Annotated in this window: 106 protein-coding genes and 11 tRNA genes (1 of these 117 running past the window's edge); 92 read left to right on the forward strand and 25 right to left on the reverse strand. The window is 50.3% G+C overall.

Going from position 1 to position 115343, the window contains the following annotated elements; translation table 11 throughout:
* The first annotated feature begins 135 nt into the window (after nucleotides 1–135).
* The 23 genes from QQK89_RS14605 to QQK89_RS14715 all read left to right on the forward strand — a co-directional run bounded on the left by QQK89_RS14605 (nucleotide 136) and on the right by QQK89_RS14715 (nucleotide 17311).
* A tRNA-Asn gene (locus tag QQK89_RS14605) sits at nucleotides 136–211 on the forward strand.
* 4 nt (nucleotides 212–215) lie between these two features.
* A tRNA-Thr gene (locus tag QQK89_RS14610) sits at nucleotides 216–291 on the forward strand.
* 17 nt (nucleotides 292–308) lie between these two features.
* Nucleotides 309–383 (forward strand) — tRNA-Glu (locus tag QQK89_RS14615).
* A gap of 38 nt (nucleotides 384–421) precedes the next feature.
* A tRNA-Val gene (locus QQK89_RS14620) sits at nucleotides 422–497 on the forward strand.
* 10 nt (nucleotides 498–507) lie between these two features.
* Nucleotides 508–582: transfer RNA gene (locus tag QQK89_RS14625), tRNA-Gln, on the forward strand.
* 9 nt (nucleotides 583–591) lie between these two features.
* Nucleotides 592–664, forward strand: a tRNA-Lys gene (locus QQK89_RS14630).
* A 24-nt stretch (nucleotides 665–688) separates the two neighbouring features.
* Nucleotides 689–771: transfer RNA gene (locus QQK89_RS14635), tRNA-Leu, on the forward strand.
* Between the two features lie 89 nt (nucleotides 772–860).
* Complete coding sequence (gene nfsA, locus QQK89_RS14640; protein ID WP_284239311.1) at nucleotides 861–1595, forward strand: oxygen-insensitive NADPH nitroreductase; 735 nt, start codon at nucleotides 861–863, stop codon at nucleotides 1593–1595.
* Nucleotides 1596–1781: 186 nt separating this feature from the next.
* Nucleotides 1782–2633, forward strand: coding sequence for an ABC transporter ATP-binding protein (locus QQK89_RS14645; RefSeq protein ID WP_284239312.1), 852 nt, complete (start codon nucleotides 1782–1784; stop codon nucleotides 2631–2633).
* 157 nt (nucleotides 2634–2790) lie between these two features.
* Nucleotides 2791–2865 (forward strand) — tRNA-Gly (locus tag QQK89_RS14650).
* A gap of 6 nt (nucleotides 2866–2871) precedes the next feature.
* Nucleotides 2872–2948, forward strand: a tRNA-Arg gene (locus QQK89_RS14655).
* A gap of 30 nt (nucleotides 2949–2978) precedes the next feature.
* Nucleotides 2979–3055: transfer RNA gene (locus tag QQK89_RS14660), tRNA-Pro, on the forward strand.
* Nucleotides 3056–3063: 8 nt separating this feature from the next.
* Nucleotides 3064–3137 (forward strand) — tRNA-Gly (locus tag QQK89_RS14665).
* A 182-nt stretch (nucleotides 3138–3319) separates the two neighbouring features.
* Nucleotides 3320–6130 (forward strand): phosphoenolpyruvate carboxylase, encoded by a 2811-nt coding sequence (gene ppc, locus QQK89_RS14670; RefSeq protein WP_284239313.1) that lies wholly within the window; start codon nucleotides 3320–3322, stop codon nucleotides 6128–6130.
* A gap of 180 nt (nucleotides 6131–6310) precedes the next feature.
* Nucleotides 6311–7465 (forward strand): S1C family serine protease, encoded by a 1155-nt coding sequence (locus QQK89_RS14675; RefSeq protein ID WP_284239314.1) that lies wholly within the window; start codon nucleotides 6311–6313, stop codon nucleotides 7463–7465.
* A 121-nt stretch (nucleotides 7466–7586) separates the two neighbouring features.
* Nucleotides 7587–8504, forward strand: coding sequence for a DMT family transporter (locus QQK89_RS14680; RefSeq protein ID WP_284239315.1), 918 nt, complete (start codon nucleotides 7587–7589; stop codon nucleotides 8502–8504).
* Nucleotides 8505–8630: 126 nt separating this feature from the next.
* Nucleotides 8631–9197, forward strand: coding sequence for an RNA polymerase sigma factor SigW (sigW, locus tag QQK89_RS14685; protein WP_284239316.1), 567 nt, complete (start codon nucleotides 8631–8633; stop codon nucleotides 9195–9197).
* A gap of 93 nt (nucleotides 9198–9290) precedes the next feature.
* Nucleotides 9291–9923, forward strand: a complete 633-nt coding sequence (locus QQK89_RS14690) for a zf-HC2 domain-containing protein (RefSeq protein WP_284239317.1) — start codon at nucleotides 9291–9293, stop codon at nucleotides 9921–9923.
* A 126-nt stretch (nucleotides 9924–10049) separates the two neighbouring features.
* The gene (gene cdaA, locus QQK89_RS14695) at nucleotides 10050–10895 is read left to right on the forward strand and encodes a diadenylate cyclase CdaA (RefSeq protein WP_284239318.1); all 846 of its coding nucleotides are present in this window, start codon (nucleotides 10050–10052) and stop codon (nucleotides 10893–10895) included.
* Nucleotides 10888–12345: a CdaR family protein gene (locus QQK89_RS14700; protein WP_284239319.1), complete on the forward strand. Its 1458-nt coding sequence runs from the start codon at nucleotides 10888–10890 to the stop codon at nucleotides 12343–12345. Before cdaA ends, QQK89_RS14700 begins: the two co-directional genes overlap by 8 nt.
* A gap of 119 nt (nucleotides 12346–12464) precedes the next feature.
* On the forward strand, nucleotides 12465–13805 hold the full coding sequence (gene glmM / locus QQK89_RS14705) for a phosphoglucosamine mutase (RefSeq protein WP_284239320.1): 1341 nt from the start codon (nucleotides 12465–12467) through the stop codon (nucleotides 13803–13805).
* A 689-nt stretch (nucleotides 13806–14494) separates the two neighbouring features.
* Complete coding sequence (gene glmS, locus QQK89_RS14710; RefSeq protein WP_284239321.1) at nucleotides 14495–16327, forward strand: glutamine--fructose-6-phosphate transaminase (isomerizing); 1833 nt, start codon at nucleotides 14495–14497, stop codon at nucleotides 16325–16327.
* A gap of 132 nt (nucleotides 16328–16459) precedes the next feature.
* Complete coding sequence (locus QQK89_RS14715; protein WP_284239322.1) at nucleotides 16460–17311, forward strand: hypothetical protein; 852 nt, start codon at nucleotides 16460–16462, stop codon at nucleotides 17309–17311.
* Between the two features lie 76 nt (nucleotides 17312–17387).
* Here the strand turns inward: QQK89_RS14715 and QQK89_RS14720 are convergent, their stop codons facing one another.
* On the reverse strand, nucleotides 17388–18245 hold the full coding sequence (locus tag QQK89_RS14720; RefSeq protein ID WP_284239323.1) for a helix-turn-helix transcriptional regulator: 858 nt from the start codon (nucleotides 18243–18245) through the stop codon (nucleotides 17388–17390).
* A 120-nt stretch (nucleotides 18246–18365) separates the two neighbouring features.
* On the opposite strand from QQK89_RS14720, the gene QQK89_RS14725 reads away from it, so the two are divergent.
* From QQK89_RS14725 to QQK89_RS14750, 6 genes are all read left to right on the forward strand, one after another.
* Nucleotides 18366–19208 carry an NAD-dependent epimerase/dehydratase family protein gene (locus tag QQK89_RS14725; protein WP_284239325.1) on the forward strand — a complete coding sequence of 281 codons (843 nt, stop codon included), beginning with the start codon at nucleotides 18366–18368 and terminating at the stop codon, nucleotides 19206–19208.
* Nucleotides 19209–19589: 381 nt separating this feature from the next.
* Nucleotides 19590–21329: a sensor histidine kinase gene (locus tag QQK89_RS14730; protein WP_284239326.1), complete on the forward strand. Its 1740-nt coding sequence runs from the start codon at nucleotides 19590–19592 to the stop codon at nucleotides 21327–21329.
* Nucleotides 21322–22359, forward strand: a complete 1038-nt coding sequence (locus tag QQK89_RS14735; RefSeq protein WP_284239327.1) for a response regulator transcription factor — start codon at nucleotides 21322–21324, stop codon at nucleotides 22357–22359. The genes QQK89_RS14730 and QQK89_RS14735 overlap by 8 nt, the downstream gene beginning before the upstream one ends.
* Nucleotides 22360–22542: 183 nt before the next feature.
* Nucleotides 22543–23472, forward strand: a complete 930-nt coding sequence (locus QQK89_RS14740) for an ABC transporter permease (protein WP_284239328.1) — start codon at nucleotides 22543–22545, stop codon at nucleotides 23470–23472.
* 18 nt (nucleotides 23473–23490) lie between these two features.
* Nucleotides 23491–24372 (forward strand): carbohydrate ABC transporter permease, encoded by an 882-nt coding sequence (locus QQK89_RS14745; protein WP_284239329.1) that lies wholly within the window; start codon nucleotides 23491–23493, stop codon nucleotides 24370–24372.
* Nucleotides 24373–24433: 61 nt separating this feature from the next.
* Complete coding sequence (locus QQK89_RS14750) at nucleotides 24434–26134, forward strand: extracellular solute-binding protein (RefSeq protein WP_284239330.1); 1701 nt, start codon at nucleotides 24434–24436, stop codon at nucleotides 26132–26134.
* Between the two features lie 79 nt (nucleotides 26135–26213).
* On the opposite strand, the gene QQK89_RS14755 is transcribed toward QQK89_RS14750, so the two are convergent.
* Together QQK89_RS14755 and QQK89_RS14760 are read right to left on the reverse strand one after the other, a co-directional pair.
* Nucleotides 26214–26690, reverse strand: a complete 477-nt coding sequence (locus QQK89_RS14755) for a GyrI-like domain-containing protein (protein ID WP_284239331.1) — start codon at nucleotides 26688–26690, stop codon at nucleotides 26214–26216.
* 29 nt (nucleotides 26691–26719) lie between these two features.
* The gene (locus tag QQK89_RS14760) at nucleotides 26720–27199 is read right to left on the reverse strand and encodes a hypothetical protein (RefSeq protein WP_284239332.1); all 480 of its coding nucleotides are present in this window, start codon (nucleotides 27197–27199) and stop codon (nucleotides 26720–26722) included.
* Between the two features lie 106 nt (nucleotides 27200–27305).
* Here QQK89_RS14760 and QQK89_RS14765 point away from each other — a divergent pair, with 106 nt between their 5' ends.
* Nucleotides 27306–28274: a helix-turn-helix transcriptional regulator gene (locus tag QQK89_RS14765; RefSeq protein WP_284239333.1), complete on the forward strand. Its 969-nt coding sequence runs from the start codon at nucleotides 27306–27308 to the stop codon at nucleotides 28272–28274.
* Between the two features lie 111 nt (nucleotides 28275–28385).
* Complete coding sequence (locus tag QQK89_RS14770; protein ID WP_284239334.1) at nucleotides 28386–29300, forward strand: phytanoyl-CoA dioxygenase family protein; 915 nt, start codon at nucleotides 28386–28388, stop codon at nucleotides 29298–29300.
* Between the two features lie 12 nt (nucleotides 29301–29312).
* Here QQK89_RS14770 and QQK89_RS14775 read toward each other — a convergent pair whose 3' ends face one another.
* On the reverse strand, nucleotides 29313–30167 hold the full coding sequence (locus QQK89_RS14775) for a helix-turn-helix domain-containing protein (protein ID WP_284239335.1): 855 nt from the start codon (nucleotides 30165–30167) through the stop codon (nucleotides 29313–29315).
* Nucleotides 30168–30432: 265 nt separating this feature from the next.
* Here QQK89_RS14775 and QQK89_RS14780 point away from each other — a divergent pair, with 265 nt between their 5' ends.
* The 7 genes from QQK89_RS14780 (at nucleotide 30433) to QQK89_RS14810 (ending at nucleotide 35527) form a co-directional block, all read left to right on the forward strand.
* Nucleotides 30433–31404: a Gfo/Idh/MocA family protein gene (locus QQK89_RS14780; protein WP_284239336.1), complete on the forward strand. Its 972-nt coding sequence runs from the start codon at nucleotides 30433–30435 to the stop codon at nucleotides 31402–31404.
* 166 nt (nucleotides 31405–31570) lie between these two features.
* A complete protein-coding gene (locus QQK89_RS14785) occupies nucleotides 31571–31900 on the forward strand; it encodes a PadR family transcriptional regulator (protein WP_284239337.1) in 330 nt (109 codons plus the stop codon).
* A 14-nt stretch (nucleotides 31901–31914) separates the two neighbouring features.
* A complete protein-coding gene (locus QQK89_RS14790) occupies nucleotides 31915–32784 on the forward strand; it encodes a pentapeptide repeat-containing protein (RefSeq protein ID WP_284239338.1) in 870 nt (289 codons plus the stop codon).
* A 36-nt stretch (nucleotides 32785–32820) separates the two neighbouring features.
* A complete protein-coding gene (locus QQK89_RS14795) occupies nucleotides 32821–33597 on the forward strand; it encodes an ABC transporter ATP-binding protein (RefSeq protein WP_284239339.1) in 777 nt (258 codons plus the stop codon).
* Nucleotides 33598–34374 (forward strand): ABC transporter permease, encoded by a 777-nt coding sequence (locus QQK89_RS14800; RefSeq protein WP_284239340.1) that lies wholly within the window; start codon nucleotides 33598–33600, stop codon nucleotides 34372–34374. It abuts the gene before it with no gap.
* 120 nt (nucleotides 34375–34494) lie between these two features.
* Complete coding sequence (locus QQK89_RS14805) at nucleotides 34495–34848, forward strand: CidA/LrgA family protein (RefSeq protein WP_284239341.1); 354 nt, start codon at nucleotides 34495–34497, stop codon at nucleotides 34846–34848.
* Nucleotides 34841–35527: an LrgB family protein gene (locus QQK89_RS14810; RefSeq protein WP_284239342.1), complete on the forward strand. Its 687-nt coding sequence runs from the start codon at nucleotides 34841–34843 to the stop codon at nucleotides 35525–35527. The genes QQK89_RS14805 and QQK89_RS14810 overlap by 8 nt, the downstream gene beginning before the upstream one ends.
* Nucleotides 35528–35605: 78 nt before the next feature.
* Here the strand turns inward: QQK89_RS14810 and QQK89_RS14815 are convergent, their stop codons facing one another.
* From QQK89_RS14815 to QQK89_RS14835, 5 genes are all read right to left on the reverse strand, one after another.
* Nucleotides 35606–36433 carry a carbohydrate ABC transporter permease gene (locus QQK89_RS14815; protein WP_284239343.1) on the reverse strand — a complete coding sequence of 276 codons (828 nt, stop codon included), beginning with the start codon at nucleotides 36431–36433 and terminating at the stop codon, nucleotides 35606–35608.
* Between the two features lie 21 nt (nucleotides 36434–36454).
* Nucleotides 36455–37336 (reverse strand): carbohydrate ABC transporter permease, encoded by an 882-nt coding sequence (locus QQK89_RS14820; RefSeq protein ID WP_284239344.1) that lies wholly within the window; start codon nucleotides 37334–37336, stop codon nucleotides 36455–36457.
* A gap of 75 nt (nucleotides 37337–37411) precedes the next feature.
* Nucleotides 37412–38944, reverse strand: coding sequence for an ABC transporter substrate-binding protein (locus QQK89_RS14825; protein ID WP_284239345.1), 1533 nt, complete (start codon nucleotides 38942–38944; stop codon nucleotides 37412–37414).
* Between the two features lie 132 nt (nucleotides 38945–39076).
* Nucleotides 39077–40681, reverse strand: coding sequence for a response regulator (locus tag QQK89_RS14830; protein WP_284239346.1), 1605 nt, complete (start codon nucleotides 40679–40681; stop codon nucleotides 39077–39079).
* On the reverse strand, nucleotides 40656–42488 hold the full coding sequence (locus QQK89_RS14835; protein WP_284239347.1) for a cache domain-containing sensor histidine kinase: 1833 nt from the start codon (nucleotides 42486–42488) through the stop codon (nucleotides 40656–40658). The genes QQK89_RS14830 and QQK89_RS14835 overlap by 26 nt, the downstream gene beginning before the upstream one ends.
* Before the next feature lie 243 nt (nucleotides 42489–42731).
* Between QQK89_RS14835 and QQK89_RS14840 the strand changes: the two genes are divergently transcribed.
* The 3 genes from QQK89_RS14840 (at nucleotide 42732) to QQK89_RS14850 (ending at nucleotide 46042) form a co-directional block, all read left to right on the forward strand.
* Nucleotides 42732–44147: an ABC transporter substrate-binding protein gene (locus tag QQK89_RS14840; RefSeq protein ID WP_284239348.1), complete on the forward strand. Its 1416-nt coding sequence runs from the start codon at nucleotides 42732–42734 to the stop codon at nucleotides 44145–44147.
* Between the two features lie 62 nt (nucleotides 44148–44209).
* A complete protein-coding gene (locus QQK89_RS14845) occupies nucleotides 44210–45184 on the forward strand; it encodes a carbohydrate ABC transporter permease (protein WP_284239349.1) in 975 nt (324 codons plus the stop codon).
* A gap of 3 nt (nucleotides 45185–45187) precedes the next feature.
* Entirely contained in the window at nucleotides 45188–46042 is an 855-nt protein-coding gene (locus tag QQK89_RS14850; RefSeq protein ID WP_284239350.1) for a carbohydrate ABC transporter permease, read from the forward strand.
* A gap of 26 nt (nucleotides 46043–46068) precedes the next feature.
* Here the strand turns inward: QQK89_RS14850 and QQK89_RS14855 are convergent, their stop codons facing one another.
* Together QQK89_RS14855 and QQK89_RS14860 are read right to left on the reverse strand one after the other, a co-directional pair.
* On the reverse strand, nucleotides 46069–47673 hold the full coding sequence (locus QQK89_RS14855; protein WP_284239351.1) for a response regulator transcription factor: 1605 nt from the start codon (nucleotides 47671–47673) through the stop codon (nucleotides 46069–46071).
* A complete protein-coding gene (locus tag QQK89_RS14860; RefSeq protein ID WP_284239352.1) occupies nucleotides 47670–49436 on the reverse strand; it encodes a sensor histidine kinase in 1767 nt (588 codons plus the stop codon). The genes QQK89_RS14855 and QQK89_RS14860 overlap by 4 nt, the downstream gene beginning before the upstream one ends.
* Nucleotides 49437–49750: 314 nt before the next feature.
* On the opposite strand from QQK89_RS14860, the gene QQK89_RS14865 reads away from it, so the two are divergent.
* The 7 genes from QQK89_RS14865 (at nucleotide 49751) to QQK89_RS14895 (ending at nucleotide 57269) form a co-directional block, all read left to right on the forward strand.
* Nucleotides 49751–50686 carry an ABC transporter permease gene (locus tag QQK89_RS14865; RefSeq protein WP_434481689.1) on the forward strand — a complete coding sequence of 312 codons (936 nt, stop codon included), beginning with the start codon at nucleotides 49751–49753 and terminating at the stop codon, nucleotides 50684–50686.
* A 34-nt stretch (nucleotides 50687–50720) separates the two neighbouring features.
* Entirely contained in the window at nucleotides 50721–51632 is a 912-nt protein-coding gene (locus tag QQK89_RS14870) for a carbohydrate ABC transporter permease (protein WP_284239353.1), read from the forward strand.
* Between the two features lie 56 nt (nucleotides 51633–51688).
* Complete coding sequence (locus tag QQK89_RS14875; protein WP_284239354.1) at nucleotides 51689–53326, forward strand: extracellular solute-binding protein; 1638 nt, start codon at nucleotides 51689–51691, stop codon at nucleotides 53324–53326.
* 27 nt (nucleotides 53327–53353) lie between these two features.
* On the forward strand, nucleotides 53354–54088 hold the full coding sequence (locus tag QQK89_RS14880) for a ThuA domain-containing protein (RefSeq protein WP_284239355.1): 735 nt from the start codon (nucleotides 53354–53356) through the stop codon (nucleotides 54086–54088).
* Between the two features lie 12 nt (nucleotides 54089–54100).
* Nucleotides 54101–55150, forward strand: coding sequence for a Gfo/Idh/MocA family protein (locus QQK89_RS14885; protein ID WP_284239356.1), 1050 nt, complete (start codon nucleotides 54101–54103; stop codon nucleotides 55148–55150).
* Between the two features lie 331 nt (nucleotides 55151–55481).
* Nucleotides 55482–56495 carry a macro domain-containing protein gene (locus tag QQK89_RS14890; RefSeq protein WP_284239357.1) on the forward strand — a complete coding sequence of 338 codons (1014 nt, stop codon included), beginning with the start codon at nucleotides 55482–55484 and terminating at the stop codon, nucleotides 56493–56495.
* A gap of 96 nt (nucleotides 56496–56591) precedes the next feature.
* On the forward strand, nucleotides 56592–57269 hold the full coding sequence (locus QQK89_RS14895; protein ID WP_284239358.1) for a vWA domain-containing protein: 678 nt from the start codon (nucleotides 56592–56594) through the stop codon (nucleotides 57267–57269).
* Nucleotides 57270–57336: 67 nt separating this feature from the next.
* Here the strand turns inward: QQK89_RS14895 and QQK89_RS14900 are convergent, their stop codons facing one another.
* Together QQK89_RS14900 and QQK89_RS14905 are read right to left on the reverse strand one after the other, a co-directional pair.
* Nucleotides 57337–58656: a PepSY1/2 domain-containing protein gene (locus QQK89_RS14900; RefSeq protein WP_284239359.1), complete on the reverse strand. Its 1320-nt coding sequence runs from the start codon at nucleotides 58654–58656 to the stop codon at nucleotides 57337–57339.
* Between the two features lie 189 nt (nucleotides 58657–58845).
* A complete protein-coding gene (locus QQK89_RS14905) occupies nucleotides 58846–62658 on the reverse strand; it encodes a fibronectin type III domain-containing protein (RefSeq protein ID WP_284239360.1) in 3813 nt (1270 codons plus the stop codon).
* A gap of 466 nt (nucleotides 62659–63124) precedes the next feature.
* On the opposite strand from QQK89_RS14905, the gene QQK89_RS14910 reads away from it, so the two are divergent.
* The 7 genes from QQK89_RS14910 to QQK89_RS14940 all read left to right on the forward strand — a co-directional run bounded on the left by QQK89_RS14910 (nucleotide 63125) and on the right by QQK89_RS14940 (nucleotide 74748).
* On the forward strand, nucleotides 63125–67660 hold the full coding sequence (locus QQK89_RS14910; RefSeq protein ID WP_284239361.1) for an S-layer homology domain-containing protein: 4536 nt from the start codon (nucleotides 63125–63127) through the stop codon (nucleotides 67658–67660).
* 397 nt (nucleotides 67661–68057) lie between these two features.
* On the forward strand, nucleotides 68058–69158 hold the full coding sequence (locus QQK89_RS14915) for a Gfo/Idh/MocA family protein (protein WP_284239362.1): 1101 nt from the start codon (nucleotides 68058–68060) through the stop codon (nucleotides 69156–69158).
* A 12-nt stretch (nucleotides 69159–69170) separates the two neighbouring features.
* Nucleotides 69171–70064, forward strand: coding sequence for a carbohydrate ABC transporter permease (locus tag QQK89_RS14920; RefSeq protein WP_284239363.1), 894 nt, complete (start codon nucleotides 69171–69173; stop codon nucleotides 70062–70064).
* A gap of 13 nt (nucleotides 70065–70077) precedes the next feature.
* The gene (locus QQK89_RS14925; protein ID WP_284239364.1) at nucleotides 70078–70917 is read left to right on the forward strand and encodes a carbohydrate ABC transporter permease; all 840 of its coding nucleotides are present in this window, start codon (nucleotides 70078–70080) and stop codon (nucleotides 70915–70917) included.
* 77 nt (nucleotides 70918–70994) lie between these two features.
* The gene (locus QQK89_RS14930) at nucleotides 70995–72380 is read left to right on the forward strand and encodes an ABC transporter substrate-binding protein (RefSeq protein WP_284239365.1); all 1386 of its coding nucleotides are present in this window, start codon (nucleotides 70995–70997) and stop codon (nucleotides 72378–72380) included.
* Between the two features lie 204 nt (nucleotides 72381–72584).
* Nucleotides 72585–73628 carry a LacI family DNA-binding transcriptional regulator gene (locus QQK89_RS14935; RefSeq protein ID WP_284239366.1) on the forward strand — a complete coding sequence of 348 codons (1044 nt, stop codon included), beginning with the start codon at nucleotides 72585–72587 and terminating at the stop codon, nucleotides 73626–73628.
* Nucleotides 73629–74472: 844 nt separating this feature from the next.
* Nucleotides 74473–74748 (forward strand): hypothetical protein, encoded by a 276-nt coding sequence (locus tag QQK89_RS14940; RefSeq protein WP_284239367.1) that lies wholly within the window; start codon nucleotides 74473–74475, stop codon nucleotides 74746–74748.
* 175 nt (nucleotides 74749–74923) lie between these two features.
* On the opposite strand, the gene QQK89_RS14945 is transcribed toward QQK89_RS14940, so the two are convergent.
* Nucleotides 74924–75775 (reverse strand): SDR family NAD(P)-dependent oxidoreductase, encoded by an 852-nt coding sequence (locus tag QQK89_RS14945; RefSeq protein WP_284239368.1) that lies wholly within the window; start codon nucleotides 75773–75775, stop codon nucleotides 74924–74926.
* A gap of 106 nt (nucleotides 75776–75881) precedes the next feature.
* On the opposite strand from QQK89_RS14945, the gene QQK89_RS14950 reads away from it, so the two are divergent.
* A complete protein-coding gene (locus QQK89_RS14950; protein ID WP_284239369.1) occupies nucleotides 75882–76379 on the forward strand; it encodes a MerR family transcriptional regulator in 498 nt (165 codons plus the stop codon).
* 36 nt (nucleotides 76380–76415) lie between these two features.
* On the opposite strand, the gene QQK89_RS14955 is transcribed toward QQK89_RS14950, so the two are convergent.
* The gene (locus tag QQK89_RS14955; protein WP_284239370.1) at nucleotides 76416–77315 is read right to left on the reverse strand and encodes a helix-turn-helix domain-containing protein; all 900 of its coding nucleotides are present in this window, start codon (nucleotides 77313–77315) and stop codon (nucleotides 76416–76418) included.
* A gap of 148 nt (nucleotides 77316–77463) precedes the next feature.
* Between QQK89_RS14955 and QQK89_RS14960 the strand changes: the two genes are divergently transcribed.
* The 11 genes from QQK89_RS14960 to QQK89_RS15010 all read left to right on the forward strand — a co-directional run bounded on the left by QQK89_RS14960 (nucleotide 77464) and on the right by QQK89_RS15010 (nucleotide 84747).
* Nucleotides 77464–78312 (forward strand): sugar phosphate isomerase/epimerase family protein, encoded by an 849-nt coding sequence (locus QQK89_RS14960; protein WP_284239371.1) that lies wholly within the window; start codon nucleotides 77464–77466, stop codon nucleotides 78310–78312.
* Nucleotides 78312–79334, forward strand: a complete 1023-nt coding sequence (locus QQK89_RS14965) for a Gfo/Idh/MocA family protein (RefSeq protein ID WP_284239372.1) — start codon at nucleotides 78312–78314, stop codon at nucleotides 79332–79334. The genes QQK89_RS14960 and QQK89_RS14965 overlap by 1 nt, the downstream gene beginning before the upstream one ends.
* Before the next feature lie 2 nt (nucleotides 79335–79336).
* Nucleotides 79337–80017: a carbohydrate-binding family 9-like protein gene (locus QQK89_RS14970; RefSeq protein WP_284239373.1), complete on the forward strand. Its 681-nt coding sequence runs from the start codon at nucleotides 79337–79339 to the stop codon at nucleotides 80015–80017.
* 118 nt (nucleotides 80018–80135) lie between these two features.
* Nucleotides 80136–80360: a hypothetical protein gene (locus tag QQK89_RS14975; RefSeq protein ID WP_284239374.1), complete on the forward strand. Its 225-nt coding sequence runs from the start codon at nucleotides 80136–80138 to the stop codon at nucleotides 80358–80360.
* A 53-nt stretch (nucleotides 80361–80413) separates the two neighbouring features.
* Nucleotides 80414–80611 carry a hypothetical protein gene (locus QQK89_RS14980; protein WP_284239375.1) on the forward strand — a complete coding sequence of 66 codons (198 nt, stop codon included), beginning with the start codon at nucleotides 80414–80416 and terminating at the stop codon, nucleotides 80609–80611.
* Nucleotides 80612–80643: 32 nt separating this feature from the next.
* Nucleotides 80644–80865, forward strand: coding sequence for a hypothetical protein (locus tag QQK89_RS14985; RefSeq protein WP_284239376.1), 222 nt, complete (start codon nucleotides 80644–80646; stop codon nucleotides 80863–80865).
* 46 nt (nucleotides 80866–80911) lie between these two features.
* On the forward strand, nucleotides 80912–81103 hold the full coding sequence (locus QQK89_RS14990) for a hypothetical protein (protein ID WP_284239378.1): 192 nt from the start codon (nucleotides 80912–80914) through the stop codon (nucleotides 81101–81103).
* Nucleotides 81104–81145: 42 nt separating this feature from the next.
* Nucleotides 81146–81355, forward strand: a complete 210-nt coding sequence (locus QQK89_RS14995) for a hypothetical protein (RefSeq protein WP_284239379.1) — start codon at nucleotides 81146–81148, stop codon at nucleotides 81353–81355.
* Nucleotides 81356–81398: 43 nt separating this feature from the next.
* A complete protein-coding gene (locus QQK89_RS15000; protein WP_284239380.1) occupies nucleotides 81399–81596 on the forward strand; it encodes a hypothetical protein in 198 nt (65 codons plus the stop codon).
* A 356-nt stretch (nucleotides 81597–81952) separates the two neighbouring features.
* Complete coding sequence (locus QQK89_RS15005; protein WP_284239381.1) at nucleotides 81953–82969, forward strand: response regulator; 1017 nt, start codon at nucleotides 81953–81955, stop codon at nucleotides 82967–82969.
* Nucleotides 82966–84747, forward strand: coding sequence for a sensor histidine kinase (locus tag QQK89_RS15010; RefSeq protein ID WP_284239382.1), 1782 nt, complete (start codon nucleotides 82966–82968; stop codon nucleotides 84745–84747). Before QQK89_RS15005 ends, QQK89_RS15010 begins: the two co-directional genes overlap by 4 nt.
* A gap of 44 nt (nucleotides 84748–84791) precedes the next feature.
* On the opposite strand, the gene QQK89_RS15015 is transcribed toward QQK89_RS15010, so the two are convergent.
* Entirely contained in the window at nucleotides 84792–85772 is a 981-nt protein-coding gene (locus QQK89_RS15015) for an aldo/keto reductase (RefSeq protein WP_284239383.1), read from the reverse strand.
* Between the two features lie 189 nt (nucleotides 85773–85961).
* Between QQK89_RS15015 and QQK89_RS15020 the strand changes: the two genes are divergently transcribed.
* The 9 genes from QQK89_RS15020 (at nucleotide 85962) to QQK89_RS15060 (ending at nucleotide 96062) form a co-directional block, all read left to right on the forward strand.
* Entirely contained in the window at nucleotides 85962–87302 is a 1341-nt protein-coding gene (locus QQK89_RS15020) for an ABC transporter substrate-binding protein (RefSeq protein WP_284239384.1), read from the forward strand.
* Nucleotides 87303–87384: 82 nt separating this feature from the next.
* Nucleotides 87385–88269: a carbohydrate ABC transporter permease gene (locus QQK89_RS15025; RefSeq protein ID WP_284239385.1), complete on the forward strand. Its 885-nt coding sequence runs from the start codon at nucleotides 87385–87387 to the stop codon at nucleotides 88267–88269.
* Nucleotides 88266–89090 carry a carbohydrate ABC transporter permease gene (locus QQK89_RS15030; protein ID WP_284239386.1) on the forward strand — a complete coding sequence of 275 codons (825 nt, stop codon included), beginning with the start codon at nucleotides 88266–88268 and terminating at the stop codon, nucleotides 89088–89090. Before QQK89_RS15025 ends, QQK89_RS15030 begins: the two co-directional genes overlap by 4 nt.
* 52 nt (nucleotides 89091–89142) lie before the next feature.
* Nucleotides 89143–90369: a hypothetical protein gene (locus tag QQK89_RS15035; RefSeq protein WP_284239387.1), complete on the forward strand. Its 1227-nt coding sequence runs from the start codon at nucleotides 89143–89145 to the stop codon at nucleotides 90367–90369.
* On the forward strand, nucleotides 90362–91921 hold the full coding sequence (locus QQK89_RS15040) for an FAD-dependent oxidoreductase (RefSeq protein ID WP_284239388.1): 1560 nt from the start codon (nucleotides 90362–90364) through the stop codon (nucleotides 91919–91921). The genes QQK89_RS15035 and QQK89_RS15040 overlap by 8 nt, the downstream gene beginning before the upstream one ends.
* Nucleotides 91922–91989: 68 nt before the next feature.
* Complete coding sequence (locus tag QQK89_RS15045) at nucleotides 91990–92256, forward strand: hypothetical protein (protein ID WP_284239389.1); 267 nt, start codon at nucleotides 91990–91992, stop codon at nucleotides 92254–92256.
* Nucleotides 92257–94536: a hypothetical protein gene (locus QQK89_RS15050; RefSeq protein WP_284239390.1), complete on the forward strand. Its 2280-nt coding sequence runs from the start codon at nucleotides 92257–92259 to the stop codon at nucleotides 94534–94536.
* A 95-nt stretch (nucleotides 94537–94631) separates the two neighbouring features.
* Nucleotides 94632–95564, forward strand: a complete 933-nt coding sequence (locus tag QQK89_RS15055; protein ID WP_284239391.1) for a hypothetical protein — start codon at nucleotides 94632–94634, stop codon at nucleotides 95562–95564.
* A gap of 15 nt (nucleotides 95565–95579) precedes the next feature.
* Nucleotides 95580–96062, forward strand: coding sequence for a hypothetical protein (locus QQK89_RS15060; protein ID WP_284239392.1), 483 nt, complete (start codon nucleotides 95580–95582; stop codon nucleotides 96060–96062).
* 25 nt (nucleotides 96063–96087) lie between these two features.
* On the opposite strand, the gene QQK89_RS15065 is transcribed toward QQK89_RS15060, so the two are convergent.
* Together QQK89_RS15065 and QQK89_RS15070 are read right to left on the reverse strand one after the other, a co-directional pair.
* Entirely contained in the window at nucleotides 96088–96216 is a 129-nt protein-coding gene (locus QQK89_RS15065) for a hypothetical protein (RefSeq protein ID WP_284239393.1), read from the reverse strand.
* 89 nt (nucleotides 96217–96305) lie between these two features.
* Nucleotides 96306–96755, reverse strand: coding sequence for an SRPBCC family protein (locus QQK89_RS15070; protein WP_284239394.1), 450 nt, complete (start codon nucleotides 96753–96755; stop codon nucleotides 96306–96308).
* A gap of 117 nt (nucleotides 96756–96872) precedes the next feature.
* Between QQK89_RS15070 and QQK89_RS15075 the strand changes: the two genes are divergently transcribed.
* The 9 genes from QQK89_RS15075 (at nucleotide 96873) to QQK89_RS15115 (ending at nucleotide 104189) form a co-directional block, all read left to right on the forward strand.
* Nucleotides 96873–97676 carry an AraC family transcriptional regulator gene (locus QQK89_RS15075; protein WP_284239395.1) on the forward strand — a complete coding sequence of 268 codons (804 nt, stop codon included), beginning with the start codon at nucleotides 96873–96875 and terminating at the stop codon, nucleotides 97674–97676.
* Nucleotides 97677–97718: 42 nt separating this feature from the next.
* On the forward strand, nucleotides 97719–99143 hold the full coding sequence (locus QQK89_RS15080) for an aldehyde dehydrogenase family protein (protein ID WP_284239396.1): 1425 nt from the start codon (nucleotides 97719–97721) through the stop codon (nucleotides 99141–99143).
* Between the two features lie 111 nt (nucleotides 99144–99254).
* A complete protein-coding gene (locus QQK89_RS15085; RefSeq protein WP_284239397.1) occupies nucleotides 99255–99458 on the forward strand; it encodes a zinc ribbon domain-containing protein in 204 nt (67 codons plus the stop codon).
* A 135-nt stretch (nucleotides 99459–99593) separates the two neighbouring features.
* Complete coding sequence (locus QQK89_RS15090; RefSeq protein ID WP_284239398.1) at nucleotides 99594–100070, forward strand: DUF2975 domain-containing protein; 477 nt, start codon at nucleotides 99594–99596, stop codon at nucleotides 100068–100070.
* Nucleotides 100071–100080: 10 nt separating this feature from the next.
* Entirely contained in the window at nucleotides 100081–100302 is a 222-nt protein-coding gene (locus tag QQK89_RS15095; protein ID WP_284239399.1) for a helix-turn-helix domain-containing protein, read from the forward strand.
* A 224-nt stretch (nucleotides 100303–100526) separates the two neighbouring features.
* Entirely contained in the window at nucleotides 100527–101039 is a 513-nt protein-coding gene (locus QQK89_RS15100) for an RNA polymerase sigma factor (protein WP_284239400.1), read from the forward strand.
* Entirely contained in the window at nucleotides 101000–102019 is a 1020-nt protein-coding gene (locus QQK89_RS15105) for a hypothetical protein (RefSeq protein WP_284239401.1), read from the forward strand. Before QQK89_RS15100 ends, QQK89_RS15105 begins: the two co-directional genes overlap by 40 nt.
* Before the next feature lie 131 nt (nucleotides 102020–102150).
* The gene (locus QQK89_RS15110; protein WP_284239402.1) at nucleotides 102151–103644 is read left to right on the forward strand and encodes an amidase family protein; all 1494 of its coding nucleotides are present in this window, start codon (nucleotides 102151–102153) and stop codon (nucleotides 103642–103644) included.
* Nucleotides 103644–104189: a GNAT family N-acetyltransferase gene (locus QQK89_RS15115; protein ID WP_284239403.1), complete on the forward strand. Its 546-nt coding sequence runs from the start codon at nucleotides 103644–103646 to the stop codon at nucleotides 104187–104189. Before QQK89_RS15110 ends, QQK89_RS15115 begins: the two co-directional genes overlap by 1 nt.
* 19 nt (nucleotides 104190–104208) lie before the next feature.
* Here the strand turns inward: QQK89_RS15115 and QQK89_RS15120 are convergent, their stop codons facing one another.
* The 3 genes from QQK89_RS15120 to QQK89_RS15130 all read right to left on the reverse strand — a co-directional run bounded on the left by QQK89_RS15120 (nucleotide 104209) and on the right by QQK89_RS15130 (nucleotide 106765).
* Nucleotides 104209–104502 carry a Dabb family protein gene (locus QQK89_RS15120; protein ID WP_284239404.1) on the reverse strand — a complete coding sequence of 98 codons (294 nt, stop codon included), beginning with the start codon at nucleotides 104500–104502 and terminating at the stop codon, nucleotides 104209–104211.
* A gap of 133 nt (nucleotides 104503–104635) precedes the next feature.
* Entirely contained in the window at nucleotides 104636–105445 is an 810-nt protein-coding gene (locus QQK89_RS15125) for a hypothetical protein (protein ID WP_284239405.1), read from the reverse strand.
* A 102-nt stretch (nucleotides 105446–105547) separates the two neighbouring features.
* Nucleotides 105548–106765, reverse strand: a complete 1218-nt coding sequence (locus QQK89_RS15130; protein WP_284239406.1) for a low temperature requirement protein A — start codon at nucleotides 106763–106765, stop codon at nucleotides 105548–105550.
* A 182-nt stretch (nucleotides 106766–106947) separates the two neighbouring features.
* Between QQK89_RS15130 and QQK89_RS15135 the strand changes: the two genes are divergently transcribed.
* Entirely contained in the window at nucleotides 106948–107361 is a 414-nt protein-coding gene (locus QQK89_RS15135) for an organic hydroperoxide resistance protein (RefSeq protein ID WP_284239407.1), read from the forward strand.
* 97 nt (nucleotides 107362–107458) lie between these two features.
* Here the strand turns inward: QQK89_RS15135 and QQK89_RS15140 are convergent, their stop codons facing one another.
* The 3 genes from QQK89_RS15140 to QQK89_RS15150 form a co-directional block, all read right to left on the reverse strand.
* A complete protein-coding gene (locus QQK89_RS15140; RefSeq protein ID WP_284239408.1) occupies nucleotides 107459–107761 on the reverse strand; it encodes a translation initiation factor 2 in 303 nt (100 codons plus the stop codon).
* Nucleotides 107762–107900: 139 nt separating this feature from the next.
* Nucleotides 107901–108419 carry an SRPBCC family protein gene (locus QQK89_RS15145; RefSeq protein WP_284239409.1) on the reverse strand — a complete coding sequence of 173 codons (519 nt, stop codon included), beginning with the start codon at nucleotides 108417–108419 and terminating at the stop codon, nucleotides 107901–107903.
* Nucleotides 108420–108431: 12 nt separating this feature from the next.
* Nucleotides 108432–108797, reverse strand: coding sequence for an ArsR/SmtB family transcription factor (locus tag QQK89_RS15150; protein WP_284239410.1), 366 nt, complete (start codon nucleotides 108795–108797; stop codon nucleotides 108432–108434).
* 208 nt (nucleotides 108798–109005) lie between these two features.
* Between QQK89_RS15150 and QQK89_RS15155 the strand changes: the two genes are divergently transcribed.
* Nucleotides 109006–109707, forward strand: a complete 702-nt coding sequence (locus QQK89_RS15155; RefSeq protein ID WP_284239411.1) for a phosphatase PAP2 family protein — start codon at nucleotides 109006–109008, stop codon at nucleotides 109705–109707.
* A gap of 49 nt (nucleotides 109708–109756) precedes the next feature.
* On the opposite strand, the gene QQK89_RS15160 is transcribed toward QQK89_RS15155, so the two are convergent.
* Complete coding sequence (locus QQK89_RS15160) at nucleotides 109757–109945, reverse strand: hypothetical protein (protein WP_284239412.1); 189 nt, start codon at nucleotides 109943–109945, stop codon at nucleotides 109757–109759.
* Between the two features lie 130 nt (nucleotides 109946–110075).
* Between QQK89_RS15160 and QQK89_RS15165 the strand changes: the two genes are divergently transcribed.
* From QQK89_RS15165 to QQK89_RS15185, 5 genes are all read left to right on the forward strand, one after another.
* Nucleotides 110076–111857 (forward strand): ABC transporter substrate-binding protein, encoded by a 1782-nt coding sequence (locus QQK89_RS15165; protein ID WP_284239413.1) that lies wholly within the window; start codon nucleotides 110076–110078, stop codon nucleotides 111855–111857.
* A 288-nt stretch (nucleotides 111858–112145) separates the two neighbouring features.
* Nucleotides 112146–113804 carry a fibronectin type III domain-containing protein gene (locus QQK89_RS15170; protein ID WP_284239414.1) on the forward strand — a complete coding sequence of 553 codons (1659 nt, stop codon included), beginning with the start codon at nucleotides 112146–112148 and terminating at the stop codon, nucleotides 113802–113804.
* Nucleotides 113805–113908: 104 nt separating this feature from the next.
* Nucleotides 113909–114382, forward strand: coding sequence for a Cys-tRNA(Pro) deacylase (gene ybaK, locus QQK89_RS15175; RefSeq protein ID WP_284239415.1), 474 nt, complete (start codon nucleotides 113909–113911; stop codon nucleotides 114380–114382).
* 69 nt (nucleotides 114383–114451) lie between these two features.
* Nucleotides 114452–114916: a hypothetical protein gene (locus QQK89_RS15180; protein ID WP_284239416.1), complete on the forward strand. Its 465-nt coding sequence runs from the start codon at nucleotides 114452–114454 to the stop codon at nucleotides 114914–114916.
* 280 nt (nucleotides 114917–115196) lie between these two features.
* Nucleotides 115197–115343: the beginning of an alpha/beta fold hydrolase gene (locus QQK89_RS15185; RefSeq protein WP_284239417.1), read on the forward strand. 660 nt of this gene lie beyond the right edge of the window; only the first 147 of its 807 coding nucleotides appear in the window; the start codon lies at nucleotides 115197–115199; the stop codon falls past the right edge of the window.

A 115343-nucleotide genomic window follows, 5' to 3' on the forward strand; every position in this document is an offset into this window, starting at 1 on the left:
GGAGCTGACGAATACTAATCGGTCGAGGGCTTATCCTACAAAGTTTACGAAGTAAACTTACTTCGTAAGCATATGCTTTACTTAAGGAATTCAAACTTTCGCATCCAGTTTTCAAGGCGCAAGCTTTGGATTTATTCCCTGATAGCTCAGTTGGTAGAGCACTCGACTGTTAATCGAGTTGTCACAGGTTCGAGTCCTGTTCGGGGAGCCATTATGCTCTCATAGCTCAGTAGGTAGAGTGCATCCATGGTAAGGATGAGGTCACCGGTTCGATCCCGGTTGAGAGCTCCAGACGAATTTTTTAATAAGGCCCGTTGGTCAAGGGGTTAAGACACCTCCCTTTCACGGAGGTAACAGGGGTTCGAATCCCCTACGGGTCACCAATTTCCGAATACTTTTCGGAAATACCGGGGACAATTAAGGAAGCTTAGCTCAGCTGGGAGAGCATCTGCCTTACAAGCAGAGGGTCGGGGGTTCGATCCCCTCAGCTTCCACCATTTTCAATAATGGGGATTAGCCAAGCGGTAAGGCAACGGACTTTGACTCCGTCATTCCAAGGTTCGAATCCTTGATCCCCAGCCATTTTATTGCGAGCCATTAGCTCAGTTGGTAGAGCACCTGACTTTTAATCAGGGTGTCGTAGGTTCGAGTCCTACATGGCTCACTTTCTTTAATAAGTTTTACCCATGCGCGTATGGCGGAATTGGCAGACGCACCAGACTTAGGATCTGGCGGGCGACCGTGGGGGTTCAAGTCCCTCTACGCGCACCATACTTAAAGTTCAAACCTTCAGGAGATGTCCTGAAGGTTTTTTTGTGCTACATTGTAGCCATACTACCCGAGCAAAGGAGAGAAATGACGTGAATGAAACGATAAGCTTGTTACAAAGCCATCGGTCTATTCGGAAGTTCATGAAGGACCAGGTAACGGAGGAGCAATTGGATGCGATCATATCCGCGGCTCAACATGCATCGACATCAAGTAATATGCAAGCTTACTCGGTAATTGGCATAACGGATAAAGAATTGCGCAGCGAGCTCGCTAAGCTGGCTGGCAATCAGGTTTATGTGGAGGAGAGCCCGGTGTTCCTCGTTTGGTGTGCGGACTTGTACAGATGGGAACAGGCGGCCAAAAGACATTATGAAGGCGAGATGCCAAGCACGACTGAGAATTTTATTATCGGGACAGTGGATACGGCTTTAGCGGCTCAGAATGCGGCTGTCGCTGCCGAGTCTCTTGGTCTTGGCATTGTCTATATTGGCGGCATACGTAATCAACCGGAACGTGTTTCAGAGCTTCTGCAGCTTCCTAAGCATGTCTATCCGGTATTTGGGATGTGTATAGGGGTTCCGGATCAATCTCCGCTTGAGCGGCCCCGTTTGCCTCGCAAAGCGGTTTATTTCGAGAATAGTTACAAGCCGCAATCCATAGACTCGGCAATTGAAGCTTATGACGAGACGTTAAGTACTTACATGAAAGCAAGGACAAGCGGAAAGGCAGCTACAACCTGGTCACAGGCGATGGCAACTAAAGCGGGACCGGTACGTCTTCATATGCGTTCGTTTCTTGAGAAGCAAGGATTTAATCTCGAGTAAGATTAATCCGCTTAATATTCAATAGTAAATCTGGCCAAGTATCAGATTTCTGTCATTGACATCTCATCTGAGAACGATTATCATTATACCTAGTTTATAAATGATAATTGTTATCACGGACGCGCTGCGAGCGCACACTAATGAAAACGGTCTGCCTTACGGCATCGGAAGGAGCGTGCAGGTCAAATGATTCGTCTTGCGACTTCGAATCTGGACATTGCTTATGATGATCGACTCATCGTTCAAGATTTAAATATTGCTATCCCTCAAGGTAAAATTACAGCCCTTGTCGGCTCCAATGGTTCTGGTAAATCGACCATACTGAAGACGATGGCCCGGTTGATGCATCCAGCTGGAGGCAGTGTCCTGTTGGACGGAAGATCGATCCATAAACAGTCTACGAAAGAAGTGGCGAAACAACTTGCGATTTTGCCGCAAAATCCGACAGCTCCGGACGGCCTTACGGTTGCCGAGCTTGTATCGTATGGCCGATTCCCTTATCAGAAAGGTTTCGGATCCTTGACGAAGGAAGACCGCCGTATCATTCAATGGGCAATCGAAGCAACTGGCATGGGTGAATTCACCGACCGGCCGGTTGATCAATTGTCAGGCGGTCAGCGCCAGCGTGCATGGATTGCGATGGCACTTGCGCAAGAGACGGATATTTTGTTCCTGGACGAACCAACCACGTTCCTAGATATGGCGCATCAGCTCGAAGTATTGCATTTGTTGCAAAAGCTTAATGAGCTGAATAACCGTACGGTCGTTATGGTTGTTCATGATTTAAACCATGCTTCCCGTTACGCGCACCATATGGTTGCGATTAAGAAGGGGACTGTTGTTGGAGAAGGAACTCCCGCAGAAGTTATGACGCCGGATATTTTGCGCGAAGTATTTAATATCGAAGCAGATATTATACCGGATCCTCGCACGGGAGTACCGCTTTGTTTGCCTTATGCGCTCGCTGGTGAACCAGCTGCTGATAAAGTCTTGTCCAGCCCGCAACAAGAACGAATTCTAACTGCCGCTGGAGCTTAAATAAACCCGTAAAACCGTGCTTGATTAAGCGCGGTTTTATCTTTTTTCAAAAGTCTTAAAAAAACTTTTATAAAACAGTTGCATTTTGTTTTTGAAGGTGATATATTATTACTTGTCGCCGCGATGATAACGATAACGACGACAGCGAAAGTAACATGCGGAAGTGGCTCAGCGGTAGAGCATCGCCTTGCCAAGGCGAGGGTCGCGGGTTCGATTCCCGTCTTCCGCTCCATAATGTGCGGCCTTAGCTCAGCTGGATAGAGCGTTTGACTACGAATCAAAAGGTCAGGAGTTCGAATCTCTTAGGCCGCGCCATTCTTCATCATAATACTTACTTATAATTGTCGGGATGTAGCTCAGCTTGGTAGAGCACCTGGTTTGGGACCAGGGGGTCGCATGTTCAAATCGTGTCATCCCGACCAGTTTATACGCGGGTGTAGTTCAATGGTAGAACTTTAGCCTTCCAAGCTAATAGCGTGGGTTCGATTCCCATCACCCGCTCCAAACTCAAACAATCTCCTTCTTCGGAAGGAGTTTTTATATTTTAATCCTTATGTCGGCAGCTCCCTCGGGGGCTGCCTTTCCTGCGTTCTGAAAGAAAGTCGATGCTTCGGGCTTCAACCAAGCGGCATTTTGTAGTATGATAATAGGAAGTTGAAAATGCGTTTAAGTACAGGAGGATCAGTATGTCGGACCAAGTAACATCGACTTTATCGGCACAACACCGGCCGCAGGCTAACAATTTGCTGCGCAGAGACGTCCGTTTCCTAGGCAACATACTTGGGGAAGTGCTCGTCCATCAAGGCGGTCGCGAACTGCTGGATATCGTCGAGCAAATTCGTGAAACAAGTAAAGCATTACGCGCAGAATTTGTACCTGAGCTTTTCGAACAGTTTAAGACGACAATTGCATCATTAAGTCCCGAAATTCGCCATCAGGTGATCCGTGCATTTGCGATCTATTTCCAATTGGTCAACATTGCAGAGCAGAATCATCGTATTCGCCGTAAACGCGACTATGAGCGTTCCGCTGGGGAAAGCGTACAACGAGGTTCCATTGAGAGCGCCATTTCCGATTTGAAAGAGCGCAACATCGATGTGGAAGGCGTTCAAGAAATCCTGAGCAACATTTCGCTTGAGCTTGTTATGACCGCGCATCCAACGGAAGCGACACGTCGTGCTGTGCTTGATATCCATAAGCGGATTGCTGAAGATGTTATGGAGCTTGACAACCCGACCCTCACATACCGCGAACGCGAAATCCTCCGGGACAAGCTGCTGAATGAGGTTCTTATTTTGTGGCAAACGGATGAGCTCCGTGGTCGTAAACCAACTGTTATTGATGAAGTGCGCAACGGTTTGTATTATTTCGACGAAACGTTGTTCGAAGTACTTCCTAACGTATATGAAGAACTGGAACGCAATCTTTCGAAATATTATCCGGGCGAGTCGTGGCATGTACCAAGCTATCTGCGTTTTGGCTCCTGGATCGGCGGAGACCGCGACGGCAACCCGTCCGTAACCGCAAAGGTAACCTGGGAGACGCTGACGCTGAACCGCCAGCTTGCCATTAAGAAATACGAAGAGAAGCTGAATGAGCTTCTGAACATTTTGAGCTTCAGCACGAATCTCGTTGAAGTATCGGAAGAACTGATTAATTCCATTAAGAAAGACCGCGAGCACGTCGAGCTCAAGTGCATCGACCTGTGGCGCAATGCGAAAGAACCTTACCGCATTAAGCTGGGCTTTATGCTGGAGAAGCTGGCAAATACTCGCGACGAGTCGATGAAAGGCTCGCCTATGCGTTACAACAACGCTAGCGAACTGCTTGAAGATCTGCATATTATCGACCGCAGCTTGCGTGCGCATTTTGCTGATTATGTAGCGGATACCCATATCGGCAAGCTGGTTCGCCAAGTCGAGTTGTTTGGCTTCCATATGCTTACGCTAGATATCCGCCAGCACAGCCAAGAGCATGAGAATGCGATGTCTGAAATTTTGTCGAAGATGAATATCGTACACAACTACGGTTCGTTGTCAGAAGAAGAGAAGATTGAATTGCTCAGCAAATTGCTCGAGGATCCACGTCCTCTTACTTCTTCGCATCTGGATTACTCGGCATCGACTCGCGAGTGCTTGGACGTGTATCACACGGTCTACAAAGCACAACAAGAGTTCGGTCCGGAATGTATCTCGACTTATCTGATTAGTATGACGCAAGGCGCAAGCGACATGCTGGAGGTTATGGTATTCGCGAAAGAGGTTGGCTTGTTCCGCAAAGAAGCAGACGGCAGCGTTCGTTGCACTTTGCAATCCGTACCTCTCTTCGAAACGATCGACGACCTTCATGCTGCCCCAGGCATCATGAAATTGCTCTTCGAATTGCCAATCTATCGTCAAGCTGTTGCTGCTCGAGGCGACCTGCATGAAATTATGCTTGGTTACTCCGACAGTAATAAAGACGGTGGCGCGGTTACGGCAAACTGGGAGCTGCGCGTAGCGCTCAACGATATTACGGCAACAGCCGGCGAACACGGCGTGAAGCTGAAGTTCTTCCATGGCCGCGGCGGCGCGCTTGGCCGTGGCGGCATGCCTCTTAACCGCAGTATTCTGGCTCAACCGCCACATACCGTTGGCGGCGGCATCAAAATTACGGAGCAAGGCGAAGTGCTGTCTTCCCGTTATTCGATGCAAGGCATTGCTTACCGCAGTCTGGAGCAAGCAACATGGGCGCTAATCACGGCGGCTCGCCTGGCGAAATATCCGCAAGCACAAGATGAATCAGTGCTTAAAGAGTGGGAAGAGATCTCCCGTTCGATTTCGGAGACTGCGCTGAACAAATATCAGGATCTGATTTTCCGCGATCCGGACTTCCTGACGTACTTCAAGGAGTCGACTCCGCTTCCAGAGGTTGGCGAACTGAATATCGGTTCCCGTCCATCCAAACGGAAAAACAGCGACCGGTTCGAAGATCTTCGCGCCATTCCTTGGGTATTCGCTTGGACGCAAAGCCGTTACTTGCTGCCTGCATGGTATGCAGCCGGCACTGCGCTTAAGCAATATACCGGAGACGATGCGTCCCGTCTTGAAACGCTGAAGACGATGTACGAGAAATTCCCGTTCTTCCGTTCGCTAATTGATAATCTGCAAATGGCGCTTGCCAAAGCCGATCTGACAATTGCGAAGGAATACGCGGATATGATCGCCGACGACACTATTCGTGAACGCATCTTCACTCAGATCGAGAACGAATATAAGCTGACTTCGGAAATGATCCTGAGCATCACGGGCCAAGATGAGATTTTGGACAACGTACCTGTTATTCAGGAATCGATTCGTCTGCGCAACCCGTACGTCGATCCGCTCAGCTACATGCAAGTACAGCTTCTGACAGAGCTTAGAGCGCTGCGTGCGAAGGAAGAAGATGATCCTGAGCTGCTCCGCGAAGTGCTTCTTACCATTAACGGAATTGCTGCGGGTCTGAGAAACACGGGCTAACAGCTAGTTATTATACGGGCAATTCGGCTTATAACAGCCGGATTGCCCGTTTTTTATGTAGATTGGCCTATTATTTATGCTCCTTTATAATCCGCTTAAGTTTGATTTAAGGTACAACCTTCATGATAGTAATCAAGCAGGCGGCAGCAATACTAATTGCATGACAAAGGAGCGATTACGATGAATCATAACGAATTCGAAAATAACCAAGTAAACGGAAACGATACAAACCATACAAAACACACAGAGCCTGCAGCAGAACATAAGCCTTACACCTATACTTATGGGCCAAGCCGTTCAGCTGCGAATCTTCGCGAAGCTTACGAGAACCAACTGCAGCTAATGGGGACAGGCGGCGGTGCAAATGGAGGAGGAGCAGGACAAGGCGGCAAGAAAAGCAAGAAATCGCAGGCCAAAGCAATGGTAGCCGCATTCCTCGTAGGTGCTGTCGTCATAAGCGGATTTATGTACGCTTCGGACCGGACGAACCTGTTTACCGGTAATCAACCATCCTCCGCGGCAACTACGCTAGCTAGCAACTCGGCCCAACAAGCCGCAGGCGTAACAACAGCTTCCGTAAGCGTCGATGCATCGATTGCGGATGTGTACAAAGCAGCATCTCCGGCGGTCGTGAAGGTTGAGAATTATACCGCGCCGGTGCAAAGCATGGGTAGAGGATTCGGCGGCAGAGGCGGAAACGGCGGAAGCGGCTGGCAGGGATTTGGCGGACAGGTACCGCAAGAAGGCAATGATAACGGCCAATCCAATAATTCCGAGGATAGCTCGCAGCTCGAACTTGCGGGAACGGGAACAGGGTTCTTTTTCGAATCCTCGGGATACATTCTGACCAACGATCACGTAGTTGAAGGCGCGGCACAAGTGAAGGTTCAAGTAGAAGGCTACGATGAGCCATTTGTTGCGGAAGTCGTTGGGGAGAGTGCGGATCAGGACTTGGCGGTTTTGAAAATTACCGGAACCAAAGCGTTCCAGACGTTAGCGATTGGCGACTCGGATCAAACAGCAATCGGCGACTGGGTTATTGCAATCGGCAATCCTTACGGTTTTGACCATACGATGACCGTTGGGGTGCTTAGCGCGAAAGAGCGGCCAATCACGATTCAAGGAGAAGACGGCGCGGATCATCAATACGAACATCTGCTGCAAACCGATGCTTCCATTAATCCGGGCAACTCCGGCGGACCGCTCCTCAATGCAAAAGGCGAAGTCATTGGAATTAATACCGCTGTTAACTCGGAAGCGCAAGGGATTGGTTTTGCCATCCCGACTAGCACGATTCAAGATACGCTAAAACAACTGCTTGGACACAATGTTTAATGTCATCATCCATTCATAACGTTTAGTAGGATAGAAGAAGCCAAATGGCTTCTTCTTTTTTTGCATTCCAGGGGGGAGACCGATATAATAGATCAGATGTGAATGGAGGATTTTTGGTTAAATGAGAACTTCATCCTCGGGTTATTGGACGGCAGTTATAATGGTGATTATCGCGGCAGCATGCTACGGAATGATGACACCGCTGCTGAAACTTGCCTATGATCAGGACTATTCCTTTCAACAGATTACGGTTCATCAGGCCGGAATGGGGACAGCGCTGTTATGGCTTCTCGTTGCAATCAGGCGAGGCTCATGGGGCCGGCATGCTTTTAGCTTGAAACATTGGGGAATGCTTGCGGTTACGGGGATATTTGGTCTCAGTTTGACGACGATCTGTTATAATCAAACTTTGGAGAGACTGGATGCTTCTTTCTCAATTGTCTTGCTTTTTCAGTTCATGTGGATTACGATTTTTCTAGAGAGTTTGTGGAACCGGAAATGGCCAACCAAATGGCAATGGACAGCTATTGCAATGGCAATGGCAGGAACGGTGCTGGCTGCGGGGCTGCTTCAGAATAAGCTCGCGAATCTCAATTGGACCGGTGTAGGATTAGGGTTAGCTTCTGCGGTATCGTACAGTTTGTTTCTGTTTCTGGCGGGCAGAGTCGCTCCTTCCTATGATCCCGTTTTTAAATCGGCTATTATGATGTCATTTGGATTACTGGTTATTGCAGCCTTATACGGCTATAAATCATTTGAAGACAGCACGGACCTGCAGTGGGGATTGATCGGCTGGGGTATCGCGCTTGGGCTGCTCGGGCAAGTCATACCCACGGTTTTTTTCAACGCCGGAATTCCGCGGATCGGAAGCGGGCTGGCTTCCATGCTTGGAGCGATGGAGCTACCGTTTGCGGTTGTAAGTGCCTATCTTATTCTTGGCGAACCGGTATCGCTTAGAGCTGTGGCCGGCATTTTGCTCATTTTGGGCGGGATTGTACTTGCGGAATACGGTTCATGGCATAAGAAAGCTGCCGATTGAACGTGAGGTTGCGCTTACGAAGTAAGAATTTTCACAAAGAGCATGTGAAAATTCTTTGTAGCCCTTGCTTACGAAGTAAGAATTTTTACGAAAAGCACGTAAAAATTCTTTGTAGGAGGACAAATAGTGAATGTATTGGAAGCCCGTCTCGCCCGGCTAGCACTCAAAGGCGACCAACGGGCATTTGCTGAGCTTGTGGGGCTGTATCAGGACAAGCTGTTCCATATGGCCTACCGAATGTTATATAACCGCCAAGAAGCGGAAGACGTCGTACAGGAGACGTTCCTGCGCGTCTATAAAAACCTGGAGCGTTACGATGAGTCGCTGAAGTTCTCCACGTGGATTTATCGGATCGCGACAAACTTATGTATCGACCGGTTAAGGAAACGGAAACCTTCTTATTCGCTCGATGCGGAGTCTACGGATCATGAAGGCCTCGACGGCTATTCCATGATTCCGAGCGATGACCGTACGCCGGAGTCCGAGCTTCTGCTGTCGGAAACCCAGCGTATTATTCATGATGCGATCGAATCGCTGCCTCCGAAGTACAAAACGATTATGATGCTCCGCTATATTCAGGAGATGTCCCTGCAGGAAATCGGCGACGTATTGGACATGCCGGTAACGACGATCAAGACACGCGTCCACCGCGGCAGGGAGTTTTTGCGGAAAAAGCTGGAGCATAAACTGTAGACGAAAAAAAGTGAAACATCTACAACGAGCATTACGTACTCTATAAATGTGAAGAGCTTATGCGCGAGCAAACGAAAGAAAGGACTGGCTGCTATGAATTGCAACGTCGCGGTTGTATGGATGCATGATTATTTAGACGGCGATCTGCCGCGTGAAGATGCGCAGGAATTAAAGACTCATTTGCACTCATGTCCCGCTTGCCTAGCCCGCTTTGAACAGCTGGAGAAGACGGAAGCGATGATGCTGGGTACTCTAGAGCATAGCGCTTCTATTCCCGATTATAATAAATCAGCTTTAACGGATCGTATTATGGCTCAGTTGCCTAAAGCGGCAAAAACAAAAGAGCGCCGCGGCTTGCTCCGGTACATCTACAAGTATCCGGGACTTGCGGCCGCAGCGTTGTTCGTGCTTGTCATGCTCGGCAGCTTCACTTCCATGTGGGAGCAGGATTCCAAGCTGATTGTATCGGGTGAAGATCTGCAGCAGGTTGTCATTAACGGAAACACGGTTACGGTTCCCGAAGGCGCTCATGTAAAAGGTAATCTGGTTGTCGAGAATGGAACGGCTGAAGTGCAAGGCGAAGTAGATGGCAATGTAACGGTCATCGACGGCAACCTGAATCTGGCATCAACCGGGTATATTACTGGACAAAGCCGGACCATCGATCAGGCGCTAGACTGGTTCTGGTACAAAGTGACGGAAACGTTTAGCGGATTGGCTAATTAGGACGAAACTGCCTCTCTTGCAGAGAGGCAGTATTTTTTTTCTGAAAAAAAGGGTTTCCAAGTGCAATTCTAGAAAACAATAAAGTTGAATCCAGAAGTTTGTCGTTGGCAGTTTGGGGGTTGAGCTATGAATTACTTCAATGATTTGACTTGGAATGGCTGGATTAAAGACATCATCGATGTCGGTATAGTTAGTTATATTATCTATAAATTGATTTTGCTGGTTAGAGGCACAAGAGCGGTCCAGCTGCTGAAAGGGATTCTGGTCCTGGTTGGAACATGGGCCATCAGCACCTGGTTTAACTTGTATACGCTGAAATGGCTGATGAACCAGATGTTTACGTTTGGTGTATTGGCGGTATTTATTATTTTCCAACCGGAACTTCGGCGTGCGCTTGAGCAATTAGGACGAGGTAAGCTGTTTGCCCGTACTTCAACGCTGGAGAAAGATATTGTTACCGAGCAGATTGAAAGGGTCATGAAGGCCGTTCAGCATATGGCTCAGCGAAGCGTCGGAGCATTGATCGTATTTGAACGAAATACGGGAGTTACCGAGCTGATTGAGTCCGGGATCCAGATGGAGTCGCGGATTACGTCCGAGCTGCTCATCAATATTTTCACGCCAAATACTCCGCTGCATGACGGAGCCGTTATAATCCGGGGCAATCAAATTATGGCTGCCGGTTGTTATTTGCCGCTGTCGGAAAATCCGTTCATCAGCAAGGAACTCGGGACTCGCCATCGCGCTGCCATTGGGGTTAGCGAGGTAAGCGACGCCATAGCGGTTATTGTATCGGAAGAGACGGGACAAGTCTCCCTTGCGATCAACGGCATGATTGTGCGCGATATTAAGGAAGAATCGCTTATTTCCAAGCTGTATGAAGAGCTGACGCCGAGTCAGACGAGCAGCAAGGAGCGGGCATCCGTCTCCTCGTTCTCGTTCTGGAAGCGGAAAGGAGGCCGCGATGGATAAGTGGTTAAGTCATCCGACGATCCTTAAGATTTTGTCTGTTGCCATTGCGCTGATGTTGTGGGCGATGGTCCACTTCGATGCGGAGTCGACGCCGGCTACCGTAACTTCCAATATGGATACGAAAGTTATCGAGGCGGCTGCGGTTACCGCGACTGGACTTGATGAAACGAAATATGCCTTAGTCAATGTCGAACCTACCGTTGTTCGGATGGTGGTTGAAGGCCGCAAAGCGAATCTGTTGAAAATAAATGAAGACGAGGGTTATGCGGTCCATCTGGATTTAAGCGATGTGACGGCAGGCGAGCATGTGGTGCCGTTGACCTACGATTTGCCCAAGGGCATTAGTCTGATTGAAATGTCTCCCCGTTCCGCTACAGTAGATGTGGTGGAGATCGAGACCAAAACGTTCGAGCTTGGGGTCGCAACGGAAGGGACGCCCGCGAATGGATATATTGCTGGCGAGCCAACCGTCAAATCCGGAACTATCGTGAATATTACGCTACCGAAGGATGAGATGGCTCTAGTAGGCGCGGTGCGTACAACCGTTGACATCGAAGGCGCGGAAAAAACCGTCGTGAACAAAAAAGCGCAGGTTGTCGTATATGATACGGAAGGCGAAGCGATGGAGCATGCAATCATTAAGCCGGCGACCGTCGAAGTGGAAGTGCCGGTTACGCCGCCGCTCAAGACGATGCCTTTGCAGTTAAGCTTTACGGGAAGCCTGCCTGATGGACTGAGCGTAAGTTCGGTAAAGGCGGATATTGATAAAGTTGCCGTATACGGTGATCAGAAGCTGCTGGATTCCATGGATACATATACCGGCGGCGTTGTAGTTGATCTATCCAAAATTAAGGAATCCGGTACGGTTAAAGCGAAAGTAACGGCTGTTGGCGATGTGAAGATGGTCGAGCCGGCTGAAATTAATGTTGAGGTTACCGTGGTACCTTCGGAGACGCTGACGCTGGACCGGAGCGTAATCATGAACGATCTACCGGAAGGGCTGAAAGCCGCTTTCAAAGAGCCTGCAGACGGTCATATCTCAATCACAGTCCGTGGTGCGCCTAATATTCTTGCGGCGATTCAAGACGATGATGTACGGCTTATAGCCGATCTTAGCGAGGCGAAGGTCGGGCAAGCGACCTTCCCGCTGCTCGTGAAGCTGCCGCGATTCATTGATCTGGCGGACGAGTCGCAGAAATTCTCGATTAAGCTTGATATAACGGACAAAAATGCATCAACCGGGAATAACTCGGACGGTGGCGGAGATGTTCCGGCCGGCGGACAGCCGGAACATCCGCCAAGCCAAACTCCGCCACCGGATACGGGGACGGGAACTGACTCCGGTTCGAATAACGGGACAAACACCGGTACAGGGAACGGTACAAATACCGGCACGGATCCGGATTCGAGTACCGAACCGGACCCGTCAGACTCCAATACGAGCGAATAAGGCTGTATTGCGCAAAGAAAACGGAAATTAAAAGTAGTTCAAAAGCGGCCTCAGATCGAGTAGGATTAGGAATAGGCCATTTGAAGCAGATTTTTTGGACAAAAGGGGCATGAGAAGATATGGGGAAATATTTTGGAACGGATGGTGTTCGCGGGGTTGCCAATAGCGAACTGACTCCGGAGCTTGCTTATAAAATCGGCCGCTGCGGCGGTTATGTTCTAACGGGACAGGCGGATAAGCCAAAGGTGGTTATTGGTCTGGATACGCGGATTTCGGGTCCGATGCTGGAAGCTGCGCTTATTGCCGGCCTTCTATCTATTGGCGCGAGCGTTATTCGCCTTGGCGTCGTATCGACCCCAGCCGTAGCGTATATTACGCGTGAGCTTAAAGCAGATGCAGGCGTTATGATTTCGGCTTCGCATAACCCTGTTCAAGATAACGGCATTAAGTTTTTTGGCGGCGACGGCTTCAAGTTGTCCGATGAGACGGAACTTGAGATCGAACGCCTGATTGACGCGGAAGCAGATGAGCTTCCACGCCCAATCGGCGGTGATATCGGAACTGTAATGAACGATGACAACGCGAAATACCGTTACCTGGATTATTTGAAAACAACGATCAGTGGCGATTTCAACGGCCTGAAGATCGTTCTCGATTGCGCGAATGGCTCTGCTTACGAGCTGGCGCCAAAAGTATTCCGCGAGCTTGGCGCGGAGATCATTACGGTCGGCGCGGAGCCGGACGGCCGCAACATTAATGCAGGCGTTGGTTCGACGCATCCGGAATATTTGCGCGAGCAAGTACTGGCGCATGGCGCGGACCTGGGCCTCTCGTTCGACGGTGATGCAGACCGTCTAATCGCGATTGACGACAAAGGCGAAGAAGTGGACGGCGACTATATCCTGTGCATTTGCGGCGACGCGATGAAGCGGGCCGGCAAACTGAGCAATGAGACGGTTGTAACGACGGTTATGGCGAACATCGGCTTCTTCAAAGCGACGCAGCGCCTGAGCTTGCAAACGGCTCAAACGGCTGTTGGCGACCGTTACGTAATGGAAGAAATGCGCCGCGGCGGATTTAACTTGGGCGGCGAACAGTCCGGCCATGTTATTTTCCTCGATTACAATACAACCGGCGACGGTATTCTGACAGCCTTGCAACTGGTGGACACGCTCGTGGCATCCGGCCAGAAGTTAAGCGAGCTTAAAAACCTGATGAGCAAATATCCGCAGGTGCTGGTGAACGTTCGCGTAGCAGACAAAAGCCTATACGCGGGCAATGCCGCAATTGCGGCTGCTGTAGAAGAAGTGGAGAAGGAGCTTGGCGATAACGGCCGCGTGCTCGTTCGCCCTTCCGGTACGGAATCGCTCATTCGCGTCATGGCGGAAGGTCCGGACAAAGAACAGATTGAAGCTTATGTAGCGCGAATTGTTGATGTCGTGAAAGAGCAATTGGGCTAAAGATTAGTTGGCTTAACAGTCAACATGGATTCGGTGCCGACAAATATAAAGATCCCCACGAAATTCGTGGGGACTTTTACATTTGTGGCTAGACCAATGAATATATAGGTAATGTAAGGAAGTTTTTTGCTTCAAAAGCTAGGGCAAATGTAGGGCCGGGCTTGGGCATTTTGGACGAGAAGGCGTATATTTATAGGGGAAATTAGGGGCGTTGTTCGTCCTGCGCCTAAAGTTCAGGTTGCGAAACAAGTCGAAAGTGAATATGATAGAAAGTATGATTCCAGCAGGAAAGCGAGGATAGCGGTTCAAATAAAGTTTCATAAGCGCCAGAGCTTCAAGGGGATGATGCCTTCTAAATCCGGATATCAGGATGAGGAAGGATCATACGAGGAAGCTGACGAGGTGGGGGTGTTCGAAATATTCGGCGGGGACCTCCCGGTTATGGATAGCCAACCGAAAGCCGCAACGCAAAAAGATTGGGCGACTGATCTCACAAACGTTCGGCAGGCTACACGTCTTCTTTACCTTTCATTCTTTTCGAGTTTATTAACATGCTCCCGTATGTCTATGGTGCCGCCTGAGAGGTCGGCACGGGCAAGAAGGGAAAATAAAAAGCCTGTGCCGCATATAGGCTGGCTGCCGTAGTCATAGTTGGGAGACAACTATTTGATTATCGGAGGTCTTTATATATGTGTGGTATTGTTGGATATATTGGTAAACGTGATTCTCAGGATATTTTGATCGAAGGACTTAAGAAGCTGGAATACCGGGGTTATGATTCCGCTGGTATTGCGGTATTCACGAAGAACGGACTGGAGATCAAGAAATCCAAAGGCCGCTTGGCTGTGCTGGAGGATAAACTGCGCGATGAGCCGCTTGCCGGGTCGGTCGGTATCGGTCATACGCGTTGGGCAACTCATGGCAAACCATCGGACGTGAACTCGCATCCTCATACGGATAACTCGGCTAAGTTCTCGGTTGTGCATAACGGCATTGTCGAAAACTACCTGGATCTGAAAGATGAGTTGATCGCGAAAGGTCATCGTTTTGTGTCGGAGACCGATACGGAAGTTATCTCGCACCTGGTTGCTGACGAATATGATGGCAACATTGTCGAAGCGGTACAACGCGCTGTAAAACGGATGCGCGGCGCATTTGCGCTGGGCGTATTAACAGAATTCGAACCAGAACGTCTGGTTGCGGTTCGTTTTGCTAGCCCGCTTGTTATCGGCATTGGCGAAGGCGAGAACTTCATCGGGTCGGATATTCCGGCAATTTTGGAGCATACTCGAAATGTATACATCTTGAACGACGGCGAAATGGCTGTATTGACACGTGATGGTGTCGAACTGATGACGACAGAGGGCGAATTTATTTCCAAGGAAATATACCATGTCGATTGGGATCTTGTAACAGCAGAGAAAGCCGGATTTGATCATTTTATGCTGAAAGAGATTTACGAGCAGCCGAAGGCTTACCGTGACACCATGCTGGGCCGCATTGCGGAAGATGGCAAGTCCGTAAACCTGCAAGAGCTGACGATGACAGCTGATTACATCAAATCGGTTCGCAAAGTGCATATCGTTGCTTGCGGTACGGCTTATCATGCCGGCATGGTTGGCAAAACGGTTATTGAATCGCTCGCGCGTATTCCGGTTGAGACGGATGTAGCATCCGAATACCGTTACCGTTCGCCAATTATTACGCCTGATACGCTTGTTATCGTAGTAAGCCAATCCGGTGAAACTGCCGATACGCTGGCTGCGCTTCGCGAAGCGAAACGCAACGGTGCACGCGTACTCGCAATCACTAATGTTGTAGGCAGCTCGGTTGCCCGCGAAGCGGATGACGTGCTTGTTACTTGGGCAGGTCCGGAGATTGCGGTAGCTTCGACGAAAGCTTACACTTCGCAGCTGATTGCCTTCTACCTGTTTGGTCTGCACCTGGCATGCACGTTGGGCACTAAAGACGAGGCAACGGTTGCAGGCTTGATCGCCGCAATGAACGAGCTTCCAGAGCAAGTGGAGAGCATCCTTGAGAATGCTCCGGTTCTGAAGCAAGTAGCAGAGTCGATCTCGCATCACAAAAACCTGTTCTTCATCGGCCGCGGCGTTGACTATGCAGTCGCGCAAGAAGGTTCGCTGAAGCTGAAAGAAATCTCTTATATTCACTCCGAAGCGTATGCGGCAGGCGAGCTGAAGCATGGCACGCTGGCATTGATCGAGGACGGCATTCCGGTTATCGCGCTCGTTACGCAAGAAGAGCTGTATGAGAAAACGCTGAGCAACATCAAGGAAGTGAAAGCTCGCGGCGCGCATGTTCTGGGCCTCGCAAACGCAGGCAGCGAAGTTGAGGTAGGCAAGTCCGTTGACGAATTGTTCGCGATTCCGAAGACGCTGCCGCTTCTTGCACCGGCTCTGTCGGTTGTGCCTTTGCAGCTGATCTCCTACTACGCATCACTGGCACTTGGCCATGACGTGGATAAACCGCGTAACCTCGCGAAATCCGTAACGGTTGAGTAATATAGTTCTAATAAACAACAAAAAATACCCGATGAGGCTTTTATAGATCATCGGGTATTGTTATGATGGGGCCATCCATTAATAGCAGATACACGAATTACACTTAGGTAAGCAGGATTGCAAGGAGGATTTATGGGAGTTTGGGGAACAGGATTATACGCAAATGACTGCGCTCTTGACGTGAAGGACACATATATAGAATTCCTTCAACAACAGTTGAGTAATGAGGAAGCTACCCAACGAATATTGGAGAAATTTGAAGAGTATATGGAAACCGAGGATGAACCGTTTTTGTGGTATGCGCTCGCAGACACGCAATGGAAAAAGGGGCGTTTAACGCCAGAAATTAAGGAGAAAGCGCTAGAATGGATAAATAAAAATGGCGGACTAGGGCTTTGGGCAGATAGTAAGAATGAAGGTGTTGGCTGGAAAAAGACACTTAGCAAGTTAAGAGAAGAGCTTATGTCACCGATGCCACCCGAAAAGAAAATTAGGAAACCGATTGAATTTGTTCGTAATCCTTGGAATATTGGCGATGTATACGCCTACCAGTTTCACGCTGATTTTGCAAAAGAACAGGGTTTGTTTGGCAAATATATTTTGTTTCAAAAAATAGGGGATACAGAATGGTGCAATATGACTTTGTCGATTATTCAGGTCTTTGACCGGGTGTTTGATGAATTGCCTGAGCTGGCTGCAATTGAAGGGGCTCGTTTGCTTCCTTTAGCTCATCCTCCTGGTTATGGATTTGCTCCAAAAAGTATCGCTGAATATGTCCCTTCGTTCGAAATGTATCTGAGGGCATTTATGGATTATGAAAAAAAATCAAATTACCCAAAAGACTTTCTTACCTTCATAGGAAACGATCCTATTACGGCAATTAACTATCCAGCAAATAAGCTCGGTAGCTTTTCCTGGGATAAAGATCGAATGGAAGAATGGTTATGTGAGTACTATGTAAATTGGCAAAATGTTAAATATTGATTATGGCTAAGGAATGGAAAGAGAACTCAGATTATTAATCTGGGTTCTCTTTGTTTAGGTGCGCCCAGCAAGGGCGCTATCTCATGGGTTCAAGTCCCGAATGGTGAAGGCGGTTACTAATCAATTGCTGCAGACGATCCGCCGTATCTGGGGATGCGATGAACATCATGATTCTCATATCTGGATTAGTAGTCGGCTGCAAGGTCACATGTTCAAACTCCATTTCTCCGATTAGAGGATCGTATTTCCGCTTGTGATGATCGGTTATTGCCTGTACGTCATTAAGCGGCCATGTGTCCTTGAATAAGGGGCTCGTCTGCATAAATTCCTCAATAAGCTCTTTGAACCTTGGGTCATTGGGATAGCGGGCGTAGTCCGCGCGAAACTGCGCGATTAAGATCTTGACCCTTGCTTCCCAATCCTTGCTGTTTGATTCTAGGCTGCCGAGGGTCAGCAAATGTCTCATCCAATTCGTTCTGGAATAGTGGGGCTTATCTGTTGGAGGCAACTGGAATACGAGCTCGCTGGCCTTGTTCCCATGCAGCAAGTCCCAATATCTCCCGATAATAAACGCCGGATTCGGCTCAAGAATTTGGATCATCCGTTCGAGCCCAGGCGTCAGCTCTTGCTCCGCCTGTTGTTCCGGCTGTAACGGCCTTGCAAGTAAATGGAGGTGATGGCGCTCGGTCTCCGTCAACCGAAGTGCTAAAGCAATATTATTTAGTACTTCCTCAGAGGGATTAACATCTCTGCCTTGCTCAAGCGAGGTATACCAGGATGTTCCGATGTGAGCTAGCTGTGCAACCTCTTCCCGCCGAAGTCCTGTTGTCCTTCGACGACCGTAAGCGACTAGCCCTACATCTTCTGGAGAAAGCCGCTCCCGGCGTGAACGTAAAAATTCAGCAAGCGGCGTTCTCGAAGAAATTTCCGTCAATGTTATTCTCCTCCTTAGCCTGATACTCCCAATCATACGATAAAGGCAGGCAGGTAGCCACTTATCGGTTTTAGTATACTGCCCATAAGCAATCAAATAACAAGCAGGAGTGGAATAGAAATGAACCTATTTGTGACAGGATCGACAGGTAAGGTAGGGAGCCGATTTGTACCGCGTATGCTGCAGCGAGGACATCGCGTGAAGCTGCTGGTCAGGGAGGCGGCCAAGGCGGAATGGCTGAGGGAACAGGGAGCGGAATTGGTTGAAGGAGATCTCTTGCAGCCGGATACTTACTTGCATGCGTTGCAAGGCTCGGATGTTGTGATTCATCTTGCCGCGCAATTCCGAGGCGTAGATGAACAAACAACGAGAAGTGTAAACTTCGATGGAACGATTGCATTAGCTCATGCGGTTCTAAAGGCGGAGGTGCCGAGGTTTGTATTCGCAAGTACCAATAATGTATACGGCTCTGCGGGGCGCTCGCGACCTAACCGTGAGGATGATGAGCTAAGACCAGCTTTTGCTTATCCGCAATCCAAAGCGGAAGCCGAATTGTCGCTGATGAAGCTGTATCGCGAGCAGGGACTGGGTCTCCGCATTATTCGTCTTCCTTTCATATATGGAGATCGTGATCCGCATATTGAAGAGTTTGTTCCCTATCTTCGTAATTGGCATCCTGCCAAACGTATTCATATGGCGCATCATGCCGATGTCAGTCAAGCTCTTCTGCTAGCTGCGTCAACGCCAGGGATTGATGGCCGGATCTACAATGTTGCCGATGATGCGCCAATCTCCGTCGCGGAGCTGCTGCAGCTGCAGCAGCTCGATCATGCGCCTGAGGCGCTGCAGCAGGAATATGATGCATGGGATATGATCGTTGATACAACCCTCATAAGAGAGGAACTGAATTATCGGCCGGTTTTCCCTTCGTTTTATACGGCGAGGGATGCTGGTACGCTTTAAGAAAGTTTAGGACATGAACATTAACATGAACAAGAAAGCCTTGAACCTCTACTGAAGAGGATCAAGGCTTTTCGTCGATAGCAGGGCGGAAATTTTGTCCGGGTCACCTTGATTTCTTGTTCTGCTGCAACCGCTAAGAAGAAATCAAGAGGAAACGGGCAAGGGGGTCTATATGGGGCTGCTCCTTGCGGGGGCTAGAATAAGATAACGAACATTGTGCAAGAAGAGACAGAAGGCTTCTTTGGCAATATTTTGGAGAGTCTGAATCTCTGATAATTTCACCTGATTCGAAGCTTGCTCCGATATAATAGAAGAACATAAAGTTGAAGGCAAGCTATGATAGCAGACAACCTAGAACAGCTGAAGAGGAGGACGGCATGCATGAAATGGAGACGGCGCTTCTTGCCGGATACATTAAAGGGCAGGCTCAGCATTCTGCTCGTCATAGTCACGATTACGCCAATCATTCTGATCGGCTTCACCTCTTTTTATTGGATGTATAGAGTGCAGCTCGAAAAGATAAGCACTAGTTATCAATCTTCCGTCAATAACGAGAAGCAAGCGCTTGAGAAGGCGTTCGACAATTTGAGCAGTGTCTCGCAGCTGCTTGTTGTCGACGGCGGACTAGGCGATGACGTTATTCAATATTTATCAACGGAGGATCCGCTTGAGAAGACGGACTGGTTCCTGAGCATTGACAAATCGTTGACTAATATTATTTATTCGAACCCTACTGTAAACGCTTTATTTTTCTACATGCCCGATCATGAGAATGCGATCCAATTCGATTCCGCCCCGCAGCGAACGGAAATCACCCTTCACCAATTCGAAGAGCTTCCGTTTGACATGTTATACCGAGGCAATCAGCTTATTTTTCATGCGCCGCATCTGTCAGTGCTTCGCGGTCATGACGATCTGGTGGTGTCGCTGGCCCGGACAATTGAATACGGCGATCACAAGCAATATACGATCTATCTGGAGACAAAGTTTATGGAGCTGGTGCATGAGTCTTCGGCTGGCACGCCGGACAGTTCTTCCATCAAGCTGCTTGTTGGACCGGATGGCACAGTGAAGTACAGCGATATTCCGCATTCGATTCGGGAAGGGATTAAGTACGCTGAAGCGAAAGAGACGCTGAACGGTTATAAAATATTTGCTTCGGAGAACGTGAACGGCTGGAGCTTGTATTCCCTTATTCCGCTTGGAGAATACCAGAAGGAAATCCGGCAATGGCAGAAGCAATTCCTCGTGATGGGCGGCCTTTCGCTGCTTGTGACGATTGCTGCTGCCTCCTATATTTGGCGGATGGTGTATCGTCCCTTGCAAAATATTAACCGCGAAATTAAACGATTCAGCTACAACCAGACAGAAGGCCGCAAGCTGCAGACCCGTCTGCAAGAATTCGATATGCTTTTCGGCAACTTCCAGGATATGCGAGAGAAAATCGTCGAGCTTCTCTACGAGGTGGAACAGAAGGAAAAACGACGCGGAGAGCTGGAGGTGGAGAAGCTGAGAGCGCAGATTAACCCGCATTTTCTGCACAACTCGCTAAATACGATTCAATGGCTTGCGCGGGCGAACGGACAGACCGAAATCTATAATCTCGTTAAAGTATTTACGCGCGTATTGCACTACAATTTGGGTAAAAGCAGCATGATTGTTACGATTAAAGAAGAAATCAAAGCGCTGCGAGACTATGTAGAGCTGCAAAATATCCGCTACGATTACCGCTTCAATGTACAAATTGAACCGGATCCGGAACTAGGGGACGTACCGATTCCTCGGTTTGTGCTGCAACCGCTGGTTGAGAATGCGCTATATCATGGATTGATGAGCGAGCATGGAGATATTATAGTCCGGATTAGCCGGACGGAGAAAGATACGGTATCCATTACCGTATCCGATAACGGCAAAGGCATTCAGCCTGACAAAATCAAAGAGCTGCAGGAAGGGAATCGCAGCGCTGGCCTCGGTATTGGGTTGAACTACGTGGAGAAGATGCTCGACTTGTATTATGACAATCGGGCGGAGATGCGCATTGAGAGCATCCTGAATGAAGGTACAAGCATTACGATTAGCTTTCCGGATCGGCTAACGGGGAAGGAGGAAGCAAATGATTAAGGTGCTTTTGGTGGAAGACGAACCACTCGTTCGGCGGGGAATCCGCAGCATGATGCCTCTGGGAGAGTACGGCATGGAGCTTATTGGGGAAGCTGCCAGCGGTGAAGAAGCGCTTGCGGTACTCGAGCGCCAGCCGGTCGATCTTGTCATTACGGATATCTCCATGCCGGGCATGAATGGGCTGGAATTAATCGAAGTGATTAAGGAGCGTTTTGTGCATACGCGCTCCGTCGTTCTAACCTGCCATCAGGATTTCGACTATTTGCAGCGAGCGCTGCGTTTAGGAGCTATTGACTATCTTGTCAAAACGCAGCTGGACGATGACTCTGCCGCAGATATGCTGAAGCGGGTATCCGATATGCTGGGGATGCTGCGGAAGCCTGGAATAGATGATCATGCACCGGAGGCAAGAGCAGATTTCCAAGAGTTATCGCGCGGCTGGGGCGAATTGTTCTGGTTAGTGGAACGCGAGGGGTTTGAGATGCTTGCCGCACGTTCCGCATCCGCCCTGCATCCGGAAGCTTGGAATGCGCTGCTTCTCAGAGAGCATGAGGGCTGGCTCACCAAATGTCCGCTGCTTGAGCCATTACGCGGTTCGAAGGCGGGACTTAACGGGAAAGATACCGTTAACGGGATCAAGGAATGGCTCGTTACCTTCCGTGAGGAGGCCTTGATGCTGCTGCGCCGGACCATGTACTCAGAGGAAGTCATAGCATCGGTCGTCCGCGCTCTCGATCTGCTGAACGGACATACGGGAGAGCGGATGAACCAAGCCGAACTCTGTAAAGAAATCAACATGAGCATCAGTTATTTCAGCAAATGCTTTAAAGAAATTGTTGGCCTGCCGTTTGTCACTTATGCGCAGGATCGGAATATCCGGCATGCCCAGCAGCTTCTTCAGACGACGAATATCCCTGTTTATCAGGTAGCCGAACAGTCAGGGTTTCAGGATGAGAAATATTTCGGTAAAATTTTCAGACTAAAAACCGGACGTTCGCCAAGTGAATACCGCTTGCTCTATAGAGAATGAACTTCGCAACCTAAAAACCGACTCGCCTCGAAAAAAAAATTCGACGGCTGGGGCGGTTTTTTTTGTTCTGCCGGTCAAACATGAAGCAAAGTTTTCGCCGTGTTACGAGAAATCATCGTGTAACGCCATTTTGGTGAATCCGTTTACAATTAATTTATCGAAGCAAGAATGGAGGAAGACAGGATGAGAGCGGCAATCAAAAGCAAAGGGCTGCGGGACTTGGTGTATAACCGCTATCTCTATCTACTGGCCCTACCGGCCGTATTATTCAGTATCGTTTTCGCTTATCTGCCGATGATTGGCGTTGTGATCGCTTTTCAGGATTTTAACCCGATTAAAGGTTTATGGGATAGTGAATGGATTGGACTTAAAAATTTCGAGTTTTTCTTTCGCGGCCAGGATTGGCTGATTATTACGTATAACACCGTTTTATACAATCTGATGTTTATTGCGACCGGCACGCTGATGTCGCTGACGCTTGCCATCATGCTGACCGAGCTTGGCAAGAACGCCATCGTTAGAACGATGCAATCCATCATGATTTTGCCGAATTTCATCTCTTGGCCAATCGTTGGACTGTTCTCCGTTACTTTTTTTACGGCAGACACGGGCGTCATTAATCACTTTTTGTCTTCCATCGGGGCGGGGACGATCGACTTCTATACAAATGCGGATGTGTGGCCGCCAATTCTGGTATTGATGAACTTGTGGAAAACGGCAGGTTTTGGCGCAATCGTCTACATGGCTGCTATCGTCGGCATTGATAAGGAGATGTACGAAGCCGCCCGAATCGACGGGGCATCCAGATTACAGAGTATTTTCCGGATTACGTTGCCCATGCTTAAGAGTACGATTGTCATGCTGTTCCTGCTAAGCCTAGGCGGCATATTCGGCGGTAATCTGGACATGATCTTCTCCCTCGTTGGCGATAACAGCTTCCTAGCCAGCCGGACGGATACGATCGATACTTATGTATTCCGGGCGCTGCGAACATCAGGCTCATTAGGCATGACTCAAGCCATATCGCTGTACCAGTCGATTGTTGGCTTCATACTCGTCGTAGCGGCGAACAAAATCGCGGGCAAGCTGGATAAAGACTCGGCGTTATTCTAAGCAAGGGAGAAAGCATATATGAAGGATTCCAGATTCGACAAAACACTTAAAGCCATCTTCTATCTATTCGCCGCAGTATTTGCGATCGTATGCCTGTATCCGTTTCTGCTGGTGGTCGGGAGCTCGTTTACTGACGAGACAACCTTGCTCCAAGACGGATACAACCTGCTGCCGAAGGCTTTCTCGGCAGCTGCCTATCAGGCGATATTCGCAACGCGGACTATTCCTGACGCCTATCTTGTCACTTTGTTCGTTACGGTCGTTGGGACGGGGCTAAGCCTGTTGGCGACTAGCATGGCCGCTTATGCTCTGTCGGGAAGACGGCTGCGCTACGCTTCTCATATCGCGTTGTTCTTCTATTTCACCATGCTGTTCAGCGGCGGGATGGTATCCAGTTATATTTTGACCACTAAATACTTGGGACTGCAAAATTCAATATGGGTCTATATCCTGCCCGTGCTTGTATCGCCTTGGAACATGTTCCTTATGCGTAATTTCTTCAATGATATTCCGAAGGAGCTATTTGAATCAGCCAAGCTGGAAGGAGCGGGAGAAGCCCGTATTCTTCGGTCCATCGTCATTCCGCTGTCGCTGCCGGCCATGGCCACCATCGGTTTGTTCTATGCTCTTGGCTACTGGTCTTCCTGGCAGCCGGCCATGCTTTATATCGATAACCCGCAATTATTCTCGCTTCAGTACATTATTATGCAGATCATTCGCAACGTCGATATGGCGCAAAGCATTGCGGTCGCTGGCAGTCAAACGGCCATGTCTACGGCTCCGGCTTATACGGTGCGGCTTGCGACGGCTATGGTTACGATAGGGCCAATCGTATTCCTGTATCCGTTCCTGCAGCGTTACTTTGTCGGCGGTTTGAAGGTAGGCGCGATTAAAGGCTAAACTTGGCCGGCAGGCCAATTAGCATATAGAATTACCGTATACATACAGGGAGGGTTCACACATGAGGAAAAAGGCAACCAAATCATTCGTGCTTATCATCTCGATGATCATGTTGTCCGGCACGTTGGCAGCGTGCAGCGGCGGGGACAATAACACAACTGAGAAATCGAATGGAGGAAGCAATAGCGAGGAGAATAAGTCCTCGAACGTTTCGTCCATTCCGGAGGAAACGACATTAAATATCATGTTATGGGGCGACAAACCGAAGCAGTTCGATGACGTTGTCGCTGAGTTCGAGCGTCAAACGAAGGATACGCTTAACTTGAAGCTGAACTTCACCTTTACGCCGCAGGCGGACTATGTCAACAAGCTGAAGCTGAAGCTGGCAGCTGGCGAGCAGGTGGACATCGCATTTGATGCTCCTTGGATGAACATGAACACCTTTATCGCCCAGAACAATTATACGAATCTGGATTCTTACTTCAATAATGACAAATACCCGGGACTGAAGAAGGCATTCGGAGAAGGCTATTTGAACAACAATAAATTTACCGGAGCAGACGGCCAGCCGCATACGTACGGCGTACCGCTGGGCCAATACCTTGGGGATCTAAGCGCTATTTATTATCGCAAGGATCTTGCCGCGAAATACGGCATGTCCGATATTACAACGTACGATCAGCTGCTGGCATTCTACGATAATGTTATGAAGAACGACAAGAATATGATTCCGCTCGTCATCAAGAATGATGGACAATACGGTACCGTAACCGTCATTGAAGGAAACAAAGAAATGCCGAACAAATCGGCAGCCGGCTTATGGGATATTACTCTCGGGCCAAACGTGACGGCAACCGCGCACATTCAAGATAATAAAGTTTCCGCGGTGTCGTTGACGGGGGATAAAGCGGAGAATATTGCCGCGTTCCCGGAACCGTTCAACAAGAAGGATTACACGACGTACCAGCAGATCCGCGAGTGGCATGATAAGGGCTACATCGAAAAAGAGCCAATCGTGCGCAAAGATGCCAAAGGTACGTTTACGGCTGGGAAAGCCGCGTCGATGGTGGAAGGTTTGTCGAATATCGATGCCATTAACGCACAGCTGAAAGCAGGCGTTCCTTCTGCGGAATTGGGTGTCTTTGTTACCCAGGAGACGGCACGCAACAAAGTACAGCCGAATCCTAACTATGTTAGCGATTTTAGAATTTGGAATTTCCTTTGCATTCCTGAAACCTCGGAAAATGCCGATCGTGCCATGGCGTTTGTCAACTGGCTGTTCGAAAGCCAAGACAACCATGATTTGTTCGAGCTCGGCATTAAAGGGAAGAACTGGGAGACGGTAGGCGACGATAAATTCAAATATCCGGACGGTATTGATTTGACGCAGAACTACTCCTTCCCGGGCTACATGCTCACTTGGAATCCGAACTATATCCGCCTGTCGAGCACAGTGCCTGACCATCTGGTAGAGTACTACCGTTATATTGCTGACGAGAAGACATACATCAAGTCAGCGGTCGCGGGCTTCGCCTTTAATCAGGATCCGGTTAAAAACGAGTTGGCTAACCCCGATTTCGTCAAAGTGTCCAATGATGAGCTGGCCTACAAGCTTGGGATGGTAGGAGATCCGGCTAAAGGCATGGCGAAACTGCAGCAGAAATGGGAAAGCAATTCCCGCCTGCAGCAAGATATCGAGACGATCAAAGCAGAGTTGCGCAAGCAGCTTGAGGCGTACTTGGATCAGCAATCGGCTGGCTAATCAGGATATGAACAACGCAAATAATCGCTGCATTCTGCGGCGATCATTTGCGTTGTTTGATCTTATGGCGAAACGTATATTATCTCTTAACAACGGGAACCCAAAACTCCCCGTAGAAAGTGCCGTCGCCGTTATCTTTGCGGTAAGTCGCATTGGGCCCGCCGATATAAGCATAATCCGTAACTTGGGACAGGACTTCGCCAAAAGCACGGTAAGTCAGCTGGTCAAACAAAGTTTCCTTGTCTCCATTGCCCGCGACTACGATATATTCGCTGTCGGGAAACTCAATGACGCGAGTCGCGTCAGTTATGGATTTACCGGCTTCCACCGCAAAGTAATTCCACGGTTTGCCTTGATACACCTCGTTAACGGACCATTCGCGATCGTTCTTAGCCGCGTCTTTGAGCTTGTTGAAACGCCCGTCAGCTTTCAGCTTGCCCCAGAATTCCGCTTTCTCTCTTTGCATCGCCGGCATGTCTTGAAAATTAGATTGAATGGAAAAACCATAAGCGGTCAATGTGAACGATTGTTTGTGTTCAAGCGTGTATTCTGCCATGGGAGAGCTCCTTTCTTACAGCGATTCGATTAGCCTTCGACTTTTTTAACGCGAAGCCACATTTCTCCGTAAAATTCACCGTTCTCATCCGCTTTGACGAAGGTGGAGTTGCCAGGACCAACATATTTGTATTCCGTGATTTCCGGCAGCATGCCGCCGAATACTTTACCCGTGATCTCATCAGCGAGGCTTTCTTTGTTAGCGCCCGTGCCGGGCACAACGAGGTAGTCGCCAGCCAGGAAATTAAGCACGACCGCGCCTTCCGCTTCGAATTCGCCCATTACGCCGAAACCGCGCCAAGCCTTGCCTTCGAACACGTAATTGATTTGATACTCTTGCCCGTCAGCAAGCGCGAGAAGCTCGGCAAGCTTGCCATTCTCAGTGATTTCCGCTTTTTTCGCTGCCGTTTTTGCCGCATTGCCCGCCCAGTCGTTGAAGTCTTCAAAGGTAACGCCAAATGCGGTCATTTTGTAATTTTCCGAGATGGTTGTGATCGAGTAGTTAGTCATATTGTTCTCTCCTTAGTGGGGATTATGTTTTACAAGATTGATTCTATTTGTCTAATGTATCAAAAAGTGATACTTTTTTTAGCCGCGTATTTGATACAATAACATCATGAAAAAAACAGAGCGAGTAAACCTGATTATGCGGTACATTAACAACCGCGCTTTTTTTACGATTGCCGAGATTCAGCGGGAGTTCAAAATTTCCCGCGCGACGGCCATTCGCGACATTAACGAAATTCAGTCGATGGGGTTTCCGCTTACGACCGAGCTGGGGCGCGGGGGCGGCTACCATGTCCTGCAAAATCATTATCTGCCATCCGCCCGCTTTACGCCAGACGAGCTGAAGGCGATTTTTATCAGCTTTATCGCTTCGAAAAATTCGCAGCTGCCTTATCTGCACAATCGTCGCTCCATCACGGAGAAGCTGATCGGCATCGCATCGCAAACCCAGCAAGACGAGCTGATCGAATTGAATCATATTTTGCTGTTTGAAAATACGAATCCCGCCAATCCTAACCTATTGGAGCTTGATGATGCGGCGCCAGCGGAGCTGAATCAGCTGATCTCGCTCGCCGTGCGGGACAAACATTTGCGCGTGACTTATGAACTCAGCGTAGGCTGGCCGCAACTATTGGACGTTTATTTGCTGCATATTTTTAACTCGAATGCTCAGTGGCTGGTAGAGGTTTATGACTTGGATACGGATGAGTTCCGCTATTTGCCTGTTGATCTGCTGCGGGATTCAGCGATCTCCGAGCAGGAAATGAAATGCTCCGAGCAAGAAATTCTAAGCAAAAAGCTGCTTCGCGCGCGTGAGGCTAATCTTGTTGTGAAGCTTGATGCGACCGGAATTCAACGCTTTAAGCGCATGCATCCGCCGGGAATCATCTTGTCCTTTACCGGGATGTTTCAATCAAGCGGGATCTTCCATGTTCAATTGGATGTGTCTGATGACGAGGCTCTGGCGTATTATGCGGATTGGCTATTGTATTTGGGGAAAGGAGTTCAGTATGAACGGATCCCCGATGAACTGCGCGGGGTGCTGGGGGAGCGTTTAGCCCAATTAAATTTTTCTTGAGTGAAATACATCGTGATTTCGGCAACCAAATCGTTGATTCTGACTAAATCCATTCGGGCAGCCCTTGCGTATAGTTAAGCTATCCCATAACAAAGGAGCTGCATAGGGAAGATGAATACGAGAGAAAGTAATGAAGCTCAGGTAGCTGACGCCAATCTGCAATTGGTTATAACGGACGAACAAGCCCAGTTTTTCCTCGATAACGGATATCTTGTCATTCGTAATGTAGTGAGAGGCGAAGAGCTGCGTTTACTGCAAGAGCAGACGCTTAAGATTGTCGAGAAGGGACTTGCAGGTCAAGAAGAGGATGAAGACTACTTATATAGGGTAAGAGCTAACGGAGACAAGGTTTATTGGCGGACGGAGTATATCATCGATAAAAGCGAGGCGGCCAAAGCGCTGCTGGGACATCCGTTTATTCTAAGTTCCGTCGAGAAGCTGCAAGGTCCTAATCTCATTCCGACTTGGGATTCGCTTGTAGTTAAGGCCCCGAATAACGCCGCTTCGGTGCCATGGCACCGGGATGCGGAAGTGCCGGAAGGCTGCCAGGACGCAAGGCCGATCTTTAACGTGGACTTTTATCTGGATGCTGCGGATGAGCAATCTTGCCTGTGGGTCATTCCGGGAAGCAATCATTGGAGCTCGTCCCAAGCTGCGGAGCGATGCGCCAGAGCGGGCTTTGACGTGAGCGATGCCGTTCCCGTGCCTATGGAAGCGGGAGACGTTATTTTACATAATATTATGCTGCTGCACGGTTCGCCCGAAGGCGAGGGGAATGATTTGCGCCGCACCGTATATTATGAATTCCGGCCTGGCGAGATTGAGCTGGAATTTGGCCCTCATACGCCAGAGTATTTCCCTTTGAAGCAACAGATCTTGCTTGATTGCATGAATCGCAGGAAGCAGTCCGGTTACGCAAACGAGGAGCGGGCTTTCGAATACCGGCCTACGGAAAGTTTTGCATTAACCAGCCATGCCGAGCCCGCATCCTATCGGATCAAGCACTCCTCTTATTGGCGAAGCTAATCCAGGCGGGATTTAAGAACGAATCAGATTAGCGCAAAATTGGCTTAAGCTTAGCCCGGTTTTCTTCTTAAACATACGGCCAAAGGTATGGACATCCGAATAACCAACGCGCTCGGCAATTTCGCTGACCGTCAGGTTCGTCTGGATCGCCAGCTCTTTGGCTTTATTTATGCGGACCCATGTCAAATACTGAATAGGCGACATTCCGACGTATTGCCGGAACAGGAACAGCAAATGGTTTTTGCTCCAGCCGCTTAGCTCTGCTAGTTCTCCAAGCTGTACCTCCCGGTGATAGTTGGTTTGCAGATGTTGGGTGAGAAGCATGAGCGGAGGCATTTTGGAAGCGTTGGTAGTGCTGTCTCCGGCTCTGCCCGTATGGGCGGCTTCGGACAAGATTCGGATCAGAAGGCTCTGGCAGCGCATTTGATGCGTAAGCCCTGGCTGTCTGTAATGCGCAACCAGTTCGGACAGCCAGCGATCAATAGGATGATCCGCGAAATTGCCGAGGTAATGTTCGCCTTCTTCGCATAGTTCATGAATTGGAAACGACGAATGGCCAAAGTGAAACACGATAGAGATGCAAACATAAGGCTCGGAAGGATGCGGCAGAATCGAGTGAAGTTCATTCGGCCGGTGGAAAATCAAATCTCCTCGTCTCGTCGTGTACGAATTGCCTTCAATCGGATAATCCGCAACGCCGTTAACGACATATTGAAGAACATATTGCTTCATCACTCGGTTATGAACAGCCCAATGATCAGGCGCCGAGAACATGTGGGCAAGCGTAATATACGGCGGTAAATAATAATCGGGTAAAATGCCAATTGTTTCGGTTGGACCAAGTCCGGAGAGCGTATAATGATCCATGGCGGGAACCGGCTCCTTTTGCTGGAATGGATTCATGCGCGATGAGGGAATTATAGCAAAGTTATTCACAAACTTATACACATATTAAGGATAAAATATACCGGACAGTTGTTCATTTTCGAAGTGTTATCCACTTGTCCACAGAAGTTGTTATCCACATAGAAGGGTTTCAAACCCGGCGGCAAAGATTCCCTTGACATCCACCGTGATGAGGGTAAACATTAGGGAGAAGAACAAAACTACGAACATAAGGTGGGAATGTAGAGTGACTCTTCGGATTGGGATTGCGGGAACAGGTTGGTTTGGACGAATGCACGCGGAGAAGCTTGCCGCGATGGAAGGCGTAAGCGTCAGTGCTTTTTGCGGGACAAGCCTTGATAAGGCAGAGACGGCGGCAAGACCTTATGGCGATGCGCGAGGTTACGATTCGATCGAAGCGATGCTGGAAGACCGGAAGCTGGATGCCGTCTATATTTGTACGCCGCCATTTGCGCATGGCGAGATTGAGCTGGCGCTTGTGGAGCGGGGAATTCCGTTTCTTGTTGAAAAGCCGATTGGCGTAGAGGAAGGGACACCGTCCCGGATTCGCCAGGCAATTGCCGATAAAGGACTTCTTACATCGGTTGGTTATCACTTCCGTTACATGGACAGCACAAGCCGCGCGAAAGAGCTGCTGTCGGGCCGCACGCCGCTAATGGCGCTTGGACAATGGATGGGTTCGATGCCGGGCGTGTACTGGTGGCGCAAGATGGAAACCTCCGGCGGGCAATTTGTGGAACAGACGACGCATATCGTCGATCTGATGCGTTATTTGCTTGGCGAAGTTAGCGAAGTGTACGCGGTGTATGGCAGCAGGCATATGGCTTCGGTGGAAGAAGGCGTTACGGTTCCGGATGTAGGTACGGTAACGATCAAGCTGGCAAGCGGTGCGGTTGCTACAATCAGCAATACTTGCGCAATTCCGGCAGGCGGCAACGCCGGCCTTCAGATCTATACCAATACGGGCGTATTGCAGGTTACCGGCGAATCCCTTGCGGATATTGAAGCCGATAAGAAGACCGAATACAAATCCTCTAACAATCCGTATGAGCGGGAGAATGAAGCCTTCCTTCATGCGGTTAGAACCGGCGACGGAAGCCGGATTTTATCTACATACGCAGACGCATGGGAGACGCATCGCGTTACCATGGCGGCGAATGAATCGGCGAGAACGGGGCTGCCGGTTAAGCTGAATTAACGAAGTTGAAGTTATATATGGCCAAAAAGGTACCTATCTAATGATTAAGGATAGGTACCTTTTTTATGGTTAAACGCCCGTTTTTACTAATCAAAGTATTTTGTTTTACAAAGTACCTTGACAGTCATAGTACTATGATTTATTATACAGTCATGGAGGTGATGACATGAGCGACAACAAGATCACATCCGACCTGCTAAGAGGCCATACGGATACGATGATTCTAAGGCTCTTGTCCGAAGCCGATCGTTACGGATACGAGATTGTGAAGCTGATTGCCGAACGTTCGGGCGGCGAATATGAACTGAAGGAAGCAACGATGTATTCCAGCTTCCGGAGGCTCGAAGCCGACGGTGACATCGAGTGGTATTGGGGCGATGAATCGCAGGGCGGACGCCGCAAATATTTTAGAATTACCCAGAAGGGCAAAGATTCATACGATCGCAACAAGAGCAACTGGGAGTACGCCAAACGCGTGTTAGAAAACTTATTATAAGGGAGAGATTCGAGATGACGAATTCGAAATTGACGAATTACCTGAACGGTGTATTTACGCCATACGACGGAGTGAAGAGCGTGTCCGAATTAAAGGCCGACCTGCATAGCGATTTGCAGGAGCGGTACCGGGAACTGAAAGAGGAAGGCATGGACGATGAAACCGCGTTTAAGCTGACGGTTGAGAGCATCGGCGATATTGAACAGACGATTCTCGAGGTTGCGAACCTCTCCCGCTCGCTGGAACGCCAAGTCGTCACGAACTTTAGCGCGAGCAACCTGGCAGACAGCGACTTTGCGGGCGTGAAGGCTCATAAAGGGCAGTTCAAAGGCAGCGCGCTTCACGGCTCCGACTTCTCCGGCGCGGATCTAACCGGCAGCTCGTTTAAGGGAAGCGATGTACGCCAAGCGAACTTCGATGGGGCGAATCTGACGGACTGCAACTTCTCTGCGCTTGACCTGACGAAAGCAAGCTTCGAGGGAGCCACCCTCGTAAGAACGAATTTTAGCAAGTCGGGGCTTGATGGCGTTGCGTTTACGGGCGTTAGAATGACGGACGTGGTGTTGTCGATGACCGATCTTCGAAAAGTGACATTCGATAATTGCCTATTCGACGGAGTGGACTTCAAATATTCCGATCTGAGCGGCCAAAGCTTCGAAGGCCAGACGTTTATCGGCGTTAAATTCGAGAAGTCGGCATTAACCGAAGTATCGTTCAAGGGCGCCACGCTGAAAAATGTCTCGTTCCAGCCCGGCTTTACGTTGACGAAGAAATACTATCGGATGATCAAGACCGTTAACTTTGACGGAGCAACGATGGATAAATTGACTTATGCGCATCTCAAAGGCATGGAAGCCAATCTATCGAACGTAACGGTCGTCTAAGCTCGCCGAACCAACTATTAAAGGAGGGAATTAACGATGCAAACCGTGCAAACCACAACCAAGTCCATTCAAGTGAAAGGTCTGCGGAAATCCTACAAGCAGCTTGAGGTGCTGAAGGGCGTAGATTTCGAAGTGGAAAAGGGGAGCATATTCGCTCTCCTCGGATCCAACGGAGCCGGGAAAACGACGGTCGTCAAAATTTTGACCACGTTGCTTGCACCGGACGGCGGCACCGCCGTTATTAACGGATTCGATGTTGCGGCCAAACCCGATCAGGTGCGGCAATCGATCAGCTTGACCGGACAGTTCGCCGCGGTGGATGAGATACTGACCGGTCGGGAGAATCTGGTCATGATCGCCAAGCTCAGATATTTGAAGAACCCTCGGCAAGTAGCGGAAGACCTGTTGCAGCGCTTTGGCTTAACGGATGCCGCGGACCGCAGAGTATCCACGTATTCCGGCGGGATGCGCCGCCGGCTGGATATCGCCCTCAGCGTTGTGGGCAAACCGCAAATCATCTTTCTGGATGAACCAACCACGGGACTTGATCCCGAGGCGCGAATTGAAGTTTGGAAAGTCGTGAAGGAACTTGCGGATAACGGAACGACCGTCCTTCTCACGACGCAATATTTGGAGGAAGCCGAGCAGCTTGCCGACCGGATTGCGATCTTGCATGAGGGCCGAATTATTGCAAACGGCACGTTACAGGAACTGAAGAAGAAGTTCCCGTCGAAGCAAGTTGAGTATGTAGAGAAACAACCAAGCTTAGAGGATATTTTCCTCGCGATTATCAACAAAAAGGAGGCTATATAAATGGAAACGGCAAACATTCAAAAAAGCCATTTCTTTGTGGACATCAGCGTCATGCTGGGACGCTCGATGCGACATATTTTCCGCAGCATGGACACGATCGTTACGGTTACCATAACGCCAATCGCGATGATGCTGCTGTTCGTGTATGTATTTGGCGGCGCCATTGAGACCGGGACCGATAACTATGTGAATTACTTGCTGCCCGGCATACTCCTTATGGCGATCGCCAGCGGCATAGCCTATACGGCATTCCGGTTGTTCAATGATAAACAAAAGGGGATATTCGAACGGTTCCATACGATGCCCATTTCCCGCTCCGCTTTGCTATGGGGGCATGTGCTCACCTCGCTCGTATCCAACGCCTTATCCTTACTCGTTATCCTCATCGTAGCGCTCATCATGGGCTTCCGATCTTCCGCAGGAGTATTGCCATGGCTCGCCGTAGCCGGGATTCTCGCTTTGTTCACGCTCGCTTTAACCTGGGTCGCAGCTATAGCCGGACTAACCGCCAAAACCGTCGATGGCGCTAGCGCCTTCTCCTACCCGCTAATCTTCCTTCCATTCATCAGCTCGGCATTTGTTCCCACCAACTCCATGCCAACGGCCGTTCGCGTCTTTGCCGAAAACCAACCCGTCACCTCCATTGTAGAATCCATCCGTGCTTTGTTGTCAGGCCAGCCTGTCGGAAATGATATTTGGGTTGCGCTAGCATGGTGCGTCGGCATTACGATCGTAGCTTATTTCTTCGCGATGAAGGCGCATAGAAAGCAAGGTTAATCAAACAATTGCCGCCGCGAGGCGGCTTTCTGTTTACTAGGAAACAGGCTCTTTATCGTTGACAATCTTGCTGGTAAGCTAGTAACTAGCATTTGTTGAGAGAAAGGAGCTGAACCGCTTATGAAAGGACTCGCCATATTGCTAGGTTATACGCTATTAGGCAATGTGCTGCACACCTTGCTGTCCGTGCCGGTCTCGGGAAACGTCATCGGGATGGTGCTGCTTGTGATCAGCTTGTTTGCCGGATGGGTGAAGCTCAGCTGGGTAGAAGAGACGGCGCAATTTTTTCTGAAACACATGATGATCTTCTTTGCGCCCGTTATTGTCGGAACGATGATGTTCTTTGGCGTGATTGGGGAGCAGTGGATAGTTATCGCGGTTGCGCTTTCGGTCAGCACGCTGGTCGTCCTGCTCGTCACCGCGGGCGTTACGGCATGGCAGACGGGAAGGGCAAAGGAACATACCTATGAATGATGCCTGGTTTGAACAGCCGCTATTTGGACTTACGATCACCGTATTATTTTATATGGGCGCTCAATTGCTAAACAGCCGTTACAGATGGATAAATCCTTTGTTCATCACATCCGGGGGAATTATCTTGTTTCTGCTTGTTTGCGATATTCCTTACGAGTCCTACCGTGCGGGAGGGGATATCATTACCTTTTTCCTCGGTCCCGCGACGGTTGCTCTAGCGGTTCCCTTTTACAAAAACTTTCAAAAGTTAAAAGACCAGCTGGCGCCTATCGTGCTAGGAGTTAGCGTTGGACTAGTCTGCGGTCTACTGGCTGTATGGGGAATCATTAGCCTCCTTCATGGCTCCAAACAAATCATGCTCACGATGCTGCCCAAATCGGTCACAACGCCAATCGCGATCGAAGTTGCCGATTTGTTAGGCGGAACACCGGAGTTAGCCGGCGTATTTGCCGTATTGACCGGGCTTCTGGGCAGTATGATAGGTCCCACTCTGCTAAAACTATTTAAGTTTCGCAGCGATCTCCCGATTGGAGCGGCGATGGGAACGGCCTCGCATGGCATTGGCACCGCGCGCATTATGCGAGATTCCGAGATTCAAGGCGGGATTAGCGCGTTTGCGATGGGGTTGTCCAGCATATTGACCCCGCTTTTTTGCATACCGTTAATTTGGTGGTTATAAGGAAGAAGAGAGACGCAAGCAAAGCCCCGACCGCGGCAGGTCGGGGCTTTGCGCATAACGAGCGGATAATTCTGCAAGTTACATTTTGATCGCGCCGCTAGATATGCCTTCCACAAAATTGCGCATCAGCAACGAAAACAGGATCAGGAGCGGAATGGAAGCGATAATATACGCGGCCATCATGCCGCCGTAATCGCTTAGCCCATGGTTGCTGGCGGAAGCTTCAAAGGAGACAAGGGCGATTGTCAGTGTCTGATGAACCTGGTCGAGCAGCAAGGACGGCAGCAAATAATCGTTCCATAAGCCGTTCACGTTCATGATGCCAACCGTCGTGCAGATCGGAATGGACAGCGGAAGCACGAGTCTTAAGAAAATAATCCGGTTGCCCGCGCCGTCTATACGCGCCGATTCGAACAATTCGGTGGACAGTTGCTCGAAGAACGTCTTGAGCACGAACACGGTGAACGCTTGGCCTCCTGCGATGTAAGGCAGAATGAGCGCCCAATAGCTGTTGGATAGACCAAGCTTCTTGATTTGCAGGTAGAGCGGAATAAGCGTCAGGAAGCCCGGAATCAGCAACAAGCTGAAGACGAGCAGGAACAGGATATTTCGGAACGGGAACTTCAGCTTGGCGAAGGCATACGCGCTCATCGCCGAGAACATCAGAATGAGCACTACGCTCACGACGACGATAATGACGGTGTTCAAGATCGACTGATCGATCTTGTTCCAAGCCGTCCCGTAATTGCTCCACTCAAAATGCAACGGCACGTTGATGGTGCTGGCCGCGAAATCGATCGGCGTTTTGACCGAGTTCTCCAGAATGAAATAAATCGGAAGCAAGGTGATTACGATGAAAAGGATAAGGATCGCTTGTCCTAGGGACGGCATGCGTAACAGTCTCATATGGGCACCCTCCTTTGGCTCTTAAATATCCGATTTGACAAGCCGCATGTTCAGAATCGTAAACGCCAGAATGACGATAAACATGATGAGCGCGATGGACATGCCGTAGCCGAACTCGCCGTTGACGGTCGACACATTGTACATGTGAAGAATTGGCACGTAGGTGGAGTAACCCGGGCCGCCGTTTGTCATGACGAGCGGCGGGATAATGTTCTGCAGGCTTCCGACCAGCGTCAGAATAATAATCAGCCTGAATTGCGGCAGCGACAGCGGAATGTCGAGGAGGAATACGCGCTTCCACCCCGTGGCGCCGTCCAGCTTAGCTGCTTCGATCACTTCCTTGGAAATGTTCTGCAGGCCCGAATAGAAGATAAGCAGGTTGAAGGCGCTAATCCACGGAAAACCCATGAAGATGATGGAATAGAGCGCGATGTTGGGATCGCCCAGCCAGAGATGGGTCCAGGATTTCAGGCCAACCAGCTCGAGCAGCTGGTTAATGGCGCCGTCGCCCTGGTACAGGAAACGCCAGAGCAGAATCGTGACGATACCGGGAATGACGATCGGAATTACAAACATCGTGCGGTATAGGTACTGCTTCCGGGCGCTTCGCACGTGAAAGATCAATTCGGACACGACAAAAGGAGGGATGACCGCCAGCAAGATCGAGAATGCCACCCAGATGAGCGCATGAACGGTCGATTGGCCAAGCACTTCATCGGAGAACAGGCGGGTGAAATTATCGAAGCCAATGAAGCGGGGCGCATTAAAGCCGTCCCAATCCGTAAACGCGCCGCTCAAGGCTTGGTAGACCGGATAGTACATGAACCAGATCAGAAATACGAAGGTTGGCAGAATGAAGGCATATCCTGTAAGGGCTGTCTTCGTGTTCGCTTTCCATTTCATTCGGGTGGCCGTCCTTTCCTGTGAAAATAAGAAATAGGGAGCCGCCTGCGGCCAGTTCCCTATTTCCGAAGCTGCTTAATATTGGCTTAGATCGGTGTCGTTCTTCGTCTTGTATTCCTTCACTGCGGCATCAAGCGCCTTCTGCACGGCGGTAGTCGCTTTCTCGAGGCTGGTATTGCCGCTTAGGTACAAGCCAAACGTGCGTTGCAGATCCTTGCCCAAGTTAGGCGAGGAGTTGCCGACCATAATGGCTTTTAGTTCCTTCGTGGATTGGCTGGCAAGGTCTTTCATGCTGTCGTTTGGCTTTGTATCCGGCCAGTGAGGGACAAACGTGCCGTTCTCGTTAACCACCTGCTCGACGTGCTGAGCGGTACCCAGGTATTGCAGCCAGTCGATAACGGCCTCTTTCTTCCCGGCTTCTTTCATGCTCTTGTCGGCTTCTTTGGTCGCGACGGCGAATTGGAATGCCGCGTTTGGTCCGCCAACGGCGCCGGAAGCATCAACACCCGTCGTCATCGGCGTATCGGCTGCGGACAATGTTGGGAAGTTGAAGGAGCCGAGCTCGAACTTAATGCCGGCATCCTTGGCATTGTTCGGCAGCCAGCTGCCGTCATAGAAGATCGCCGTTTTGCCCGCTAAGAAGTCGTTCCGCGCGTTGCCGCCCACAACGCCCGGATCGCCGGTCAAATAATCAGGCTTCCAATTGTCGGTTAATTGTTTGAATATAGGCCACCAGCCCATGAAACGCGGGTCTTTCGTGTCCAGCATGCCTTTGGAAATGGCAACGACTTCATCCAAGCTCGAGATGCCAGGCGCTTTGTCGAATTGAGAAATCGTATCGAAGTCTTTGGAGTAGAAGTCCGTCAGGAAGTGGCGCTGGAACCAGCCGAAGTCTGGCGCTTGCGACATGGCGACGATGCCGGCCGCTTGCAGCTTCTTGCACGCGTCGATCAGCTCGGCCCATGTCTTCGGAGCTTCCGCAATGCCGGCTTGCTGGAACAGCTCTTTGTTATAGAAGAAGGCAGTCGCTACGTAGTCTCCGTTAATGTTGTAATGCTTCCCGTCCGGAGAAGCCGTCTCGCTTACGACTGTCGTATTCATCGCTTCCTGCCAAGTAGCTTTGTCCGCGATATAAGGGTTTGGTTTATTGAAATACTCCGTCAAATCCTCGGCGATTCCTTTCGGCAGCGTGCCGTTCAGGTCCATCCATTGCGCCCAGAAGACGTCGAACAATTCGCCAGCGGCGGCTTTGACGCGCACCGTTTGGGTGTAATCCTTGAATTCTTCGTCGACGAAATTAATTTTAATGCCCGGGTGGAGTTTCTCGTATTCATCGGCGATCGTGCGAAGCTGATGCTGATCGGACTTGATACCGGTAATATTTTTGGCATTTGGCGTATAAGCCTGGGCGTACATGTTGATGGTGCCCGTCCAAGCTTTCGTACTGGTTGATTCCGTGCCATTCGTCGATGTGTTGTCAGTCTTGCCGCCGTTTCCTGCGGCACCGCTGTTTTCGTTGGAGTTGCTGTTGCCGCAGCCCGTGGCTGCAATTGTAAAGGCAACTAGCAGAATGGGTAGCATTTTCGATTTAAACTTCATCTGGTTCATTCGAATAATCCCCCTTATTGATGATTGCAAAGCTTGGCTATTGCTTAGTTCTAATCTTAGATGCTATGAAAGCGATGTCATAGAGGGGAGACTTTACATGGAGGCGCTATTTTTTTACCTGCTATAGAAGCATTAGTAGAATCGTTTCTTATACTCGGACGGGGTGCTTCCGGTCAATTCCTTGAATACGCGGCAAAAGTATTTAACGTCAGCGTACCCGATCAGCGTACTGATTTCCTGCAGGCTGTATGATCCCCGTTGGAGCAGTTCCTTGGCTTTCTCGATCCGGCAATCCTTGAGATAGTCGACGAAATTGCGACCGGTCGCGTATTTGAACCAGCGGCTGAAATAGCTGGCGTTCATGCCCATATGATCGGCTGCTGCTTGCAGGCTCACCCCATCCGCCAAATAGTCGCGCACGTATTGCTTGGCTTTCTCGGCCGATTTCAAATCCACCAGGCTGCGCTCCTTGAGAATGGACTGGCAGAGCTGATGGATGATAGCCTTGAGCTTGCTCATTAGGGATTCGCGCGTAGCCGTGTCTTCCAGTTCGGACAGCCAGATCGACAGCGGCTTGCCGCTTGTTTCATTGACGTCGAGGTCCATCTGCTTCATCTGTACCGCGAGCCGCAGCATGTAGTGGACGATAAAGCGCTTTAGTTGCGCCGGGGCAATCGGCTCCGAGAACACGATGCGGCCAAGCATGGCATAAGCGGCGTCTTCATTGCCTTGCAACAGCTGCTCTATTGACGCTTCCATCTGCTCCAGCATCCTTAGCGGCAGCTGCTTGTCCGCCTCCAGCTTATCCGGCGAGAGCAACTGATCGCTTCCGTATACGAAACGGTAGGAAACCGCAAGCGACGCTTCCTGATAGGCGCGTGGCGAATCGGCGATAGGGCGGATGCTGCTCATGCCGACCGATACGGTCCGCTTGAAGGACTCGGCGATGTCCGCCCGAAGCAGTTCCGCAAGCTCGGCGGTCCGCCGGTCGGCAAGCTCCTTCTCATGCGCGGAGTAGCTATGAATGACGATAATCTGCCCGGCATGATCCTGAAGTACATAGCTGCGCGGTTTGTTGGCGAACCATTCCTGCACGAATTTGGTCAGCGCATACAGAAACAGCTCGACGTCGAAAGGGGAGAAGGAGCCCTTCTCGATCCAATCCGGGCTCACCGCCAGCACGACGACGTGATCGCTGCCCGTGGCGAACGGCAAGCCGTAGCCCGACTCCACAATGAACTGCTCCAGCTCGTAAATGTCATGTCCCGTCAGATAATGCTGGACATAGAGCTGCTGCGCAAGCGGAGCCGCTTTGCGAACCGTATGCTGAAGCAGGCTCAGCTGTTGTTGCTCCTCGCGCTCGCGATCGATGACCGCGCTTGTTGCGGCAAGCGTATCGAGAAGCTCAGCCCGATCGAGCGGTTTGGTAATGAAGCCGCTGACCCCGTGACGGATCGCTTCCTTGGCGATCCGGAAATCCTGGTAGGCCGTGAGGATGATCCGATGAACGCGGACAGACTCGGCGGCGATTCGTTCGCAGCACTCCAGACCGTTTAAGCCAGGCATGCGGAAGTCGAGGATAACAAGATCCGGTTGCAATCTTACAACTTGCTGAAGACCGGAGACGCCGTCCTCCGCCTCCCCGACAACTTCCCAATCGGGAGCGAAACGTTGAATAATTTTCTTGATTCCTTGCCGGATAATGGCTTCATCATCCACGAGAATGACGCGATACATAGACATGAACCTCGCTTTCGCTGCGAATTAAGGGAAGGATTAGCCGGATTTCCGTTCCGGTGCCCGGCTCGCTGCCAATCGTCATTGCGGAACTGTCGCCGAAATACAGCCGCATGCGGGCATGTACGTTGGCCAGACCAACGCTGCCGCTTGATCTCGTTATGCCCGCCAAGCTGCTATCGAGCTGCTCGCGCAGCTGCTGCAGGCGTTCGGCCGATATGCCTAGGCCGTCATCGGCAACCGTTATGAGGACGGATTCGGATGTTTCCCGGATGGCGACAGCCAGCGTGCCTTTGCCTTGCTTCAGCTCTAGCCCGTGATAGAAGGCGTTCTCGATGAGCGGCTGAATCATAAGCCTCGGCAGGTAACAGTCCAGTATGGATTCGTCGACAGCAATGGACATGCCAAAGCGCGTATCGAAACGGCCTTCTTGAATGCGAAGATAACTCGTTAGGTATTCCCGTTCCTCCCGGAACGTCGTGAAATCATTGCCCCGGTAGATAGACGCCTTCACCAGCTTGCCGAGCGAAGTAAGCATCTCGACCGTGGAATCGGCTTCGTCGATCTCGGCTTTCATCTTGATCGTCTCAAGCGTGTTGAACAAGAAATGCGGATTGATCTGCGACTTGAGCGCTTGCAGCTCGCTTTCCTTGCGGACAATCTCCGCTTGGTACAGATTGCGGATCGTTTCGTCGAGCCTCTTGCTCATGCGGATAATGCTGCGGATCAAATGGCCGATCTCGTTGCGCGGAGGGTTCGCGTATGAAATTTGAAAATCCTCGTTCTCCACCCGTTTAATGAGCGCAATCAGGATGTAGATCGGCTTCGTGATCTGAATCGAGCTCCAGGTGGATAACAGAATGGCGATGACGATGCAGGAGAGGACCAGCAGAATGATAGAGTTGCGGATACCGCTGCTGCCGGAAGCAAGCTGCACGACGGGGACGTCGCCAACGACGGTCCAGCCGTACGACCCGACCTTGCTGTGCACGACGATGTTCTTCTTGCTGCCGATGTTCACGTGCTGCTTGCCTTGCGAGTCTTTCGACAAGCTCGGCAGATTGGCGAGGAGTTCGTCGTCGATTACATCGTTGGCGTACACAACATCCCCGTTGCCATCCACGATAAAGAAGGAACCGCTTTCACCCAAATGGACAAGATCCATAATTTTCTTAATGCCATCCAGTTTGAAATCAACCTCGAGATAACCGGCGTATTCCAGCATCGTCGTAGATTTATAAATTTTGCGTACCAGCGAGTAAACGGGAGATTGGTTCTGGATGCTTGCCTCTTGCGCATCCGCGAAATACGGCTTATGAAGGCTGAGGAACAACAGGTTGTCGTCCGAGGTATCAAAGTCTTTATACCACGGCATCGAGGCTAGCGTGAGGCCCGTAATCGGATTGCCTGTACTGTAGATTTGAGGACTTAATTTCGTGCCCGGCAAGTCGAAATAATAGATACCCGCGACGTTGTCGCGCTGCGACTGCCATAAGCTGAAATTTTTCTCGATCGTCTCGCGCTTCTCCAGCTCCTCGAGAGGGTCCAGCGGCTTCCGGAGCGTGAGCAAATCCTGAAAGTCGCGGTTGTAATAGGGTTGCAGCGTAAACTTCTCGAGCTCCTGAAAATAATTGTTGATGTTGGAAGACGTACTGACGGCGACTTGCTGGGCGAAATCGCTAAGCTTGTTCTCCATCGCTTGGCGGTAAAGGTTGTAGGCGCCAAAGCCAACAACGGACAAGGGAAGCACGATAAACACGATGTAGGTAATGATTAACTTTTGCTTGAAGCTAATAAACCTCCGCAATAACTCCCACCTGCCTGTCTGATAGGTATCTTAGAAAAAAGGGTATCAAAAGAACCCAGTGATTAATAGCTGGAATTATTTGTTTAAAATCTATTAAGTCGGTGTACCTAAGACTTTGGAGATAAAATCCAATAAAAGTGGAATTTCTCCCAATAATGGTATCCTTACGCCTTCCAATTAATGGTCCTATAATTATGAATGCGGTTACAAAAATAACGAGGATTAGTAAAGGGGAGGCAAAGTATGAAACGTTTCAAACGCGCTTTTACGGGAATCTCTGCACTGCTGGTGGTCACAACGGCTCTTACCGCATGTGGAAACTCCAACTCGAATGCCAATTCAAACGCAAACGCAAGCCAAAGCCCAGATTCAACCTCATCAACTAACGCAACGGAAGCACCTAAGACGAGCGGAGAAAAAGTCACGATCAATCTTTGGAGCTTCACGGACGAAATTCCGAACATGACGAAAAAGTACATGGAAACGCATCCGGACGCAAATGTAGAGTTCAAAACAACCGTAATCGCAACAACAGACGGTGCTTATCAGCCGGCGCTTGACCAAGCTTTGGCTGGAGGCGGCAAAGACGCTCCGGACATTTACGCAGCTGAAGCGGCGTTTGTGCTTAAGTATACGCAAGGCGACGCATCCGACTATGCGGCTAATTATGGGGACCTTGGCCTCAGCGATCAAATGGTGACGGATGCGGGCATCGCGCAATATTCCGTTGACATCGGCAGCAAGGACGGTCAATTGAAAGCGCTTGGTTACCAGGCAACAGGCGGCGGCTTCATCTATCGCCGTTCGATCGCGAAGGATGTATTCGGAACGGATGACCCGGCTGCAATCAAAAACGAAGTTGGCCCGGGCTGGGATAAATATTTCGCGGCAGCGGATAAGCTGAAGGCCAAAGGTTATGCCATTGTATCCGGCGACGGCGACATCTGGCATCCAATCGAGAATAGCTCCGATCAAGGCTGGGTTGTGGACGGCAAGCTGCACATTGATCCGAAGCGCGAGCAATTCCTCGATTTCTCCAAGAAGCTGACAGACAATGGCTACAGCAACGGAACGCAAGACTGGACGGAAGCATGGTACGCGGATATGTCCGGCACAGGCGCTAAGCCGGTATTTGGCTTCTTTGGCCCGGCATGGCTGATTAACTACGTAATGAACGGTCAAGTTAAAGATACAAACGGCGACTGGGCGGTAACCGAGCCAACAACCGGCTTCTTCTGGGGCGGCACTTGGCTCCTCGCGAACAAAGACGTAACGAAAGACGACGCGAAAAAACAAGCGGTAGCGGACTTCGTCAAATGGGTGACGCTTGACACTTCCGATACTGGCCTGCAAAACTACTGGGCTAACGGCACGATGAAGGAAGGCGAGCAAGGCACGAAAGATAGCGTTGCTTCCTCTGTGGTCATGTCGAAATCCAACGGCGAAGTTGCGCTCCTCGGCGGACAAAACATGTTCGAGGCTTTTGTACCGGCTAACGCTAACGCAACGGGCAAAAACCTGACGCAATACGACGAGTCGATCAACCTGATCTGGCGTGACCAAGTACGCGCTTATGCTTCCGGCAGCAAGAGCCGCGAGGATGCGCTGAAGGACTTCAAACAAACGGTTAAAGACCAGCTTGGCATCGAAAGCGAATAAGTAGGCGCCGAAGGGGCGGGAGGATGATCCCGCCCCTTTATATCAATCGATGGGGTGAGAGCATGCGCCGCAAGGGAGTCAATTACTCGAAATACGGCTATATTTTCAGTATTCCTTTTATAATAGCGTTTCTTATTTTCTCTTTGTATCCTACGTTGTACACGGCTTTTATCGGCTTCACGGACATGAAAGGGGTTATCCCGAAGCCGGTTCATATTATGGATAATCCGTTTCAGAACTTTAGAGATCTCATTGTCGACAACGTATCGTTCAGGAAATCGCTCTCCAATACCTTTGTTCTCTGGATTGCCAACTTTATTCCTCAGATCGGGCTAGCGCTTCTGCTTACCGCCTGGTTCACCAACAAACGCCTCAATATTAAGGGGCAAGGCGCGTTTAAGGTATTACTCTACATGCCGAATATTATCACGGCGAGTACGATCGCCGTGCTTTTCAGTTCGTTGTTCGCTTATCCGATGGGCCCGGTGAACAGTTTGTTCCATGCCTTGGGATGGTCCGACGCGCCTATTCAATTCCTGCAGGACAAAAACACGGCACGCGGCATTGTGTCGTTCATTCAGTTCTGGATGTGGTACGGCAATACGATGATTATTCTGATTGCGGGCGTGATGGGGATTAACCCGGCGCTATTCGAGGCAGCAGCCATTGACGGCGCAAGCGGGGCCCAGACCTTCTTCCGGGTGACGCTACCGAGTCTTCGGACGATTCTGCTCTACTCGCTTGTAACATCAATGCTTGGCGGCCTTCAAATGTTCGACATTCCGCAGCTGTTTATTGCTCCGGCAGGCGGTCCGGACAACGCCACGCTAACAACGTCGGTGTTCATCTACGGGCAAGCGTTCAAGGGAGCATATATGTACAACAAAGCTGCTGCAGCCAGCATGATCATGTTCGTGATCGCGGCTGTTCTGTCGGCACTGCTGTTCTATCTCATGCGCGACCGCGATGAAGCGAAGCTCAGAAAGCAGCTAAAGCTGCAAAAGAAAGCTGCAAAAGCAGCGGCGAAAGGGGTGTAAGGGATGGCTAGAATAGAGAGAACGGCAACGGTCTCCCGAGGCATCAATAAGACCGTCATTTACATCGTCTGTATCGGCCTTGCGCTGCTCAGCATCCTTCCGTTCTGGATTATGTTCGTGAATGCCACGCGTTCTACGGCCGAGATCCAGAGCGGGCTGTCGCTCATTCCGTCGACGCATCTCAAGACCAACTGGGACGTGCTGACGAGCAAAAGCTTTGATCCGCTCAAAGGGTTCCTGAACTCCTTCATCATCTCGGCCACATCGACGGTTTGCGCGGTTTATTTCTCGTCATTAACCGCCTACGGGCTTGTCGTGTACAACTGGAAATGGCGCCAGACCTTCTTCACGTTTATCCTGTGCGTCATGATGATTCCGGCGCAGGCAAGCGCCATTGGCTTCTATCAGTTCATGTATCAGCTGCACTGGACGAACAGCTTCCTGCCGCTGATCCTGCCGGCTATAGCAGCGCCGGCCATCGTGTTTTTCATGCGGCAGTATCTGCTCGCAACGCTGTCGCTCGAGATCGTAGAAGCGGCTCGGATCGACGGCTCGGGCGAGTTCGCTACCTTCAACCGAATCATAATGCCGATTATGATGCCGGCGGTTGCGACGCAGGCGATCTTTGCTTTTGTCGCAAGCTGGAACAACCTGTTTATGCCGCTCATCCTGCTCACCGACAAATCGAAGTATACGCTGCCGGTCATGGTCAGCTTGCTGCGGGGCGATATCTACAAGACGGAATTCGGCTCGATCTACATGGGGCTTGCGTTAACCGCATTGCCGCTGTTCGTGATCTACTTCCTGTTATCCCGTTACATTATCGCGGGCGTAGCGCTTGGCGGCGTGAAAGAGTAAATATGGCTAAGAAACAAGAGGTTGCCTTATTCGGCGGCCTCTTGTTTCTGTTTATACTCGTTAGGCGACATGCCTACTTCTTGTTTGAACACTTTCGCGAAATAGGAATAGTTGGCGTAACCGACCTTCTTCCCGGCGGCGAATACGGACAACTGCGTTGTTCGGAGCAGCTGCTTCGCCGCATCCATGCGGGCTTTAATGACGTAGGTGCCAAGGGATACTCCCGTTTCTTTCTTGAACAAGCGGGCGAGATAATCCGGATGGAGGTAGACGACGTCAGCCAGGCTGAGGCGGGTTAAATCCTCTCCGTAATGCGCGTGTATATATTGCTTGATTTCTTCCGTGACGGATTTGGGCTGTTCGGCAAAGTCGCGGTAGGACATAGCCGTGCGAACCAGATTCCGCAAGTAAGCTTCCATATCTTCCATTGAATTCAACGAGTTGGCAAGCAGCCGTTCATTGGCTTTGCCTTTGTACAGTTGATGGGCTTGAATGCCTTTTGATTTGAGGAAGGCATACACGAGCTGCATCATATCAAGCCGGAACAGGTTCAGAACGGAAGTTGTGCAATGCTTCTGGCGCGCGGGATCATTTAAATGCATAAACATTTCACGCAGCAAATCTTCCGGCAAGTTCCGCTCGAGAAGCTCTTCAAGCCGTACCAGATCAGGCGGGTTATACAACTCGTCAACGGGCTGAATGCCATGCTCCGCAAAAAAGATATGGTTTCGCCTCTTGGCGATATCTTGATTGAGCTGCAGCAATTGCCGGATAACCGGACTAATGGCTTCAAGTCTGCCCTTCATCCCGACAATGCAGCAGGCATCGGATTTCAAAGCACGGTTCGCCTGCAAGATAAACGAGGAGCATAACGAGTCAAGTGTTTGCGAGTCAGGTGCGGCTTTCCATTTTAATACCGCAATCCAATTATGCGCGCTATATTCGAGCACGGTTTCAAGCGTAAATTGCGGATGCTGGAACAGCTCGTACAGGACATTAAGCAAGGCGAAGTCAAACAGGTTTTTTTCTTCCTGTCCCATGCTGCCGTCGTAAGGGTAGAGATTGAGAAGCACGGGCTGGATAAGATCGTTCATGGTATACGATAGATGCTGTTCTTCAACGGCAAGCGAGACGTCCGAGGCTTTGAGCGGAAAGGAGACACTGCCGCTGATCAGCTTGCGCCAGAAATGCTCGAGAATCTTTGCTTGATTGCGTTGCCAATAATAGCCCTCCCGGATTGCTTTTTCCTGTTGCTGCTGTTCTTGTGCGCGTTCGACGGCTTTTCGGATGATGAGCATCAGCTTATCGAATTGAATCGGCTTCAAGAAATATTCAAAGCTGCGCAGCTCAATCGCTTTTTGCGCGTAATTAAAATCTGCGTAGTTGGTTAGAAAAATAGCCTGTACCGGATAATTTTCCTCGCGAATCCACGCTAACAATTCAAGTCCGCTGCCTTGCGGCATTTCGATATCCGATATCAGAATTTGGACCTTGTGGTTCATTAGAATTTCGCGCGATTGAGCGACATTATGAGCGGTAAATACCGACTCGATGCCAAGTGAAGCCCAGTCGATCTTCTTCTCCAGCGCCGTGACCACAAAGTAATCGTCATCTACAACTAATGCGTTCACTTCAGCTCCACTCCATTCTCGTCAGATTTGTCCGAAAGCTTCTGAAGCTCTGGCAGGTAAAGAGTTATGCTAGCACCTCCGCCAATCTGGTTTGCGAATTCCACGAACGCCCGGTTACCGTACAAATAGGCAAGCCGATGCACCGTATTCATAATGCCGATTTGCGTGCCGAGCAACTGGTCAAGCGGTTGTCCTTGCTGCAGCTTCTCTAGAACGTCCGGCGGGAAGCCCGGTCCGTTATCCGTTATCCCGATGACCGTCATGCGCTCGTTGCCCATCAGCTGCAGCTTCACGGTCAGTTCAATCAGCATCTTGTTATCTCTGGATACGGCGTATTTAATGGCATTCTCGATGAAGGTCTGCAGGACCAGCGGCGGAATTGGCGTATCCTTCGTCTGCTCCTCCTGCTCCAACCGATAATGGAACGAGCCTTGGTAGCGGTTCCTCTGAATTTCCAGATAGACGCGCACATGCTCGATTTCGTCCTCCAACCGGACAAAGTCTTGGCCGTTTTGGAAAATGTACCGGAAGTAGACGGAGGTGGATAAGGCCATCTGCTGTATTTCTTCCGTCATATCCATCTGTGCCATGCTGTGGATGGTCGTTAGGCAGTTGAGGAAAAAATGCGGCTTAATTTGCAGCTTCATATAATCCAGCTGAATGCGTTGTTTCTCGATCTCGCGTTCGTAAATATCGATCTTATAGGTTTTAATCTGGTTAACTAGCTGCGCGAACTGCTTGTTGGCTTTCTCGAGTTCAACGATTCTGCTGCCTGCTTGCTCCAGAGGTTCTCCATCCTCCGTCCAAAAAGCGAGATTATACGAGAAGCTCTTGATCGGCTGAAGCACCTTGTTCTTGAAGTACAGCATGATGAAGCTCAAGCTGCAGGCGACAATGACCGCAAGCAGCATGATCAGCAGCTGAACGATCATGATTTTCTCAAACGCGCCGAATTGAATGATGAGCTTGACATAGAAGGCTGCATTATCGAATTCGCCGTTGACCGTCGTCCTGGTCTGAAGGGTATTCAGGATGGAGGCGGTTTTGTGCTCCCGGTCGATATTCAACAGTTGCCCTTTGTTCGAGATGGGACTGGTAACAAGACTGCCATCCTCGGCCCGCAAGGAGGCGTAACCGTTCTCTCCCAGATTAATCTCGCGAAGCGGGAGGATCAGATCGTCGGCGGCAATCAGACAAATCAAATAGGTATCGTGGTAGGGAACCATGTTAACGATATAAAATTTCCCCGCCAGTTGGATCGTCGACCACCTGGAATAGAGCTTCTCGTAAATAACCTTATCTTTGATGTAGACATTAATCTTGCGTTGGAGTTCTTGATATTCCTGGTAGGTAACCCCCATGGGCGCAATGTTGAGCATAAGTTTCTTCTTATTAAGGAAGAGGAAGTAATTATAGTTTCGGTCATAACTTTTCTGAAGCTCAACGAACCGCCGGTATAACGTATCGTTTGCTTTTATGAATTCGGTCTCGTTCGTGCCATGCGCATCCATGATCTTCACATTCTCGTCATTAGCAAGCGTCCAGCCCATGAAATGATTAATGTAGGAGAAGTCGCTGTTAATCCGGTTAATGTACAAATAAGCGGTGTCGCGCAAATCCCGCGCGGACTGCTGCTTAACGATCGTAATCGATGCGAAGCTGATGAGAAAATCCAGGATTAGCGCGGAAAACGAGATAACGAGAATGATTTTGACATAATGCTGAATCGGATATAACTTGTTCTCCGCTTGTTTATTGGCCATATGCTCCTCAACTCCCCGCTAGCCGCCTTTATTGCGCAAATTCCATGTCTGATCATTATAATGCCGCTTTATGAAATTGCAATCGGTTGCAACCCTCAATTCGGCGGAATGTCCGATTAGTGATATGAAAAAGTCCGGATTGTAATTGGTTCAACGTCCCGCTGTAAGGCTTTTGCGCAAATCCGTACGTATTGCGGCGAAATGTCCGGAATGTGCTATCCATGATGTCCAAATCTTAAAGTCGGTATTAAGTATACTAAAGTCATTAAGAAGACAGCAAAGCTAATGCATACGAAGCAAGGAGGTTCAGATTCTTGATAAACAGCTCATCTTCGACCGGTGGCAATCTGCAGCGTCAATGGCAAAGGATCAGCAGGAACTGGGGGTTATACCTGCTCCTCATGCCGGCAGTCGTCCTGCTGCTCTGTTTCACTTATAAACCGATGTACGGTGTTATTATCGCGTTTAAAGACTTCAAGCCGGCGCTTGGCATTATGGATAGTCCGTGGGTAGGGTTCAAATATTTCGAGAAGTTTTTCAACTCCTACCAATTCTCGGTCACGATTAAGAACACGATATTGATCAGCTTGTACAGCTTCGTGACGTTCCCGCTGCCGATTATCTTCGCCATTCTGGTGAATCAGCTTCGGCAAAACCGGTTCAAACGGGTGTTCCAGACGATCACGTATATGCCGCATTTTATTTCGACCATCGTTATTGTTGGCCTGATGATGATCCTGCTGTCGCCCGGGAACGGACTGATCGGCAGCATCTACCGCTTGTTTGGGGCCGAAGCGCCAAACCTGATGGGATCGGCCGGCATGTTCAGCAGCTTGTATGTATGGTCCGACGTGTGGCAGCATACCGGCTGGGATAGCATTATTTATCTTGCGGCTTTGTCCGCGGTAAGTCCAAGCCTGTATGAAGCGGCAACAGTCGACGGGGCAAGCCGTTGGCAAAAAATCCGCTACATCGACATTCCGATGCTGATCCCTACGGCCGTTACGCTGCTGATTCTCCGAATCGGGGGATTGCTTGGCGTCGGCTTCGAGAAAGCGTATCTGCTGCAGAACAACTTGAATATCGCGGGCAGCGAAGTGCTCTCCACGTACGTTTACAAGATTGGCTTGCTCAGCTCGCAGTACAGCTTCTCGGCTGCGATCAATCTATTCAATACGCTCATTAATTTCACGCTGCTCATTCTGGTTAACTGGATATCGAAGAAGTATTCGGAGAACAGTCTCTGGTAGGTTAATGCTTTTGTTGGAAGGAGGAACGACAACTATGGAGGCTGCAACAAATTTAACTCTGCCGACCAAGAAATCGGGCAATGCCGATAAGCTGATGGAGATTCTATTATACATTTGGGCCGTCCTTGTGCTTATCATTGTGTTATACCCGCTATACTTTATTGTTATCGCATCCTTTAGCGATCCGTCGGCTGTCGGAAGCGGGCAAGTGTGGTTGTTTCCGAAAGGGTTTACGCTCGACGGTTATAAGGAATTACTGAATCATTCGAATATATGGATCGGTTACCGGAACACGATTGTTTATACGGTTGTCGGCACCATGATCGGTCTGGTCGTCAACGTATCGGCCGGTTATGCCTTATCGAGAAAGGATCTTGTCGGACGCAAGTTTCTGTCTCTGTTCTTCATCTTTACGATGTTTTTCAACGGCGGTCTGGTGCCGACGTTTCTGACGATTCGCGATTTCCATCTGTATGATACGTTCTTGGTTATGGTATTGCCGTTCTCGGTTGCGGTCTTCGATATCATCGTAGCGCGCACATTCTTTAGGACGGGCATTCCAACCGAATTATGGGAAGCGGCGCAAATTGACGGCTGCGGCAACCTTCGCTTTTATACCCAAATGGTATTGCCGCTCTCGAAGCCTATTATAGCCGTGCTGGCTTTATGGTTTGCGGTAGGACAATGGAATTCGTACTTCAATGCGCTTATCTACTTGCAGAATGAGAACCTGTACCCGCTGCAGCTGGTGTTAAGAGATATTCTCGTCACCAATCAGATGCAAACCGCGCTTGGGACGGGGGAAGCGGCGCAAATCGCGCTGCGGCTGGCCAACCTGCTGCGTTATTCCGTCATTATCGTCGCTACGGTTCCGATTATGTGCATTTACCCGTTTGTGCAAAAGCATTTCAACAAGGGGGTGATGATCGGCGCCGTGAAGGAGTAGCCGTGGCTTGGTTGGAGAAGACATGCACTTATCCTGTTATAAGGGGAGTTTAGAAGATGACAACAACTTCGAAGAAATATACGAGAAAGATGCTGTCCAGCCTCGCTTTAATTTCCGTATTGGGCACAACCGTGCTTGCGGGCTGCAGCAGCGATAAAGATACGAATAATGCGCCTGCTAATAATGGAGGAAACAAGGCGGCAGACAGCAACTTCCATGCGGAAGGAATGCCGATTGTCGATAAACCGGTGACGCTGAATGTGCTGACGATCCGTTGGGGCAATATGGGAGACACGTTCACGAAGAATACTTGGCTTCAGGAGCTGGAGAAAAATTCGAACGTAAAGATCAATTGGCAGGTTATCTCCTCCAGTGACTGGGATGCCCAGAAATCGGTTATGCTCGCAAGCGGCAAGATGCCGGATGTCATCATTGGCGATTTGGCTTTTGGGGACTCCGATATTGTGAACAACCTGAGCATTTTCCGCCCGCTGGACGATTACATTGACAAATATATGCCGAATTTGAAAGCAGCCATGGAAGAGACGCCGGAACTGAAAAAGCTGAGTACGTTCCCGGACGGCAAAATCTATTCGATGCCGGCAAGACTGCCATCGCGTCCCTATTCTTCGGTGCAGCCGGTTATTAACCAAGAATGGCTGGACAAGTTGGGGCTGAAGGTGCCGGATACGCTGGATGAATTGTACGACGTTCTGAAAGCTTTCAAGGAGAAGGATCCAAACGGCAACGGCAAGGCGGATGAAATTCCGTACAGCGACTCGAAGGACATTGATATGAATCTGCTTGCGCCATTTGGCATTACGGATATCCGCGGCAACCATATGGTCATTAAAGACGGCAAGCCGGAATATTTCCCGACCTCGGAAGCTTATAAAAAGGGAATTGCCTGGGCTCATAAATTGTACTCCGAAGGTTTGATTGACAAAGAAACGTTTACCCAGGATGATACGATGCTGACGGCGAAGCGGCAAAATCCGGACGCGTCCCTAGTTGGCTTCTCCTACCAATGGACGCCGGATGCCGTATTTGGCCAGTGGAGCAAGCAATACGAGACGATTGCTCCGATTACCGGCCCGGACGGGAACAAATATCAGGTTGGCGATCCAAACGGCATGAGTTTCCGCCGCAACGAAGTGCTGATCACGACTTCCAATAAACATCCGGAGGTAACTGCACGCTGGGCAGATCAATTCTATACGGGCGAAGCGAGTATCCAGAACTTCTGGGGCGCGATTGGCACGACCATTGAGAAGAACGACGACGGTACGTACACGCTTATGGATCCGCCGGACGGTACAAGCGCTGATGCTTGGTATTGGGATGGTTCCCTGCGCGACTTTGGTCCGAAATACGCAAGCCCGGCGTTCGAGAAGAACATTAAGCTCGAGCCTACGAGCGGCGACGGACTGAAGCTGCAACTCGATAGCCTAGGCAAGGAATACGTGACCACGCCATTCCCGGATGTCATGTACACGATTGAAGAGTATGAAGAGCTGCCTACGCTGCTTACCGATATTGAAAGTTACATTAAAAGCACTCGTGCCCAATGGGTAACAAAGGGCGGCATTGAAGAAGAGTGGGACGCTTACGTGAAGAAGCTCAACGACATGGGGCTTGAGAAGCTGATCAAAATTTACGACGACGCCTACAACCGCTACATGAACATTAAATAACAGCATGGGATTCAGGAGGAACGGAATATGAGCAGCAATCCAAGGGTAACCGTATGGAACGAGAACCGCCATGAGCGGACAAATCCGAAGGCAAAGGAGATTTATCCGGGCGGAATTCATCAGGCGATTGCGCGCTTCTTGACGAAAGCGGGCATGGAAGCGGGAACGGCAACGCTGGATGAACCGGCGCATGGCCTGACGGACGAGAAGCTGGACAATACCGATGTATTGATCTGGTGGGGACATCTTGCCCACGATGAAGTGCAGGATGAGATTGTAAGCAAAGTGCAGCAGCGCGTGCTGGACGGCATGGGACTTATCGTGCTTCACTCCGGTCATTATTCGAAAATATTTAAAGCCTTGATGGGAACAAGCTGCAGCTTGAAGTGGCGCGAAGCCGACGAGAAGGAGCGCCTATGGGTTGTAGCGCCAGGACATCCGATCGCGGAAGGAATCGGCGATTATATCGAGTTGCCGGAAGAGGAAATGTACGGCGAGCACTTCGACATTCCGGCGCCGGATGAGCTGATCTTCACAAGCTGGTTCGAAGGCGGCGAAGTATTCCGCAGCGGCTGCGCTTATACGCGCGGCAACGGCAAAGTATTTTATTTCAGACCCGGTCATGAAACGTATCCAACCTATCATAATCCGCAGATTCAGCGCGTAATTACTAATGCGGTGAAGTGGGCTCAGCCAGTAAAGCGGGAGCTCCCCGTACGCGGTAATGTACAACCGCTTGAGCCGATTGGCGCGAAGGGATAGGTGAGCATAACAATGAAGAGTTATCGAATTGGACTCATTGGTCTTGGCGGCATGTCGCATTCCCACATCCGCTGGATGGCGGAGGAAGGCCGTTACGAGATTGTTGCGGTTAGCGACGTGAATGAAGCGGCTTTGACGGAGAAAGGTGAACAGCTAGGAATTGCAGCCGGCAAAAGATACGGGGATTTCGTGCAGCTGATCGAGGACCCGGACGTGGATGCGGTAGTCTCCGTAACGCCGAATAATGTCCACGCCGATATTGTTCGCGCTTGCCTGAAGGTGGGCAAGCCGTTTCTGGCGGAGAAGCCGTTCACCCGCGTATTCGAGGAAGCGGAAGAGCTGCTGAAGCTGTTTGAACAGCAGCCTATAGACGGTATGGTAGGCTTCAGCTACCGCTATACGCCGGCTTTCCGTTATGCTCGGGAGCTTGTACGGGAAGGAAAGCTGGGCACGGTGCGCAGCTTCTCGCTCCAGTATCTGCAAGGATGGGGTGCGGCGGCTAACCATACACCTTATATTTGGCGGTTCAACAAAGCTATTACCGGCACGGGGACGCTTGGCGACCTTGGTTCGCATATGATCGATATGGCGCGGTTTTTGTTCGGAGAGTTCAAGGAGTTATCGGCTCAGATGCGTACGCTTGTGCCTGAACGTCCGGATCCGGCTACCGGTCAAATGGTGAAGATTGAGGTTGATGACTTCGTAAGCTTCCAGGCACGAATGTCGGGCGATGAGGTTGGCATCTTCCAGTCGTCGCGTAACGCAATCGGCTCGGGCAACCAGCATGAAGTATCGATCTATGGAGATATCGGGACGCTGCATGCTTCAACGCTTAATCCGGACCAGATCGTCTGGATCCGCGAGGAAGCGCCGGGTCAGCTGGCTAAGGCAGTTATTGACGTGCCGGAGCATTGCAAGGTGTCCCAATACGGCGATTTCCTGTCGTTGCTGGACGGCACGGCATCGGAGAGCCTGCCGGGCTTCATGGACGGCTACCGCAATCAAGAGGTGCTCGACGCGGTAATTCGCTCGAGCGAGGAGAAACGTACGATCGATTTGTAATTGTTGTAGGAAACGCCGCGGGAATCTTCCTGCGGCGTTTTTTTTGCGTATACGAGTTTAGGTTTAATACACCCAACTAGGGCGTAATCGATGAAATAAGCTGCACGCACGCTGTGCGGCGACGTTGTACGAAATACAGCATAATCGGAAATTTAGCCCCGTAATTAAAAATATTCCATACAGGATATTTCGTACATCGGCAGAATAAAGGCAAATATACTGCATTCTGTGCAAGGTGGCAGTTTGCTAGCGCGGCAATGACTATGCTTCGTTTATAATTGAAGGAAATAGAAAGCCTGCCATTGGCATGGGAAAGGGGCAGACGTACGTTATGCCGTTTACTATCGTTCGAAATGATATAACCCTTATGCAAGTGGATGCGATTGTTAATGCCGCAAACACGTCGCTTCAGATGGGGGCGGGCGTATGCGGTGCAATCTTCAAAGCTGCTGGCATAAGCGAGCTGCAGGAGGAGTGCGCGGCCATCGGCGGTTGCGAGACCGGAGAGGCCGTCATTACGCAAGGTTATCGGCTGCCTGCTAAACATATCATTCATACGCCTGGTCCAGTCTGGCATGGCGGCGGCAAGGGAGAAGAGGAGTTGCTGCGGAACTGCTATAGCAATTCTCTCGCTCTGGCAGAGCAATACGGCTGCGAATCGATTGCTTTTCCTCTCATCTCTTCAGGTCTATTTGGCTATCCGAAGAATGAAGCTTTGCGTATTGGCTCCTCGGCGATTCAACAGTTTCTTGAGCATCGGGAGATGGATGTTCACCTCGTGGTGTTTGATAAAGAAGCCGTGGAAGTCAGTCAACAAGTGCTTGGTCCCATCGATGCTTATATCGACCAGCATTATGTAGAAGCCAATCTATTGAAGCGTCGCAGCATGCTTAAGGTTGAGCAAGATGCGCTTTTCGAGCAAATGCCTACGGCGGAAATGCACCCTCCTGCGCCATCTGTTGGTGGCTCTTCCATAGCCGGGCTCGATGCGGTAATCGAGCAGCTTGACGAGCCTTTCTCACAGACCTTGCTACGATTGATCGACGCGAAAGGGTGTACGGATGTCGAGATCTACAAACGTGCCAATATGGACCGGAAGTTGTTCTCCAAAATCCGGAGCAATCCTGCTTATATGCCGAGCAAAAAAACCGCTGTTTCGCTTGCTGTCGCTCTCAGGCTCAATCTGGAAGAGACCGAAGATTTGCTGGAGCGCGCAGGTTATGCGTTATCCCGCAGCCAGAAATTTGATGTCATTATAGAATACTTCATTGTGAATGGAAGCTATGATATTTTCGCCATTAATGAAGTTTTGTTTCTTTACGATCAGCCGCTGCTAGGTTCATAAGGCGTTGTGCCTGCGATTGTCGCTTTGAAAGCGACCATGGCGCTGCTGCGAGAAGGTATCCTTTATTCATGAACGAAATGAATGGAGGAACTAAATATGAAAGCAAACTTGACGGAAATCGTATTTATTGTAGACAGAAGCGGGTCGATGAGCGGTCTTGAGGCCGATACCATCGGAGGATATAACGCGATGCTTGCCAAGCAGCAAGCGATGGGCGGCGAAGCGCGTCTGACAACGGTGTTGTTCGACAACCAGTATGAACTGCTGCACGATCGTCTCGATATCAAGGCGGTATCGCCGATGACGGAGAAGGAATATTTTGTTCGCGGCGCTACGGCGCTGCTCGATGCGATTGGCCATACCATTCAGAAGATCGGCAATGCCCAGAAGCATACTTCCGAGCCGTATCGCGCGGATAAAGTGCTCTTCGTTATCACAACGGACGGTATGGAAAATGCCAGCCGCGAATACGATTATGGCAAAATTAAAGCGTTGATCGAGCGGCAAAAAAATGTCTACGGCTGGGAGTTTATTTTTCTTGGCGCCAACATCGATGCCGTAGACGTAGCCGGACGGTTCGGCATCGCCCCGGATCGGGCACAGAACTATCATGCCGATAGCGCGGGGACGCAACTGAATTATGAAGTTGTAGGAGAAGCGATAACCCGGTTCCGGGCGAGCGGAGCATTGGCCGCCAATTGGAACGAAGGGATCCGGGCGGATTACGAGAAGCGCGGCAACAATAGAAACGGTGGGCGCAGAACGATAGTTTAGCGTACGGAATCAAAAAAATAGGCAACCCTGGCATATTGTTGCGAGAGGGTTGCCTATTTTTGCTAGCTTAAGAGTTATACGCGATGCTGTCGGTACTGCCCGTAAGCGCGTTGATATAGACGAGTTTCACGCCTTCAATGCCGGTTACGGGTATTTTGTACGTAAGCTTACCCTCATGAATCTCAAGCTTGGGAGCGCCGGTGGATCGCAAGTTCGGACTAAGCGCCGCGGCAGCTTGCTCTGCGGTCAACTTCGGATGAAGCGTGAAGCTTTTATTGTAGTCTCTAAAATATTCGGTTGCGTCGAATTTGATCAACTCGCCGGTGTTCGGGTCGAAGCGCCATACAACCCTCATTTGAGGTATCGGAACTTGCTCCCTGACCGGGACATAGACGAGCTGAATCGAAGAATCCGTTTGGAGCTTCGTAACAAGCGTCAGCCGTTCATCGGACCAACGTTCCATCCATTCGTCAGCGAGCTCGATGGCTTGTTGCATGTCTAGCGACTGCCCGGAGGTATCGCTTTGTTTGCCTCCGCTCGTAACCCGAATAACATGGCCGCTTTTGCTTAGCGTGATGGTGTAAGGGCTTGTTCTTTTTCCAGTGTCATCCGATAACGTGAAATCCATGACCTCGCCGAAATCGGAGCCAAATCCGCCGGATTTCATATGCACGCTTTGTTTGCCTGGCCCTTTGTTCCAAGCGTTGCCCATGAAGGTTTTGGCTTTAGCCGCCAGTTCCGTTGCCTTATAAGTCGGCTCGCCAACAAACACGGTGCCCTTCTTCGTTGGCGTGTAAGGATTAAGCTTGTACTGGTATTCGTTAAAGTCTTTATTTCCGTAAATAGAAATGCCATCGAGTTTGGATAGCGCAGCCCCCATCTCGTCAGCGAACTGCTGAATTTCCGGAAGAGTGACGCCGTTTGCTTTCATTTGGTTTAGGTAAGGCATAGCTGTACGGGCGAACTTTCGCATCCGATCCATTTGCTCCAATTGATCTGCAAGGAGCTTTGGACCTTGCTCGCTGGCCGGATAGGCTAAGTATCGACTGCTATCTGTTGCAAAGGATTCGTAGGATGGCCAGTATAATTGTAGAAGGTTCATTGTAGCGGATGCATTTGTAAGTTGGCGCATAATGAGGTTCGAGTCATCTATTGCGCCTTCGATAGCCTCCTGCCGTTTATCTGGAGAGTTGGCTGCTAGCGCCTCGGCAAGCTTGTAATCGAAGTCGTTCAAGTACATCGATTGCATTTGAATCCAGTAAATGGCGTTACGATACTGTTGCTTCTCCCATTGCTGGGCATGTTGATGCTCCTTGTAACCGTATACCCCGCCTGCAATGGTCGTTGCGCCGAGCAGAGCGATGATGGATTTGGAGATGAATTTCATATTTAAGTAAGCTCCCGTCTGTACAAGTCTTATCCACTGTAACAAAGTCGGGAATGCCGTTTAAGATGTAAATGTTTCCAAGAGTTGCGGCAGATGAACAAAAATAGAGGTGCAGGGATTAACTCCTGCACCTCTATTTGCTCTTAGAATGGTTGCCTCCATTGTAAGTCTGGCGGATGAGTCTAAGGATTAAGACAACGTATAGCTTAGAAGCGAGCCATTAGCCGCCGGCAGACGGTTCGTTGTTGAATCGTTCGCAATGAAGCCAAGCCGGATCGTGCTGCCTGACGTTAGGCCAAGCGAAGACAGCGGGATGGCTAGTTCGATAACCATGTCATTGCGGACGAATTGGGCTGCGCTGATCGTGGAAGCGAGGCTCCAGGTCCAGCTGTTTCCGGTACCGCTGTAAGCGTAAAGGTTCTGATTCTCCAGCATCGTATCTACGCCGCTTGTTGCCCAGCTCACCGGATTATAGCCGCTTGCCGTGTTGTTGTCGGTGTTGAGGTAGAATTGGCTTTTGGCGTTAAGTCCGCTCCCTTGGATGAGCAAATACAGATTAGATGCGTCGTTTTTCGCTTTAAGAGCGGTGATCGTCCCGCTTGAACTGCCGTTTAGCGCGGTAAATGCAGACCAATCGCTTGCATTGCCGTCGATCGTAATCGTAGTAGCTGCTTGCGGTGTTGCGCTGACGGCGGACGATTTGGCCGATTCATTGCCGCTTGTATCAACGGCGCTGACCTGGAAGGAATACGAAGTTCCGTTCGTCAGTCCTGCTGCCGTATAGGCCGTGCCTGATACAGGGGACGTATTTAACTTCGTTGTTCCCCGGTACACGTTATAGCCCTGTAGGTCGGAATCCGCGTTGGCGGACCAGGACAAGGTAACCTGCGCATTCCCGGCGGAAGCGGTTAATCCAGCCGGAACCGAAGGTGGTGTCGTATCCGGCGTAGTTCCTCCGCCGCCGGTTCCGCTGCTGCCAAGCGTATAACTCGGCAATATACCGCCGGTTCCAGGCAGCCGGTTCACCGCGGAGTCGTTACTAATATAACCGGCGCGGATGGTGTTTCCGTTCGCAAGATTAAGGGTGCTGAGCGGAATGGACAGCTCAACGACATTATTGTTGCGTTGGAATTCGGACGCGCTGAGCGTACGGGCCGACGTCCACGACCAGCCTGCTCCCGTATTCCGGTATACGATGTTATTTTCGATCATGTACTCGGCCCCGCTTTCCGCGCCGGAAGTGTTCCAGCCGGCAGCGTTATAACCGGTTAAGCGGTTATTGTCGGTATCGAGGAACAGCTGGCCCTTAACATTCAAGTTATTGCCTTGCACCAGCAGATACAGTTGGCTCTCCGTATTGGAAGCTTTTAGAGTTTGCACATCGGAAGTACCGGTTGCAAAGGCGGTTATACCGCTCCAATCCGATGCTGATCCATCGATGGTTATTGTCGTTGTGGTGGAACCCGTTGGCGTTGCAGAGACGGCGGAACTTAGCGGAGATTCCAGTCCTGCGCTGTTTACGGCTGACACTTGGAAGCTGTAGGCTGTGCCGTTAGTTAACCCCGTGTTCGTGTAGGTTGTTCCAGTGATTTTGGCACTGTTTACCTTCACTCCGTTCCGGTACACGTTGTAACCGGAAACGCCGGAGCTGGCGGTCCAGTTGAGCGCAACTTGCCCGTTCCCGGCAGTAGCGGCTAGGCCCGTAGGAGCCGCCGGTGCGACAGGGGCTGCAGGCGTCACGGATACGGTGGAGCTTAGAGCGGATTGGACGCCATTCGTATTCACCGCGGCAACTTGGAAGCTGTAGTTAGTGCCGTTCGTCAGTCCCGTTGCCGTGTAGGAAGAAGTCGTAATAAGCGAGCTGTTGATTTTGGTTCCGCCCCGGTAGACGTTATAACCTGCCAGATTGGACTCGGAGTTCGGACTCCAACTTAAGCTTGCTTGCCCGTTGCCCGCCGCGGCGGACAGTCCGGTTGGCGCGCCAGGTACGGCAGGTGCGCCGGGGACGGTGAATTTCACCGATGAGCCGCCAAAGTTGGCTGTCCGGAACCACATCCAGATTTCTTGGCCAGCCATCGTGCCGTCAAAAATATAATCCGCATCAAACATCAGCTCCACCGAGTTGCCCGACTGCTTCGCCTGCACCGGCCAGCCGTTATTGCTGATGGTCGTCGTAGGGAACTTGAATACGTCGGCCTGCCCGCTGACATGCGGAGCGAGATACACTTTGTTCATGTTCTCGAAATAGATGCGGGAGTCCGGGGTAATCGGCCAAGCTACGCCTTGCCAGCCGGTTGCTCCTTTTTTGTCATAATCGAAGTAGAGCATTTCGCCTTGCATGTTTAAGGCCGATAAGGAGTCAATCTTCATGAGGAACTTGTCGCCGGCGAACTTGGCATACACCTTGGTGATGCCTTTGGCATTGCTGCCTGCCGGATCGCTGTAGATTGGCGTTTCGCTGGACCAATCCGCGAATTGGCCGTCGATGTTAAACCCGCCGTGCAAGTCGGTTGGGTGCATGCCGGCGAGATTGGCGGAAGGCTGCCCGCTGGCGTCCAGCCAGTTCTTCGCGTCGTGGTACATGGTGGCGAAGTGGGTTGCGCCGCTCACGTCGTAGCCCATATAACCGCTGTTGTTGACGATTTCGTTCATCCACTTGTTCGTGCTGGCGGAAGGAATGGTAAAGTCGCAGATAATGACGTTGAAGCCGTCCGGCTGATTGGCCTGCGCATTCATGTAGTCTTTCCAGAAGCCTCCGAAGTTGTCTCGGCTGCGGTAAGTAGGGGAGGAGGAGTTCGTATTCCAGTTGTCCAAGAATGCCGGATTCTCGTCATAGAATTTGGAGCCTGAAGTGATGTAGGGGTTGTAATACCAGGATTCCGTCAGAAAAACATTAATCGCATGCCGATAGCGCTCGGCGAATTGGGAGGTGCCTTCGTCCGGGTTGAAATACCAGTAGCCCCGGTTGGCGGCGACGATCTTGGTTGGGTCAACGGCTTTTACCGCTTCAACCAGCTCGACCATCCCTTTGGCCGTAAAACCGAAGTTGCCGCGTGGTCCCCAGGAGGTTGTTGGGCCGGCGCCGCCGATCGGGTCGGGCGTATCGACCGTATCGAGAAACACGCCGTCATACCCCGCATCATGCTCCAGCTTGTCGGTCATGAAGGTAATCAGCTTTTTCCACGTTGGATCTCCGCCGTTAATATATCCTCCGCCATAGGTCTTGTTCTTGTCCGGGACGCCGTCGCCGGTCTTCCAATATCCCCCGTACATATAACGGATGTCGTTCACCCATGTTCCTTGTTGATCCAAATACCAAGGCATGAGACCGTTATTGCCCCAGCTGAGCAGATTGCCTGTTGAGGAATAATCGTCAGCGATGGAAATGCCCGCGTAGCTGTTGTATCCGGAGTTGTAAGTGCCGTCCGGCGCCACTCCGCCTTCCACGTTTATGTAATTGCCCGAGCTGTTATAGTTCCAAGGGTTTGGACCGTGCAGCGGACCGCTTGGACCGCTATAATTCGCGGGCAAAAGGCCAACGTCCTTGCCGTTTTGGATGGTCATGTCGCCGGTAAAGCCCGTGAATACGCTCGATGTAGCCAGTTCGCCGACCGACATGTAAGCCAGTACGATTACATCGTCGGCCGTACCTAGGATCCCGTCTACGCCTCGCTTAACTTCATTCACTTGATTAGGGGTAAACGTTTCGAAATAGAACTGGTTCTTCGCTACGTTAATAATGCGGATGGTTGGTTCAAGAACGACAAGATCGTACGTTTTCAGGCTATCCAGCTGCGTCTGGGTGGCGGTGTTGGTGCCGTACCAGATCATTACCCGGCTATACGCGTTAAGTCCGGGCACCTTTCCGTAGAGCGGGTCTTTTCCGATTGCGGCATGCGCTGCCGGGGTAAGCCCGGGTGCTTTGAAGGTTGGGAACAAGAGCAGAAGCACAAGTGATGCAGTGAGCATTCGTCTGGCCAAACGGTAGAAGGCTGTAGGCAAAATATTCACTCCCTTTTCTTTGTCATTCTTTGCTTGATTCAAAACCTCGAATATTCACCACCTTAATTCCAATAAAATTTGGCGCAAATTTTATGCGCAAACCGTTTCGTTTTACATAAAATCAATGCGCCAACGACGCCATTATAATCCAGTGTTTATACGAATACAACAACAAAATTGTTAGCTGCTTAATAAGACAAACTCTTTAAGAAAAGGATTAATGAGATAAATAATTTACATAGAAAACAAGAATAAATCATTTTTATTTGCGGCAAATATAAATAAATATTTTCCTAAATTATATTGAATTTTGCGTAAACATTTACTAGAATGGGTGACAATAAGCGTCTGTGCTTAAATACAAACAAGGAGGCTGTTCCGGCAATAGGGTTGTGCATGGTTCAGGGGGAGTTCATCCAGATATCGCATCGAGGGTAAAAACCGCATGGGAAGGGATGGAGAAACGATGGACAGAAACGGGTCGATGGGAAAAAAAGCCGCGTTTGCCGCGTTGGCGCTTATTATGGGAGCGCTGCCGGGTGCCGGGATGCCGCTTGCGGCGGCTGCGGAGCCGAATACGGGGAATGCCGCTTTGTACGGCAATTTCGAGGATTGGGATAGCGGAGCTGCGAATCAGGCTGCCTGGTCTAACCGAATGGATCTGATTAAGGCGGTTAATCGCGACGGCAAGCTGTATGTAATGGCCAGCGGACAGGAGATGGACCGCTTGAGGACGTTGTACTTAAATGCGGACAACGATTCGTCGACAGGCGCGAATCTCGCGGGATGGAAAGACTCTGCGGGGATTGATTACAAAATTATAGACCGTGACGTTTACGCGTTCGAGAGCGGGGAATGGGTGAAGCGGGGGCAAGCGCTGCTTCATGACAGCAATAACGCGGTTGAATACGAGATTGATCTCGCTTCGCTCCCAGGTGCCAATCCTGCCGGTAAAATCAAGGTTGGTTTGCAATCTGACGGCGCAATGCTGCCGGAGCCCGGCGAGTTGATGGTATCGGTGTTGCCGTCTTCATCCGGAGGAGCGGCGCAGGAAGCTCCGGCCGCACCGGCTGATCTGGCGATTGACGGCAACGGCGGGGAATGGGCGGACGTGCCGGAGCTGCTTAGCAGCACGGACGGTACAACTACGGTGAAGTACGCGGTATCGGCAGGCTCTTTGGATGTTCTTATCCAAGGGCGCATCGATAATGGCGAATTTCCCGATTTGTGGGAGCATCTTCTGATCGATGTCGACCGCAAGCCGCAAACCGGCAATGCGATGTGGGCTTGGGCCAGCACGCTTGGTTCGGAATATCTCGTACAATCCGGGCTTCTCTATGAGGCGAATGGAAGCGGCGGCTGGCAGGAAGCGGCAACCGGGCTCCGTTATGAGCGCGCCGGGACGGGCGATGCCAAAACGATTGAATGGAGTTTGCCTCTTGCCGATTTGCATGCAGGCGACGCGAAGTCCGTGCATCTTGCTTTTCTGAGCAATAATTACGCTATGCCCGACGCGTCCGGCGATCCCGCGGAAATCAGTCTTGTGGCAAAAACGCCGATAGAGGTGGATGGCCAAACGGCGGATTGGGCGGACATTCAACCGCTTACGGTTACCGCCGACGGAAAAACGACGGTAAAAACCTATGTGGCGGACGGTCAACTATATGCCCTTATAGACGGTCAAATCGATAATGCCGAATTTCCGAACTTATGGGAGCATTTATTCCTCGATATAGATAAAAATCCTTCAACCGGTACGTCCAGTTGGGCTTGGGCCGGCAAGCTCGGGGCGGAATATTTGGTCCAGACCGCCATATTGTATGCGGCAAACGGAAGCGGCGGCTGGGATCAGACGGATACGGTATTTCCTTATGTCAGCACGGGAACCGGCGATCAGAAGGTGATTGAGTGGTCGGTGCCGCTCAGCGAGCTGGGGATCACGGATGAACAGTCTATCCATGCCGGATTTCTTAGCAACAGCTATGCCTCCCCGGATGCAAGCGGCGACCCCGCGGTAATTTCTCTTCGCAGCAGCGGTTCCGTTATTAGCGTTGACGGCGATGCTAGTGACTGGGCCGATGTTGAGGTTGGCGCTGCCGCAAGCGGATCTTCCTATCTGCTTGATGCGGTAGAGGATGAGCAAAAACTATATATCCGCGTAAAGGGGCAAAACCTTGATTTGCGCAGCGTTTATTATTTGGATACGGACGGTGATTCCGCTACCGGCGCGGCGGCTGGTTTGTGGGCGGAAGAAGGCTTCGATTACAAAATCGACCGCGGAAGCTTGTACGCCTACCGGGAACAGGACGGGTCTTGGGAACAGAAGGGCCCTGTTTATTTAGGGGTAACGGATAACGCCGTCGAAATCAACGTTTATCTCGATGAATTGGGACTCGAAGCTCCGGCTCCGGTCAAGCTTGGTTACATAAACCGAGACATGCTGCAGCTGCCCGTGGGGAATGTTCAACCTTTAACGGTGAACCAAACGGTATCCACTCATGAAGCATCCGGCGTATTCTATCCTCGTCAAAGCTTCGAGCTGCTGAACAATCCTTATATGGGCTGGGTTGCTTGGGCAAAAGATTCGTCGAAGCCGGACGGGACGCCTTATCCGCAGCAGCATAGCCTCGTGTATGCGGGTATTTCGTGGCGCGAATTGGAGCCTGTGAAGGGCCAGTTCGACTGGGATGCCATTGAGCGGAAGTATCAATTCGATTATTGGGCATCCCAAGGCAAGCGGATTAATCTGCGTATCGTCATGGATACGCCAACCTCGGATCCGGCGCATAAGGATATTCCGGATTGGCTGTACGATGAGCTTGCGGCAGAAGGAGATGCCGGCACCTGGTACGATACGCAGGAAGTGGGTTCCGGCTTCAGTCCGAACTATAATAGCGCTACCTTGCTTGCCGAGCATGAGCGGATGATTGCCAAGGTTGCCGAACGTTACGATACGGATGAGCGCATTGCCTACGTTCAGCTGGGCAGTCTGGGACATTGGGGAGAATGGCATACCTGGCCAAGCGGCTCCGGCGTATTTCCGAAGTTAAGTGTCTCGGATCAATATGTCGGGCATTATCTCGAGGCGTTCACCCATAAGCAGATTGGCATGCGCAAACCGTTCCCGATCGCAAGCGAAGAGCGCACGGGATTGTTTAACGATGTGTTTGGCATCAAATCCAGCACGGATGAATGGATCGGCTGGACGCGTAACGGCTGGGCTGGCATTGGAGAGTCCGTTGACAACCCGGCGGATGCCGCTGCCGAGCAGGCTGCGTCGGTGATGCCGGACTTCTGGAAATATGCTTACTCCGGCGGCGAATTCGCGAATGGTAATCCGGAGAGCTGGTTGACGGATGACGCCATCATGGAGTCGCTGCGCCAAATGAGGGAAAGCCATACTTCATGGCTTGGGCCTTCTTCGCCGGCGCGTACCGCCTATGGAACCGACATCCAATCGAACATCGAAACGATGCACAAAATGATGGGTTACCGCTACGTGATCGAAGCGGTTAAACCTGCAGGGATGGCTGCACGCGGCACGTCCGTTGCCGTAGAGACGGTGCTGAACAACAAAGGCGTAGCGCCGTTTTATCAGGATTGGAAGCTGGAGTACAGTCTGGCCGATGCCAATGGAACGATTGTTTATAAGCAGCAGCAAGATACCGATCTGCGTACCATCCTGCCGGGCAGGCATGTGCTTAGCAATCATCTTGATGTGCCTGGAACGCTGGCTCCCGGCAGCTACAAGCTGCTTATTGCCGTAATAGATCCGGCAACGAATGCGCCGGGGATGAAGCTTGCGATCGAGGGCGAACGTTCGGATGGCCGTTACGAGGTTGGGCATCTGACGGTGTCCGGTTCATCGAGCAGCGGTAATAGCGGGATGCCTTCCGTTCCTGAAGAGAGCAAGGTTCAGCGAGTAGATCTACCTGTGCTCGCAAGCGGGAATGTTGCCATTGCCTTGCAAGCAGGTAAGCAAAGCATAGAGTTGCCGCTTCAAGCAGCGGCTTTGGCAGGCAATCCGGCGATCGTCGTTACGAGCGGGGAGATGAGCTGGGAAGTACCGGGCGAGTTGCTGGCGAAAGCGAAGGAGAAGGCTGGCAGCGGAGCTGCTTATCTGTCTATCTCTATAGCAGGAAGCGATGCGGACCTGGCCGCTTATGCGGAGACAAGGAATACCCATGCAAGCGGCGTTGGGAAGGCCTTTGCTTTTGGACTGTCGGTGAAGACATCCGCAGGGGAGGTTGCGATTGATTTTGCCGCAAATCCGATTCTGTTGTCGGTGAAAGTGAAGGAACAGGATGCTGCGCTAATTAATCTTTACGGGCTGCAAAGCGGACAGCTGAAGGCTTCTCCGGCGGTATTCCGTAGCGGCGTTTTGACGGCGCGAATCCCGTTTGCGGGGAGCTATCAATGGCTGCATGTTGTGAAGAGTTTTGCCGATGTGCCTGGCAGTCATTGGGCAGCCGGAGCGATTCAAGCTCTCGCGGCCAAACAGATTATGAACGGCGTTGACGGTGAGCGGTTTGCGCCGAACCGTGCGGTTACGCGCGCGGAATTTGCGGCCATGCTGGCAAGACTGCCCGGTGTGGGAATGAGCGTAGGAAGTGGCGCGGCATTGCCCTTCAAAGACGTGCCGGGCGATGCTTGGTACGCGCGGGAGCTTGCCGAGGTGCTGGCTGCCGGGCTGGTTAATGGCTATGGCGATACGTTCAAGCCTGGAGCGGGAATTACGCGGGAAGAGCTTGCGGCGCTAGCGGTCCGTGCAGTTGAGAAGGCCGCGGTTGAAACGGGCGTCGCTCTGGCTCCGTCAGGTGAAGGAGGCGGTTATATCGATGAGCGCAACATCAGCGGCTGGGCGGAGGATAGCGTGAGCAAAGCCCGTCAGCTTGGACTCTTGATTGGCGATAAGGACGGCAGCTTCCGTCCTCAGGAAAGCGTGTCCCGCGCGGAAGCCGCTGTTCTGGTCATCCGTTTGCTTGATTTGCTATTGAAGTAGATCGTCGCGTCGTTCAATAATGCCGTTCCCTGTCCTGAACAAGGACTTGGGAATGGCATTTTTTTGTCTCGATTTATCTCGTCGCGCAAACATGAAGACAATTTGCGTTTGAGTGTACTATTTTTGGCGCAAATATTTTATTAAAAAGTTTAAACAAATATGCCTAATTCCCAAAAATTATGAAGCGTAAAACTTAAAAAAATGACCAAAAAACCGCTTAAACACTGGAATAATTCCATGTCATGTTTTTGGCGCAAATAAACAAATAATTTTACCCAAAAATTGTTGACTTGTTGTGAAGGCTGCGTTATTATCAGAACATGTAAAACGATTGCTCCCCATACCGGTAATGAACTGGAGCATATTTGGCGCAAAATTATTGATGGAGAGTGTGGACATGAACAAACTGAGAATGGCATTTATCGGCGTTGGGGATATGGGCTCGCATCATTGCATCGGTTTTGATCTTCTGCCGGAATGCAAGGTGAATTATATTTGCGACATGAATCAGGCGAATGTGGACCGCACGCTCGCGGAGCTGAAGAACAGCAAGCCGGTCATCGTGACCGATTATGCAGAGCTCTTACATAAGGAAGATATCGATGCGGTTGTGATCAGCGTACCGAACTACTTGCACCGCGAAGTGGCAGTCGCTTTCCTGGAAGCCGGCAAGCATGTATTTCTCGAGAAGCCGGTCGCGCACACGCTTGAGGATTGCAATGCCATTATCGCAGCGGCCGAAGCAAGCAACCGCATCCTGCAGATTGGCCTTGTCTACCGCTACTCCAACGTCTACCGCAGAATGGCCGAGGAGCTGGAGCGGGGCCGTCTTGGCGATGTGAAGCTGATGTGGTGCAAGGAATTCCGCGATCCGTTTCCGCCGGCGGAATGGTTCTACGACAAGAACAAATCGGGCGGCGCGCTCGTCGAGAAGGACTGCCATCACTTTGATATTTTCAACTGGATGATTGGTTCGAAACCCCGGAGGGTGTTCGCAAGCGGCGGCCAGCATGTGATGAAAGAGGGACAGCCGAACCTCATTACCAACTCCTACAGCCACTACCCGCCTAAGCCGATCGAGAACGTTTCTATCGTGGATCATGCGTGGGTCACGATTGAATACGAGAACGGAAGCAAAGCAAACCTCGGATTATGCATGTATTTGAAACCCCGCAATTTGATGGGGGATGGCCTTGAGATCGGGTTGATTGGCGAGAACGGCGGACAGATGGTTGCCAAGAACGATAAAACCATCGATATTGTCGGCGGACAAAACTTCACCCGCGATCACCTCGATATCGACGTCACTTCGGACTCGATTATGGGCGGTCATACCGGCGGCCAGACGCAGCGGATTGAATTCGTCAAGAGCGTGCGGGCGGGTACCTTGCCGTTTGCCTCCGCTTATGTAGGGCGCGATGCCTTGCTTATTGCGCTTGCGGCGGAGAAATCGATCTTGGAAGAACGTTACGTGTACGTGAACGAACTTATGAAGTAAGGGGGTGCCGGGATGAAAAACAAGTTGAGAAGATATGATACGCTCGTGTTCTTCTTGTTTATTTCCCCTTGGATTATCGGATTCTCGCTCTTTTTTCTTGTTCCTTTTGGTACTTCCGTGTTTTACGCGTTCACCGATGCCCGTCTGCCGGGAGCCGTGGACTACAACTTTGTCGGGTTGTCCAACTTTGTGGATATGTTCCACAATCCGATCTTCAGCAAAAGCCTCCAGAACACGGCCTATTTCGTCGTCGTTGGCGTTCCGGTCGTTACGGTCGGCATGCTGCTGCTGGCGATATTGCTGAATATGAACGTTAAGGGCATCGCCCTTTACCGTACTTTTTATTACTTGCCGACGCTTGTGCCAATCGTAGCTACCGTCATCATCTGGCGGCTGGTGTTCAACTCCGAATTTGGCATTCTGAATGCCGGACTCTCCGTCTTTGGAATCGGCAAGACCGATTGGATGGGCAGCGAAGGGTTAATCAAGCCGGTGATCATCCTGCTGCAAGTATGGATTTCGGGGAGCGGGGTGCTTATTTTCTTGGCCGCTTTGAAGAATGTGCCGAAACATTTGTACGAAGCGGTGCTGATCGACGGAGCCAACAAGGTGCAATCCTTCTTCCGCGTCACCCTTCCGATGATTAGCCCGTCGATTCTGTTCGTGGTTATTATCCAGACGATGTATAACTTCCAGATGTTCACCGAAGCGCTGCTGCTGACGAAGGGCGGACCAAACTACGCGGCCTATACCTTTGTCTACAACATCTACAAATCGGCGTTTACCGATCTGAAGTTCAGCATGGCGATGACTCAGTCGATCTTCCTGTTTGCGCTGATCTCGCTTGTTACGTTCGTCCTCATGAAGTTGTCCAAACGGTTTGTCTACTACGAAGGCGAGAAATAAGGGGGAGACACTTGTGAGCCAATCTAATAAACGCGTGATCAAACAAACCGGCAAATATGTTCTGCTTACCGCCGCCTTGGTGTTGTTCGCCGGACCGCTTGTCTGGATGTTGTCGACGATGATGAAGACCAAAGCCGAAACGTATAAAGTTCCTCCGACGATTTTTCCGGAATCCATTAATTTTGAAGCCTTCCACCGCTTGTTTGATGTTCAGCCGCTCATGTGGAGATGGATACAGAACTCCTTCGCCATCTCGGCTCTGGTCGTAATCGGGGCTGTGCTCTCCAGCTCGATTGTCGCTTATGGCTTCTCCCGATTTTCGACCAAATACAAGGATCGGCTGTTCCCGATTGTACTTATGACGTTAATGATTCCGCCTTCTATTCTGATGATTCCTTCTTACGTCTTGTTCACTAAGCTACATTGGGTGGACACTTGGCTTCCGCTGATCGTTCCGGCCTGGCTTGGCGGCGCGTACTACATATTTTTGTTCCGGCAGTTTTTCTTAACGATTCCCCAGGAGCTGGATGAAGCCACTTATCTCGACGGCGGAAACCGCTGGACCGTCTTTACGAGAGTGATTATGCCGCTGTCCAAACCGATTGTGGTTACGACCGTTATATTTGCTTTCGTGAACTCGTGGCTCGATTTCCTTGGACCTTTCCTGTATATCAAGAGCAATGAGATGTTTACCCTCAGCGTTGGCCTGCAGCTGCTGATCGGCCAGACGAGCCAGGATTTCCCGGCGCTTGCCGCCGGTGCCTTCATTAGCATTGTGCCGATTGGTCTGCTGTTCCTGTTTGCGCAACGCTACATTGTGGAAGGGGTGGTGCTCACGGGTTCGAAAGGTTAGCCCGCGCAAGTACCTCATGGGTAGACAGAAGATGTCCATTACTGCTGTTTTCAAATTAATCTAAAGGGGAACTGGATATGAAAACGAACAGAAAGTGGTTATTGGGACTTTTTACTCTCGTATTATCAATGGCAGTTATTATTTCCGGTTGCGGAAACAACAACAATGGCGGCTCTAATTCCAAACCAAGCGAGTCGGCGGCTAACGGAGCAGCGAGCGATAACGGCAGCGCAGAGCAGACAGAGAAACCGGCCGAGCCCGTTACGATCACGTATTCCCAGTGGGGTACCGCGGAGGAGCTGCAACGGACGCAAGAGCTTCTGGATAAATTTATGGCAGCGAACCCGAGCATTACCGTTAAGCTGGAAGGCAAAGACTGGGGCAGCTATTGGGACGGCCTGACGGCTAACGCGGCTGGCGGCACTTTGCCGGACGTGTTCAAAACAAGCTACGCGTTTATTGATAAATACGCCGAGCTTGGCATCTTCAAGGAGCTGGACGGCTTGCTTGCGGATAACGGTTTTGACCTGAACAATATCGACCAAAGCTTGCTGGGACTGCATAAATATAACGGCAAGCAAGTATCTCTCCCGATTGACGCGAACGTCATCGTCTGGTATTACGACAAAGCGATTTTTGCCGACAAGGCCAAAAATCCAAAAGGCGCTGCCGCTCCTTCCCTTGAACCGACATGGACGGAAGTTCTCGACATCGCAACCAAGCTGACGCTTGACAAAAACGGCAAAAACCCTGGCGAAGACGGCTTTGACGCCAACAATATCGTGCAATGGGGCATGTCCGTATCGCCGGGTTCCACGATGGATTGGTTCCTCGAGCCGGAGCTTTGGTCGAATGGCGCGAAGCTGGTGAACGATGACGGGTCGCTTGCCCTGAATACGCCTGAAGCCCGTGAAGTGCTTAATTTCTTCATCGACGCGACGAAGAAACACATCAATACAACGCCGGCTCAAATCGAAGGCCTTGGCGGCCAAGTCAACCTGGGCATTACAACTGGCAAAGTAGCCATGAACCCGGGCGGCAGCTGGAACACGACGAACTTCAAGGAAGCCAATGTGGACTACGGCATTACTTACCTGCCGAAGTTCAAAGAGAACAAAACGGTTGTTCAGCCTGCAGGCATGGCCATTTCGAACAATACGAAACACGAAGAAGCGGCTTACAAGCTGCTCGCATGGCTCGCGGGTCCGGATGGTCAATCCGAACTAGCTAAGCAAGGTTATTCGATCCCGGCGAATAAAGCGGCGTCCGATGCTTATATCGCAACCGTAGGCGAAGCGAACAAAATCTTCCTCGACGCGCAGCAATTTGGCATTATTTCTCCGTTTACGGTGAAGAAGACAGACCTGGTGTGGACATACGGCGAGCAATCGCTCAAAAATCCGCTGGCTGGCGACGGCGATGTGGACGCGGCGATTAAAGATCTGGAATCGAAGCTGAAGTAAGCGGAAGTAAAGGTACATTGGACAAAAGGGGAAGAGGCGTTTGAGCGCTTCTTTCCCTTTTTTGCTTAAGGCGGGAAGCTTGAAACGGCGGTGTTTCTTGACTATTGAAGGATAGGGCTTTACAATAGAATTTGCCGCAACTTTTGTGTAGTTGCCGCAATTAAATATAGAGCATTTATTCGACATAGGAATAGAGAGGAACGTATGATGGCCAAGTTGAAGGACATTGCAGAGCAGGTTGGGGTATCGATCTCAACGGTATCGCGCGTAATGAAGAATGATTCGACCCGTTCCGTGAGCGAAGAGACCCGCAAACGAATTTGGGAAGTGGCGGAGAAGCTTGGCTACAAGGCAAGCCGCGTGGAGAAGAAATCCGACGCCAAGCTGATGGTTCATATCGGCTGCGTGGTGGCTATTCCTCAGAACAAATACAATAATCCTTATTTCTCCGTTATATTGGAAGGCATTGAAAAAGCGTTAACCGAAGCCGGTCTCCGGCTGGAGTTTGTATACAGCATTGAGAACCAGCAAGATATTCAGCAGCTCCAGGCATTGGTGAAAGAGCACCGGATCGACGGCATGATTATTGTCGAGCGGATTGATGCGGATGCGTACCAATGGATCAAGCAAAACGTGAAGGCCGTTGTTGGCGTGGATCTCGCTGACCGGACGATCCCCGTCGTTTGTTACGACCGGGAAGCGGCGGCGAAGGAAGCTGTTCTGCATCTCATCTCGCAAGGGCATAAGCAAATCGGTTATCTCGGCGGCCCGGAGCTCAATGATCCGTTCCGCCAGGAGAAGCGGTTCCTTGGTTACGAGAGCGCGATGCGCGAAGCTGGCCTTGAACTGAACGACAACTGGATTATCGACGTGAAATGGGATGTATCCCTTAGCTATGAGCTGACCAAGCAGGCGTTTGAGAAAAAAGGATATACGCCAACAGCTTTGTTCGCAGCCAGCGATATGATGGCGATTGCCGCCATGCGCGCGGCAACGGAGCGAGGGCTTCGCATTCCGGAAGATATTGCGATCGTTGGCGTGGACAATATCGAAATTTCCGAATTCACGTCCCCGCCGCTAACGACGATTCATGTTCCGAAGATCGAGATGGGCATGTACGCCGTCAAGCTGCTGCTCGACTATCTGGAGGGGCAATATTCGCTGCCGGTGCGCATGACGATTCCGTATCGTATGATTTGCCGCCGTTCTTCGGAGTCGCAGCATTCCGCTGCCGTAAATACGAAATAAATAGGAGAGCTGCCCATAAGGTCATAAAGACCCTATGGGCAGCTTTTTGTTATTTTAAATTAAGACAATATTAAACCAAAATATTGATATTTGACGCTCACCAAAGTCCCGCCGCTGCCGGCTTTTTAGTTACGTTGCACCAAATGCAGCATATTTAGGCGTTTGAGCCCACTAACTAGAGAAATCCTGCACAAACTGCAGGATATAAGTCAAAAAATGCCCAAAAGGGTTCCAAACCACCTCATATCCTGCATTCCGTGCAGCATAATTTGCGCTTTGGTCTAATTAAGGGAAATATACTGCACTTCGTGCAACACAGATAGCAGCCTTGCAAAAATGAATTCCGCTAACGGACAACAATAAATCAAATTAAATTGAAATATAGGAGACTGGCTATGAACCTCTCTAAGCGTTTATTAATAGAGAGAGAATTGAACAACTAATCGACCAAGCTAAAGGCTTCTGTGCATAAATTGGAAATTCCATCTGTTGGTTATCCATTCGTTCAATTTAAATGAAGTAAAATAGTAATGAACGGAAGGGTTAGGATGATAGCGGCCACTTTTCTTTCCAAAATCCATTTTTTATATGTGATAAGAAAATAGAAGGAAGCCATTAGAGAAATCCCCGGAAACATAAATAGAAAAAGCAATAAAGGAGGGAGGCCTATTACAGAGAAGGCCACGATTACGGATCTTCATTAGACGATTCCCTCCTTCATCTGATATCTTATATGACTAAAATAAAGCATCTTTAATTGTGATATAAGTTCTAACTTTTATAGTCCCCTTAAGTAAACCCTGTCATGTCTTTTTTCGTTGAATTAACATTGAGGTGAAGATAAATGGCTGTTTGTCTTGAGTTTGAACTAATAGAAGTAATCGGTACTAGAGCTAAGTACAGATTCGGCCCATGTTTACATGATTTAGATGGCTTAATTGAACTTGATTTATTCAAGTTAAAGAGCGGTGAAATATCTGGAGATACGCCTATAAATGAAGTTGTTAAGCTAATCAACGATAATCAAAAACAAGGAATGGCAAACAAAGTCTTTAGTGAAGTATTTAAGTTTTTTAATGATCATAATGAATATCCAGCAAGAGGCGGTTACTACGCTTAGCTTTTAATTCCCGCTAAACTTACAGCGATAAGGGAGGACATTGTAACTTACCTTATAAATAACGGTTACAGCGGCTATAGCCGAGACCGATCGTCAAGATTTGAACCTGGAGCCTATAATAGAATCAATGACGGTGTCAATATACAAGCGCAGTACCCCGTTCAAGGTCTTGGCATCAAGACACAAGAAATTCGTCTTCGTAAATCGTTTGAATTCTTTCCAAAACGTGCTGCGCCTGGTCTCTAAACTTTAATTCCGCAACCTTCCCTTTCAGCAAAAACACGCCGCTCTCATATTGGTGTTCCCCGAGAGCCCCTTCGTACAGCTTGCTGGCGCCGAGGGTAGGAGGGGAGAAAAAAAGTTTCATCAGTACTGCGACCACAACGGGCAGTCCGGATTGTTTTCCTTTTCTTATCGTATTGTTGCCACCGGGGTCAACGCTACGAATTTTGATGTCTTCCTTGGCGAGCTGCGATGCGATGGCCTGAGTCCACAGCGAAAGAGCTAGCTTTGAGGTCGCGTAAGGACCAAGCAGCTTGCGAAAGGTTTTGGGATTCTCCAAGACTTCGATTGAAAACTCTTTTGTAAATTTCAGAGCGGAAGATGAAGTGTTGATTACCGTTCTTAAACGGCTATTTTTTAGGAGTTCCATTAATTCCATCAGAATAATATAAGGTACGACCGTCATCAACTCATAATGCTTCTCGCGTCCTTGTTTCGAATAGCTGAGTTCGGGAAAGGACCCTCCTGCATTATTGAATAAAATATCGATCCGTCGCTCCTTGCGTTTGATCTCTTCTAAGGTAAGTCTCAAGCTGGCAAAGTCGGCAAGATCATCCGTTTTATAAACGCGAAGCGATCCGTTCTTGACCGCGTTGCGGATGCCCATGTCGTCGGCAGGAAAGTCAGAGCGGTTAACGGCTACAACCTGCCAATTCTCCGACAGTAATTTCCGTGTCAGTTCCAACCCGATCCCGGCGCTTGCGCCTGTAATCAATGCGATATGCTCATTGTGGCTCTTGTTCATTGTGCATCTCCTTTTTATATCGAGCTATTTGATTCGATAGCGCAAATTCTATAACTTGAAGTCGACTCCAAGTCAAGGCACAAATCAATCTTAGGGAGGATATAGGATGAAGGTAGAGCAACGCTTCACGATCAAACAAACTGCCGAGCAAACCGGAATGACGGAGGATACGATCCGTTATTACGAAAAAATCGCGTTGCTGCCTCGCGCAGAGCGGAAGGATAACGGACACCGTTTCTATCGGCAGGAGGACATCCATACGATCCGGCTGTTAGCATGTTTGAAAAAAACGGGGATGCCGTTAGAGGAAATCCGGCCTTTTTTGGCAGTTTCGGCCGATACCGATCCTGCGGAATATCCGGAGCTTGTGGAACATTTAAGAAGCCATCGTGAAAATATTGTCAGCCAGATTGCTTCGCTGCAGCAAGTTGTGGATTTTATAGATATGAAGTTTGAGGAAGGGAGATACAGACGGGATTGCTCGGATGAAGGTATGGACGGCGCACCAGAAAATAGATTGGGTGAATCGAAACCAAAGCCTGTCTCACCTAGCGAGATGAGGTATTTTTCCGGTGCGACCAAAGCAGGTAGTCCGTTGAGGTAAGGAGGCAACGCTAGAGAGTTCATCAAACGTTGTCCCCTAAGCCTTCACCCGGGCTTTAGCGGAACGGGCGTAGTCCGAAGGCGGCATGCCGGTAGCTTTCTTGAAGTCGCGGGAGAAATAATGAATGCTGCTGTAGCCGAGTTGCGCCGCAATCTCCGTCATGTTGGATTGCTGCTCGCGAATGAGCGTTTTGGCTTCCTCGATCTTTAGCTGCTTGAAATAATCCATTGGGCCAACCCCAGCCTGCGCGTGGAAAATCTCCTTCAGCCGGCTTTTCCCGAGATGCAGCTCTTCGCAAAGCTTGTCCAAGGTAAGCTGCTCCGACAAATGCTCCCGCATGAACGAAATAATCCGCTCGGCGGTTTGCTGCTCCGCTTTTTCGGACTGGAAGGAGGCCGGCTTGCGTACAGCTTGGCGCTCGTCATTCTCCTGCAGCCGGATCAGTTGAATGAGCAACGTCTCCAAATAATTGCGCATCGCCTGCTCGCTGGCGAACGGGGCATTTTCCCGGCTGATCAGCTCATGAATATGGGAATTGTCGTAGGGCGGTTCGAATGAATGGAAGCCCTCCTGAAGAAGCAGCGACAGCAAATTCCGCTCCCTTGTCCCCAGCTGCAAAATCAAATTTTCGAACTTCTCCATGCAAGGAGAAGTACATTCGAACGACAACACAAACAGATTGGGCGGTTTATGCTGCTGGCTAACCTCCACTGTATGGAATTCCCCCGGTTTATGAAAGATGATCATGCCTTGCTCAAGCTGATGGGTCCGCTCATCGGCTCTAACCTCAACGGAACCCTTGTCCACGTATAGCAGTTCCCAGAAATCATGCTGCTCCCCCTCGAACACATACCCTTTCGCAAATTCAAAGTAATGGAACGAAATCAGCTTGCGAACCGCAAGCATTTCCGCCAGCGTATGACGCGCGAATTCCACCTTTTGACCCCTCCCCGAACGATCTCGTTTGCACTTATTATAAATCCTTTTCAAGCTGTGCAAAAGGTCCGGCTGATCTGCTAAAGGCAGGCATGCGGACGGCCATTATAATGGGCTTATCAAGAGCATACGAGGAGGTACGCTAGAGATGAAAAAAGGGATTAATATCTGGTCTTTTCCATCCGGCATGGCGATAGAGGAAAGCATTGTACTCGCGAAGGACGCCGGCTTCGACGGCATCGAGCTGTCGCTGAACGAGTCGGGACCGCTTAGCTTGGAAAGCACGATAGAAGAGGTCCGCTCGATCCGCCGTTTCGCGGACGATACCGGCATCGAGTTGTCGAGCCTCGCAAGCGGTTTGTATTGGGATTACCCGCCAACAAGCGAGAACGAGCAAGTTAGCGGCAAAGCTTTCGATATTGCGCGGAAGCAGCTGGAGTCTGCCGCGGCGCTTGGCGTAGATTCCATCTTGATCGTGCCTGGCGCCGTTGGCGTCGACTTTATCCCGAACGCTCCAGTCGTTCCCTACGACCGGGCGTACGACAATGCGCTTGCCTTTTTCTCGAAGCTGGCGAAGGAAGCGGAAGCGGTCAAAGTAGCGGTGGGCATCGAGAACGTATGGAACAAATTTTTGTTGTCTCCGCTTGAAATGCGCGGTTTTATAGATGCGGTTGGTTCCGATTATGTAGGTTCATACTTTGACGTCGGCAATGTCGTGTACTCCGGTTATCCCGAACACTGGATCTCGATTCTGAACAAACGAATCAAGAAAGTTCATTTCAAAGATTACCGCCGTCAGGCAGGCGGGTTGCACGGCTTTGTTGATCTGCTGGCCGGCGACGTCGATTATCCGGCGGTGATGGCCGCGCTTGAGGCGATCAACTATAACGGTTACGTTATTGCGGAGATGATTCCGCCATACAACCATCATACGAAACAAATTGTATATAACACGTCGGCGGCGATGGATGCCATCTTGGGAAGGACGGAACGCTAATGCTGAATATTGGACTGATTGGACTTGGTTTTATGGGCAAAACCCATCTCGAGAACTATTTGCGCCTCGAGAGAGAAGGTGCTCCAATCCGCGTTGTTGCGCTATGCGATGTGGATGAAGCAAAGCTAAACGGAGGCGGCAGCGGAGGCAACATCGATACAGCATCCGATAACGCGATTGATTATAGCCGGTTCAACAAATACACCTCGGTACAGGCGATGCTGGAGAGCGAGCAGCTGGACATGGTTGATATTACGCTCCCGACGTTCCTTCACCGGGATGTAACCGTTCAATGCCTAAATAGCGGCGTGCATGTGCTGTGCGAGAAGCCGATGGCGATGAACGCGGAAGAATGCGACGTCATGGCGGAAGCGGCGGAAGCAAGCGGGAAGCAATTAATGATTGGACAATGCTTGCGGTTCTGGCCGGCTTACGTCTACCTGCAGGAGCTCGTCAGCAGCGGCAAATACGGGGAAGTAACGAGCGGTTACTTCTACCGCGGAGGCGGCACGCCAACTTGGGGACCATGGGTGCTTCAGAACGAGAAGGGCGGCGGCGCGCTGCTCGATATGCACGTGCATGATACCGATATGGTCAATTGGCTGTTCGGGAAACCTGAAGCGGTGTCTTGCTCCGGTCGCAACGTTATTGCGGGCAGCGGTTATGATATCGTGTCGACCCAGTACCGCTACGCCGACAACAAAATCGTGTCCGCCCAGGTGGATTGGACGCTGAATGGCGATTTTGGCTTCGAGATGGGCTTCAAGGTTAACTTTGAGCATGGCAACTTGCAGTTCGACGGCGCTTCCGTCAGAGTGAATCCGAATGACGGGGCAGGTTTTACCGCGGATTTGCCAGCGGATCACGGCTACTATTATCAGTTGAAATATTTCACCGAAGCACTCGCGCAAGGCTTGCCGCTCACGACAGCAACGCCGGCCAGCACGAAAGCCAGCATTGAGATCGTCACGGCGGAACGGGAATCGGCCGATCAACGCGGTGCTTGGATCGCCGTGCCCTGACCATGACGAACAAGCAGTTTCCTTATTGCGAGTCGGCGGCAGACCTGTCGAAGGAACAGTGGCGGCAGCTGCCGCCCGCAACCGTGGCTTATCAGCAATGGAGCGCCGTAGCGCAACCTCCCGAGACTGAAGTACGCGGCGTATATGATGACCATGCGCTGTACTTGCAGTTCCAAGTATTTGAGGTAGCTCCCGTCATACGGCACAGACAAGACGGCGCTCCGGTCTACGAAGACAGCTGCGTGGAGTTTTTCTTTCAGCCCCTGCCCGCGGAAGATGCGCGTTACTTCAATTTTGAGCTTAACGCGGCAGGGATGTTGCTTCTTGAAATCGGCGAACCGGGCAAGGAGCGTAACCGCATTGCGGTTGCCAATGCCGGGCAGCGATTCGGCATACGCTCTGAAGTTGGGCTTTGGGAGCCGGTAGGCGGGAGGATGTATTGGGAGCTGTATTTGCGGATTCCATTCACTTTTGTGCAGGAGTGGTTTCCAACATTTCGAGCTATTCCCGGCACGGTGATGAGGGGCAATTTCTATAAATGCGGCGATTTGACGCCAGAGCCCCATTATTTAAGCTGGTCACCGGTGCAATCCGACGTCCCTAACTTCCACCGTCCTGACAGCTTTGGCATGATTATGTTTGGCGGACGCCAAACGACGGTCTCTAGACTGCTTTCCCGATAAGGGGATGCGGTCTTTTTTTTGTTTTAAGCCTATTTCATAGATTCGATTTTATTCGTACAAGCAAATCTTGTCCGAGCACATACACTGTACCAATTCTCTTATGAGGTGGTGAGCTGGCATGTCAGATAAAAGCTGCGGCAACAAAACGTACGGGTCCAAAAGCGCGTACGCCATATTGAGCACGGTGCCGTTAGGCGCGGCGGTAACCATAACCGTCGTTGATTCGATCCATGACGGGACATGGGGCGGTTTTACGGAAGGGAACGCAACCGTTATTTCGGCACTGGATGGTTCGACGCAATATATCCCATTGAACCAGGTTATTGCCGTTTACGTCCCGTGACCTTACGCGGCTTTAAGGCCGAAGCGGAGCAGCATGGAAAGGAGAGATGAGCATTGAGTACCCCGAAACCGGCTATCTATGCATATTTGGCAAGTTTGCCGATCGGCGAGCAGCTGACGGTTGTAAGCGCGGGAACAACCTTTTTGATGAATGTCCTATGGGCGGGATTTTATGAAGGAAACGGAAAGTTTCTGGATGCCGGAGTCCCGGTCTATATCCCGTTGTCGAGAATCCAATATATTCATCATTAACAGGCAAGCATGAAAGAGGTGGTAATGGAGACATGTCAAACAGTTACGGGAACAAAAGCAGGGGATACGGTCCGGCTTATGCGGTATTAAGCACTCTTCCAATCGGTCAGCCGATTACGGTTGTAATGGAAGACGTATTGCTCGAAGGCACTTGGTCGGGGTTTGCAGCCGGTAACGCTACGATTATTTTACCCGGAGAGACGAGTTCGGTTTATATCGCTTTGGACAAAATCCAGTCCATTACGATCCGGTAATACCCGCTGGCCTACGGGAGATTGCCCATGAAAGGAGATGATCTGTTTGTCGGATGCATCCATCTACGAGATTTTGAGTTCTTTTCCGCTTGGGGAAGTTCTTGCTGTTGTCAGCATAGGCTCCGTACTGTATACGAACGCGGTCTGGGCTGGATTCTATGAAGGAAATGCAAGATTCATTAGCGCTGGCTTGCCTGTCTATATTCCGCTGTCGAAGATTCGTTACATTACGAGATAACCAGCCCGATCGTTTGCACGCAAAATGAAGGTGGTGACACAGATGTTAGGAAAAAGCTGCGGAGCGAGCAGCGTATATGCCGTGCTGAGCACGCTGCCGATTGGCCAAGCCATTACGCTATACCTCGATTATACGTCCCTGGAGGGAACATGGGCTGGATTTGCGGGGGGTAACGCGACGATTATTTCACCGGTAGATAACGATACCGTATATATCCCGTTAGAGAATATTAGAGCTGTTGTTGTTCGCTGAATGTTTCTGCCCAAATCTCTTAGGTGGAAAGGAGATGGAAGAGTTGAGTTGCAGAACATCCAATCTGGTCGAGATCCTCGCATCCCTTGCGATCGGCGAACAGATCACGACGGTAAATGCCGTAACGATAGAGTTAACAAATGCGATCTGGGCCGGTTTCTTTGAGGGGAATGCCAAATTCCTCGATGCCGGCGTTCCGGTCTATATCCCCGTTTCCAAAATTCAATATATTAATCGTTAACCTCGTTAACAGTAGAGTGGCGCTGCCTTGAGCATCGCCATTTGTGCTGCTCTAGGACGGCAGTTTGGTTCCTTATTTCAGTTATTCACAGGGTTACGCACATATTAATGCAGTTAACTTTCGGGAAAAATCAACTATACACAATTCCTATCCACATATCCACAGGTTTCGTTATCCACAATGTTGATGATGAATTAGCGGCATTAAATACGGATTTCGCCGCTGCATCTTTGGCATCTGGATTAATACGGAGGCGCAAGATTGAGGAGTTTTCCGTAAAATTGAGTGTTACGTTTGATGTATACTAAAGCTATTCTCGCTCGATCCATAGTCATAGCCCGAAGGGACGGATTGCCGTGTTTCAAGTACTGGTAGCTGAAGATGAAATCTGGATTCGCAAAATGATTGTAGACATCATAGAGACCACGGAAGGATTTCAAGTTGTCGGTGAAGCCCGGAACGGCCAGGAGGCATGGGATATGCTTCAGGAGTTATGGCCAACCCTTGTCGTAACGGACATTATGATGCCGCAGCGCGACGGGTTGTGGCTGGTGGAGCAAATCGCGGAGAAAAAGCTTCCGATGGAAACGATTATTATAAGCGGGTACGATAAATTCCAATATGCGCAGCAAGCGATGAAGTACAAGGTATCGGAGTATTTGCTTAAGCCGGTTAAGGAGCAGGAGTTAAGAGAGGCGATGCAGCGGCTGTACGCCAGACTTGAAGACAATGATAAATGGCATTTATATTTGCTCAAGGTCCAGTCTTTTCTGGAGGAGCTCGCCAGCAAAGATCAGCCCGATCTGCGGCAGCATCTTCACCAGCTTCTCCATTCCGTCTTTGCTCTTCGGGAGACGTATCCGGCCTATTACACGGCGCTGCTGCGGTTGTTATATACGAAGTGGACGGAACGGCTTGGCAAAGGCATGGCCGGGACAAGCCAACCCTTTCAATCGGGAGAAGAACTGACGGAGGAGCAGATCGTTGCGCGTTTTGACGAACTCTTGAATCACTCGCTGCAAACGCAATCGAGCGATAGTTATCAACTGGATAAAAAGGTCATCCGGGAGGCTTGCGCCTATTTGGAACAGCATTACCGGAAAAATATATCGCTAACGGAGATGGCCGAGCGATGCCATATGAGCGTGTCGCATTTCTGCAACGTTTTCAAACGCCAGACGGGGATGACGCTCATTAACTACATTAATAAAGTCCGTATGGAGAAGGTCAAAGAGCTGCTGCTTGAGCCGGATCTTAAAATATACGATATTGCGGATCTCGTCGGTTACACGACGATGTCTTACTTTAACCGCATTTTTAAAGAAACGGAAGGCGTGTCGCCTAATGAATTCCGGAAGGCTAGAGGGATATGAGCATTAAGAGCCGCTTCTCGTGGTATAACTATTCGATCAAATTCAAGCTGACCTTCCTTCTGCTCGTAAGCAGTATTGTATGTACATTCGTAACCGGATATCTAATTAACCACAACTACAGTACCGCCGTGCTGCGGGACTATCAGGCGACTTCAAATGAAGCGACAAGCCGGCTTGCCTATCAGCTGGACTATTATTTGCAGCAAGTGGAGCGTTCGACCTGGAACATGATTGGCGATTTGAAAATTCAGCGCTGGCTGGAGCAGCCCGGCGACACAGGTCAAGAGAACGCCGATCAGGTGCTGAATACGCTGGAATCGTTCCGCGTCTTGAACTCCTGGGATATCGCCGGTCTATGGATTGTAGCGAAGGACGGACGGGTCGTATCGAGCGTGACGGATTTCGAAATCCCCCAAATCGAATATGCCAATACAGAGCCTCAAGTTTCGATCGTGAGACAAACCGGATTTTACCGGAATGAAGCCCTGCCAATGATCTCCATCTCCATGCCGATATACAGCGTATATAACGGACAATTAGCCGGACATCTCGTGCTTAATCTGCAGTTTGCAGAGCTGGAAAGGTTATTTACGCAGACGAAGCTTGGGGAGACGGGGAAGTTCTATGTGATTGACGCGCAGAAGGATTTGACCGTATTCCATCCTAACCAAGCTCTCATCGGCACGCCGATTGAAGAGACGAACTTAGCTGATATGGACCTGGCGTTCAAGGGAACTGCCGCAATGCAAACCATCGATCATACCAGCATGCTGATTGGTACCCGGGATATGCCAAGCCAAGGCTGGACCATCGTCTCTGCCGTGCCGCTTGACGAAATGGCATCCGGGCTTAAGGCCGCCAAGCGGACAACGGTTATTATGATGGCTATTATCATGTTGTTGGTGCTTCTGATTGTTCCAGCTCTGGCCAAACGGTTCGTATCGCCGATCGGGAGGTTAATGACGGCGGTTAACCGGATGGAGCACGGTGATCTGACCGTAAGAACCGAGTTCAGTCCCGGGCCTGACGAGATCCAAATATTAAGTATGAAATTCAACCGGATGACCGACCGGCTGCAGACGCTGATTGACGAAGTAATGGACCTGACGAAAAAAGAAATGCAGCTGCACATCAGGCAAAACGAAGCGACGATCCAGGCGCTGCAAAACCAGATCAACCCGCATTTTCTGTACAATACGCTCGATATTATTAAGAGCATTGCCTACTTCGAAGGCAATCAGCGAGTGGTTGACATGACCCATAACCTAGCGGATTTCTACCGTTATACGGCAAACGTGCGGGAGAAAGAAGTGACGCTGGGAGAGGAGCTTAAAGCGCTGGAGCAATACCTCCATATTATCCATATCCGGTTTCCGGAGGAGTTCGCAAGCGAGGTGCTCGTGAACGAGAAGTATCATAGCTGCCGGATGGTCAAGCTGACGCTGCAGCCGCTGGTCGAGAACGCAATCAAGTACGCCATTGAGCCTAGAGGCGGAGATGGAGTCATTCGGATCAGCGCATACAGCGACAAAGATAAGCTGTTTATCGAGGTCATGGATAACGGTCCGGGTATACCAGAGCATCTGCTTCATACGTTGCAGGAGCGGCTAGCAAGAGTTGTTGCGGATCCGGACAGTTACCGGGGAGAGGATTCGTACGGTCTCGTTAACGTGCATTCCCGTCTCCATCTGCAATACGGCGAAGGTTACGGGCTGAAGCTGCATGCTTTCGAAGGCAGAGGGACGGTCGTGACGGTTACGGTTCCGTTATCAATTTAAGCGATGCAGGATTTCCTGCATCGCTATTTATTTATGGGCCAATGTTAGGAGTGACCGACTATTTTATGAGGAACGTAAAGCTCTTCCAATGACTTTATTTCTTCTTCAGTTAGCTTTACGGAAAGGGCGCCTACGGCGCTCTCAAGATGAGCTGATTTTGTAGCTCCGATTATCGGAGCCGTTACGGTTTCTTTCTGTAATAACCAGGCAAGCGCGATATGAATACGCGGAACTTCGTGATGTTCGGCAAGTGCCGCTACTCTTTCCACAATAAGCCGGTCGCTGTTTGCGAATTCATCATATTTCGATTTCTGAATGTGATCGGTTGCGGAACGTTGAGTAGTTTCGGACCAATCTCGAATTAATCTACCCGAAGCAAGAGGACTATAGGGGGTTACTCCTATTTGTTCGTCCTTGCAGAGCGGCAACATTTCCCGTTCCTCTTCCCGGTAAATCAAATTAAGGTGATTTTGCATGGATATAAATTTTGTCCAACCATTTTTCTCAGCTGTAAAAAGTGCTTTTTGAAATTGCCACGCATGCATGGCGGAGGCGCCTATGTATCTTGTTTTCCCCGCTTTTACCAAGTCATGTAGAGCTTCCATCGTTTCTTCAATCGGAGTATGGTAATCCCAACGGTGGATGATATAAAGGTCGACATAATCGGTTCCAAGTCGTTTAAGACTTTTATCGATTTCACTCATGATAGCCTTTCGAGAAAGACCGGAACCATTTGGGCCTTCATGCATGAGGCCATGTATTTTCGTTGAAAGCACAATTTCATCCCGGTTGGCGTAGTCCTTCAGAGCTCTGCCGAGAATCTCTTCGCTTGTTCCCGCGGAGTATACATTCGCTGTATCAAAAAAGTTGATTCCAAGCTCGATAGCTCTCTTAATAATTGGACGGCTTTGTTCTTCATTAAGCACCCATTGGTGAATCCAACGTTCCGCAATACCAAAGCTCATGCAGCCAAGACTAAACCGGGATACGTCGAGCCCGGTATTGCCAAGTTTCACGTATTCCATTGCATGTTTCCTCCCATTTGAACGGCTGGTTTTTCTAGCAACTACAGTTTAATTGCTGGAGTTAACTCCAAGTCAAACAATTGAAGAAAATAGAATCATAATGAAGAGGATTGAGAATTCAAGCAAAGGCTTACATCCGATAATATTGGAGATGCAGCAACGACAGATTAGGGAAAAGGGGAAATAAAGATGAAGAGAAAACAACTAGCTTCTCTCGTGTTGACGGCAATGATCTCCTCGGCTGTATTATCCGCTTGCGGTTCCAATAACGCGAATAATGGAAACCAAGCGAGCAATGCCAATAATGCGGCGGCAACCTCGGAGGCATCGGCAGCACCGGATACGGGCAAAGATTCCGGCAAGCCGGTCGAGCTTCGCATCATTAACTGGCGCGTAGAGGACAAAGCGTTCTTCGACCAGTTCAACGCCAAGTTCGAAGAGGAAAATCCGAATATTAAAATCCGTTATGACGCAACGCCTACCCAAAGCTACCAGCAGCTGAAAAACTCCCGTATTGCCGCGAACGAAGTAGACATCGTAGCAGGCGACTACAAGACGATGAACTCGGCCGACCAGCGCGAGCTGTGGATGGATTTGTCGGGGCAAAGCTTCCTTGGCAACTTCAAGCAGGACGCGCTGCAGAATCTGAACTACGACGGCAAGCAATACGGTTTGCCATGGAACAAGGTCAGCCTAGTCGCTTATTACAACAAGAAGATCTTTAGCGATCTGGGCCTGCAGGAGCCTACGACTTGGACGGAGTTTACGGCGCTGCTAGACAAAATCAAAGGCGCGGGCATTGATCCGATTCTCGTAGGCGGCAAAGACGGCTGGCCGATGCAGCAAATCGTGCATACGCTTGAGCCTTCGATCGTACGCGGCGCGAAGCCGGACTTCTACGGCAAAGACAATGCCAACGTGATGGCGCTGACCAGCAAGTTCACCGATCCGGAATGGCTCGAGGTATTCACGAAGTTCCAGACGCTGAGCAAATACTTCCAGAAGAACTCCCTCGGTCTGGCATACGGACAAGCGCCTGGTTTGTTCGCGCAAGGCAAAGCCGCCATGACGATCGACGGCACGTTCAGCCTGACGCAAATCAACGACGCGAAACCTAACTTCGAGGTAGGCACGTTTATCGTTCCTGCTACGGACGACGCGGCCAAGAACAAGATTGGTTATGCCAAAATCGGCGGCGCTTGGTTCATTGCGAACAACTCGCCTAACAAAGAAGCGGCTCTGAAATACCTGGAAGCATTCAGCCAAAAGGATAACTACCAGCTGTACATCGATACCGTTAACCAATTCCCGGTTATGGACGGCATCACGATGAAGGATCCGCTTGCTCAGAAGATAAATGACCAATTGTCCGCTAAGGATGCGGTGGACCAATTCACCAATATTCAAAACTCGGGCTCTACGTACCAGCTGGATCTGCTCATCAAAGTTGCAACCGGCGGCATGAAGCCGGAGGATGCGGCGAAGCAATGGCAAAAGGATTACGAAGACAGCAAGCCTAACTGGAAATAAGCGAAGTGTTTGGACAAACAGTTAACAAGCCCTGCCGTCGTGCGGGGTTTGTTGACTCCAACGATTAGAAAGGAGTGGAACAATGGTCAAAACTTATCGCTCGTGGGCACCATGGATGGCCATATTGCCGGCTTTACTATTATTTTTCGTGTTCAAAATTTATCCTGCGCTCGGCACGCTCTTTTTCTCCATGACGGATTTTAACGGCAACATCGACCATTACAGTTGGGTAGGCCTGAAAAACTACAAAAACGCGCTAACGATCAACTTCGACGACTTGATGAACGCGATTGGCATTTCGTTTACGTTTGCTTTTTTTACGACGGTTATACAGAACGTTCTTGGCGTGGCCTTAGCCGTGCTCGTCAATTTGAAAATTCGCGGCAAAAACGCCTATCGCTCGATTTTGTTCATGCCAAACGTGCTTGGGGTTGTCATTATCGGCCTGGTCTGGACGCTGATCTTCGATCCGTATTCGGGGCCGATGAACCAGATCTTAAGCTTGTTTGGCACCAGCTCAAGCATGCTTGGCGATTCGAAGCTGGCGCTGCCGCTTGTTATATTCGTTCAGGTATGGACGTCGGTTGGTTATGCGATGGTCTTGTATCTCGCGGGGCTTCAAGGGATCTCGCAGGATATTTACGAAGCGGCCAGCATGGACGGCGCGGTGGGCTGGAAGTCATTCCGCCATATTACGCTGCCGCTGCTGCAGCCGATTATCGGCGTTAATATTTTGCTTAGCATTATCGGAAGCCTCCGCGTGTTTGACCTGATTATGATTCTGACAAACGGCGGTCCGGACGATTCGACCATGACGCTTGGCATGTTTGTCTTCAAGACGATCTTTGATTCCAACGGTACGCAAGGTTACGCTTCCGCCCTTGGCATCATTCATTTCCTTGTGATTGCGGTCGTGGTTGTTATTGTGCAGACCTATATGCGCAGACGGGAGGAGAAGCTCTCATGAAATTAACGGCAAAACTCCCTTATGGGCTTGCGCACGTCATTCTGATCCTGTTCAGCTTGCTTATGCTGCTGCCGATCTTGATGATCGTCAACATCGCGCTGAAGACCAATACCGAATTTCTGAATTCGCCCATGGCGATCGCCAAGTCTTTGAATTTCGATAATTTCAAGGAAGCCTGGAAGCAAGGCGATATGGTCGTCAATTTCAAAAACAGTCTGATCTATACCGCATGCTCCACAGTGCTGACTTGCGTCATTGCGGCGCTGGCCGCTTATCCGATCTCCCGCAAGCATGTCCGGGGAACGGGTTTCCTGCTTGGGCTAATCGGCATTACGCTGTTTCTGCCCGACGGGATTGTACCGCTTCTGTTCTTCATGAAGTATACCGAACTATTAAATACGTACGGCGGTTACATTCTGCTCAGCTCCGGCATCAATATGGCGCTGATGGTGTTCATTCTAGTTGGCTTCGTCAAAAATATCCCGATGGAGCTGGATGAAGCGGCTGCCCTCGACGGATGCGGGTATTTCCGCTACATCCTGACGATCATTATGCCGCTCCTCAAGCCGGCGATTACAACGGTAGCCATGCTGAAGATTATTAACGTATGGAATGATTTCATCAATCCGTACCTGTATTTGACGGACAAGGAGAAACGCCCTCTCACTTCGGGTCTGTACCTGTTTGTCGGCGAATTCTCGACCGATTGGACGATTCTGGCGGCGGGAATTGTCATTGTCGTGACTCCGCTCGTTCTCGTCTACTTGTTCCTGCAGAAATATATTATTAGCGGCGTTAGCAGCGGAGCTTTGAAGGGGTAAGACGCCCGGGCGCTGCTAGCACTTTCGTCAGATTAGAAAGCGAGGTTCATCTATGATTCCACAATTCAAATATACGGCGGGTCCCGTGCTCGTCCCTCAGCCCGATTGCGATTGGGCTAGCAAAATGGTACTTAATCCCGCTATCGTGCAAGATCCGGACAGCTCGCGGCTGCATATGCTTTTCCGGGCAACCGGCCCTTGGCCGGCGGCTAGGAAGGAAGGCTGCTATGATCCTTATCCGATTTTCCTCGGTTATGCATACAGCGATGATCTTGGAGAGACCTGGACGGCTGACTTCAGTCGCCCAGCGCTGATTCCTGCCTTGAAGCAGGCGGAGGACGAAATCTACATTACGAATATTCATGGCGAGCGCGTCCGCAACTATGCGAACGGATGTATCGAGGACCCGCGCATCTTCCCGATTGACGGCGAGCTGTATGTGTCCGTTGCTTGCCGGATGTTCCCGCCGGGGCCTTATTGGATGCTGGATCAGGATCCGCCGATCGAGACGCGGTACGATTATATTCCTTCCTGGGTGCATGAGCAGGATACGCCGTTTCACGAGACGGCTCGCACGAACAATACGGTAACGGTACTGTTCAAGCTGGATCTGGACAAGCTGAAAGCCGGTCAATACGAGGAAGCTTTCGCCTACGTGTGTCCGCTTACGGACGGTAGCCGGAGCGATAACCGCGACGTGTTCCCGTTCCCGCACCGGATGCTGATAGACGGCAAACAGCAATATGTGATACTGCACCGTCCGATGACCCCGGGAGCATTCCCGGCTGGAGACACCGTATCGACGCCTTCGATTTATATCGCGGCTGCAGAGCGGCTTGAGGATTTGGCTTCGGCAGATGCGGTTCACCAGTTGATGGCGACAAGCGTGCTGGATTGGGAAGCGAACCGGATCGGGGCAAGCTGGCCGCCGATTGCGATTAATGAGAACGAGTGGCTGATTTCTTATCATGGCAAAAAGGATGCCGAGTTTGGATATACGCAGTCGTTTATGATCGCGCGTAATGTTGCAGGTTCTTTCCCCGAGATCATTCACCGCTGCCCGGACCGCCTTATGTATGCGCAGCAGGAATGGGAACTTCCGACGGATTATCCGACGCCTTGTTTGTTTACGACGGCAGGAATCGTCGTAGGCGAGGAGCTCATAATGGCTTATGGCGCTGCGGATCAGAAGGTTGGGGTTTCATGGGTAAATCTTGACGAGCTAATCAACCATGTCAAATGTTTCGATGCAGAGGGAGGACGGCTTGTCCATGTATAACATTATCGTTTATGGCGCTACAAGCGGCGGCGTTGCGGCCGCCGTGCAAGCCGCACGTCTTGGCCGTAAAGTACTCTTGATTGCCAATACGTCTCATATCGGCGGGATGACCAGTTCCGGACTAGGGGCGACGGACATTAACAACCGCAAAGGCATTGGCGGCATCGCCCGCGAATTTTACCGAAATATTTACCGCCATTATGCGGATGCGTCCAATTGGACCAGACAATCGCCGGAAGCTTATGATGAATTGCTAGGCACGCGGTTCTGGCTCGGCCGAGACGAGGAACTGAAGATCCGCTGGATGTTCGAGCCGAAGGTAGCAAGCGAAACCTATGAAAATATGCTGCTCGAAGCGGGCGTAGAGGTTGTGCGGAATGAACGGCTTGCGTTAGAGGATGCCGTTGTGAAGAAGGACGGCAGGATCATCAGCATTAAGATGGAGAGCGGCAAGGTATACGAGGCGGAGCTCTTTATCGATACCGGTTATGAAGGCGATCTGATGGCGCTTGCCGGCATCACTTATGTAACGGGCCGTGAAGCGAATTCGAAGTATGGCGAGTTGACGAACGGGGTCTTCGATAATGGTCCGCTGGAGGGTGGAGGCGTTAGCGCTTACCAGGTGAACAATGACCCGGCCAGCGGCCTTCTTCCTTACGTGCTTCCGGAATGTCCGGGCGAAAAAGGCGAATCGGATCACCGCGTGCAGGCGTATTGCTACCGCTTCACGCTTAGCTCGGACCCGGACAATCAATTGCCGATTGAGAAGCCGGCAGACTATAATCCGTTGATTCACGAGCTTCTTGCCCGCAGGTTTGAAGCCAATCCGAAGCTGACGCTGGACGATATACTGACGCTTACCCCGATTCCGAACCGGAAGACGGATACGAACCATGTGGATTTTGTCGGCGCGAGCTATTCGTATGCGGATGGCGATTACGAGACGCGAGAACGGACCGAAGCGGAGCACCGCGCCTTCACTCTCGGCACCTTGTGGTTCCTGGCCAATGACGAGCGCGTACCGCAGCAGGTGCGCGAGGATATGAACAAGTGGGGGCTAGCGGCCGATGAATTCACGGACAATGGCGGCTTCCCGGTCCAGATTTACGTTCGGGAAGGGCGCCGGATGGTTAGCGATTACGTCATGACGGAGCTGTCCGTGAAGCAGCGTTCCGCGCCGGAATCGGTTGGACTTGGCACCTATTATTTCGACTCCCATTACGTCTCCCATTACGCGAAGGACGGTCAGGTTCATCTGGAGGGGACCTTCTGGGAAGACGACGAGCTGCTCTATCCGGTCAGCTACCAGTCGATTCGCCCGAAGCGCGAGGAATGTTCGAACCTGCTGCTGCCGGTTACGTTGTCATCCTCGCATGCCGCTTACGGATCCATTCGGATGGAGCCGGTGTACATGGTGCTTGGCCAATCGGCGGCCATTGCCGCATCCTTATGTCTGGAGCTTGGCGTAGCCGTTCAAGATCTTCCCTACGGTGTACTGCGGGAGAAGCTGCTTGAGGCCGGTCAAATTCTGGACGCAGAACCGTTATTGTAAACCATCCATGCAGGGGGAAATATTCCTCCTGCCATTTTTGGACTGTAAATTGAAGAGGAGGTTCTTTGATGAAAAGGAATTTTGTAAGCGGTTACGTTCGTCGCGTGAGCAGGATTGCAGTCGTTGTGTTAGCTTTATGCCTTATCGTGTCTTCCTTCCCGGGCCTAGCCAAAGTGAAAGCCGCCGCTACTCCTATTACGGTGTACGCAACGGATGCGCTGCCGCAGACGTTCTACGGGTATGGCGCCCAGTTTGACCCTTATATCGGCTCGGACCGAGTCATCGATCCGCTTACGACGGCCCAGTGGAACACGGTCTTGTCCCGAGCGGATTAAATGCGGATGGGCTTCGCCCGCGTCGCGACCGCTCCGAATGCTTTTTCCCCGACGCTGACGGTTGGGCAATACGACTGGAATACGCCGGAGATGCAGCAGCTGTACAAAATCCTCGATCAGCTCAAGTCTGACGGCACAACCGTTCTGTTATCGACTTGGAGAATGGACTACGCGGGGGACGATCTGACGAAAAACGCTTCGGAAACCTATGCCGATCTGGTTGTTGATGCTTTGGATTATCTCATTAATACAAAAGGCTACACCAACATTAAGTTCTACCAGCATACCAATGAACCAAAGTCGAACAAAATCACTTGGGCCGGTTACAAACAGGCAATGATTTGGCTGAAGAGCAAGCTGGCGGCGAAGGGACTCCCGGTTAGCGTCATGGCAACGGGCAACCAGATTAATACCGGCTTGTACGCGGCTTCCAATCAGCTTGAGCTGGCGCCTTACATCGGCGCTTACGATATTCACTACTATCCTTCGCAATCTTCCATTGCGAGCGCAAGCAATACGGAAGTTATGAAGCGGCTCAGCGACTTGTCGAGCGCGCCGAAACCTTTGTTTATTACGGAAGGCGGCACCTTGGACGGCCAAACTTCCAGCGACGATCAGCCAAACGTCGTAAATTCCTCTTACGCGCTGCATCAGGCGGATACGGCGATGCAGGCAGTGCTGCAAGGAGCTGGCGGCGTAAGCCTATGGGAGCTGGACGATGCCCAGCATGACCGGTTATGGGGAATGTGGGATATTTTTAACGATCCGACTCCAAGACCTTGGTTCTATACGTATTCGCTGCTTAGCCGTTATGTCGCAGGCGGCTCTACGATTTACAAAGCAGCTGGCGCGTACGATAGCCAGGTTAGAATGCTGGTAGCGCGGAAATCGGCGGGAGCCTCCGGCAGTCATTGGACTATTGCGGCGGTGAATCGGGGCACGGCTGAGCGACAAGTTAATGTGACTATTCCCGGCGTGAATCAGGCTACTTGGGATGTGTACAAGTATACGGATAGCTATCATCCGACGGATGCTAATGCCTTGCCGGTGAAAGAATCGGTCGTATCGAATGCCAATATGAGCACCTCCGGCGTCAACATTACCGTTCCTGCGGGCGGCTTTGTGCTTCTGACAACCTATGACCAGTCGCCTGTAACCGGTACGCCGGTTAACGGTCAATCGCTGCCTGTGCTGGATGACTTTAATGGCGGAACTACCGGAGCAGCGCCGGAAGGCTGGCAGACAGCAGGGACGGCGGTGACGGTGCAGGACGTACCAAGCGCAACGAACAAAAGCATGAGAGTATCGGACAATTCGACTTCGGCGGAAGTCAGCGCTTCCCATGCTTTTCCGTTGCAGGGCGGCCAGCTCGTAGAGGAATTCGACATCAAGCTGGATCAGACGAATCAGCGTGTCCGCGCAGGGTATTTGAATAATGGAACGGTGCCGGTAGCGGTTGTTTATTTCGAGAATGACGGACAACTTCGTTATTACAACGGCAACAACAGTGCGGTTATTATGCCGTACAGCGCGAACACCTGGTACCATATCAAACTCGCAGCCAATCCCGCGACTAACAAGTTTGACGTTTATGTAGACGATATGACGACTCCCGCCGTTAGCCAGGCTTCCTTCAAGGTAAGCGCGACAAGCTTGGACAGCGCGTTGTTCGGTACATCCGATACCGGAACGGGAGCGTTTAACGTCGATAATGTTAAGCTGTATAAACAAGTCGTGAGCGATAATTTTAACCTGGAAACGACGGGGGCTTCACCTTCCAAATGGACGGTTGCGGGCAGTGGCGTAACCGTTGAGAACACGCCTTCGGCATCGGACAAAAGCTTGCGGGTAAACGACGGCTCGGCTACGGCGGAGGTGAAAGTTACTACAAGCTTCGGCGCGCAAAGCAGCCGGATCGTGGAGGAGTTTGATATAAAGGTGGATCAAACGAACCAGCGAGTGCAAGCCGGTTACCTGTATAGCGGCACGACACCGGTAGCGGTTGTCTATTTCGACTCCGACGGCAAGCTTCGCTATTATAATGGCTCCAACAGTGCGGTTATCCTGACGTATAGCGCCAATACGTGGTATCACATCAAGATTGCCGCCGACCCTGCGACAAACAAGTTTGATGTGTACGTCAACGATATGAATACGCCGGCTGTAAGCCAGGCCGTGTTCAAATCGGCGGCTAGCAGCTTGGATAGCGTTATGTTTGGTTCCCCGGATACCAGTACGGCAAAATTTAATGTCGATAATATTATGGTAGCCATTCGTTAATGAACTCGGCCGTCCCTTGCGGGGCGGTCGTTTTACTATTTTCCAGCGTATGGTAAAATCAAAAGCAGAAAAGATTCGTCTTAAGGAGGTCCAAGATGAAGAGCGGTATGTGGATTGGAGGACTAGCAGGCTTACTCATACTGGCCGGATGCGGGGACAAGGCTGCAAATGAGCCATCGCCAACACCGGTTGTTAGTGAGCAAGCGGAAGCAACGCCGGTTGTAACGGAAACGCCGGAGGAACAGCCATCCGCAACGGATCAGGGAGTGAATCAGGTAACGTTTAGCCAACTGGACAACGTGTTTGGTTTCGCGAATGAGGCGGGCGATCAGCTGATTACCATACCTAATGAAAACGGAGAGGCATTGGACAATCCTGAGCAGTTTAACTCGGCAATAGGAAATGACAGTGAACAGGTGGAGATCGAGTTTGTTCGCCATCAGGAAGCCGATGAACAAGATACAAACAGGCAGACGGCGGGTAATTTCACTCATATGGCCGGTTACTTGTATAAGGTGAAGTCCGGGAAACTCCTTTCTAACAAATCCTATCTATTGGCGCGTGAAGGCGTCGTTAGCAAAGAGTCATTGGTTGGACTAACGGGCAGCCGCCAGGCTGATGGTCAATATTTGTCTGCGGATGCAAATACAATAACCCAGGTCGAAGCGTTAAAGAATCGAAAGGTGACAAAAAGCAGCCTGTTGGCGGAATCGCCTGAGGCCAAGATCGCTTTGTTTGTATTTGAGCGCGATGGCGACGATATGCTGGCAAGCATCGCGTATATTAGCGGCGATCAAGTGCTGTTTAAGGATTTTCCGGCGACCTATAACGAATCCGGTACTTGGAGAGTGGATGGCGGAGACGATCCGGGGCTGTTCGAAGTATCGTTCCTTGCGCATTCGGATGAAGGCTTGCTGCTAGGAATCGCATGGGCAGGCGCCGAAGGCGAGAATCTGTATGTCCTGCAAGAAAAGGACGGCGCTCTTCAAGATACGGACTTGACCGGCGGGAGATATTGGTCTCCTTAAGAGCTAACAAATTAGATGAAGGGAGAAACCAAATTGATTGTACATGCTATCAAAAATCCCTCTGGTAGAAGTATTATCGGTTGTATGATTATCTTAAGCTTAAACTCGATTTTTCAGATCATTAATCAGTTTAATAATCCCATTCATCCCGTTAATAATTTCTTTCTCTCATTTAGCAGTTTGATGCTCCTTGTCTACGTTTCGGTTATATTCATAGCGATATTTAGAGCTCGCAAGAAACCAACCGAGCTTTATTTGCACGATGAGCGCATCCAATTAAACGGGCTGTCCGTAGATGCGAAGGATATCAAAGTGATGATGATTATGGGCTACTTCAGACCCGTAATAGGGATTAAACCGCATGGCAAAAAGATTGTTCCGTTAAAAATGTGTTTTAAATTTCCGGAGGATGAAGATAAGGGGATCGCGGATTTAACCAAATGGGCGGAGACAAACAAGGTGAAGCTGGTTAAAAGGGATTTTATAAGATGGATCTAAAAGATTAGACTAGCCGCTTCTCTAATTAGAAGCATCCGATTAAATTCACGACATAATTCAGCCCAACCATCAGGACGAAAAACGAACCCATCCAGAGGATCGCCGCCGCTAACAATGTGAATCCAATCCATTTCGTAAGGCTGATTTGCTTCATATTCGCACCTCCTAATTTTTGTATAAGGATACCATATATCATGACGCGAAAAAATGGCTGCCCGCTAACGGGCAACCATTTTTTTGCTGTTACCAGCCGAAGTCGAGCGTTTTTCCCGTTTCCGTATACGTCTTAATGTTGCTGAGCATCATCCACCAGTGATCTTTCGAGTTTGCGAAGGAAGGATGATCCGGTGTCCATTGATCATTGACCAAAGTCAGCTTAGTGCATTGGCCAACTGTCTCCATGGTGAAGGTTACGCGAGTTTCGAGCTCCGCATGATTCTCCCTGTAGGATGGCCCGGGATGTTCCAGATAGCTGAGCGTTTTGCCGGGGACGGCTTCCAGAATCGTTCCGTATACATGAACCGTATTGTCTCCGTCGGCTCCTGGACCCACATATTCGAAGGCTGCACCAGGCTCCAAAGTAGAATGCAGCACAGTGCCGAAAAACGTGCTCCGAGTCCCTTCCGGGCTGACGATCGTGTGCCATACTTGCTCCGGTGCGGCATTGATATAAAATTCGTATCTCAATTCCATGTTTGCTTGTCCTCCTCATTTATGGTTCGGGTTTTCACGTCTATCTGTGATAAACTCATTATAAAACGAGCATTTTGCTAAGTATTGTAAAAACGCGACAAGAACAGGAGGGACAGGATGAGCCATTCACAACCCCGGCCGAGTATGGGAGTTCTTGGTTTACACGGAGCGGAGGAACAGTTCCGATTGGAACGGTATGCTCCTGCGGAGGTATTGTCGCCTTTTATCAAACATTTCTGGGTCGTTGAATGGGATTTAGGTCCGGGCGATTCGTATTGGCAGCATGTGGTGCCTAATCCTTGCGCAAATCTTGTAGTCGAGCAAGGGAAAACCTTCTGTTATGGCCCGGGAAAAGAAAGATTCTCCTATCTGCTCGAGGGGAGCGGAATCGTCTTTGGCGTCAAATTTCAGCCGGGCGGGTTGTATCCCTTTGTGAATAAAGAGCTGTCGGAATTAACGGGGAAGCCGATTGAGATTGAGAGCGTATTTGGAATAACGGGTGTGGAACTTGAGAAGCTTGTGCTTGCCCAGCCGGATGACCGGCATAGAATTCAAGTCGTGGAGCAGGTATTGGCGGCTAATCTTCCGCCCTATGACATGCAGATTACGCTTGTGAATCAAATGATTGATTTTGTAGCGGGGGACCGGGAAGTGACGAAGGTGGATCAGGTTGCCGAGGCGTTTGCTATGAACATTCGAAAGCTGCAGCGTCTATTCGCCAAATATGTGGGCGTTAACCCGAAGTCGGTCATTCGGTTGTTCCGGCTGCAAAATGCCGCGGAAGCGATGGACATCGGACAAGCGCAAGATCTCGCTCGTTTATCGGCTGAATTGGGCTATCATGATCAAGCGCATTTCAGCAAAGATTTCAAGACGGTAATAGGCAAGTCCCCAGAACATTATTTGTCAGGTTTGCTGTAGCGGAAATGATGGGTATGTACAGGGAAAGGGAGGAAGATGACTATGAAGAAACAACATCTGTTTATTGGCGGGCGGGAAGTGGAGACTGCTGCTTATACAACGCTATATGCGCCTTATTCCAAGCATGCGATTGCAGAAGTCGCGGATGCCGGACTCGAAGAGGCGAATAAGGCGATTGAACAAGCGGTTGCGGCCAAGCCGGTCATGCGCCGGATGCCAGCATACAAACGCGCTGCCATTCTGGAGAAGCTCGTTCAGTTGCTTGGAGAGCGCAGGGAAGAAGCGGCCAATCTTATCGCACTTGAAGCGGCCAAACCGCTGAAAGCGGCTTATGGCGAGGTAGACCGGACGATTCAGACGTATCAATTCGCGGCCGAAGAAGCAAAGCGGATTCACGGCGAGACGATCCCGCTTGATGCGGCACCGGGTGGAGAAGGTCGATTTGGCTATACGGTCAGAGAACCAATAGGTGTCGTAGGAGCGATTACGCCGTTTAACTTCCCGCTTAATCTGGTCGCCCATAAGTTAGGGCCGGCGATCGCGTCGGGCAATACAATCGTGCTGAAGCCAGCGCCGCAAACGCCGCTTACCGCTTATTTTATAGCAGAGCTGCTTCAGCAGGCCGGATTGCCGGATGGCGCGCTTAACGTTATAACAGGCGACGGCAAGCTGCTTGGCGAAGCGATCGTTCAAGACCCAAGGGTGAACATGGTCACCTTCACCGGGAGCGCGGCCGTTGGCGCAAGCATTCGCGCAATGAGCGGAATCAAACGGGTAACGCTGGAGCTTGGATCAAACTCGGCGGTTATTGTTGATAAGGACGCAGACCTCGAAGCGGTTGCGGCACGCGCGGCAAACGGCGCTTTTTCCTATCAAGGGCAGGTATGTATCTCGCTCCAGCGCATCTATGTGTTGGCTGACGTGTTCGAGGTATTCGTGGAGCGGTTTACGGCAGAAGTGAAGAAATTACAAATCGGCGATCCGCTAAATCCGGCAACCGATGTATCCGCGCTGATCTCGGAGCGGGATGTTTCGCGGGCGCTGGGATGGATCGAAGAAGCGCGTAATCTCGGGGCTACTGTTGCTTGCGGCGGTACGGCGGAAGGCGGCATTATTTTGCCTACCGTACTATTGGACGTACCTTCCCATGCCCAGGTATCCTGCAAGGAAGTGTTTGCGCCTATTGTGATCGTGAACAAAGTGAATACGATGGAAGAAGCGGTAGAAAGGGTTAACGATTCCGAATTTGGCCTGCAGGCTGGCATTTACACGAATGATTTGAAGACGGCGATGGACGTGTCCGAGCAGCTGCAGGTAGGCGGAGTAATGATTAACGATATTCCGACTTTCCGCGTTGACCAGATGCCCTATGGCGGCATTAAGCAAAGCGGCCTTGGGCGCGAAGGCATTAAGTATGCAATCGAGGATATGACCGAACTGAAGCTGATTGTCTTTAACCGCACTTAAGAGCACTTCAAATAGAGGAAACCCGGCTTAAGCAGCCGGGTTTTTATTTTGTGAAACATCCTAACTATTGGAAACGTATAAGAGGTATATTATTTAAGGAGTGAATATCTTATGAGTGAAAAAGGTTGTATTAAATGCGGCAGCCATGACGCGAGTTCGAAGGAAGTGGCCATGACCGGAACCGGGTTATCCAAGATGTTTGATATTCAGCATAATCAATTCATCGTCGTGTATTGCAACAACTGCGGATATTCCGAATTTTATAACAAACAATCCTCGGCAGGCTCGAATATTCTGGATTTGTTCTTTGGGTAAGAAATAACGATTTATAAGGCAGCTATCCTTTGCGGATAGCTGCTTTTGATTTGATCCAAAACGAGTAAAATATATTGTATAACGATAAATAATATGGTACATTCGTATCGATAATACGGAAGTGAGGTGTATTTGGTGGAACGCGGAACAACACTTTTTTTGAAGGTGACGTTGTTTCTGATGGCCATTCCGGTGCTGGCATTGTGCATAATCGGACTGCCCCTGATCATGAAGGATGCAATGGACGCTTATCCGGATAATTGGGTATATCCCGTTATCGGTTTGATGTATTTGTCGGCGATTCCGTTTTTTATAGCGTTGTATCAGGCATTTAAGCTGCTTACCTATATTGATCGGAACAAAGCATTCTCGGAGTTGTCTGTTGCAGCGCTCAAAAATATTACGTATTGCGCTATTGCCATCTGCGTTTTGTATGCGGGAGCCGAGCCATTCCTTTATTTCATAGCGGATTATGACGACGCCCCAGGTCTCATCTTGATCGGACTGGTTGTTATTTTTGCATCTATGGTGATTGCCGTCTTTGCGGCTGTTCTGCAGAAGCTGTTGAACAACGCCATTGCTATAAAATCTGAAAACGATCTAACGATCTGAGGTGAATATCATGGCGATAATAATAAATGTGGATGTCATGCTGGCCAAGCGGAAAATGAGCGTAACGGAGCTTTCGGAGCGGGTTGGAATCACGATGGCGAATCTCTCCATTCTAAAGAACGGAAAAGCCAAAGCTATTCGTTTAACTACTTTGGAGGCCATCTGCAAGGCGCTGGATTGTCAGCCCGGTGATATTTTGGAATACAGAGCGGATGAGGATCCGAAAGAATAATGGGCTATGATAGGAAACTGCCAGTTTGGGACTGGCGGTTTTTTTGCGTGGATGAGAAACTTATGGAAAATAGTTGCAAACATGTCCCCTAACAGAATAGGTCAAGTGTTATATAGAACAAAGATGAAAGAGAGGAGGGGGCAGAAACGGATACGGAAGCAATAGAAAAGCATATTTACTCGGTACAGCAAGGGCATATAGAGGATTACGCGCCAATTGTAGAATTGTACCAACGCCGAATTTTCATATATTGTTGCCGGATGCTGAGGGATGAGCAGGATGCAGAAGATGCAGCCCAGGATATTTTTGTAAGGGCCTATGAATCCATCCACCGCTATAAACCAACGGTTGGATTCACGGCATGGTTGTACAAAATTGCCTATAGGCATTGTTTAAATCTTCTTCGTAGAAGCCGATTGCTACAACAAAAACGCCTACTCTTCCGCCAAGATCAGGACGAAGCAGCAGAGAGCCCGGAACAAATCGTAGATCGGTATTTATTCGGCCCGCCGCTTGATGCGGTGTGGCAACGGCTTACGCTAACGGAGCATAATTTGTTGATTCTAAGCGTGTTCGAAGAGAAGACTGTGACTGAAATTGCTGACATTATCGGTAGAAACCCGGAATCCGTGAAGAAACGGATTACAAGAACCAAGCAGAAAGTGCGGGACATGCTCAAGAAGGAGGAGGAGCAAGGATGGCGCGTTCAACAAACATGGCTAAGGACCAAGATATAATGCGATACGCAAAAGCCGATGCAGATTACAGGGATATAGATCTAACGCAATCCGTAATGAAACGAATCTATCTGCTAAATGTTAGAAACTCCAAGGTCAAGCGTAGAATTTCGTTTCAGCGTTCCACAGTGGCAGTGGCGTTAAGCGCGGTCATGTTGCTTGGAGCATTAACGGCTTATGCCGCTAATGAGTTTATTCAAATACGGGATTCCAAAGGACGAACGGTTATCGAGACCGTACAACCTGGTCCAGTCTATTCCTTTCCTGCAGAAGTGTCCAAGCAGTTTGAAGCTTACCGTCAGCGGGTGTTGGCACAACTGCAACCTGGGCAAATGATTGCTTATTATATCCATGATGACAAGCTAAATGCTTATGATAAGTTAAATCCGATTAAATTCGAATCAAACACTTCCTATATTTCTTATGCTGAATATTTGCACAAGCTGAAGCAGGTATCGGCACCGCAGTTGGAGATACCTGATGATTTGCCGAAAGGTTATCTGTTCAAGCTCGGGCAAATCTCTCCAAGACCGCCTATGCGCGGTGACAAGGACCATTCCGCTTACGATAAGCTGCAGACGGAGTTGCTGTCTAGAGCTGCAGCAGCTAAAGGATCGGGCGATAAGCTTGTAATGATGCCGGTAGAGTGGACAAATACATTAGGCGTAAATTTGAATTTCAGTAACGGAACTTCTTATATTAACGTTATGGCACAGAATGGTCCGGATCATCCGGAGCATGGAGGTAAAGCTTCTTTTTCCCAATCTCCCAACGTAAAGTCAGAGTCGATATGGATTGGTGATCAGGAGGCATTGTTTATGAAAGATGACGATCGGGAAGCGGCCAATCCTCATCTCTTGAGCTGGTACGATGAAAGTTCAAATATTTATTATTCGATTATGGATAGCCAAGGCAGCAAGCTGACTAAAGAGAATATAATCCAAATCGCTAGAAGTATCATAGAACAGGAGAATAGATAGACTACGCCGCCGGACTTAAGAAGTTCGGCTTTTATTAATTATAATCATTTGTTATCTCCAGTATCTGGGATTTGATGGTACACTAGACAAGGATGACAATCAAATCGGTCTTATATAAGGGGCGATTCCTCATGGGAAAAACAATAAATGACTTATTAATAGAAGCGGACATCCGTTCATTGCAAGAGGCCATGGAATCCGGCGAATTAACTTCCGAAGCATGCGTTCAATGGTATTTGGAGCGAATCGAACGGTTTAATCCAAAGCTGCGGGCGGTGTTGGAAGTGAACCCGGATGCCGCCCGGGATGCACGGGCGCTTGATGCGGAGCGGGTGGAACGCGGATCTCGCGGTCCTCTACACGGAATCCCCTTGTTGCTCAAGGATAATATAGATACGGGAGACAGAATGCATACGAGTGCCGGATCGGTTGCTCTTGCTGAGCATTATGCTCTGCAAGATTCTGCTGTGGCCGCTCAATTGCGAAACGCGGGGGCCGTATTTCTAGGCAAAGCGAATATGACGGAATGGGCGAATTTCATGTCGGGCACGATGTGGGCAGGGTACAGCTCCAGAGGCGGCTTGACGCTTAATCCATATGGACCCGGAGAGTTGTTTGTTGGCGGATCGAGTTCAGGATCGGGTTCGGCAGTAACCGCAAACCTGTGTGCCGCAGCTATCGGAACGGAAACTTCAGGCTCTATCATCAGCCCGTCTTCGCAAAATGGGATCGTTGGCATTAAGCCGACGATTGGACTTGTCAGTCGTAAGGGAATCATTCCGATCACTCACAGCCAAGATTCCGCGGGACCTATGACGCGTACGGTTAGGGACGCTGCCATCTTGCTTGGCGCTATGACGATGATGGATCCGGCAGACGCGGCTATGCAAGATAACAAACGGATAGCCTATACGGATTACACGGCTTCTCTGGATGAAAAAGGTCTTCGGGGCGCTAGAATTGGCATCCCGAGGCACTATTATGAAGGGCTGGACGAAGCCCGTGCCGCCATTATTGAGAGAGCGATTGCCCTATGCAAGGAACAAGGCGCTATTATCGTTGATCCGGTCTCGCTGCCTTGCGAGAAGGTGGCGTGGGATTGGGGGATTATGCAGTATGAATTCAAAAAAGGGCTAAACGATTATTTAGCCGTGGCCGGTCCCGGCGCTTCCGTCCGGACTTTAGATGAACTTATCGCTTATAACGAAGCTAACCGCGAGGTTGCGCTGAAATACGGGCAAAGCACTTTGATTTGGTCGAACCAAACAGCCGGTACATTGTCGGAGCCGGAATATGCGGATAACCTGCATCGCAACCATGAGTGGTCGCGGGATCAGGGCATAGACTACGCGATTAAGGAATATCAGCTGGATGCGCTGCTGTTCCTCGGCAATGAAGAGGGGCTCGATTTATCTGCCCGCGCGGGATATCCGGCGATTACAGTCCCCGGCGGTTATGCGGAGACAGGAATTATAGCCGAAGGCGGCTATATAACAAAAGGGCCTCAGGGGATTACATTTGTCGGGACGGCTTATAGCGAACCTGTGCTCTTCCGGCTGGCTTACGCCTATGAACAAGCGAGCCATTATCGCATAGCTCCGCAGCTATCCGAAGGAGAGCTATAATGTTCCCTATCCTTGAAACAGCTAGACTTCGGTTAAGAGAGTTAACGATTAACGATGCTGAAGAGGTTTATGCCTGCTTTTCCAATGATCTTGTTACCCGTTATTACGGAATGGAGACGATGCGAAGCAAAGAGCAGGCAGACGAACTCCTTGCCTTTTTTTCGAATAGCTATATTGGACAAAAGGGGATACGCTGGGGGATCGAGCGGGCAGATCAAGAGGGGATTATCGGTACAATCGGGTTTAATGCCTGGTCGCCTAAACATAAACGCGCGGAAATAGGCTATGAGTTGCATCCCGATCACTGGAGGAAAGGCTATATTGCTGAAGCCTTATCTGAAGTGATTGCCTACGGATTTCATGTTATGGATCTGACTCGTATTGGCGCGATTGTATTTCTGCAGAATGATGCTTCCATTCAACTGTTAACGAAGATGGGATTCACGCGGGAAGGCATTCTTAGTGGTTATATGGTTCAGAACGGTATCGCTTACGATACTTACGTCTATTCTTTGCTAAAAGAAAAAAACAGCGATCGCGTATAAACGAGATCGCTGTTTTTAATTACACCTCGATATTAGCCGCAATACTGTCTTCCCGGCCATATTCGCGGATAAGCGCCGCAACCGCTTGGTGCTCTGGGTTTGGACCATATGCTTCAAGAGCAGCTTGGTCTTCGAAGCGGACGCGAAGCACGAGCTGGTAGCCCTTGTTATTGTCCGAGAAGTTAATGCCCGCGTTGACTTCAACAACGCCGTTCAAGTGTTGCTTCAGTGCCTTGAAACGATCCACGATTTCTTGAAGTTGCTCCGTAGTCGTCTGCTCGCCGAATTTCACTAGAATAGTACGATCGATCATGTAGAGTTCCTCGCTTTCCTTGAAGTTCATAACCATATGCACTATAGCATGAATCAGGAAAGCTTTACTAGCGTTATAGTGTCTTCTGCCAAAAAAGGGGGCCGTCCCTATCGGGACAGTCCCCTTAACGTCATTAAGCGTTAGTGTCAGCAGAAGCTGCGCTGTCTGACTCCGTAGTCGCTTGCTTATCCGGTCTCATTCCGCCGCCGCGATGGCCGCCCTCGCCTTTGAGAGGGAAGTCGCCGTTTACGATGTTTTGAGCTTGCTCGGATGTTTTTGCTTTCTGGGCTGTTGCCTCTTCCGCGGTTAACTTGCCGTCCGTAACCGCCTGATCGATTTGCGCATTAATCGCGGTTTTGAGCGCGCTTATTACGGTATCCTCGCTAATGCCTTTTTCTTCGGCAATGGCCGCAATGGTTTTGCCGGCTTTCAGCTCAGTCTGAAGCTCGTCTTCCGTTACATTCAGCGCTGTAGCAACGGTATCCAGGTGAGCTCCAAAACCACCGCGTCCTTTGCGTCCTTCACGCCCCTCAGCAATCTGATCCGAATTGATCAGGTTGTCCAGATTGGCCGTAAATTGCTTTTCCTCCGTAGCCTGACGTTCTTCAAATGCAGTTGTCAGCGCGGCTTTCAGATCCTCGCTTGATACCCCTTGCTCAGCAGCTACTTCGGCAAGCGTGCTGCCGGCCGCAAGCTTCTCATTAAGAGCTTCGCGGTCGAGGTTAAGCAACGTCAGAACGGAATCGGAGATGACGGATCCGCCGAACCCGCCGCCTCCGCGGCCGTGTTTGCCATCCTTCGGTTGTGCGCTGCTGCCGGATTGAACCTGCTTGGTCGTTGAGCTATCTGTTTTTGAAGTTGTATCGGTTGCCGCAAAGGCGCTCAACGGTACCATTACCGCTAGCGTCGCTGTAATCCCAATCGTTTTTAAGTACTTGTTCATAGCAATTCCTCCTAAATGGGTTTAATTGTATGTGCGTCTTGGTGACAAAACCCATTATGGCCAAGGTACCTTAAATGGAACTGAAATGAATTTAAAAAAAAATTAATGCGATTCCGTCTTATGTTGACCCGGCAGCGTCTTCGCTTGGCATATTCGATCGGTATGGGCCGAACCCCATACAGCGACCCCGATTAGGATGACGGCCGAGAGAACGGATAATAAGAGCGGAGAGATGAAGCTATAGGTAGGGAATAGAACAACAAGCGCAATGATTCCAACCAAATAAGGCGCAGAGATAACACCCGCCGCAATCCGCATAAATAACATATTCCCAAGCAGATAGAGAGCGGGTCCTGCCAGAATAACCAGCGCGGTCTTAAGCTCCATATGGCCGGTTGGATGAGCGAGCACCAATTCGTCCGCTACCGCGGATAAAATAATGCCAGCCACGAGCAGCAGGTGAGTATAGGTATAGGCGGAACGCGCCACTCTTCCGGGATCTTCGGAATGCGCGATGAAATGATGACCGGTCTTGGCGGTCATATTGAAGTAGATCCACCACATCACCACGGAGCTAACGAACGCTGCAGCAAATGAGCTTAACGTAAGCAGATCCCATTCCAGCTCGGCGAATGTTGCTCCCGTCACAAGAATAGACTCGCCAAGCGCAATAATGATAAACAGCCCACACCGCTCCGCCATATGGGAACCTTCCACATCCCAGACGGTCGTAGGCGTTCTGCCGAGCTTTGGCGTCCAGAAGCCCATCGACGGAGAGAGATATTCAATAAATAACGCGATGCACCATAAGAGGAGACGGTTGTCTTCATGGGCGATGCCGCCGGCGATCCAGAAGATGCCGGATAAGCTAAGCCAGCTTAGAATACGAATGAAATTAATGCGAAGCTCGGTGGAGCCTTTTTGCAGCACCCAGACGGTATACGCGGTTCTTCCCACTTGGAATAACGTATAGGCGCATGCGAAATAAATGCCCGATTCCTCGAAAGCCTCCGGCAGCGAGGAAGACATAATCAGTCCTATGAGCATCAAGGCTATGAGCATAAACCTGACGCGAGACGTCTCCGGGTTAAGCCAATTCATCACCCATGCGGTAAATATCCATACCCACCAGATCGCCATAGTCAGCACGCCGAGCTGAAGGGCCCCTTCTAACGTAAAGTTTTTCAGAAAAGAATGGGATAACTGGGTAACCGCAAATACAAAGATCAAATCAAAAAACAGCTCAATAAAAGATACCTTGCCGGAATCGATGCTTCCCCTGCTTCGGAACAGCATGGCGTCAGAAGTTAATCTCTTCATTCCTTCTCTCCCTTGTCCTCTATTTACCAATGGTTTTGTTGATTGTAACATGGGCAATTACGGGGGAACATCCCTCAAGGAGGATTTTCTGAGAGCGATAGTTTTTGAATATATAAAAAATGGGTAATTTTCTTAAAGGTAGTCAACACTATCGCATGGACAGGACAGGAGGAGATGTAGCAATGAAGGAACTGTATACAACTAGCGTTAAGGCCGTTGGCGGCCGGGACGGCAGACTGGAATCCAACGACGGCATGTTGTCTCTGAACGTGCTTCATCCGAAGGAACTGGGCGGGCCGGGAGGAGCAACCAATCCGGAGCAGCTATTCGCCGGCGGTTACGCGGCATGTTTCGAGAGTGCTCTGAACGTTGTATGCCGAACAAAAGGCATCAAGCCCGACAGCACGTCAGTGACGGCGCATGTTACGCTTGGCAAGGACAAATCGAATCATTTCAAGCTGGCCGTTAAGCTCGATATTGCGCTGACGGGCGTGGATCAAGCCGAGGCGCAGGAGCTTGCCAAAGCCGCGCACGAGGTATGCCCGTATTCGAGAGCAACCCGCGGAAATATCGACGTTCAATTAAACGTCGTTTAGAGAATAACGAGTAGGGGTTGTCCCGTGCCGCCATGAAAGCGGCGCCTCGGATAACCCCTGTTTTATTTTTTGTGGGTCACCTTGCATTCCGCTATAATCATTTAATCATTTTTCTGATTTGCATTAGTTCCTGTATATAAAAATCAACCTGCTGCTGGATAGATTCGGTTTGTCTCAGTTGGTCAACTTCGATCCGCGATTCGGAGAATGTCTCCTCCTCCAATGACCGGAGGGCGATGCCGGCACCGATTGCGGCAATGCCGTCGCCTAAGGTTGCAATAATGGCGCCAATATAGCCAAGGCGGGCGGCGATTAGCTCCATGGTCTCGCTATTGCTGCCGCTTTTATTACTGCCGCTTTTATTATTGTTTTTGTTGTTATTGTTGCTATTGTTGCTCATGTAAGATATTCGCCTCGCCTCGTGTTTCGTCTTTTCCCTGATAACAGCCTATGCAGGAGAAGCGGGGGAGGTATGGGCGTCTTTAACGGCCATAGAAAAGCGGCCATCCGACAAAACTGTCGAATGGCCGCTCCTTCTTTTATTTCGCTGCGTTCAAAGCTTCTTCCAGACGATCCCAAGTTTGCGTAATGCCTTCGAGCATGCCCATATCCATAACTGTCTTGAGCGCGTCGCCCGAAGAGTAGACCGCGCGGTTAACCAGCTTTGTTGTGCCGTCGCCCATATCTACAAATTCCAGGACAATGTCGGTCGCGGGCAATTCTTCATTAATATTGCCTTCCGCGTCGGAGAAGTAGTCCGTGTAGCTGAAGCTGCTTGGCTCGTCAATCTCCTTGTATACGCCTTTGCCCCATGATTCCATGCCGTAAAATTCGCCTTGGCTCTCATCCATGCACTTCATGCAATAATGCCACACGCCGCCCGGACGGAAGTCGATCTTGCATACGGGTAATTCCCAGCCTTTAGGGCCCCACCAGTTTTTCAAATGCTCAGGCTCCTTAAACATCTTGAACACGAGTTCGCGAGGTGCCGCGAATACACGCTCGAGCACCAGCACGTTTTCATTCTCAACTCTTGATACCATAGTGTTGTTAGTCATTACAATTCCTCCTTAAGATTGTGAATTATGATCAGGCAATTGTTCTTTGCTTTGCAGCTCCCGCAAGTAGTTATCCAAATTGTCGTAACGCTCTTCCATAATGCGGCGGAAGGAGTTGACCCACGAGTCCAGGGAGTGGAAAGGTTCAGGGCGAAGCTTGTAAAACCGACGGTTGGCTTCGGCTTTTACTTCCACAATCCCGCTGTCGCTAAGTACCTTCAGATGTTTGGATGCTTGGGGCTGTCTGATTCCCAGCTTGTCGGCTATTTCTCCGACTGTCAGGGGGCCGTCGCGCAGCAGCTCTACAATATGCTTTCGATTCGGTTCAGCTAACGCGCTTAACGTTGTCATATCAACGCCCGGAATAAGTCCTGACATGCCGTTCACCTCTTTATGCGTCAGTCTCTCCTGTTGTTGAATCTAATATACACCAAAGGGAATATTCCTGTAAAGGAATGTTTGTGGGAAAATCAACGCTTCTCTTAAATACCCTTATTCCGGCGAAATAAACAAGCTGGGAGATAACAGGAAAAGGAAGGCCGGTTGAGGGTATACTAAGGTAGAGGATGGATGGAGGGAACCCGGGATGAGATCGGTCAAGGAGCAGAACAAGGTATTGCTACGATCATTTGTGTTTACCGTACTCATCGTTATCGTGTTTGGCTGGATTGGCCAGCTTGTCAGCGGGCAGCGGATCGCCGCATTCGATCATCGAATTACGAATATGGTAAGAAGCAGCCAATCCGATGCGATGACCATATTAATGAAAGGGTTCACGGACCTGGGGGCTGGATTTTGGGTTATTATTACGATTGTTCTTTTTGCGGGGGGACTGGGTCTAATCGGTTACCGGAGAGAACTTATTTTTTATCTCGGCGTAATTGGGGGCTCTGCGTTATTGAATCTGCTCTTGAAAGTCATCTTTCAACGGGCAAGGCCGGATATTAACCGGATCGTAGAGGCTACCGGCTTCAGCTTTCCAAGCGGACATTCCATGTCGGCCTTTACGTTATATGGCATTACGATCTATTTTCTATGGAAGCATTTGAAGATTGGATGGATGCGCGTAACGGTGATTGCGATCGGAATCGTGATCATTGCGATGATTGGCATCAGCCGGATTTATCTTGGCGTTCATTATCCAAGCGATGTGCTTGGCGGGTATTTGGTAAGCGCGGCGTGGCTGACGATGAGTATTGGGTTATATGAACGATTCCTGAAAGAACGGTGGCTTTCTCGGAAGTTCCGGGTTCAAAGGGAGGAAAAAGGAGGACCGTCCCACATCTAGGACGGTCCTTATCCATTTCTATAAGCCGCTTCGCTGTCCGTGAAGGTAATCATTTTTTCCTCCAGATGAGCGGCTTCATCATTTGCAGCAGCGGGGTGAGCATGCTTTTGCGGCGCGCCTTTTTAAGCTCATGATCATATTTCACGAATCGACCGGAGCGGATGGCCCGCTCAAGCTCGGCCTGGCGCATCTGGTGCAGCTGCTCCGTCGTATGGAAATCGTTGAAATTGTACGGCATATGAACATCTCCTTTAAATCTGAGGTAGTTGCACCTCGTTGTTACTTTCATTATGAAGATGAAACAAAAAGGTAAAAAGTGTAGAATAAATGCAATAGATTTCCCCTTTTATGGTGAGGTGAGGAGACAGATGCTGGCCCTGGAACGTTATTTGGCGCTATATGAACGGTTTGGTCGCGAGCTTGCGGCAGGCGTTGCAGCTGAGGCGTCATTGGAACAAGTAGCTGAGGCGTTATATTGCACGGAACGTAATGCCAAGCTTGTTCTTCGCAAGCTGGAAGAAGAAGGGTTGATAGAGTGGCAAGCAGGAAGAGGCAGGGGCAACCGTTCGCATATCACCTTTCGGGAAGACCGGGAACAGCTGCTACTGAATTTATCCCGGCAATATGCGGAGGAGAGCGACTACAACGCTGCTTTTCAACTTTTACAAACGTACGGGGAAGGAACGGCAGCAAGCGATAAATTTATGGAATGGATGAGCGGAAGCTTTGGTTTCCGCAAGCAAGCCGGGCGGGAAGAAGATGTGCTCAGGCTGCCTCTATTCCGGCCGATTCTAACGCTGGATCCGGCGGATTACGTGTATTGTTTGTGCTCGCATATGATCCAGCAAGTATTCGACCGTCTCGTCTTGTATGATGAACAAACTGGTCAGATCATGCCTGGACTCGCGCATTATTGGGAGCATAACAAGGATGCGACCGAATGGAGCTTCCATCTGCGCAAAGGGGTTTTGTTCCATGGCGGACATGAGTTGTCATCGGAAGACGTCGTATTTACCGTGGAGCGTCTGAAGTACGGCGGCAAACGCAACAGCTGGATTATGCGTTCTCTGCTTAAGGTGGAAGCTGTATCCGAGCGGGTTGTGCGGTTCCAGCTAAGCCAGCCCAATTGGTTGTTCTTGAAGTTTGCGGCTTCAAATGTGATGTCCATTCTGCCTGCCGGTCTACGCGGGCACAACGAAGAGCGGTTCTGGAAGCGTCCAGCCGGAACCGGACCGTTCCAGGTTGACGAATGGACGGGAGGAAGATTGCTGCTATCGGCTAATCCGCTGCATTATCAGGGGCGGGCACATTTGGACCAGGTGGAGATCGTTCAAGTGCCTCAGATTGAGCATTACAACAACAGAATGATCAGCTGGCAGCAGCTCATTTGCGATTCGGCGTTAAGGGATATCAAGGCAGAGAACGGATGGGTTCAAATCGAGTCGAAAAGCCGATGCACCAGCCTGCTCAGTTGGAATATGCACAAGGAAGGTCCTCAACAATCCGAGAGGTTCCGCAGCATGGTGAATCGGCTTATTGACCGCAACGCCATGATTCGGGAATTGTCCGGTTATAGGGACTTTCCGGCAGAAGGTTTTTTCCATGATGTAAAATCGTCGGCAGCGTCTATATCCTATTGTGTACCCGAAGAAGCGTTGCAGCTGCTGCAGGAAGAAGGCTATGACGGTTCGCCGCTTACCGTGTGCGCAACGACCAGCCATAGCGATGACGTGCAATGGATCGCGGAGCGGTTAAGACGCGCGGGAATCCCCGTACACGTGCGGATTGAAGGGCCGGATACGATTCACAGTGTATTAGGCGAAGTGGATATGTTGTTCCATGCGCTTGTTTTTCCGGAAGAAGAAGTTAGTCTGATAGAAGGCTGCGAGCAGGAAGGAAGCTTCTTGAAGGAGCTGATGACGCAGGAATTATCGGGCTGGGCGATGGCCAGCTTCGATCAAGCGATGGCTTGTCCGGACCCGGCAGACAGGAAGCGGATTTATAGGGAGATCGAGGAGCGGCTCACCGGAGAGCTGCAGGTGCATTTTGTCTTGTACATGAAGTTTTATACCGATTATCATCCCTCATTAAAAGGCGTTCGTATCAATTCGCTCGGCTGGATTGATTTCAAAGATATTTTTCGTGCCTAATCGTTAGCCTCATAAATGAAGGTCGCCTGCTTATCGAAGCAGGCTTTTTTTGTTGCTCGATTGGCTTAAATAGGAATGAAATTCATCGATTCTATCTATATAACCGAAGATAACATGATCCCTTTCACATAATAACGATAACTTCCGCAAACATTCGCGTAATCATTCGCCATTACCATAGAGCTTGTACCACATTTTACCTATTAGGCTTATGCTTTCGAAGCATGAATTCCCACAAGCGGTGAATGCTTCACCTGGCATGACAATTCATTAGAGGAGAGTGAATTAATGTTCACGAAACAACCTTCACCGATGCAGCGCATGGTGAAATCCGCTCTGGTAGGAACGGTAGCGGCAGCTTTGCTTGCCACGCCATTCCTGAACTCGCAACCGGTATTTGCAGCTGTAGGCACGCCTAACTATGAAGTTAAGTTAAACCTGGATCCGGCGCTTGTCCTGGATTCAAGCCATAACCTGGTCAGCGCGGTACGCAGCGAATTCGACACGGGCAGCTCCTACAAATCATACAAAGTGCAATACATGGATACGGCGACGCAAAGCATGCAGGGCAAAGGCTGGAGCGAACGGATCCGCAAACGGGATGATCAAAGCAACCACGAGATTCAATACAAGAAGCGTTATGACGTTGCCAATGGCGATATTAATGCCGCGTTGACGCAAGCCGCAAGCGAGGGATTGGATTCGTCCTCCGGGTTCGACTTCCAAGTCGATTGGGGTTACTCCAAGCAAACGCTGAGCATCGATTACGAGAAGGACGTTACGATCTCCGGCTCCAGCGGCAGCGGACTCAAGATGCCTGACGAAGCAACTTCCCGTACGGTATCGGTATCTAGCGAGCCAAGCAAATTTGCGAACTGGACAAGCACGGGCTGGGGAACAACGCAGCTGAACAACGCCGTGGTGTACGGTCCGGTTGATTTCAAGCGGTATGAAGGTACGTTTGACGATCTGGATCTGGACATTGAAGTGTGGACTGTCATTAATGCAGCAAAGACAGGCAATGAATATTGGGTTGAAGCATCTTTCAAGACCGATAGCTACAGCGAAGCAAACTCGACACGCACAGCGCTTATTAACGAGCTTAATAGTAAAGGCTGGCTGATCCCGCAGGACCTGCTCCGCACAAGCCAAATCATTGAACGTTATGCGCCGGCTCCGGCAGTACCGGACACAACGGCTCCAACAGCTCCAACCAATGTGGCGGCAACGGCGGCTTCCGCTAGCCAGATCAATCTGAACTGGACGGCTTCCACGGATAATGTTGGCGTTACGGGCTATAACGTCTATCGGGGTGGCGTGTTGGCAGGATCGGCTGCAGGCACTTCCTACAGCGATACGGGTCTGACAGCTTCCACAAGTTACTCGTACACGGTAAAAGCGAAGGATGCAGCGGGCAATGAATCGGCGGCAAGCAGCACGGTCAACGCGACAACATTAGCTGCAGGCACAGGCGGTTCGACTGGCGGAACTTATAACGTGGACGGCAGCACGGGCGCTTATATTGAAGCCGAGAACTATTCCGCGAAAAACGGTACTTTCTCAAGCGCAGCTTGCTCCGCATGCTCGAACGGTTACGACATGGAGACGGCTAACGGCTCCGGAGACAGCAACACGAACTATATCGCTTATACAATCAATGTTACAAATGGCGGTTCCTTCTATGTTCATCTGTTGAGCAACGGCGTTGACAGCAGCTCGGACAGCTTCACGGTAGCGGTTGACAGTGCCTCCGGCTCGCAAGTGACGACGACTTCGAACAATACATGGGCTTGGAAGAAATCCAGCTCCATGTCGATCGCCAGTGGCACGCACACGCTGTACATCAAAGTAAGAGAAGACGGCGCGAAGGTAGATAAAATCTACCTGTCGAAATCGAGCACTTCGCCAACCGGACTTGGCGGAACGGCTGCCGTGCCGGTGAAGTAGTATAGAATAGGACCTTAAGCATTTTTCTCTCAAAAAATGGTTTCCACCTCAATTCCTTGGTATAGTCAATCTATGACTTTTGCCAAAGAATTGAGGTTTTTATTATGTCTAGCAAAACAAACGCTTGCCGGAAGCTGGATTCCTTGCAGATCAAATACAGCTTGCACGAATACGAGTGGGAGGAGGAGCATCTCGATTTCGATACCGTTGCGGGCAAGGTAGGATTGCCGTCTAATCAGCTCTATAAGACTCTAGTTCTTAGGGGAGATAAGACGGGAGTTATCGCGGCTTGCATTCCAGGGGATAAGGAGCTAAATCTGAAGAGCCTGGCACAAGCGAGCGGCAACAAAAAAGTCGAGATGGTCGCAGTGAAGGAAATACAAGGACTCACGGGGTATATCCGGGGCGGCGTATCTCCGCTTGGAATGAAGAAGAATTATCCATTTTATTTGCACGAGACGGTGATGGGCATGGAGCTTGTCAGCATTAGTGCCGGCAAGCGCGGGCTGCAGATTTTTGTGAGCGGGCCCGATCTGGCTGCCGCAACGGAAGGCAATCTAGTTGATATCGTCCATTAATACGGGTTGAACGGGCTCTATTCCGGCAAGTCTAGGACTATAGATTAGTCGGTTAGAGGAGGGTAATGTATGGTAAGGATTATCGGGAAAGTTGGTATGTTTATTGTCATGGGCATTGGACTGGCATGGGCGGTTCTATTCGCCGGCTATTATATCAATGTGGAGTTGAATAAACATAAAGCGGAGCGGGAGATTCGACATTACCTTCAAGCCGTTCAGCAACAGGATTACAATAAAGCTGTTCGGTTGTTCGGCGAGCCGCTTGACGGTGATCGCCTGCAACAACTACAGCCGTTTCGATTAGTGAAGTACAGCCAGGTTAAGGCCGACTTCGATGATGGATGCGTGTGCAGCGGTCGGGCGAAGCTCACCTTCCAAACGGACGGCCTGCCGGTCACGGTAGATGCTGTCATTGCGCTCAGAGCAGAATACAAGCCGGGTCAGATCTGTGCAGGGGCGACGAAAGCCCAGCATTCCGCCCTTCCGGCATTAGCCGAGTGGAACAAGGTCAACTGCGGCAGCAGCTTTTTGTAATGGCTACGGCTCCAACCGCATATAGACGCTTCTTTCCTTGAAGCCAATAGACTTATAGAACGCATATGCAGCTTCATTCCCATGGAGCACTTAGAGATCCAGCCGGTCCGTTTCTAATATCTTTCAACTCTTCGACATTCATGGCATTATCATGCCGCTCGTCCTCCTATTTCCCTGCAAAAAAAACTTTTTGAATTTTTAATCCATCCTGTCGATTTCCTCGCCCGGCATTCGTTGTTAGAGTAAGAAGCCAAAAAAACAACGATTAGGAGAGAAAAACATGAACACAGTGATCTCAAAGGACGGTACCCGAATTGCTTATGATCAGACAGGGCATGGCCCGGCGCTCGTATTGGTAGCGGGAGCTTTCAGTTACCGGAAGTTCCCGGGACAGGTGGAGCTTGCAAACCTATTGTCGGGCAGCTAT

The organism is Paenibacillus glycanilyticus (assembly GCF_030161375.1).
Classification (GTDB): Bacteria; Bacillota; Bacilli; order Paenibacillales; family Paenibacillaceae; genus Pristimantibacillus; species Pristimantibacillus glycanilyticus_B.

Excerpts from the sequence above, each read along its gene's own strand:
- QQK89_RS14645 (WP_284239312.1), top strand. The coding sequence starts at position 1,782 with ATGATTCGTCTTGCGACTTCGAATCTGGACATTGCTTATGATGATCGA.
- ppc (WP_284239313.1), top strand. The coding sequence starts at position 3,320 with ATGTCGGACCAAGTAACATCGACTTTATCGGCACAACACCGGCCGCAG.
- QQK89_RS14675 (WP_284239314.1), top strand. The coding sequence starts at position 6,311 with ATGAATCATAACGAATTCGAAAATAACCAAGTAAACGGAAACGATACA.
- QQK89_RS14680 (WP_284239315.1), top strand. The coding sequence starts at position 7,587 with ATGAGAACTTCATCCTCGGGTTATTGGACGGCAGTTATAATGGTGATT.
- QQK89_RS14690 (WP_284239317.1), top strand. The coding sequence starts at position 9,291 with ATGAATTGCAACGTCGCGGTTGTATGGATGCATGATTATTTAGACGGC.
- cdaA (WP_284239318.1), top strand. The coding sequence starts at position 10,050 with ATGAATTACTTCAATGATTTGACTTGGAATGGCTGGATTAAAGACATC.
- QQK89_RS14700 (WP_284239319.1), top strand. The coding sequence starts at position 10,888 with ATGGATAAGTGGTTAAGTCATCCGACGATCCTTAAGATTTTGTCTGTT.
- glmM (WP_284239320.1), top strand. The coding sequence starts at position 12,465 with ATGGGGAAATATTTTGGAACGGATGGTGTTCGCGGGGTTGCCAATAGC.
- glmS (WP_284239321.1), top strand. The coding sequence starts at position 14,495 with ATGTGTGGTATTGTTGGATATATTGGTAAACGTGATTCTCAGGATATT.
- QQK89_RS14715 (WP_284239322.1), top strand. The coding sequence starts at position 16,460 with ATGGGAGTTTGGGGAACAGGATTATACGCAAATGACTGCGCTCTTGAC.
- QQK89_RS14725 (WP_284239325.1), top strand. The coding sequence starts at position 18,366 with ATGAACCTATTTGTGACAGGATCGACAGGTAAGGTAGGGAGCCGATTT.
- QQK89_RS14730 (WP_284239326.1), top strand. The coding sequence starts at position 19,590 with ATGAAATGGAGACGGCGCTTCTTGCCGGATACATTAAAGGGCAGGCTC.
- QQK89_RS14735 (WP_284239327.1), top strand. The coding sequence starts at position 21,322 with ATGATTAAGGTGCTTTTGGTGGAAGACGAACCACTCGTTCGGCGGGGA.
- QQK89_RS14740 (WP_284239328.1), top strand. The coding sequence starts at position 22,543 with ATGAGAGCGGCAATCAAAAGCAAAGGGCTGCGGGACTTGGTGTATAAC.
- QQK89_RS14745 (WP_284239329.1), top strand. The coding sequence starts at position 23,491 with ATGAAGGATTCCAGATTCGACAAAACACTTAAAGCCATCTTCTATCTA.
- QQK89_RS14750 (WP_284239330.1), top strand. The coding sequence starts at position 24,434 with ATGAGGAAAAAGGCAACCAAATCATTCGTGCTTATCATCTCGATGATC.
- QQK89_RS14755 (WP_284239331.1), bottom strand. The coding sequence starts at position 26,690 with ATGGCAGAATACACGCTTGAACACAAACAATCGTTCACATTGACCGCT.
- QQK89_RS14760 (WP_284239332.1), bottom strand. The coding sequence starts at position 27,199 with ATGACTAACTACTCGATCACAACCATCTCGGAAAATTACAAAATGACC.
- QQK89_RS14765 (WP_284239333.1), top strand. The coding sequence starts at position 27,306 with ATGAAAAAAACAGAGCGAGTAAACCTGATTATGCGGTACATTAACAAC.
- QQK89_RS14770 (WP_284239334.1), top strand. The coding sequence starts at position 28,386 with ATGAATACGAGAGAAAGTAATGAAGCTCAGGTAGCTGACGCCAATCTG.
- QQK89_RS14775 (WP_284239335.1), bottom strand. The coding sequence starts at position 30,167 with ATGGATCATTATACGCTCTCCGGACTTGGTCCAACCGAAACAATTGGC.
- QQK89_RS14785 (WP_284239337.1), top strand. The coding sequence starts at position 31,571 with ATGAGCGACAACAAGATCACATCCGACCTGCTAAGAGGCCATACGGAT.
- QQK89_RS14790 (WP_284239338.1), top strand. The coding sequence starts at position 31,915 with ATGACGAATTCGAAATTGACGAATTACCTGAACGGTGTATTTACGCCA.
- QQK89_RS14795 (WP_284239339.1), top strand. The coding sequence starts at position 32,821 with ATGCAAACCGTGCAAACCACAACCAAGTCCATTCAAGTGAAAGGTCTG.
- QQK89_RS14800 (WP_284239340.1), top strand. The coding sequence starts at position 33,598 with ATGGAAACGGCAAACATTCAAAAAAGCCATTTCTTTGTGGACATCAGC.
- QQK89_RS14805 (WP_284239341.1), top strand. The coding sequence starts at position 34,495 with ATGAAAGGACTCGCCATATTGCTAGGTTATACGCTATTAGGCAATGTG.
- QQK89_RS14810 (WP_284239342.1), top strand. The coding sequence starts at position 34,841 with ATGAATGATGCCTGGTTTGAACAGCCGCTATTTGGACTTACGATCACC.
- QQK89_RS14815 (WP_284239343.1), bottom strand. The coding sequence starts at position 36,433 with ATGAGACTGTTACGCATGCCGTCCCTAGGACAAGCGATCCTTATCCTT.
- QQK89_RS14820 (WP_284239344.1), bottom strand. The coding sequence starts at position 37,336 with ATGAAATGGAAAGCGAACACGAAGACAGCCCTTACAGGATATGCCTTC.
- QQK89_RS14825 (WP_284239345.1), bottom strand. The coding sequence starts at position 38,944 with ATGAACCAGATGAAGTTTAAATCGAAAATGCTACCCATTCTGCTAGTT.
- QQK89_RS14830 (WP_284239346.1), bottom strand. The coding sequence starts at position 40,681 with ATGTATCGCGTCATTCTCGTGGATGATGAAGCCATTATCCGGCAAGGA.
- QQK89_RS14840 (WP_284239348.1), top strand. The coding sequence starts at position 42,732 with ATGAAACGTTTCAAACGCGCTTTTACGGGAATCTCTGCACTGCTGGTG.
- QQK89_RS14845 (WP_284239349.1), top strand. The coding sequence starts at position 44,210 with ATGCGCCGCAAGGGAGTCAATTACTCGAAATACGGCTATATTTTCAGT.
- QQK89_RS14850 (WP_284239350.1), top strand. The coding sequence starts at position 45,188 with ATGGCTAGAATAGAGAGAACGGCAACGGTCTCCCGAGGCATCAATAAG.
- QQK89_RS14860 (WP_284239352.1), bottom strand. The coding sequence starts at position 49,436 with ATGGCCAATAAACAAGCGGAGAACAAGTTATATCCGATTCAGCATTAT.
- QQK89_RS14870 (WP_284239353.1), top strand. The coding sequence starts at position 50,721 with ATGGAGGCTGCAACAAATTTAACTCTGCCGACCAAGAAATCGGGCAAT.
- QQK89_RS14875 (WP_284239354.1), top strand. The coding sequence starts at position 51,689 with ATGACAACAACTTCGAAGAAATATACGAGAAAGATGCTGTCCAGCCTC.
- QQK89_RS14880 (WP_284239355.1), top strand. The coding sequence starts at position 53,354 with ATGAGCAGCAATCCAAGGGTAACCGTATGGAACGAGAACCGCCATGAG.
- QQK89_RS14885 (WP_284239356.1), top strand. The coding sequence starts at position 54,101 with ATGAAGAGTTATCGAATTGGACTCATTGGTCTTGGCGGCATGTCGCAT.
- QQK89_RS14890 (WP_284239357.1), top strand. The coding sequence starts at position 55,482 with ATGCCGTTTACTATCGTTCGAAATGATATAACCCTTATGCAAGTGGAT.
- QQK89_RS14895 (WP_284239358.1), top strand. The coding sequence starts at position 56,592 with ATGAAAGCAAACTTGACGGAAATCGTATTTATTGTAGACAGAAGCGGG.
- QQK89_RS14900 (WP_284239359.1), bottom strand. The coding sequence starts at position 58,656 with ATGAAATTCATCTCCAAATCCATCATCGCTCTGCTCGGCGCAACGACC.
- QQK89_RS14910 (WP_284239361.1), top strand. The coding sequence starts at position 63,125 with ATGGACAGAAACGGGTCGATGGGAAAAAAAGCCGCGTTTGCCGCGTTG.
- QQK89_RS14915 (WP_284239362.1), top strand. The coding sequence starts at position 68,058 with ATGAACAAACTGAGAATGGCATTTATCGGCGTTGGGGATATGGGCTCG.
- QQK89_RS14920 (WP_284239363.1), top strand. The coding sequence starts at position 69,171 with ATGAAAAACAAGTTGAGAAGATATGATACGCTCGTGTTCTTCTTGTTT.
- QQK89_RS14930 (WP_284239365.1), top strand. The coding sequence starts at position 70,995 with ATGAAAACGAACAGAAAGTGGTTATTGGGACTTTTTACTCTCGTATTA.
- QQK89_RS14935 (WP_284239366.1), top strand. The coding sequence starts at position 72,585 with ATGATGGCCAAGTTGAAGGACATTGCAGAGCAGGTTGGGGTATCGATC.
- QQK89_RS14940 (WP_284239367.1), top strand. The coding sequence starts at position 74,473 with ATGGCTGTTTGTCTTGAGTTTGAACTAATAGAAGTAATCGGTACTAGA.
- QQK89_RS14945 (WP_284239368.1), bottom strand. The coding sequence starts at position 75,775 with ATGAACAAGAGCCACAATGAGCATATCGCATTGATTACAGGCGCAAGC.
- QQK89_RS14950 (WP_284239369.1), top strand. The coding sequence starts at position 75,882 with ATGAAGGTAGAGCAACGCTTCACGATCAAACAAACTGCCGAGCAAACC.
- QQK89_RS14960 (WP_284239371.1), top strand. The coding sequence starts at position 77,464 with ATGAAAAAAGGGATTAATATCTGGTCTTTTCCATCCGGCATGGCGATA.
- QQK89_RS14965 (WP_284239372.1), top strand. The coding sequence starts at position 78,312 with ATGCTGAATATTGGACTGATTGGACTTGGTTTTATGGGCAAAACCCAT.
- QQK89_RS14970 (WP_284239373.1), top strand. The coding sequence starts at position 79,337 with ATGACGAACAAGCAGTTTCCTTATTGCGAGTCGGCGGCAGACCTGTCG.
- QQK89_RS14975 (WP_284239374.1), top strand. The coding sequence starts at position 80,136 with ATGTCAGATAAAAGCTGCGGCAACAAAACGTACGGGTCCAAAAGCGCG.
- QQK89_RS14985 (WP_284239376.1), top strand. The coding sequence starts at position 80,644 with ATGTCAAACAGTTACGGGAACAAAAGCAGGGGATACGGTCCGGCTTAT.
- QQK89_RS14995 (WP_284239379.1), top strand. The coding sequence starts at position 81,146 with ATGTTAGGAAAAAGCTGCGGAGCGAGCAGCGTATATGCCGTGCTGAGC.
- QQK89_RS15010 (WP_284239382.1), top strand. The coding sequence starts at position 82,966 with ATGAGCATTAAGAGCCGCTTCTCGTGGTATAACTATTCGATCAAATTC.
- QQK89_RS15015 (WP_284239383.1), bottom strand. The coding sequence starts at position 85,772 with ATGGAATACGTGAAACTTGGCAATACCGGGCTCGACGTATCCCGGTTT.
- QQK89_RS15020 (WP_284239384.1), top strand. The coding sequence starts at position 85,962 with ATGAAGAGAAAACAACTAGCTTCTCTCGTGTTGACGGCAATGATCTCC.
- QQK89_RS15025 (WP_284239385.1), top strand. The coding sequence starts at position 87,385 with ATGGTCAAAACTTATCGCTCGTGGGCACCATGGATGGCCATATTGCCG.
- QQK89_RS15030 (WP_284239386.1), top strand. The coding sequence starts at position 88,266 with ATGAAATTAACGGCAAAACTCCCTTATGGGCTTGCGCACGTCATTCTG.
- QQK89_RS15035 (WP_284239387.1), top strand. The coding sequence starts at position 89,143 with ATGATTCCACAATTCAAATATACGGCGGGTCCCGTGCTCGTCCCTCAG.
- QQK89_RS15040 (WP_284239388.1), top strand. The coding sequence starts at position 90,362 with ATGTATAACATTATCGTTTATGGCGCTACAAGCGGCGGCGTTGCGGCC.
- QQK89_RS15045 (WP_284239389.1), top strand. The coding sequence starts at position 91,990 with ATGAAAAGGAATTTTGTAAGCGGTTACGTTCGTCGCGTGAGCAGGATT.
- QQK89_RS15050 (WP_284239390.1), top strand. The coding sequence starts at position 92,257 with ATGCGGATGGGCTTCGCCCGCGTCGCGACCGCTCCGAATGCTTTTTCC.
- QQK89_RS15055 (WP_284239391.1), top strand. The coding sequence starts at position 94,632 with ATGAAGAGCGGTATGTGGATTGGAGGACTAGCAGGCTTACTCATACTG.
- QQK89_RS15060 (WP_284239392.1), top strand. The coding sequence starts at position 95,580 with ATGAAGGGAGAAACCAAATTGATTGTACATGCTATCAAAAATCCCTCT.
- QQK89_RS15065 (WP_284239393.1), bottom strand. The coding sequence starts at position 96,216 with ATGAAGCAAATCAGCCTTACGAAATGGATTGGATTCACATTGTTAGCG.
- QQK89_RS15070 (WP_284239394.1), bottom strand. The coding sequence starts at position 96,755 with ATGGAATTGAGATACGAATTTTATATCAATGCCGCACCGGAGCAAGTA.
- QQK89_RS15075 (WP_284239395.1), top strand. The coding sequence starts at position 96,873 with ATGAGCCATTCACAACCCCGGCCGAGTATGGGAGTTCTTGGTTTACAC.
- QQK89_RS15080 (WP_284239396.1), top strand. The coding sequence starts at position 97,719 with ATGAAGAAACAACATCTGTTTATTGGCGGGCGGGAAGTGGAGACTGCT.
- QQK89_RS15085 (WP_284239397.1), top strand. The coding sequence starts at position 99,255 with ATGAGTGAAAAAGGTTGTATTAAATGCGGCAGCCATGACGCGAGTTCG.
- QQK89_RS15095 (WP_284239399.1), top strand. The coding sequence starts at position 100,081 with ATGGCGATAATAATAAATGTGGATGTCATGCTGGCCAAGCGGAAAATG.
- QQK89_RS15105 (WP_284239401.1), top strand. The coding sequence starts at position 101,000 with ATGGCGCGTTCAACAAACATGGCTAAGGACCAAGATATAATGCGATAC.
- QQK89_RS15110 (WP_284239402.1), top strand. The coding sequence starts at position 102,151 with ATGGGAAAAACAATAAATGACTTATTAATAGAAGCGGACATCCGTTCA.
- QQK89_RS15115 (WP_284239403.1), top strand. The coding sequence starts at position 103,644 with ATGTTCCCTATCCTTGAAACAGCTAGACTTCGGTTAAGAGAGTTAACG.
- QQK89_RS15120 (WP_284239404.1), bottom strand. The coding sequence starts at position 104,502 with ATGATCGATCGTACTATTCTAGTGAAATTCGGCGAGCAGACGACTACG.
- QQK89_RS15125 (WP_284239405.1), bottom strand. The coding sequence starts at position 105,445 with ATGAACAAGTACTTAAAAACGATTGGGATTACAGCGACGCTAGCGGTA.
- QQK89_RS15130 (WP_284239406.1), bottom strand. The coding sequence starts at position 106,765 with ATGAAGAGATTAACTTCTGACGCCATGCTGTTCCGAAGCAGGGGAAGC.
- QQK89_RS15135 (WP_284239407.1), top strand. The coding sequence starts at position 106,948 with ATGAAGGAACTGTATACAACTAGCGTTAAGGCCGTTGGCGGCCGGGAC.
- QQK89_RS15140 (WP_284239408.1), bottom strand. The coding sequence starts at position 107,761 with ATGAGCAACAATAGCAACAATAACAACAAAAACAATAATAAAAGCGGC.
- QQK89_RS15145 (WP_284239409.1), bottom strand. The coding sequence starts at position 108,419 with ATGACTAACAACACTATGGTATCAAGAGTTGAGAATGAAAACGTGCTG.
- QQK89_RS15150 (WP_284239410.1), bottom strand. The coding sequence starts at position 108,797 with ATGTCAGGACTTATTCCGGGCGTTGATATGACAACGTTAAGCGCGTTA.
- QQK89_RS15155 (WP_284239411.1), top strand. The coding sequence starts at position 109,006 with ATGAGATCGGTCAAGGAGCAGAACAAGGTATTGCTACGATCATTTGTG.
- QQK89_RS15160 (WP_284239412.1), bottom strand. The coding sequence starts at position 109,945 with ATGCCGTACAATTTCAACGATTTCCATACGACGGAGCAGCTGCACCAG.
- QQK89_RS15165 (WP_284239413.1), top strand. The coding sequence starts at position 110,076 with ATGCTGGCCCTGGAACGTTATTTGGCGCTATATGAACGGTTTGGTCGC.
- QQK89_RS15170 (WP_284239414.1), top strand. The coding sequence starts at position 112,146 with ATGTTCACGAAACAACCTTCACCGATGCAGCGCATGGTGAAATCCGCT.
- ybaK (WP_284239415.1), top strand. The coding sequence starts at position 113,909 with ATGTCTAGCAAAACAAACGCTTGCCGGAAGCTGGATTCCTTGCAGATC.
- QQK89_RS15180 (WP_284239416.1), top strand. The coding sequence starts at position 114,452 with ATGGTAAGGATTATCGGGAAAGTTGGTATGTTTATTGTCATGGGCATT.